82 protein-coding genes, 2 tRNA genes and 1 rRNA gene are annotated in these 87,053 nt (G+C 40.4%); 39 read left to right on the top strand and 46 right to left on the bottom strand.

Translation table 11 applies throughout. The features are described 5' to 3' along the window. The first annotated feature begins 628 nt into the window (after positions 1-628). From QL984_RS06975 to QL984_RS07010, 8 genes are all read left to right on the top strand, one after another. On the top strand, positions 629-1,561 hold the full coding sequence (locus QL984_RS06975) for a hypothetical protein (RefSeq protein WP_010392530.1): 933 nt from the start codon (positions 629-631) through the stop codon (positions 1,559-1,561). Between the two features lie 25 nt (positions 1,562-1,586). Next, positions 1,587-2,486, top strand: coding sequence for a DUF350 domain-containing protein (locus tag QL984_RS06980; protein WP_013463678.1), 900 nt, complete (start codon positions 1,587-1,589; stop codon positions 2,484-2,486). A gap of 4 nt (positions 2,487-2,490) precedes the next feature. Then, positions 2,491-4,212, top strand: coding sequence for a polyamine aminopropyltransferase (locus QL984_RS06985; protein WP_013463679.1), 1,722 nt, complete (start codon positions 2,491-2,493; stop codon positions 4,210-4,212). An 80-nt stretch (positions 4,213-4,292) separates the two neighbouring features. Continuing rightward, positions 4,293-4,706, top strand: coding sequence for a DUF2170 family protein (locus QL984_RS06990; protein ID WP_004335098.1), 414 nt, complete (start codon positions 4,293-4,295; stop codon positions 4,704-4,706). 24 nt (positions 4,707-4,730) lie between these two features. Next, positions 4,731-5,423, top strand: a complete 693-nt coding sequence (locus QL984_RS06995; RefSeq protein WP_008113282.1) for a PspA/IM30 family protein — start codon at positions 4,731-4,733, stop codon at positions 5,421-5,423. Between the two features lie 71 nt (positions 5,424-5,494). Continuing rightward, entirely contained in the window at positions 5,495-6,133 is a 639-nt protein-coding gene (locus QL984_RS07000; RefSeq protein WP_013463680.1) for a hypothetical protein, read from the top strand. Further along, positions 6,130-6,450, top strand: a complete 321-nt coding sequence (locus tag QL984_RS07005; protein ID WP_008113280.1) for a hypothetical protein — start codon at positions 6,130-6,132, stop codon at positions 6,448-6,450. The genes QL984_RS07000 and QL984_RS07005 overlap by 4 nt, the downstream gene beginning before the upstream one ends. Positions 6,451-6,514: 64 nt before the next feature. Then, the gene (locus QL984_RS07010; protein ID WP_008113278.1) at positions 6,515-6,700 is read left to right on the top strand and encodes a hypothetical protein; all 186 of its coding nucleotides are present in this window, start codon (positions 6,515-6,517) and stop codon (positions 6,698-6,700) included. Positions 6,701-6,715: 15 nt separating this feature from the next. Here the strand turns inward: QL984_RS07010 and QL984_RS07015 are convergent, their stop codons facing one another. The 4 genes from QL984_RS07015 to QL984_RS07030 form a co-directional block, all read right to left on the bottom strand. After that, positions 6,716-7,117, bottom strand: a complete 402-nt coding sequence (locus QL984_RS07015) for a hypothetical protein (RefSeq protein WP_008113277.1) — start codon at positions 7,115-7,117, stop codon at positions 6,716-6,718. Positions 7,118-7,127: 10 nt separating this feature from the next. Beyond that, a complete protein-coding gene (locus QL984_RS07020; protein WP_171046546.1) occupies positions 7,128-7,646 on the bottom strand; it encodes a hypothetical protein in 519 nt (172 codons plus the stop codon). Positions 7,647-7,753: 107 nt separating this feature from the next. Further along, positions 7,754-9,133, bottom strand: a complete 1,380-nt coding sequence (locus tag QL984_RS07025) for a class II fumarate hydratase (RefSeq protein WP_013463684.1) — start codon at positions 9,131-9,133, stop codon at positions 7,754-7,756. A 216-nt stretch (positions 9,134-9,349) separates the two neighbouring features. Further along, on the bottom strand, positions 9,350-9,535 hold the full coding sequence (locus QL984_RS07030; RefSeq protein WP_013463685.1) for a hypothetical protein: 186 nt from the start codon (positions 9,533-9,535) through the stop codon (positions 9,350-9,352). A gap of 193 nt (positions 9,536-9,728) precedes the next feature. Between QL984_RS07030 and QL984_RS07035 the strand changes: the two genes are divergently transcribed. Further along, positions 9,729-10,319, top strand: a complete 591-nt coding sequence (locus QL984_RS07035) for a DUF938 domain-containing protein (protein ID WP_013463686.1) — start codon at positions 9,729-9,731, stop codon at positions 10,317-10,319. Here QL984_RS07035 and QL984_RS07040 read toward each other — a convergent pair. The 3 genes from QL984_RS07040 to QL984_RS07050 form a co-directional block, all read right to left on the bottom strand. After that, entirely contained in the window at positions 10,296-11,435 is a 1,140-nt protein-coding gene (locus QL984_RS07040; protein ID WP_013463687.1) for a GNAT family N-acetyltransferase, read from the bottom strand. The genes QL984_RS07035 and QL984_RS07040 overlap by 24 nt on opposite strands. 92 nt (positions 11,436-11,527) lie before the next feature. Further along, positions 11,528-14,254 carry an ATP-binding protein gene (locus QL984_RS07045; RefSeq protein ID WP_013463688.1) on the bottom strand — a complete coding sequence of 909 codons (2,727 nt, stop codon included), beginning with the start codon at positions 14,252-14,254 and terminating at the stop codon, positions 11,528-11,530. A 73-nt stretch (positions 14,255-14,327) separates the two neighbouring features. Then, positions 14,328-14,783: an Lrp/AsnC family transcriptional regulator gene (locus QL984_RS07050; RefSeq protein ID WP_013463689.1), complete on the bottom strand. Its 456-nt coding sequence runs from the start codon at positions 14,781-14,783 to the stop codon at positions 14,328-14,330. Between the two features lie 136 nt (positions 14,784-14,919). On the opposite strand from QL984_RS07050, the gene QL984_RS07055 reads away from it, so the two are divergent. Both QL984_RS07055 and QL984_RS07060 read left to right on the top strand, forming a co-directional pair. Beyond that, a complete protein-coding gene (locus tag QL984_RS07055) occupies positions 14,920-16,089 on the top strand; it encodes a monodechloroaminopyrrolnitrin synthase PrnB family protein (RefSeq protein WP_013463690.1) in 1,170 nt (389 codons plus the stop codon). A 1-nt stretch (position 16,090) separates the two neighbouring features. Further along, on the top strand, positions 16,091-17,215 hold the full coding sequence (locus tag QL984_RS07060) for an aminotransferase class V-fold PLP-dependent enzyme (RefSeq protein WP_013463691.1): 1,125 nt from the start codon (positions 16,091-16,093) through the stop codon (positions 17,213-17,215). On the opposite strand, the gene QL984_RS07065 is transcribed toward QL984_RS07060, so the two are convergent. From QL984_RS07065 to QL984_RS07085, 5 genes are all read right to left on the bottom strand, one after another. After that, positions 17,199-17,687, bottom strand: coding sequence for a DUF4124 domain-containing protein (locus tag QL984_RS07065; protein ID WP_013463692.1), 489 nt, complete (start codon positions 17,685-17,687; stop codon positions 17,199-17,201). The two genes, QL984_RS07060 and QL984_RS07065, sit on opposite strands and share 17 nt — an antisense overlap. 360 nt (positions 17,688-18,047) lie before the next feature. After that, positions 18,048-18,140 (bottom strand) — tRNA-Ser (locus QL984_RS07070). Between the two features lie 53 nt (positions 18,141-18,193). Further along, positions 18,194-18,284, bottom strand: a tRNA-Ser gene (locus tag QL984_RS07075). 226 nt (positions 18,285-18,510) lie between these two features. Further along, a complete protein-coding gene (locus QL984_RS07080; protein WP_008113257.1) occupies positions 18,511-18,651 on the bottom strand; it encodes a hypothetical protein in 141 nt (46 codons plus the stop codon). A gap of 760 nt (positions 18,652-19,411) precedes the next feature. Beyond that, positions 19,412-20,206 carry a YggN family protein gene (locus QL984_RS07085; RefSeq protein ID WP_013463693.1) on the bottom strand — a complete coding sequence of 265 codons (795 nt, stop codon included), beginning with the start codon at positions 20,204-20,206 and terminating at the stop codon, positions 19,412-19,414. Positions 20,207-20,593: 387 nt separating this feature from the next. On the opposite strand from QL984_RS07085, the gene QL984_RS07090 reads away from it, so the two are divergent. Next, positions 20,594-20,779, top strand: a complete 186-nt coding sequence (locus QL984_RS07090) for a PA3496 family putative envelope integrity protein (protein ID WP_008108975.1) — start codon at positions 20,594-20,596, stop codon at positions 20,777-20,779. A gap of 118 nt (positions 20,780-20,897) precedes the next feature. Here the strand turns inward: QL984_RS07090 and QL984_RS07095 are convergent, their stop codons facing one another. The 3 genes from QL984_RS07095 to QL984_RS07105 form a co-directional block, all read right to left on the bottom strand. Further along, positions 20,898-21,389 (bottom strand): glutathione peroxidase, encoded by a 492-nt coding sequence (locus QL984_RS07095; protein WP_013463695.1) that lies wholly within the window; start codon positions 21,387-21,389, stop codon positions 20,898-20,900. A 93-nt stretch (positions 21,390-21,482) separates the two neighbouring features. After that, a complete protein-coding gene (locus tag QL984_RS07100; RefSeq protein ID WP_016900234.1) occupies positions 21,483-21,782 on the bottom strand; it encodes an AzlD domain-containing protein in 300 nt (99 codons plus the stop codon). Further along, on the bottom strand, positions 21,779-22,483 hold the full coding sequence (locus QL984_RS07105) for an AzlC family ABC transporter permease (protein ID WP_290172244.1): 705 nt from the start codon (positions 22,481-22,483) through the stop codon (positions 21,779-21,781). The genes QL984_RS07100 and QL984_RS07105 overlap by 4 nt, the downstream gene beginning before the upstream one ends. A 105-nt stretch (positions 22,484-22,588) precedes the next feature. Between QL984_RS07105 and QL984_RS07110 the strand changes: the two genes are divergently transcribed. After that, positions 22,589-23,245, top strand: coding sequence for a cytochrome b/b6 domain-containing protein (locus tag QL984_RS07110; protein ID WP_013463698.1), 657 nt, complete (start codon positions 22,589-22,591; stop codon positions 23,243-23,245). Between the two features lie 51 nt (positions 23,246-23,296). Here the strand turns inward: QL984_RS07110 and QL984_RS07115 are convergent, their stop codons facing one another. Further along, positions 23,297-23,749 (bottom strand): cytochrome c, encoded by a 453-nt coding sequence (locus QL984_RS07115; RefSeq protein WP_013463699.1) that lies wholly within the window; start codon positions 23,747-23,749, stop codon positions 23,297-23,299. Between the two features lie 221 nt (positions 23,750-23,970). Here QL984_RS07115 and QL984_RS07120 point away from each other — a divergent pair, with 221 nt between their 5' ends. Further along, complete coding sequence (locus tag QL984_RS07120; RefSeq protein ID WP_013463700.1) at positions 23,971-26,304, top strand: S8 family serine peptidase; 2,334 nt, start codon at positions 23,971-23,973, stop codon at positions 26,302-26,304. Between the two features lie 11 nt (positions 26,305-26,315). Next, on the top strand, positions 26,316-26,849 hold the full coding sequence (locus tag QL984_RS07125; RefSeq protein ID WP_013463701.1) for a hypothetical protein: 534 nt from the start codon (positions 26,316-26,318) through the stop codon (positions 26,847-26,849). Between the two features lie 53 nt (positions 26,850-26,902). On the opposite strand, the gene QL984_RS07130 is transcribed toward QL984_RS07125, so the two are convergent. Then, positions 26,903-27,373: a DUF2721 domain-containing protein gene (locus QL984_RS07130; RefSeq protein WP_013463702.1), complete on the bottom strand. Its 471-nt coding sequence runs from the start codon at positions 27,371-27,373 to the stop codon at positions 26,903-26,905. A gap of 191 nt (positions 27,374-27,564) precedes the next feature. Here QL984_RS07130 and QL984_RS07135 point away from each other — a divergent pair, with 191 nt between their 5' ends. The 3 genes from QL984_RS07135 to QL984_RS07145 all read left to right on the top strand — a co-directional run bounded on the left by QL984_RS07135 (position 27,565) and on the right by QL984_RS07145 (position 30,793). Further along, complete coding sequence (locus QL984_RS07135; RefSeq protein WP_013463703.1) at positions 27,565-29,736, top strand: oligopeptidase B; 2,172 nt, start codon at positions 27,565-27,567, stop codon at positions 29,734-29,736. Positions 29,737-29,895: 159 nt separating this feature from the next. Further along, positions 29,896-30,261 (top strand): DUF4870 domain-containing protein, encoded by a 366-nt coding sequence (locus tag QL984_RS07140; protein ID WP_010392586.1) that lies wholly within the window; start codon positions 29,896-29,898, stop codon positions 30,259-30,261. Positions 30,262-30,352: 91 nt separating this feature from the next. After that, on the top strand, positions 30,353-30,793 hold the full coding sequence (locus QL984_RS07145; RefSeq protein ID WP_013463704.1) for a YqaA family protein: 441 nt from the start codon (positions 30,353-30,355) through the stop codon (positions 30,791-30,793). On the opposite strand, the gene folX is transcribed toward QL984_RS07145, so the two are convergent. From folX to ycaO, 7 genes are all read right to left on the bottom strand, one after another. Continuing rightward, positions 30,770-31,126 (bottom strand): dihydroneopterin triphosphate 2'-epimerase, encoded by a 357-nt coding sequence (gene folX / locus QL984_RS07150; protein WP_013463705.1) that lies wholly within the window; start codon positions 31,124-31,126, stop codon positions 30,770-30,772. The genes QL984_RS07145 and folX overlap by 24 nt on opposite strands. 3 nt (positions 31,127-31,129) lie before the next feature. Beyond that, positions 31,130-31,684 (bottom strand): GTP cyclohydrolase I FolE, encoded by a 555-nt coding sequence (gene folE, locus QL984_RS07155; protein WP_008108996.1) that lies wholly within the window; start codon positions 31,682-31,684, stop codon positions 31,130-31,132. 23 nt (positions 31,685-31,707) lie between these two features. Next, positions 31,708-32,427, bottom strand: coding sequence for a dihydromonapterin reductase (folM, locus tag QL984_RS07160; RefSeq protein WP_013463706.1), 720 nt, complete (start codon positions 32,425-32,427; stop codon positions 31,708-31,710). Positions 32,428-32,554: 127 nt separating this feature from the next. Beyond that, positions 32,555-33,391 carry an ammonia-dependent NAD(+) synthetase gene (gene nadE / locus QL984_RS07165; protein WP_013463707.1) on the bottom strand — a complete coding sequence of 279 codons (837 nt, stop codon included), beginning with the start codon at positions 33,389-33,391 and terminating at the stop codon, positions 32,555-32,557. 72 nt (positions 33,392-33,463) lie between these two features. Further along, complete coding sequence (locus tag QL984_RS07170) at positions 33,464-34,096, bottom strand: YceH family protein (protein WP_028834876.1); 633 nt, start codon at positions 34,094-34,096, stop codon at positions 33,464-33,466. Positions 34,097-34,143: 47 nt separating this feature from the next. Further along, positions 34,144-37,497: an ATP-binding protein gene (locus tag QL984_RS07175; RefSeq protein ID WP_290172252.1), complete on the bottom strand. Its 3,354-nt coding sequence runs from the start codon at positions 37,495-37,497 to the stop codon at positions 34,144-34,146. 118 nt (positions 37,498-37,615) lie between these two features. Further along, entirely contained in the window at positions 37,616-39,376 is a 1,761-nt protein-coding gene (gene ycaO / locus QL984_RS07180) for a 30S ribosomal protein S12 methylthiotransferase accessory factor YcaO (RefSeq protein ID WP_013463710.1), read from the bottom strand. A 156-nt stretch (positions 39,377-39,532) separates the two neighbouring features. On the opposite strand from ycaO, the gene QL984_RS07185 reads away from it, so the two are divergent. The 4 genes from QL984_RS07185 to QL984_RS07200 all read left to right on the top strand — a co-directional run bounded on the left by QL984_RS07185 (position 39,533) and on the right by QL984_RS07200 (position 44,684). Next, a complete protein-coding gene (locus tag QL984_RS07185; protein WP_290172255.1) occupies positions 39,533-41,821 on the top strand; it encodes a penicillin acylase family protein in 2,289 nt (762 codons plus the stop codon). 76 nt (positions 41,822-41,897) lie between these two features. Further along, positions 41,898-42,746: an MBL fold metallo-hydrolase gene (locus tag QL984_RS07190; RefSeq protein WP_013463711.1), complete on the top strand. Its 849-nt coding sequence runs from the start codon at positions 41,898-41,900 to the stop codon at positions 42,744-42,746. An 88-nt stretch (positions 42,747-42,834) separates the two neighbouring features. After that, on the top strand, positions 42,835-44,367 hold the full coding sequence (locus QL984_RS07195) for a bifunctional GNAT family N-acetyltransferase/carbon-nitrogen hydrolase family protein (protein WP_013463712.1): 1,533 nt from the start codon (positions 42,835-42,837) through the stop codon (positions 44,365-44,367). Beyond that, the gene (locus QL984_RS07200) at positions 44,367-44,684 is read left to right on the top strand and encodes a multidrug efflux SMR transporter (protein ID WP_010392612.1); all 318 of its coding nucleotides are present in this window, start codon (positions 44,367-44,369) and stop codon (positions 44,682-44,684) included. The genes QL984_RS07195 and QL984_RS07200 overlap by 1 nt, the downstream gene beginning before the upstream one ends. A 44-nt stretch (positions 44,685-44,728) precedes the next feature. On the opposite strand, the gene QL984_RS07205 is transcribed toward QL984_RS07200, so the two are convergent. Next, positions 44,729-45,610 carry a DMT family transporter gene (locus QL984_RS07205; protein ID WP_013463714.1) on the bottom strand — a complete coding sequence of 294 codons (882 nt, stop codon included), beginning with the start codon at positions 45,608-45,610 and terminating at the stop codon, positions 44,729-44,731. Between the two features lie 243 nt (positions 45,611-45,853). Between QL984_RS07205 and QL984_RS07210 the strand changes: the two genes are divergently transcribed. Further along, the gene (locus QL984_RS07210; protein WP_290172258.1) at positions 45,854-46,237 is read left to right on the top strand and encodes an MAPEG family protein; all 384 of its coding nucleotides are present in this window, start codon (positions 45,854-45,856) and stop codon (positions 46,235-46,237) included. A 74-nt stretch (positions 46,238-46,311) separates the two neighbouring features. Here QL984_RS07210 and QL984_RS07215 read toward each other — a convergent pair whose 3' ends face one another. The 3 genes from QL984_RS07215 to QL984_RS07225 form a co-directional block, all read right to left on the bottom strand. After that, positions 46,312-47,520: a M56 family metallopeptidase gene (locus tag QL984_RS07215; protein WP_013463717.1), complete on the bottom strand. Its 1,209-nt coding sequence runs from the start codon at positions 47,518-47,520 to the stop codon at positions 46,312-46,314. A 9-nt stretch (positions 47,521-47,529) separates the two neighbouring features. Then, positions 47,530-47,904, bottom strand: coding sequence for a BlaI/MecI/CopY family transcriptional regulator (locus QL984_RS07220; protein WP_013463718.1), 375 nt, complete (start codon positions 47,902-47,904; stop codon positions 47,530-47,532). Positions 47,905-48,013: 109 nt separating this feature from the next. Beyond that, positions 48,014-48,706 (bottom strand): pseudouridine synthase, encoded by a 693-nt coding sequence (locus QL984_RS07225; protein WP_013463719.1) that lies wholly within the window; start codon positions 48,704-48,706, stop codon positions 48,014-48,016. A gap of 91 nt (positions 48,707-48,797) precedes the next feature. Between QL984_RS07225 and QL984_RS07230 the strand changes: the two genes are divergently transcribed. Together QL984_RS07230 and QL984_RS07235 are read left to right on the top strand one after the other, a co-directional pair. Next, positions 48,798-49,103, top strand: a complete 306-nt coding sequence (locus tag QL984_RS07230; RefSeq protein ID WP_013463720.1) for a DUF6482 family protein — start codon at positions 48,798-48,800, stop codon at positions 49,101-49,103. Between the two features lie 41 nt (positions 49,104-49,144). Then, positions 49,145-49,564 carry a GNAT family N-acetyltransferase gene (locus QL984_RS07235; protein ID WP_013463721.1) on the top strand — a complete coding sequence of 140 codons (420 nt, stop codon included), beginning with the start codon at positions 49,145-49,147 and terminating at the stop codon, positions 49,562-49,564. A 14-nt stretch (positions 49,565-49,578) separates the two neighbouring features. Here QL984_RS07235 and QL984_RS07240 read toward each other — a convergent pair whose 3' ends face one another. The 7 genes from QL984_RS07240 to QL984_RS07270 all read right to left on the bottom strand — a co-directional run bounded on the left by QL984_RS07240 (position 49,579) and on the right by QL984_RS07270 (position 54,634). Next, positions 49,579-49,938, bottom strand: coding sequence for a HopJ type III effector protein (locus QL984_RS07240; protein WP_013463722.1), 360 nt, complete (start codon positions 49,936-49,938; stop codon positions 49,579-49,581). Between the two features lie 97 nt (positions 49,939-50,035). After that, positions 50,036-50,746 (bottom strand): HAD-IA family hydrolase, encoded by a 711-nt coding sequence (locus tag QL984_RS07245; RefSeq protein ID WP_013463723.1) that lies wholly within the window; start codon positions 50,744-50,746, stop codon positions 50,036-50,038. Positions 50,747-50,756: 10 nt separating this feature from the next. Continuing rightward, a complete protein-coding gene (locus QL984_RS07250) occupies positions 50,757-51,701 on the bottom strand; it encodes a tyrosine recombinase XerC (protein ID WP_013463724.1) in 945 nt (314 codons plus the stop codon). Then, the gene (locus tag QL984_RS07255) at positions 51,698-52,309 is read right to left on the bottom strand and encodes a DUF484 family protein (RefSeq protein WP_013463725.1); all 612 of its coding nucleotides are present in this window, start codon (positions 52,307-52,309) and stop codon (positions 51,698-51,700) included. Before QL984_RS07255 ends, QL984_RS07250 begins: the two co-directional genes overlap by 4 nt. Continuing rightward, on the bottom strand, positions 52,306-53,136 hold the full coding sequence (gene dapF, locus QL984_RS07260) for a diaminopimelate epimerase (protein ID WP_290172264.1): 831 nt from the start codon (positions 53,134-53,136) through the stop codon (positions 52,306-52,308). Before dapF ends, QL984_RS07255 begins: the two co-directional genes overlap by 4 nt. A gap of 64 nt (positions 53,137-53,200) precedes the next feature. Next, positions 53,201-54,454 (bottom strand): diaminopimelate decarboxylase, encoded by a 1,254-nt coding sequence (lysA, locus tag QL984_RS07265; RefSeq protein ID WP_013463727.1) that lies wholly within the window; start codon positions 54,452-54,454, stop codon positions 53,201-53,203. Continuing rightward, positions 54,455-54,634 carry a lipoprotein gene (locus QL984_RS07270; protein WP_013463728.1) on the bottom strand — a complete coding sequence of 60 codons (180 nt, stop codon included), beginning with the start codon at positions 54,632-54,634 and terminating at the stop codon, positions 54,455-54,457. It lies immediately after the preceding gene. A 148-nt stretch (positions 54,635-54,782) separates the two neighbouring features. Between QL984_RS07270 and cyaY the strand changes: the two genes are divergently transcribed. From cyaY to add, 8 genes are all read left to right on the top strand, one after another. Next, positions 54,783-55,106 carry an iron donor protein CyaY gene (cyaY, locus tag QL984_RS07275; RefSeq protein ID WP_013463729.1) on the top strand — a complete coding sequence of 108 codons (324 nt, stop codon included), beginning with the start codon at positions 54,783-54,785 and terminating at the stop codon, positions 55,104-55,106. Continuing rightward, entirely contained in the window at positions 55,103-55,759 is a 657-nt protein-coding gene (locus QL984_RS07280; RefSeq protein WP_138764498.1) for an alpha/beta fold hydrolase, read from the top strand. The genes cyaY and QL984_RS07280 overlap by 4 nt, the downstream gene beginning before the upstream one ends. Before the next feature lie 23 nt (positions 55,760-55,782). Then, positions 55,783-56,688, top strand: a complete 906-nt coding sequence (locus tag QL984_RS07285; protein ID WP_013463731.1) for a DUF2914 domain-containing protein — start codon at positions 55,783-55,785, stop codon at positions 56,686-56,688. A 71-nt stretch (positions 56,689-56,759) separates the two neighbouring features. Next, entirely contained in the window at positions 56,760-57,698 is a 939-nt protein-coding gene (hemC, locus tag QL984_RS07290) for a hydroxymethylbilane synthase (protein WP_013463732.1), read from the top strand. Continuing rightward, the gene (locus tag QL984_RS07295) at positions 57,698-59,539 is read left to right on the top strand and encodes a uroporphyrinogen-III C-methyltransferase (protein ID WP_013463733.1); all 1,842 of its coding nucleotides are present in this window, start codon (positions 57,698-57,700) and stop codon (positions 59,537-59,539) included. The genes hemC and QL984_RS07295 overlap by 1 nt, the downstream gene beginning before the upstream one ends. After that, complete coding sequence (locus QL984_RS07300) at positions 59,536-60,645, top strand: heme biosynthesis HemY N-terminal domain-containing protein (protein ID WP_013463734.1); 1,110 nt, start codon at positions 59,536-59,538, stop codon at positions 60,643-60,645. Before QL984_RS07295 ends, QL984_RS07300 begins: the two co-directional genes overlap by 4 nt. 48 nt (positions 60,646-60,693) lie before the next feature. After that, positions 60,694-63,384 carry an ATP-binding protein gene (locus tag QL984_RS07305; protein WP_290172269.1) on the top strand — a complete coding sequence of 897 codons (2,691 nt, stop codon included), beginning with the start codon at positions 60,694-60,696 and terminating at the stop codon, positions 63,382-63,384. A gap of 122 nt (positions 63,385-63,506) precedes the next feature. Next, positions 63,507-64,508, top strand: coding sequence for an adenosine deaminase (gene add, locus QL984_RS07310; RefSeq protein WP_013463736.1), 1,002 nt, complete (start codon positions 63,507-63,509; stop codon positions 64,506-64,508). A gap of 47 nt (positions 64,509-64,555) precedes the next feature. Here add and QL984_RS07315 read toward each other — a convergent pair whose 3' ends face one another. The 5 genes from QL984_RS07315 to QL984_RS07335 all read right to left on the bottom strand — a co-directional run bounded on the left by QL984_RS07315 (position 64,556) and on the right by QL984_RS07335 (position 69,855). Next, positions 64,556-64,969 carry a CBS domain-containing protein gene (locus QL984_RS07315; protein ID WP_013463737.1) on the bottom strand — a complete coding sequence of 138 codons (414 nt, stop codon included), beginning with the start codon at positions 64,967-64,969 and terminating at the stop codon, positions 64,556-64,558. A 171-nt stretch (positions 64,970-65,140) separates the two neighbouring features. Beyond that, positions 65,141-65,854: an NAD(P)H-flavin reductase gene (gene fre / locus QL984_RS07320; RefSeq protein WP_290172271.1), complete on the bottom strand. Its 714-nt coding sequence runs from the start codon at positions 65,852-65,854 to the stop codon at positions 65,141-65,143. 86 nt (positions 65,855-65,940) lie between these two features. After that, positions 65,941-67,407 (bottom strand): 4-hydroxy-3-polyprenylbenzoate decarboxylase, encoded by a 1,467-nt coding sequence (ubiD, locus tag QL984_RS07325; protein ID WP_013463739.1) that lies wholly within the window; start codon positions 67,405-67,407, stop codon positions 65,941-65,943. 71 nt (positions 67,408-67,478) lie between these two features. Next, a complete protein-coding gene (locus tag QL984_RS07330) occupies positions 67,479-69,509 on the bottom strand; it encodes a methyl-accepting chemotaxis protein (protein ID WP_036957146.1) in 2,031 nt (676 codons plus the stop codon). A 67-nt stretch (positions 69,510-69,576) separates the two neighbouring features. Next, on the bottom strand, positions 69,577-69,855 hold the full coding sequence (locus tag QL984_RS07335; RefSeq protein ID WP_013463741.1) for an MliC family protein: 279 nt from the start codon (positions 69,853-69,855) through the stop codon (positions 69,577-69,579). A 122-nt stretch (positions 69,856-69,977) separates the two neighbouring features. Here QL984_RS07335 and QL984_RS07340 point away from each other — a divergent pair, with 122 nt between their 5' ends. Then, positions 69,978-70,898: a DUF808 domain-containing protein gene (locus tag QL984_RS07340; RefSeq protein WP_036957149.1), complete on the top strand. Its 921-nt coding sequence runs from the start codon at positions 69,978-69,980 to the stop codon at positions 70,896-70,898. Between the two features lie 15 nt (positions 70,899-70,913). On the opposite strand, the gene QL984_RS07345 is transcribed toward QL984_RS07340, so the two are convergent. The 3 genes from QL984_RS07345 to QL984_RS07355 form a co-directional block, all read right to left on the bottom strand. Further along, complete coding sequence (locus QL984_RS07345; protein WP_036957151.1) at positions 70,914-71,855, bottom strand: tetratricopeptide repeat protein; 942 nt, start codon at positions 71,853-71,855, stop codon at positions 70,914-70,916. 86 nt (positions 71,856-71,941) lie between these two features. After that, the gene (locus tag QL984_RS07350; RefSeq protein ID WP_138764494.1) at positions 71,942-73,345 is read right to left on the bottom strand and encodes a M20/M25/M40 family metallo-hydrolase; all 1,404 of its coding nucleotides are present in this window, start codon (positions 73,343-73,345) and stop codon (positions 71,942-71,944) included. A 157-nt stretch (positions 73,346-73,502) separates the two neighbouring features. Beyond that, positions 73,503-75,578, bottom strand: coding sequence for a TonB-dependent receptor (locus QL984_RS07355; protein ID WP_036957154.1), 2,076 nt, complete (start codon positions 75,576-75,578; stop codon positions 73,503-73,505). Between the two features lie 194 nt (positions 75,579-75,772). Between QL984_RS07355 and dbpA the strand changes: the two genes are divergently transcribed. Continuing rightward, the gene (gene dbpA, locus QL984_RS07360; protein ID WP_024601994.1) at positions 75,773-77,161 is read left to right on the top strand and encodes an ATP-dependent RNA helicase DbpA; all 1,389 of its coding nucleotides are present in this window, start codon (positions 75,773-75,775) and stop codon (positions 77,159-77,161) included. A gap of 9 nt (positions 77,162-77,170) precedes the next feature. On the opposite strand, the gene QL984_RS07365 is transcribed toward dbpA, so the two are convergent. Beyond that, positions 77,171-77,752, bottom strand: a complete 582-nt coding sequence (locus QL984_RS07365; RefSeq protein ID WP_036957155.1) for a DNA-J related domain-containing protein — start codon at positions 77,750-77,752, stop codon at positions 77,171-77,173. Positions 77,753-77,922: 170 nt separating this feature from the next. On the opposite strand from QL984_RS07365, the gene QL984_RS07370 reads away from it, so the two are divergent. After that, the gene (locus tag QL984_RS07370; RefSeq protein WP_128583783.1) at positions 77,923-80,745 is read left to right on the top strand and encodes a tetratricopeptide repeat protein; all 2,823 of its coding nucleotides are present in this window, start codon (positions 77,923-77,925) and stop codon (positions 80,743-80,745) included. A gap of 79 nt (positions 80,746-80,824) precedes the next feature. Here QL984_RS07370 and rho read toward each other — a convergent pair whose 3' ends face one another. Continuing rightward, complete coding sequence (rho, locus tag QL984_RS07375; RefSeq protein ID WP_013463749.1) at positions 80,825-82,084, bottom strand: transcription termination factor Rho; 1,260 nt, start codon at positions 82,082-82,084, stop codon at positions 80,825-80,827. 188 nt (positions 82,085-82,272) lie between these two features. Continuing rightward, positions 82,273-82,599, bottom strand: coding sequence for a thioredoxin TrxA (gene trxA, locus QL984_RS07380; RefSeq protein WP_013463750.1), 327 nt, complete (start codon positions 82,597-82,599; stop codon positions 82,273-82,275). A 91-nt stretch (positions 82,600-82,690) separates the two neighbouring features. Here trxA and rhlB point away from each other — a divergent pair, with 91 nt between their 5' ends. From rhlB to QL984_RS07395, 3 genes are all read left to right on the top strand, one after another. Continuing rightward, complete coding sequence (gene rhlB, locus QL984_RS07385; protein WP_010392673.1) at positions 82,691-83,968, top strand: ATP-dependent RNA helicase RhlB; 1,278 nt, start codon at positions 82,691-82,693, stop codon at positions 83,966-83,968. 45 nt (positions 83,969-84,013) lie between these two features. After that, positions 84,014-85,507 (top strand): guanosine-5'-triphosphate,3'-diphosphate diphosphatase, encoded by a 1,494-nt coding sequence (gppA, locus tag QL984_RS07390; protein WP_036957158.1) that lies wholly within the window; start codon positions 84,014-84,016, stop codon positions 85,505-85,507. Positions 85,508-86,052: 545 nt separating this feature from the next. Beyond that, a 16S ribosomal RNA gene (locus QL984_RS07395) occupies positions 86,053-87,053 on the top strand; the annotation flags it as partial.

Raw genomic sequence — 87,053 nt, forward strand, 5'->3', positions numbered from 1 at the left:
GAAACGAAACAGCGCCGATGATAGTGTAGCATTTGCTATGTGAAAGTAGGACATTACCAGGCTCCAAATAAGAGAAACCCGTTACAGCGATGTGACGGGTTTTTTTACGTCTGCAGGAAAGTGAAAATGCAGGTTCGAAGTGAAAGGCACCAGTTAAAAGGAAGAAATAATACCAATTTGCTTAATTAAGCGGTCTATTTTGAGGTAGGAAAAACGGGTTGATAGCTAGGCAATAAATTCGCTATTTAGTTGTTCTAAATGAGAACTTTTTAACACAGATAGCGACACGTTTAGCCCCGCAAAATGATTGAGTATTATTGCGGATTGGTATAATAGCCAAAAGCCACCTTCATGCCTTCATTATGACTCTCCACGCTGTTCTGCCACGACATGCTACTGCGCTGTCGCTAAGAAGTAGGATAGTTACTCTAAATACAAGTCAGTGTTAAGCCCTCAGTTATAAGTTTTGAAGTATTACCATCAGCATTCTCCCTTTACTGATCTCAGTTATTCTCCTTGCACCTTTAAACTAGTCCCTAAATTATCATCTTGTTGCAATTTCATTGTTGGTTTAATAACTGTCCTGTGTAAAACTATCTAGGATAATTTAGTAAATCAGGTGACATGAATGTCGAATATAAAAGCTTGGAAACTTCTCAGCCTGTTTTGTTTGTTTACAGCACTGATTGGTTGTCAATCTAAAGAAGAACAGCTACAACAAACAATTCAAGAGTCCATTAAAAAGGCCGATGTCGAGCTTACTCAGCTTGGTAAAGCACTTGATAATGGTAGTATACGTAATGCGATTATTCTTAAAGAATACAGTCGTATCCTTAAACAACAGCAACCTGAACTCAGTAAGGTTGTTGATGTAGTTAGCCTTGATGCCACACGCCAGGGAGCCCTTTATAGTGGCTTAACCCAACGCCTTGATGATATTAAGGGTAATTACTTAATTCCTCCTTACGAAGACACTTTATACAATATTGATTTATTGCGTGAAGCCGCCAAGCCAACGTTATTTTCTGATGCCTTAACCGATCCTATTAATATGCTTGCGGATATGTCGAATGGTTCTTTGGCACGAGTTGGTGCTATAAGCCAAAAAGCTGAAGGCGAAGGGGTCGGTAACCAAATGGTAGGTAATCCTAACTATGGTAATTGGCAAACGAATAGTAGCGGTATTAGCTTTTGGCAATGGTACGGCATGTACCGTATTTTGGGTGATGTATTTGACCGAGTTGAATACGGAAGTTGGAGTAAACGCCGTAAGTATAGTTACTACAATGACTATGGTCGTACTCGTTACTCAAGCCCTAAACAAATAAAAACCCAAAGTGCATTAGAAACACGTACACGACAATCTTACCAACGCCAAGGCAAGCAGTTCACTAGTCCTTATGCGAGTAAAAAAACAGGTGCATCAGGTTTGAGTCGCAGCAGTTATACGCCGCCTAAAAGTCGCAGCAGTTACTCAAGAGCGAGTAGTTATAGCAATAATTCAGGATCGGTTCGTAACAGCAGTAGCAGAACCTCGCGCGGCGTAAGTCGTGGTAAGTAAAGAATAACGTTGGAGTTAGAATAATATGTATGAATTTAATGGAATAACTATGTGGTCTTTGCAAGCACTGTCTGTGGACTTTGCAATTATCATCTTACTGTTTGTGAGCTTAAAGTATATTAAAGGTTGGGTATCTAATTTACACGCCAATGATGAAATTACCGAGCGCGATAACTTTGCATTTGGAATAAGCTTTGCCGCTGGTTTGGTAGCACTTGCGATTGTGTTAACGGGCGTGAGTAGTGGTGCGTTTGCTGCTACGTTACAAAAAGAAGCTCTGTTAATGCTTGGTTATGGTGCATTAGCAATTCTGCTTATAAAGCTGGGTCACTTTTTTCAAGATAAAGTGGCGCTGCGTAAAGTGAGCTTACATAACGAAATAGTCAAAGGTAACGTTACTGCGTCAATTATTGATTTTGGCCATGTAGTAAGTGTTGCAGTGGTTATCCGCTCAGCCCTATTGTGGGTTGCTACTGAAGGTTGGCATGGCATTCCTATTGTTATTGCTGCGTTTGTAATTGGTAGTGTGGTATTGCTGTTAGTAAGCCAATATCGCGTGCAGTTATTTAAGCGCACCAATAAAAGTGGCGACTGCCTACAACAGGCTATTATTGATGGTAATTTAGCAGTAGGTGTTCGTTATGCAGGCTTTTTAATTGGTAGTGCATTAGCCATTACTGCTGCAACAGGTATTGCTCCTTATGCTGCTGACAATATTAATGCGAGTTTACTTTACTGGGCGCTAAGCGCCGTTGTTTGTTTGGTTGCTTTCATTTTACTGCACTTACTGACGATTAAAATCATTCTTGCTGGCTGTAATATTTCAGATGAAGTGAATCGTCAAAAGAATGTGGGTGTTGCCGCTATTTCTGCAGCTGTGTCATTTGCTGTCGGGATCACTATGGCCACACTACTGGGTGCATAATCACGTGTCATCAACTCAAGCTTCCCCAAGTAAATTTAATTTACTTGGGCATGATATTTTACTGATCACTGTTATGGCCGTACTCGCTGGGTGCGGCCTTATTTATGAATACTTACTTTCTCATTATGCTGGCCGAGTACTCGGCTCAGTTGAGAGTGCAATTTACGCCATGATAGGCACTATGATTGTAGCTATGGGGATGGGTGCATTTTTAGCGCGTTGGTTTAAAGATGCCTTTACCGCATTTGCTTGGCTAGAGAGTATTATTGCGCTCATAGGTATGGGCTGTATATTAGCCATTGCCAGCATTATTGCCGTGAGTTATTCACTCCCTCATTTATTCTCAAGTATTTTTAATATTCCACCTGACGTTATTCTTAATGGTTACGTGTTTCAAAAGCTGCAAGAGTGGTCTCGCTTTTTACCTTATGTATTTGGCTTAATATTAGGGCTATTTATTGGTATGGAAATACCGCTTATTGCGCGCATTCGCCAGCATGTTTATGGACGTTTTTTAGAAAATAACGCCGGCACTATATATGGGGCTGACTATATTGGCGCTGGTATTGGCGCGGCAATTTGGGTGAGTATTATGCTCGCGATGCCAATAATGCAAGCCGCCGCTTGGACAGCGCTATTTAACATTATTGCCGGACTTGCCTTTTTATGGCGTTATCATAGCTATGTACGCTTTGCTAAGTTGCTATTGGTTTGCCATATATTACTGCTGGTGTTATTCGCTTTTATTTTGCAGTTTGGTAGTAGCTGGATGGATAACCTAAGTAACGTACTATACAAAGATAAAGTTATTTACTCTCAGGCGACTAAGTATCAACATGTGGTGCTAACAGAGCGTTTAAGTAAAAATCAGCCTCAGCCAATTACTGATCTATATTTAAATGGTCGTTTGCAGTTCTCTAGTGTAGATGAGCAAATATATCACTCAATGCTCGTTTACCCTGCCATGCTGGCATCTAATCGTCATGACCGTGTTTTGATTATTGGCGGCGGCGACGGGTTAGCCATGCGAGATGTATTAAAGTGGCCGGTTGAGGAAGTGACCTTAATTGATTTAGATGGACAGCTACTTAATTTATTTGGTCATAAAGATAACCAATACACGCCGCCTGAAGATATTAAACAGCGACTAGTGGCACTCAATAATGAATCGATGCATGACCCGCGAGCAAATATTATTGTGGGCGATGCATTTTTAGAAGTCGAAAAGCTACTGGATCAGTCAAAGCAGTTCGATACTATTTTAATTGATTTGCCAGACCCTAATCACCCTGATCTTAATAAGATGTACAGCGATTACTTTTATAATCATGTACGCCAATTATTAGCGCCTGATGGTGCTATGGCGGTACAGTCAACATCGCCTTATCATGCGAAAAAGGCATTTTTAAGTATTGCTAAAACGGTGAAAGCCGCAGGTTTTGATTATGTAGAGCAATATCAGCAAAATATTCCTTCGTTTGGTCAATGGGGATGGACTATTGCGACTAAAATGGGGCAATCACCTAGTGCCCGTATTAGCAATATAACTGATATGCCAGTGCCATCTCGGTGGATTAGTAAAAAATATTTATTAGCGAGTTTTGCATTTCCTAATAACTATTTTGAACAAGTGAACGATATTGAAGTCAATAGGTTAGGTTCTGGTCGCTTGTATGATTACTACCGAGCAGCTTGGCAAATAGAAAGTGAATTGTATAAAAATTAATAAAACATGGTTGACATAATATGTCGGTCGTGCGAATCTTAACTCAGACATAATATGTCAAACGACGAAAAGGCAGAGACATGGAATTAAATGAACTTTCAATAAAATTAGCGTCTTTTGAAACCGAGGGTGCTAACTTTGAGTCTTTCTTGATTGCCAATCCAGGTGAGCAAGATGTTTTACAAGTCATTGTTGATGGAAATGACGAGCTTCCAATTTTTGTTACTCAAACACAAGAGCAATTACTATGTATTAGCTACTTGTTTGACGAAGATGAAGTAAAAAGTGAATTACGCAACGAGTTAAACGAAACACTACTGCGTTTAAACGTGCCAATTCCACTGAGTGCATTTGCTAAGATCGATAATAAATACGCGATTTTTGGTGCACTGTCGGTAAATTCATCTCTAGATGATGTTACCCACGAACTAGTGACATTAGCTGATAACGCTATAGATGCACTAGAAGCCGTGACCTTATATTTAAACGATTAGTAGCTAGTTAGTGGAGTTAAGATTATGAGTATTTTAAAAAAATTATTTACAGCAGTACGTGGCGGCGCACGTGAAGCAGGCGAAGCAATTGTTGATGCCAATGGTATTCGTATTTTTGAGCAAGAAATTGCTGATGCACAAAATGCGTTACACCGTGCTAAAAAAAGCCTAACAGAAGTGATGGCTAAAGAAATGCAAACTAAGCGTAAAATTAGCGCAGTAGATGCATCAATTGCTGAGCATGAAGCTTATGCAGGTCAAGCCCTTGAAAAAGGGAATGAAGCATTAGCATTAGAAATTGCAGAAAAAATTGGTGACTTTGAAGCTGAGAAAGCTGAGCACGAGCAAGTGTTAGCGGGCTTTAGTAATCACATAGTGACTTTGAAGCAGCAAGTAAAAGATGCTGAAAAATCAATTAAGGAAAATCAGCGTCAGCTTACTATGGTTAAAACCACAGAAAGCGTTCAGCAAGCGACAATGGCTGTAAACAGCACGCTTAATACTAATAATTCATCAATGACATCGGCGCGTCAGTCGCTTGAGCGTATTAAGCAACGCCAACAAGACCGTACTGATCAATTAGGTGCTGCAAAGTCTCTAGAAGCAGATGTTAATGGCGACGATTTAAAAGCTAAAATGGCTGAAGCAGGTATTGGTGATACGAATCCAAAAAGTGCTGATATTTTAGCGCGCATTAAAGCGAAGCAAAATAGCTAACATTTAGAACCATATCAAAAAGGTAACCGAGTTTCGCTCCGTTACCTTTTTTGCTTACAGAGGCACCTTATATGTTTAATTTTTTCAAATCTAAAAAAAAGCCAGAACGTCAGCTTAATCATGCGAGTGACCTTAAAAAAGGCGACATGTTTACTGTCATTGATTCGTTTGCTTATCCTTCATGGCTTAAAGGTCAAACGTTGCGCGTTATTGATGTGCAAACGTATCAGTACCAACACAGCAGTGATACTGAATTTGTACTTGAAACTAACACTGGCCAAGTGGTGTTTTTACAAATAGAGCAAAATGATGGTGAACAGTGGGCAAACTTCTCTATAAAAATTCAGCGTGATGAAGTTGAAGAGATTTTTGGTCTTGATGAATTTGCGCGTATTTTTGATGAAGAGTCATTAACACATATCACGGTACAAAATACCCCTGAGCGTTTTATGCAATTTTTAGCGAAAAGCTATCAACAAAGTGAATCGCCTTATGTATGTTATTTTCATAATAAAGACTTTCGTGGCCAAACGCTGCCTCGCTATGAGCAAGAAGGTGGAGAACCATGCGAAATGATTTGCTTAGCCTCTCCTGATGAAGGACATAGCGTTAATATAGAGATTTGGGAGGGAGGTGAAACAGAAGTCTCACTGACGTTAACTCGCCCAATTAGCGATATTGTTGATTTGTTTCCTGGAGATGCCCAGTGAGTGATGCTAAAGACAAGTGGTTGCGCCAAGAGCAAGCTGTGCGCGCCACGCAAATGGCATTTGATTTGAGTAGTGAGGTACAAAAGTCGATAAAAAAACAAGCTATCGATCAAGAGCTCACTCCCTCAGATATGATCCGTAAAATTTTAGGTCTTGATGTAAAGTCTAAAAAAACACGGCAACGACTATCGTTTAATTTAAATGATGACGAAATAGCGCAATTGGCTAGCCGGTTTGAAGTGGCAGTAGATGATAAAAGAGCGGTAAAGCAACAGGTAGCAGAGTTACTCATTGAGCATACAAAAAAGACTAAGTAACCCTTTTGCCTTCTTTATGTAAAATACTTACACTGGGGCTATTATTTTCTAAAAAAGTGCCGCTGTGAATATCTTATTGATTGCCTACTTACTCATGTTTGCTTTATTTGGCACGGCGGCAAGCTACTTCGTGCGTTTTATATATGCTTACTGGGTACAGAAAAAAATGCCACTGGAATACATTTTTAAGGCAGGTGTGTGTATTTTCATGGTGGTGGTTATTTCGGTGTTAATACCACTATTAGATTAACACCGAAACGAACTGCTACTGGTAGTTAACTGTTTTACATTGATTATCAATACATAAAGAGTGGACTTCTAGCACTGGTGAACAGTCTTTGAACTCAAGCATTGCATTATCTAGTTGTTCTTGCTCGGTGATTTTTTGCGCTAATTGCTCTGCTTGTTCTTGAGAGTGATTTAATGTTGAGTACACAACATACTTACTCGGCCCCCCACAGACACGCGAGCCAACACCTAACACCTTACATTGATAGCTGGCTGTGCAGCTTTTATTACTTGTAAGCTCATTAAGTTGAGTATTTAAAACAGATTCACTCGCGTTTTGAGCTTTGCTTGATGTTAGTGCACTACTGCAACCGCTAAGCAGCATAGTCATAACAACACAGGTAGCTGATAGCTTAATTACGGATGACAAACAACTCATAATCTAATCCTTAAAATACACTTACCGCAGAGCCTTCAAGTTTAACACATTTATTTTCAACACACTGAGTGCTTGGCGCAGTTAAATGTTGGCAAATACTCATCATGCCTTTTTGCGCATTATAGGTACTTTCCAATTGAGTGATAGTATCGCTTAGGGCTGAAACCTGCTCTTGGGGTGCGCTTTGTGTAGAGTACACAATGTAATCACTTGGTCCACCACAGGCACGGCTACCAACAGCACTGACTTTACACTGTGAACTAGTTGAACATTGTTTATCTGCTATGAGGTTATTTAATTTATTTTTTGCTGTTTTAATATCATCAAGCGACACTTCTTTTGCAGCATCAACCGGTAGTTGCTGTGCTATTTTATTTTGCTTATTTTCTTGTGGTAGTTTTTGTTGTGGTATCGGCGTAGACGTGTTTTCTACCGCATTGGTTTTAGTTTGCTCAGTTTCATTTGAGGTGGTTTCTAAGCAAGCTGTTAAGCAAAGCGGTAGCAGTAGAGCGAGTAATGGAGTACGCATAATCGTTCCTGATAGTGATGAATTATTCATCACTATCATACACGGTGCATCCATTACGGCAATAAAAACTCTACTATCAATATATTAAAGCGCCATTAATGGCGTTTTTACATTAACCCACCTTGGGTTAATTTAGCTGGATTGAGTAATGCTTCTAATTCTGAGCGAGATAGGTCTGTCTCTTGCTCGGCGATATCAATAATTGGCTTTGCTTGCTGGTAAGCTTGTTTGGCAATTTTTGCTGCTTTTTCATAGCCAATAACTGGGTTGAGTGCAGTAACTAAAATAGGATTTTTAGTCAGCGCTTTATCAATCTGTGCCTGATTAACTTTAAAGCTAGCAATGGCTTTATCCGCTAGTGCTTGCGCACTGTTAGCAAGTATCTCTGTACTTTGCAGGATATTATAAGCAATCACGGGTAGCATTACGTTAAGCTCAAAGTTGCCAGCTTGGCCTGCTACGGTAATTGTGGCGTCGTTACCGATTACTTGCGCACTAGCCATTGCAGCGGCTTCTGGGATCACCGGGTTCACTTTGCCAGGCATAATGGATGAACCAGGCTGCAATGCTTCAAGCTCTATTTCACCAAGTCCCGCAAGCGGCCCTGAATTCATCCAACGTAGATCGTTGGCTATTTTCATTTGCGCAACGGCATAGACTTTCAGCTGCCCTGATAAAGCCACAATGGCATCTTGCGAGCCAATATTATAAAAAAAGTTATCACTGGGGATAAAGTTAATCCCTACTTTTTCACTTAGCTGTTTGGCAAATAGCGTAGCAAATTGTGGATCGGCATTAATACCGGTGCCGACCGCTGTTCCCCCCTGAGCCAGCTCACAAACACGTATTAGTGCATGCTCAATACCGCTGGCTGCGTGCTTTACCTGCGATTGCCATGCGCTGAGTGTTTGCTCAAAGGTCACTGGCATTGCATCCATTAAATGAGTGCGCCCAGTTTTAACTATATGACCGATGTCTGCTTTTTTCTGCTCTAAGGCGTCGGCTAAGTTTGCTAGTGCTGGCAATAATTTTTTATCAACACTGATAGCACTGCTTAAGGCGATTGCAGTGGGAATAACATCATTCGAGCTTTGTCCCATATTCACATCGTCGTTAGGGTGAATAGGTTGATTAGCATGTTTTGAAGCCAAACTTGCAATAACTTCGTTGGCATTCATATTTGAGCTGGTACCTGATCCCGTTTGAAAAATATCAACGGGGAAATGCTCATAATGCTGACCATCAATAATTTCTTGGCAGGCATGCTCGATTGCATTTGCTTTTGTTTTATCTAAATGGCCCAGCTTTAAATTGGTTAATGCTGCGGCTTGTTTTATATACGCTAAAGCAATAATAAATTGCTGTGGCATGGTGAGGTTGCTAATTGTAAAGTTATTAATGGCGCGTTGGGTTTGTGCTTTATAAAGTGCGTTAGCGGGCACGTCGAGTGTGCCCATGCTATCTGATTCTGTTCTAAAGTTACTCATTAGTACTCCTAAAAAAGAGAATATATGACATTAAACTACGCTATATAAAAAGATATGGTGCTGTTATTGCTATTTACAACGGTATAGCTAAAAAGTAGGGGGCGTCAAGGCAAGTTAACAAGTGGGATTAAAACTAAAAAGTCGACTTAAACGGATTTTAAGTCGACTTAAATAATGTATTTATATAAACAGCCAGTTATAAGGCTAAACAGAATTTTAATTGTAGCCAAGAATAAATATTTGGTCTGTTTCATGTTTGTTTTGTGCCTTTTGAGTGTGTTTTACATGAGAAAGTAAGTCGATAACCGTTGCTCTACAATCTGTTTCATGACTCGTTTTATCTAGGCTTTTATCGGTAATTGCCATTACAGCGTCTACGGCGGTATAGGGTGAAATATACATAATGTTATCCTTTTGTCGTTTAGTACTCATTAAGTGAGTAATTTAATAAAAGCATATAGCGTACCAGCTCGGTAAATATAATTTAACGTATTGAAATTAAAGTTATTTTATTATTTTGGTTAATTTACTCACGACAAAATAGCTGAAATTTGTTTTACTATTGTGCATTCATTTGCAATTTAGGTGCATCAGTATGACCAAACCGTTTTCACAAGCCTGCGAAAATAATAAAAATCATATACTTAAGGCTTTGCAGCCTGCATTGCAAAATGCAGGGTCGGTACTTGAGATAGGCTCGGGGACGGGTCAGCATAGCGTTTTCTTTGCCAAAAAATTGCCACATTTACAATGGTATACCAGTGATCGAGAGGTTAATCATCAAGGAATAAAGTTATGGCATGATGAGGTGCAACTGGCAAACTTGCATCCGCCTTTATTACTTGACCTAAACAATCCTTGGCCAGTGGATAAAGTGGATGCGATATATACTGCTAACACTTTTCATATAGTGAGCTGGGAGTTAATTACGCGTTTTTTTGCTGGAGTAAATCAGCACTTAAACCAGCAAGGGGTGGTGTGTGTATATGGCCCTTTCAAATATAAAGGGGAGTTTACCAGCCCCAGTAATAATGAATTTAACAGTTTATTGCAAAGTCGCGATCCGCTTAGTGGTATTCGTGATTTCGAAGCGGTTGAGCAACTTGCAGTGCAATCTGGGCTTAAGTTACTTAGCGATACTGCGATGCCTGCAAATAATCAGTTACTCATTTTTAAACGGCAATAAAGTGCTGCATTGTTGTTTATAAATATCGATATGTTGGCGTTCGCGTTTTAAGTAATCTGCAATAGCATGATTAAAATCGGGGTGAATAATATGATGAGCAGAATAAGTAGTGATGGGTTGAAAGCCGCGTGCTATTTTATGCTCACCCTGAGCACCGGCATTAAAACAGTGAATATTATGCTTAATCGCATATTCAATGCCTTGGTAGTAACACAGCTCAAAGTGAAGAGAATCAATCTCTTCGCTTGCTCCCCAATAACGCCCATAAAGGGTATTGTCACCAATTAAACTTAATGTGGCGGCAATCACTTTATGGTCTTTTTTGGCTAGCATAATGAGCAATTTTTCAGCCATTAAGGCGTGTAGCAAGCTAAAAAAATCGCTGTTTAAGTAGCCTAAATGGCCTGAACGTTTTAAATAAGTACGTTGATAAAACTCACAAAAAAGCTGCATCACTGTTGTGGTGATTTGCTCACCTTGCAGCCATTCAATGGTGATATTTTGCTGTGTTATTTTAGCGCGTTCTTTTTTTACTGCTTTGCGCTTACGGGCATTAAAGGTTTTTAAAAAATCGTCAAAATCTTTAAAGCTATTATTAAACCATTGAAATTGCACGCCGGTTCTTTGCATAGCACCTGCATCACTTAGCTGTGAGGTTTGTGCTTTATCGCAAAAGTTTACATGCCAGCCTGACCAGGCTTGTTTTGCGCAGTGGGTATTAAGTTGCTCTGTTATATACTCATAAACTAACTTTGGATTGCTATGCATAATACGTATTCTTTGCCCCTCAATCGGACTAAAGGGAATACAGCACAGCCATTTAGGGTAATAATCTAAGCCATTTTTTTCATAAGCTTCAGCCCATGCCCAGTCAAATACATATTCACCGTAGGAGTGCGCTTTTAAGTAGCCAGGGGCAAGGGCAACTAGTTTATCGCCTTCATAAACGGCTAAGTGGTGAGGCTGCCAACCTGTTTTAGCACTTACACATTGGCTTTGCTCAAGTGCGTATAAAAAAGCATGTTGGGTGAATGGGTCATTACCGAAAAATTGATGCCACTGTGTAGCATCAATTTGATTAATACTATTAAACCAACTGTGAGAAAAGTGGCTCATAATGCTTTGCCTACTACTGTTGTCTGTGTGTTACTTGTTAATTTTGATAATAATTCGACAGCCATATTCGGTTTTCTATTTTGGATAAAACCTTATGGTTCATCCTGCTCGATATATTGAGATAAGCATTGTGTGAGCTTATCGAGTTCAAGAGGTTTTGCAAGATGTTCGTTAAAACCAATTGCTAAGGCATTGGCTTTATCTTCAGGCATTACATCAGCAGTTAAGGCAATAATTGGTAATTGCTCAGTACTTTTAATTTGACGTATCAAGGCGGTGGCTTGGTAACCGTCCATAATCGGCATTTGGCAATCCATTAATACTAAATCGAAGTCATTTATTTTAACTTGTTCTACTGCTAATTCGCCATTTTCAACCAGTGTTGGGGTAATCCCTAAAGAGCTAAGCATTGCTTTTATGACTAATTGATTGACGCTGTTATCTTCTGCAACCAGTATTTTTAGTTTACTTAAGTCAACATGCTGGTGTATGTGCTTTGCCGTTACTTGTTGCGCTGCACATGTATTTAACTCGACAGACAGAGTAAAAGTAGAGCCCTTACCTGGCTCGCTTTGTACGCTGATATCTCCAGACATTAATAAGCTAAGTTCTTTTGCGATTGCTAAACCAAGCCCTGTGCCACCAAATTTACGTGATGTTGAGCTATCGGCTTGGGTGAACGCATCAAATAACTTACTTTGCTCTGATGGCGCAATACCGATGCCCGAATCCTTAATAGTCAAGGTAATTTGACGACGTCTATCGGTGATCTCTTTGCTGTATGCGCTAACACTTACTTCACCTTCATAGGTAAACTTAATGGCGTTACTACATAGGTTTAATAAAATTTGCTCAATTCGCATAACATCACCTTCAAACCAAATATCGGTTGGTAATTGGTTATCAACTTTCCAGTTAATACCTTTTTGTTCAGCGCTTTGCTCGAACATACTACTGATCCGAGCAAGAAGCGCATTCAAATCAAAAGGAGCGACTTCTAAGGTGAGCTTTTGTGATTCAATTTTAGAGATATCGAGTACATCATTGATTAAACTTAACAATGATTTAGACGCTAAATTAATTTTATTTAGATAACCGGTGAGGGTTTCAGCGCTATCTTCACTTTTAGCTAGAGTTGAAAAGCCAATCACAGCGTTAAGTGGGGTGCGAATTTCATGGCTCATATTTGCTAAAAATCGGCTTTTAGCCTGATTTGCTAAATCAGATTGCTGTTTAGCTTTAACCAGCGAGCGTGTGCGCTCTGCTACCAAGCGTGAAAGTGCGAGGTGTTGGTTATTAAACAGCAGTAATATCAGTAAAATGAGTGAGCTGACAATGACCTGTAAAATAAGCAAAAAGAGTGTCATGTTATTAGTTTGATGCGGTAGAAATTCATCTTTAATGGTTAAATCAACCAGCCATGTTTGCCCTGCAAAATTAATCGTGATGGTTGTCAGTTTATTGCTTTTGGTCGGTATATTTTCGGCGTTTGAATAAAATGGATTGGTAGTATTAGCTTCATAAATATCGATATTAAACATCTTATTTTGTGCTTGGGTAATCGACTGAGCAAGTATGTTTTTTACTAAAAATACACCTGTTGCGTAGCCTTTAATTGAGGCAACTTCGTTATTTTGTTGATACACAGGAGCAAATAATAAATACGCAGGTTCAGGTTCTTTTGCTTGAACTAACTGAATTATTTTAGTGCCCACAGGGCGATTTTTAATGCGTGGGTCGAGTAAAGTCTCACGGCGATCTTTACGAGAATTGAGATTAAAACCTATGGCAGATTGGTTTTCTACAAAAGGAGCAATATAGGTAATAACCACCAATGGATCGTTGTTTGATAATGGCGCCCCTTTAATACTCGGATCAAAGTTGTATGCAGTATAAACTTCATTGAGCTGTTTGTTAAAGTCACTGACCTGAGCCTGGTTAATTTTGCGGTTCCATGAAAATGCTTTAATAAATGAATGCTCAGCCAATAGTTGAGCACTGTAGCTATCAAACTCTTGCTTGCTTAAAGTCGGTGTTGATTGTATCTGGCTTGCAAGGCTTTGTACGGTTATTTGGCTGAGGTTTAAATTGCTCAGCAAACTGTTTTCAATAATAGATGTTTCGCGCTTAGCTATTTGTATCGCATTTGAATACGTCTCTTGGTTGTATAGCTTAGTGGTTAAAGCTACAGAGATAAATAACACCGAGCACACTGCAATAGTAGGTAATGGGGTAACATCATGGCGTTTAAATTTTGGTTGTAATAACGCCAATAAAAAGGGAGTTGCGATCAGTACGCCAAGAGAGTCACCAAGCCACCAAAAAGTAACATTGTTCCAATGATTATCAATGCTGTAAGCAGGGTTAAACTGACTTAAAGCATAGACGCCAATATTGGCCGATATTAGGCTGACGACAATACCGACGACAAAAATAAAATAAATAATAGATTGGCGTTGTTTTAAATACAACGGATGGCCTAGCCAGTACTTTAAAAGAGCAGCGCCAATCATGCCTTGTAGCATAGCGCCTAAACCGATTAGCAGTACTTGTTGTAGTGTATTACCAATTAAAACCTGCTCAGTGATTGGGTTATCACCGGTACTTAAATTAAAGGCGACAGAGGCAATAAATAATGCCGGGATAAAACGCCACCACCAGATAAAACAGCCAACTAGGGCAATACCTGCAGGGAGCCAGATAGGGATGACTTGTGATTGAAAGGCAAAATTAGTCAATAACTTACCAGTTGCAAAATACGCAACCGCAAATGATATGTAAAAAACAAAAGAACTGGATGTTGAACGAAAAATCTTCACATGCATCCTTGTTAAATATTATTTTTATAGTGATATTTCAGTATAGCGAATCGGCACTAAATAGTATTATTTTTTAAAGTGGTAGCTGCTTTTTACTAAATGATTGTTTGAGTACTACCGTTGACTCTATATTGGCGATACAGCTTAAGCTCCCCAGCTGGTGCTTTACAAACTGCTCATAGCTTTCTAAATCCTGAGAAATAATTTTCAGTAAATAATCGTGGCTACCTGAGATCACAGAGCACTCAAGTACATGGGCTAGCTTTTCTACATGCTGCTCAAATTGCTGTGCCGCACTCACCGAGTTTTGACTTAGTCGCACAAAAGCATAAACCAGCACATTAAGGTTGAGCGACTTAGGGTTAATGGCAGCGTGATAGCCCGTAATTACATGTTCCTGCTCAAGCTTTTTGATACGCCTAAGAGTTGGGGTGTCTGATAGGTTAATGGTATTGGCTAATTCAGAAACCGACATGCGGGCATGCGATTGTAAGGCAACCAGTAACTGCTGATCTTTTTTATCTAACATGACTATGGGATCTTATTAGTGATTTTAATGTTGGTAGTGATTATTGCTAACTAAAGGTGTTTTTACTATTTTTTTTGGCGTTTTACCCTCAGGGGTTTTTGTTAGCATTAAAACATAATAATAACAGGGTGTAGTTATGAGTTCTTTTACTGCTAAGTTTGACCGTTGGATAAGATCAGAGTTTGTAAGCTTAAACTCGCAATTAGAACAGCTTTATTGGCAGCAAACCGATAAGGCTAATGTTGAGGGGATTGGTGATAGCTTAAAGCTGGCACTAAAGGAGCAAGGCAATGCGCTGATCAGCGATTTATTGGACGAAGGCAATACCGACGAAGGATTTGATAGCGCATTCGATTTGCTTGGTAATGTTGGTTTGTTTATGGCTGCTTGTCGCAGGCATGAGATCACAGAGCCGAGCAGAGAAACAACCTCACCATTAGTTGAAGCATCGGCGCTTGCTATGCATATTGGTGCTTCTATTGGAGTAACTCCTCGTTTTGCCACCGCACATTTAACCACTCATAATAAAGCCATTAATGGCACCTATAAACGGTTTACAAATCTTGATGATGAAGCTCTGTTTTTAGATTACAACACCCAAGGTATTTTAGCGTATAAGCGCGCGAGTGATGCTTTACTAAAAATACTGCCATTAGGTATTTCACACCCAGTCACGGCTGAACTACTTGAGGTGGTTAAAACGGCACTTATTGATGTAATAGCGTCGAATAATGCCTTGTATACTCAACTTGATACCGAGCGTTTTTTTAATTGTGTACGCCCATACTACAAGCCTTACCGGGTAGGTAAAGAGGTTTACCGTGGTGCAAATGCGGGAGATTTTGCCGGCATTAATGTTATTGATATGCTGTTAGGGCTTTGCAGTGCCAATGAGCCGAGTTACTCACAAATGCTGGTGGATAAATTTTTATATATGATGCCAGAGGACCAACAAATATTGCGAGAAGCCATGCGTATGCAAAGCTTTATGGATGACTTCTTAAAAGCCGAGCAATATAAACACACAGAGTGGTTTCAAAAGCACGGCAAACTATTTATACAAGTGTGTAAATTACATGGTGACACCGCTATCGGTCATCATAATCAGTTGGTTGAGAAGTTTATTGCCCAACCGTCACTGCAAATGCAACAACAGCATATAAGCAAAGTAACTGCCAGTGGACCACCTTTACCGGTACTGCTCGATTCATTAGCTAAGTTAAGAGATAGGCGTGCCGCGGCAAAGCGTGACGACATAAATACGCGCTTTGATGATTTAAACACGCTAAAACAGTGGATTAATTAATGTGGCTAAAAATGATTTTTGTATGCCACAGGGTTGTTATTTATTAAGCCACTCTGTTGGCCGCCCATTAAAAACGAGCTTAGAAAATGCCACTGAACATTTTTTTACTCCTTGGCAAGAAAGTGTAAAAGAGCCATGGCAACAGTGGTTACCCGCCATTGAAAGATTTACTGAGGCATTAGGGCAGTTGTTTAATGCGCCTAGTGAGCAATTTTGTCCTCAGGTTAATTTATCCAGTGGTTTAACCAAATTGGTTATGTCACACCCCGTATTTAATAAACCACAGTGTACAGTATTAATGGCGCAGGCTGATTTTCCCAGTATGGGGTTTGTAATGCAAAAAGCACTGCCTGAATGTGCAAAAATACGCTACATCCCTGAGCATGAAGACTTGAGTGATAGACAGGTATGGCAGCGATATTTAACTTCAGAGATTGATGGGGTATTTGTTAGCCATGTTTATTCTAATACGGGTGTACAAGCTCCCATAAACGATATTGTGGCGCTGAGTAAAGTCACGAATACACTCTCAATAATTGATGTGGCGCAATCGGCAGGGGTTATCCCTGTCGATCTAACGGCGTTAAATGCTGACTTTATGATCGGTTCAAGTGTGAAGTGGCTATGCGGAGGGCCAGGAGCTGCTTATTTATGGGTAAATCCAAAGCAAATAACACAATGTGAACCAAAAGATGTTGGCTGGTTTTCACATCAAAACCCATTCGAGTTTGATATTGCGCATTTTCAATATAACGCTAAAACACTAAGGTTTTGGGGCGGTACGCCCTCGGTACTTCCTTATATTATTGCCGCTCATAGTATTGAATATATTGTTGAATTTGGCGTTGAACAAGTGAGATCGCACAACTTGATGTTACTTGAGTTAATTCAGCAGCAATTGGGCGCTTTTTTAATGTCACCTAGCGCTAAAGAGCAATGTAGTGGCACCGCTATTTTGCAGTTTTCTGAGCATCAGCAAAGTGTATTAACAGCATTAGAGACTGCAAAAATAAGTGTTGATGTGCGTAAACTCGGCATCCGTGTTTCACCTCACATATATAATACAAAGTCAGAGATACAAACATTTATTGATGTTGTGAAGCACATACTTAAGGTTGCTGACTAAGCTGCTGTTTTTTTTGAGTGAGTGCTTCTATTTGTTGTTGTGCTTGCTTGATTTGTGGGTCAAATCGCTGCTTAAGTGCCGCCGTTTCAGTGGTAATGGCATTCGCAATTGAGCTGGCTCCTAAGCGATTTGCTTTATCTTGGGTCATGTAATCGATTTGCTGTTTTTTTTGTGCGTATTCTTGTTGGTATTGTTTAATCTTAAGCTCAAGCTGCACAATATCACGCTCTATTTGTTGCACCGCTAGATAATCGTCAACAGAAGTATCGGCAACTGGTGTGTTCTCAGATTGTGGCGTATTTGTTTGCATGATGTTGACGTTTCTAAGCGTGATCACTTGAGCGTCTTCAGCGCAAGGAGTTTGACTAAAAGTAGGCACTCCTTTAATGGTACATTTATAAACCGTCACTTCATTTGCCATGCTAGCAGCACAGGCACCCAAACAACATAGTAGTAATATTAGCTTTGCCATGGTTAAACCTAAGCTGGTTTAAAGTACCATTTATAATGCACTAAGTTGTGACACCATACAATTTGTTTAATTTATTAGCATGCGCTCGCGACGGCCTTATACAAAGTGCGAATTAATAGAGGCTATTAAATTTTAGGCACAAAAAAACCACAATTAAGTGGCTTGTAATCAGTAATGGTGAAGAGGGAGGGATAGACTTACTTACATCCCTGTAATTAATCGCTGCGCGACGCTTGCAGCGGCCTAAAATGTTCCAGACATTTTATTGAACCCTGTCGAGAGTGCTCACCCTCCCTATTTCTTAACGGAGTTAAAATTTAGGCACAAAAAAACCACAATTAAGTGGCTTGTAATCAGTAATGGTGGAGAGGGAGGGATTCGAACCCTCGATAGAGCTACAAACTCTATACTCCCTTAGCAGGGGAGCTCCTTCGGCCACTCGGACACCTCTCCGACGCATTATTCAGCGTGTTATCAATCGGAAAAAACCAATTAATACAAATAAGTGGTGGAGAGATAGGGATTTGAACCCTAGAGGGGCTATAAACCCCTGCCGGTTTTCAAGACCGGTGCATTCGACCACTCTGCCATCTCTCCACGTCGTGATGCAGGATAATACTTAGGTGAGTTGCCTGTGTAAATAGCAAAAAGATCGTTTGCTTAAAAAGTGAGCGTAAATGCGGTTTTTTTTGTAAATTATGAAAATTAAAGATGATTTTTAGCTATGAGGAGGGAGCTGGCAGCAAACAGATGGAGCTAAAGAAGAAACTTCATTTAGTGGTTGGGTGTTTGCTGCAACAATACAAAAATCATGGTTGGGTGATTATTTGTATTGAATTGCACCGCCAAGTGCTAATTTTTTTCCGTAACGGTTAAGTTTAGCTAACATTCTCGCTTTGCGATTAGTTGGTTTAACTGCAACGTGAGTTGTGGCTGTTTGGTTTAATGTATTAATTGGGTTCATTGTATTCGCTCCAAGGTTGTGTCTGTTGAAAACGTGTGCATTTTGCCCGTAGGTTGGTTAAAAATAAAGCGATAAAAATTGCTGGTGAAGTATTAGTTTTTTTAATCTGAAAGTGTTTTTTTTGATTTGCTATTTAATGGCGTTTTTTTTGATTTTGTATATTTATTCATTATAGTCGTGTGCTATATCACTTTTATACGGGGCTTTTGCAGTTTTTTTAATTTTAATATGTTTATAAATAGATTATTTTGAATAGTTATTCAGATTAAATTATTTTGTATTAATGGGGTGGGTTTTACTTCGTTAAAAGATTTAACATGCTATTTATAGGTGGTTAATTATTTATCAGAGAAGAGCATTAAAGAAACGATAAAAAAGAGTGTTGCTAGGCTTTTAAATTATAAAAAAAGTGCCTAGGTTACTAGGCACTTTGGAGTTAGTTGCGTTTTAAAACGCGTCTAACTGGGGATCGCACCGCCTCAAGAATTTAAAACTTAAAAAGAGGTGGTTTTAATATGTTGCAATTTGGGCTTACAATCATCAGCTCGGACGGCATTCTAAGTGATCTAGAGCGAAGTGAAGATTATACTTTGGTTTGTATTTTACTATGAAGCCACAAAATGCCTCTGCACAGCAAGAGCAGATCCGCTCAACAGTCTATTATTTGAGTTAAATGGGACTGGTGGGGGTAAAAAACGCAAAATGCGGCATAGCTTAAAAGCAAATGCCGCAAAGGGAGATTAATTAAAATGCTGAGCAGTTAGTGCTGTTTTATAGTAAATAACTCATAGCCTTTTAATGCAGGCACTTGCGCAGCAAGTTGAGTTTCTTGTTGTGCGATTTCAACAAAGTCACCACACAGTGTATTTGCACGCTGTTCAAGTTTTTTTGCATGGAGCTCTACTTTTTCTTCTATTTGTGCGCCCATATTTTCCATGCGCTCTTCAAAGGCTTGCATGTCGCCACCTGAACCCATTAGCTCAGAGCCTAATGCTACTAAAATACTGCCCATTGATTGCATTACGGCCGACTCAACGGCAGTTTCTATTTGTTGTTCAAACTGCTGTTCAAAGTTTTCACCAAACTGAGTGAAGCTTTGCTGGCCCATGACAAATGTACCTTGTTGGTAAAAGGTACCCTCTACTTCTTGTTGAATATCGTCCATTAAGGTAGCAATGTTATCGAGGCCATCAATATTAAATGCATTGGCGACTTCTTCTAATGCAACGCCCGCAATTTTAACGCCATCAAGTGCAATGTTGGCTACTTCAGGTAATTGCGCACGTAAATTATCTGTGTAGTTGGTCAGTGCTTGGCGCTGAGCGCTATTTAATGCTACTTGCTCGCCATTGATCGACAACTCACCTTGAGTGGTAAAAGTCATACGTTGATTGTTGGCTTTAAAAATTTCTAATTCACTTGGCTTTATACGTACATCGTTTTTAAACTCAACTTTACATTCGTCGTTACTAAATGTAATTGAAGAGCTGTTATCGTTATGAGCCATGGCGACGGGGGCGCACATAATTGCGCTAACTAATAATAATTCTTTCATGTTTATTCTCTGTTTTTTGATGATGATAATTAACTTATAACAAGTTTGGTGCCAATAGTTTTTAGTGTTTAAAAACAGTGGTTTGTGATTTTTAAGGTGCTTTGAAGTTGAAAGTAAAGTTATTAAAAAAGCTAAAATTTGGTCAAAATAACCAACAGTTAAATGATAATAAATAAAATTTATCGATACGATAAAAAACTCTCACTTTCCACAATTCAAATTTAGCGCTATTTATTCACAATACTGACACAGAGACTATTTAGGATAGCGATGTGGCTTTATTTTGACGTAAATTTGTACAATGAATTTGCGTTGAACATTTTAATTTCACCAATTATCGCGATACAAGAATCCGTAATTGGTCTCAAACACTTTATGGAGTGGGTTGTGGGTAAGACATTTAGTTACGATGCGCTAGATGATGATTTTGTTGAAGACGAATACGAAATGGTCGGGCGTAATCAACACGACAAGAAAAAGCAAAAGGTGAAAAGAAAGTTAGAGGATTACCTTGAGCAAAAACGCTTGCGTAAAAACCTAGGTGAAGATGACTTAAACGATTATATTGATTAGGTTGTCGCTAGTACAAATCAGTGCCGACATATTAGCTTTTAACTGCTACTTAGTTAGTATTTAGAGCTCTGTGGGTTGGTAATAAAGAGGCTTTATGCCTCTTTATAATTTTTAAGCCTCAAACTTTAGCTGCGAGCAATGCTTTTTCAATTACTTTTTCTAGTTTTTCAGGTTTAGTAAAGGGCGCGTAGCGCTTAATCGGTGAGCCATCTGCATTAATCAAAAATTTTGTGAAGTTCCACTTAATTTTTCGTGTCAAAAACCCCGGCAATACAGATTTTAAATAGCGAAAAACCGAATGTGTATGCTGACCATTAACGTTCACTTTTTCTGCGATTAAAAAACTAACTCCGTAATTTATTAAACAACCTTGTGCTATTTGATTCGCGTCTCCGGGTTCTTGCTGGCCAAATTGGTTACACGGGAAACCTATAATGACTAAACCTTGGCTGGCATACTTTTCGTGTAATGCTTGCAATGACTCGTATTGATAGGTGAATCCACACTCACTTGCGGTATTTACTATTAACACAACTTTACCTACAAACTCTTTAAAATCGATAGGTTGGCCTTGCAGGCTAGTAGCACTTAGTTGATGAAATGGGTGCATATTATTAAGCTATTATTTGTTTATTTGGCATAGTCTAACCTTTGCTTGGTGATTAACAAAGTCGAAATAGTGAACACTGCTATGGCGTTACTGTTAATTTAAAATCAAAAATAACCCCATACCAGCAAGTGTGGTTAGGTAAATATTATGTGTTTTGTAAGCAACTATAATGGCTACAATCGCTGCGCTTAAATAAGGGTTTTGCCAATTTAGATTAATGCCACCATCATTTATAAATACAATCGGCACCCAAATCGCTGTTAGAACCGCAGGTGCACTGAAGCTCAAAAACTGCTGCATTTTAGGCCCTACTTTAAATGGTAGCGCGCGGTGTAAGAATAAATAACGGGTAAAAAAGGTAATACATGCCATAAGTAAAATAGTCGTCATCATGATTTAGCGTCCTTATTTTTTACTATTCTAGTTACAGTGTAACCTGCACTCATTGCTAATAGTGCTGAGCATACCAACCACAGCTCAAAGCCTGTGCTTTTTAATAAAGTGGCACAGATCCCTGCAACAATGACCGTGACAAGAGTGGCTAAATTTTTAACTCCTGGGATAACCAAAGCAATAAAGGTTGCAGCAATCGCAAAGTCGAGTCCTAAATTGGTTAGATCAGGGAGCATAGTGCCGGCTATAATACCGATAAGTGTCCAAATATTCCAAGCAATGTAAAAGCTAAAGCCTGCGCTGAGCGCGTAAATTAGGCGCGTTTGAGTCTGGTAGGCGCGAGGGTGATGCGAAAAAGCAAATAGTTCATCAGTTAAGACAAAGCTGACTGGAAGGCGCCAACGCATGGGTTGCTCAATCACTTTGTGACGAACCGCCAAGCCATATAAAAAATGGCGAGAGCTAATAATAAACGTGGTAAATAAAATGGTTAATAGAGGGGTATTACCAGCAATGAGCTCAATTGCAACCAGCTGCGCCGAGCCTGCAAATACCAGTAGCGACATGGCTTGAGTTTCAAAAGGGGTAAAGCCATTTTGTATTGCCAACGAGCCACATAAAATCCCCCAAGGAATAACGGCTAAACATAATGGCAGCATATCTAAAAAGCCTTTTAGTATCGGTTTTTTAATGGACTGCATGTGTTTTACTCTGCGCACTGGTAGAAAGACTCATTAGGATACCTTAATATTAAGATGCTAAAATAGTTAGCGTTTTAGATGATACTGTTTTTTAGGGAAGGTGCAATGTTCAAGGTAAAAGTGTGGGATGGCTTTTTAAGAAGCTTTCATTGGTTATTAGTATTGAGTATTGCTGCGCTTTATTTTAGTGCTGAAGAGGGCATGATAGAGCTACATTTTGTGGTTGGCTTTTTTACTTTAGCGCTTATCTCAACGCGGATTATATGGGGTCTTATAGGCAGTAAAACGGCAAGAATATCGGCATTACTGCATTCTCCTAAGTCGGTGCTTGCTTCTTTTAGTGGCAAAAAAATAAATGATGTGGGCCATTCTGCACCAGGTAGTTATATGGTGTTATTATTTTTTATACTGATTATTACGCAACTGGTTAGTGGTTTAATGAGCAGTGATGGCATTTTAACTGATGGCCCGTTAGCGCAGTATGTATCGAGTGATACGATTGATTTTGCCAACTGGCTGCACCATATCAATTTTGATATTTTATTTTATGCGATTATTTTGCATGTTGTGGCTATTATTGCTTACAAAATTAAAGGCAAGCCTTTAGTAAAAGCAATGATCACCGGCAATAAAGCACTGCCAACACAAAGCTCAGAGCCTGAGACAAAGTCACCATGGATTGCATGGTTTTTATTGTTACTATTACTGATTTTATTAATGAGTACTTGGGGAAGTGAGCCTTTAAGTTATCTGCTTAGTTAAAAAAATGGCGCTAATACAGCGCCATTTTTATTGTTTAATACACAGAATTTATTAGTCTTTGAATTGCTTATGGCAATCTTTACAGCCTTTAGCCCATGCACCAAATGCTTTACCAATGACCGCTTTGTCACCTGTTTGAGCTGCTACAGCAAGTTCATCAGCATATTGCTGAAACGCTGTCGCTTTTTTCATAAAAGTATCGTTTTCAGACCATACCGCAGGAAGTGCTGATGTATCGCCTTTTTCAGTGCCTGCGTAAAAGGCCTCCCAAGGCATTTTAGATAATGCCGCCGCGTTATTTGCACGCTGTTTGAATTGCTCTGCATCAAAAGGAATTTTACCCTTAAGCATGGCACCCATATCGCCTATTTGAACTGAAATCATAGAAAATGCAGCTTGGCGATACTCAATTGCATCACTCGGCTCTTTAAATGCAGAATTTGCAGATACACTAAGTGCGCATGTAGATAGTAATGCCCCGATAAATACTTGCTTCAATTTCACTTTACTCTACTCCTTTGAGGGTTCTTTAATTATCTTTGTATATTAGCTTAGGCTTTAGTTCAAGGGAAAGCATAGATTATTACTTTGATATTATTAACGGGATTTTAATCGGGCTGATATTATTTTACGGTTTATTGTGAATGTTTGTAAATGCAGTGTTGCTGCTTGTTGTTTGGTTGTGTACATTCAGGTGTCATAAAAATAACCAATGAAGAGCATTTATGAAAAATAATATTTTTAAGCTGTCAGCGTTGTCTGCAGCGATAGTAATTTCGCTATCAGGGTGTGGTGGAAGCGATAATGATAATAACAATACAGTTCCAGTTGTTACTGATGTAGCACCAAAAGCGAGTGATGTTGTCGTTACTGATTTAAAACAATGGGTTCCAGTTACTGCAGACTTTAAAGCAAGTGATAATGATGGTGACGCACTTACTTTTAGTTTTACTGAAAATGGCGAGGCAATTACCGCGCAAGATGGTGTCTTTAAGTTTAGCCATGGTATGTTAACAGTAGAGGGTACTTCGTTTACATATGTGCCTGTTTCTGGTGAAGATGCGGTTATTGATTACACAGTAACTGCAAACGGTAAAACGGCCTCTGCGAAAATTAATATCTCAGGAATTATTGGAGATCCTCTTGCAAATCAGCAGTGGCACCTAAACAATACAGGTCAGAAAGCTTACTCGCTTAGTGATGAGATGAAACAAGGCTTAATTGATTTGTACGTTAGTTTATTTGGCGATACAGAAGAAGAAGCACAAGCCGATGTCAACGCTAGCTTTGCTCAATCAGAAGCGACAGAGCTTGTAGCTGGTGAAGATATGAATGTTGTTGATGCTTATGCTCAAGGTGTTACTGGGGCAGGTGCAACGGCAGTTGTGATCGATTCGGGTATGGAAATCCGCCATGAAGATTTAATCGATAATGTATTACCAAACCGCTCTTTAAACCTAAATGCTGATGCGACTGACCGTACAGATCCTACTAGTATGTCAAACAGTGGTGATCATGGTACAAGTGTTGCTGGTTTGATTGCTGCAAAAGGTTGGAATGGTAAAGGTGGCCGTGGCGTTGCTCCTGATGCTGGTTTAATTGGTATGAATTATCTTGGTGGTGCTAAAATCCCACAAACTGAGTTAATGGTGCATGGTTTCCCTGGAAGCGGCATTAGCACAACAGAAAATATTTCTGCGTTTAACCGTAGTTATGGCATAACTTTCCCAACATTTATTGCATATTCAGAATTAGATGAAGCTATTGAGTCATACCCAAACCTAAACCTGCGAGATGGTAAGGGGGCACTTAATATGAAATCGAGTGGTAACTCTTTTGTTGATGGCGGTGATGAAGGCTCACTATGTGAAGATAATGGAGCTAATGACTTAGGTTTAACGTGTTATAACGGTGCGTTTGAGCCAAGCCAAGGCCATCCTTACTATCTAAGTGTTGCTGCTGTAAATGCAAATGGTAAGCACACTAGCTACTCAACAGCAGGTGCTAACTTAATGGTTTCAGCGCCAGCTGGTGAATATGGTCGTTGGGCACCTGCAATGGTAACAACGGATCAGATGACATGTATCAACGGTTACTCAGGCTTTAATAGTGGTGCTGTTGCAAGCTTTACTCAGAGATATGGAGAAGAGTTTGCCATAAGCCAGTTCCCATTTAACTATCCTGGTAATGAAGATAACGCAAGTTGTAACTATACATCTACATTTAACGGTACATCGTCTGCTGCGCCAAATGCATCAGGTGTAGTATCACTTATTCTTTCGGCTAATCCTGAACTAACTTGGCGTGATGTGCGTCATATATTAGCGTCAACAAGTACATTAATTGACGCTGAAAATGCCCCTGTAAAATTAACTACCGCAGATGGTGAGTTTGTTGCACATGATGGTTGGGTTGAAAATGCCGCTGGTTATAGCTTTAATAACTTATATGGCTTTGGGCGTGTAGATGCAGGTGCAGCGGTTGCAATGGCTAAGTCTTATGACGCTTCATTAGGTGAGCAAGTAATCACGGATTGGAATGGTGTTGGTTCAGCCGTTTCTGAGAGTGCACTAGCATTAGAAATTCCTGATAACAGTGCTACAGGTTTAACGCAAGAAATTGTAGTTACAGAAGAATTAAACATTGAGGCAATGCAATTTAAATTTGATGTAAGCAACCCTGAAATGGGCTTCGGCCTAGCTGATGGTACTCAAACATCTGCTGGTAATGATTTAGCTATTGAGGTTACTTCGCCAGCGGGTACTCGAAGTGTATTACTTTCATCTAAACAAGCTTTGTTTTACCCTGCATATAGCTTCACGAATAGCTGGAGTGTAGGTTATGTACTTAAAGACGCTGTGATGCTTTCAAATGCTTTCTACGGAGAGTCTACGAAAGGTACTTGGACTGTTCGTTTGTTAGATACAAGCGCAGATAGCTTTGCATTTAGTCGAGGCTCAAATAATTCTCTAGGTGTTACTGGTATTAGTAATAATAACTCAGCAAGTGTACTTGAAGGTGTATCTCTTCGTGCATTTGGTCACGCAGGTCAAGAGTAAGGATTATAAAGATGAAAATTAAACAATTAATCGTATTGGGTGCTGCTGCGTGTATTTCGTTTGGGGCAACAGCAAACACTAGCTCAGATAAAGAGCTTCAGCTTCCTAAGAAACAAGTAGCTAAATTAAAGTTTGATAAAGCGGATTTTGGTTCTTACAAAATTGAAAAGAACTTACGTTTAGTGCCTTCGAGTGTTGCTTCAGAAGAGCATGTCGTTATGCAAAAAGGTGAGATGACAGTAGTAAGCGTAGATAAATCGTCTGATGTGGTCACAAAAGGAACATTAGTTCGTAATATTTTTACTAATAACCTAACGTCACTATCAGGTAATATTACTATTCTTTTAAAAGATGGTATGAGTGCAAGCGATGTTGCTTCGGCTGCAGGTTTGAAGGTCGTATCTTTATTCCCAGGCACTAAAATTGCTGTTTTAGCTGTAAATGATGGTCAAGATATTTTAGTTGCATCAAAGCAGCTAAAAGAATCTGGTTTGATTAAAGAAGCTAAAATAGAAGTGTTAGAAACTATTTACACTGCACAGTAATCTGTTTTAAATAAGTAAAACCCCGAGTAGCACGATTGACTCGGGGTTTTTTATTATTCGTTTATATCTATATCTGCGAAAATCATCCCTCGACGCATACTGCGCGTTGCCAAAAACACCTCACCGAGTAATGACATAAATGCACATATCAGTAATGCCATTGCACCAACAAAACAGCTGCCAATAGTGACACCTAAATTAATTGACTGTATGTGAGATAAAAATAACAGCATAACCACGGCGCAAACTAATAGTGCACTTAATACACTTAAACTAAATGCAATGTGTATGCAGCGAGAGCGCTTAAGGAGTGCTCTAAGCTCTGTAGTCAGAGACAAGTTAAATTCTTCATCGGTGCTAACTTTTAATTTTCGCTCTAACTGTCTGGCTCTGTCTGTAATTCGCGCCAAGCGATTAGATAAAACCCCGAGCGTTGCTGCAATACCAGTAATTAAAAAAACGGGTGCAACCGCTGTTTGAATGACTTTAGCCATTGTTAAAATGTTAATTACGTCGTTGTTCATTTTTATCCTTATTAATTAGCAGCATGAAGAGGCTATATAATGCTACTTCGTTATTGTTAGGATAACTGAAGTCATAAACATATAAAAAGAATTTCTAGGCTCTCTTTTTACATAGCTTCACAAACTAAATCTCCGTGCTATTAAATATTAGGTATATTTAATAAAAATAAAAACTACAGAGATTCCAATCAATGAAACACACCCCATTTGTTCTTACTTTTATATCCTTAGCTATTTTAGGGGGATGTAATAAAGCCCCTGATGTTGAGCAATCAGCAAAGGTTGAAAATGTAGCTGCTCAAACCGAAGTCATGCCGCCGGTTGCTAAAAAAGTGCCATATGAAATGACAATCCATGGCGACACTCGCATCGATGATTATTACTGGATGCGTGATGATGAGCGAAAAGATCCTGAGGTACTTAGTTACCTTGAGGCTGAAAATGCTTATACAGATGCAATGCTTGCGCATACAAAAACGTTACAAACTAGGTTATTTGAAGAGCTAAAAGGGCGAATTCAAAAAGACGATGATTCAGTGCCAGTTAAAAACGGTGACTATTATTATTCATCACAAACTCGCGGTGATAACGAATACGCAACTTATGTACGTAGTAGTGATTTTGCAGGCACTGACCAGCAGGTTATTTTAGATGTAAACGAGCTAGCTAAGGAACATGATTATTATGCCGTAAGTGGTTTAGATGTAAGTCCAAACGGCAATTTAATGGCATATGGTGAAGATACCGTAAGTCGTCGTATTTATAATATAAAAATAAAAGACTTAAGCACTGGTAAATTACTCGAAGATACGCTTAAAGGTACGAATGGCAGTGTTGTTTGGGCAAACGACAACAAAACGCTTTATTACATAAAAAAAGATTTACAAACTTTACTAGGTTACCAAGTTTATCGTCATACGCTCGGTACCCCACAGGCTGAAGATGAACTCGTTTATGAAGAAACAGATACCAGTTATTACATGGGTATTAGCAAAAGCAAAGACGATTCAGAAATTTATATCTGGCACAGCAGTACAACTGCGTCAGGTGTATCGGTTTTAAGTGCTGATGATGTTAAAGCTATGCCAAAACGCTTGATTGAACGTGAAGCGGATCTGGAGTATGGAATTTCTAAGCTGGGTAATACTTACTACATTGTCACTAATTTAAACGCAGTCAACTTTCAGTTAATGAAAGTAGATATTGATAAAGCTGGCGATAAAGCTAATTGGCAAACGGTGATCCCCGCTCGCGATAATATAAAATTAGAAGGCATCGACTTATTTAACGATTACTTAGTGTATCAGCAGCGTGAAATGGGTCAGTCGACTATTATTGCTCGTAACTTAACCACGGGTAAAGAGATACCGCTTAGCTTTAACGACAGTGCTTATACAATTAGCACCTACGGTAACAATGATTTAAATAGCGATACATTACGTGTGTATTATACCAGTATGACAACACCCGCTTCATCGTATGATGTTAATTTAGCTACTGGCAATAAAACATTACTTAAACAACAAAAAGTACTCGGTGATTTTAGTGCAGATAACTACGCATCAGAGCGAATTTTTGTCACTGCACGAGATGGTATTAAAGTACCGGTAAGCCTAGTCTATCGCAAAGACATGTTTAAAAAAGAGGGAACTAATCCGCTGCTACAATATGGTTATGGCTCGTATGGCGCGACCATGGATCCTACCTTTTCTAGCGCTCGCTTAAGTTTGCTCGATCGGGGTTTTGTATTTGCCATTGCGCATATTCGCGGTTCACAAATGCTAGGTCGCCCTTGGTATGAGGACGGTAAACTACTGACTAAAAAGAACACCTTTAACGACTTTGTAGATGTTACCAAGGCATTGGTTGAGCAAAAGTATGGTGCAAAAGATAAAATATTTGCTCAAGGTGGCAGTGCGGGTGGCTTGTTAATGGGCGCAGTGGCAAACCAAGCTCCTGAGTTGTATAAAGGTATGGTGGCTGCGGTTCCATTTGTTGATGTAGTGACCACGATGCTTGATGCAAGTATTCCACTTACAACCAACGAATACGGTGAGTGGGGTAACCCTAATGAGAAAGAATACTATGAGTATATGTTATCGTATTCACCTTATGATCAGGTCAGTAAGCAAGATTACCCAAATATGTTAGTTACTACTGGCTTACATGATTCACAGGTACAATATTTTGAGCCTGCAAAGTGGGTGGCTAAGCTGCGAGATTACAAAACAGATGATAACAAGCTACTGTTTAAAATCGATATGGAAGCAGGGCACGGAGGTGCATCAGGTCGCTTCAAACGCTTAGAAGATACTGCATTAAATTATGCTTTTATGCTTGATTTAGCGGGTGTGAATAAGTAACTGGTCTGGCAATATCAATAAGCGCAGCTATTTGCTGCGCTTTTTTATTTTTAAATATACACAAATGCTTTGCATTGGATAAATAAGCATTTACATTAAGGTGGCTAATGAGTGTGAATATTATTTTAGCGCAAAATAAAAACGAGAAGGGAGAGTGTAATGGAACAAAATCAAGAGATTAAAGTCGTCAATAAAGATGACCGCACATGGGCAATGCTATGTCATTTAAGTGCATTAGCGGGGTTTATTGTGCCATTTGGGTCGGTACTCGGCCCTCTTATTATCTGGTTAATTAAAAAAGATGAAATGCCAATTGTTGATATACATGGCAAAAAAGCCCTTAATTTTCAAATTACTATGGCTATAGCTTATTTTGTTTGTTTTTTACTAATTTTTGCAGCGGTTGGTTTACTACTGTTACCTATGGTGGCTATTTTTTCATTTGTGATGGTGGTTATCGCAAGCGTGAAAGCCAACGATGGCAAAGAGTTTAATTATCCCCTTAGCTTAAATTTGATAAAATAACTGTTTTTATTATTCGGTGAATTGGTTTTAAGTTAAAAAGTCGTTCAAACCCAGCTAATTGCTGGGTTTAGTTTTTAGCCATAAGGGAAAGATGCTCTATATAACATTATTTTTTACAGCATTTATATCTGCCACGTTATTACCTAGCTCCTCTGAAGTATTGATGGGTGGCATGATCATGCAAGGCAATACTAACTTATGGCTAATTTGGTTCGCAGCAACCTTGGGTAATGTACTAGGCAGTTGTGTTAACTATTGGTTAGGGACGCAGGCATTGCGTTTTAAAGATAAAAAATGGTTTCCAGTGTCTGAAAAAGGGCTTAAAAAAGCACAACAGCAGTTTAATAAATATGGTGTTTATAGCCTGTTGTTTGCTTGGCTGCCCATCGTTGGCGACCCACTAACCGTTATTGGCGGCGTGTTTAAAGTTCGCTTTACTACATTTTTAGTGCTGGTAACGCTCGGCAAGGGGTTACGTTATTTAGCGGTAATAGCCCTTGCCGTTGGATTATTTGTGCCAGTCGAGGGTTAAAGAAACCGAATCGGCAAAGCGCAACGCATGAGGTTTATCTACTCGAGCCTTAGCATAATTAACACTTGGGTGTGAGTGGCAAACAGCAAGAATTTCAGCAACTAGTTTTTCTAACAATAAAAAGTGTCCTTGCTCCACTAAGCTAATCACCTCTTTAGTAATCACTTTGTAGTTAAGTGCTTGGTCTACTTCATCTGTTTCACAAGCTTGATCAGCAGGGTAGTGAATTTCAAGGTTAATGACCACATCTTGTTTTTTTTCACGCTCATCAGGATTAAAACCAATAAATGTGCGTAGTCGTAAATTAGTTACATTAATAATTGCGTTTGCCATACATTATCCTTTGATCAGCTGTAAAAACTCATTACGTGTTTTCGGATCGGCTCTAAAGTTTCCTAGCATTACCGAGGTACGCATGCTTGAGTTTTGCTTTTCTACACCACGCATCATCATACACATGTGTTTTGCTTCAACAATTACCCCCACACCTTTTGCACCGGTTACTTCCTCAACCGCTTTTGCAATTTGATGGGTAAGCTGTTCTTGAATTTGAAAACGACGCGAAAACATATCAACAATACGCGCAAACTTAGATAAGCCTAATACTTTGCCATCAGGGATATAAGCAATATGACAGCGGCCAATAAAAGGGAGTAAATGATGTTCACACATAGAGTAAAGCTCGATGTCTTGTATCAATACCATGTCGTCAGCGTCAGAGGTGAATACCGCATTGTTAGTGATTTCGTTAAGCGTTTGACGATATCCTTGAGTAAGGTACTCCATCGCTTTTGCAGCGCGTTTTGGGGTATCAAGTAACCCTTCACGTTCAGCGTCTTCACCTACAGCAGTTATAATTTTTTGATAGCTTTCTTTTAATTCGTTATGCATAAGTTTCTCAGTTTTATTAGGACTTACTTAAGATGGCGACCACCATCAACAGGTAAAGCACGCCCTGTGATGTAATGGCTGTTCAGTAGTAGGTCTATACTATTAATAATTTCTTGGCATCCAGGTTCGATACCCATTAATGATTTTTTTAAAGTTTTAGCGCGATACTGCTCATCATCATGTTGGTTAAAAATAATTAATGATGGTGCGACTGAATTTACTTTTATGTTAGGTGCATATTTAGCACTAAATGATTTAGTTAAGTTATCCAGTGCGGCTTTACTGGCCGCATAAGCAAGATGCTTTGGACTGCCTGTTTCCACTACATAATCAGTCAAATGAATAATGTCAGCGGGTTTAGCATGCGACGCCTGATAATTTAATAGTAAATCTGCGCAGTGTAAGTTTACCAAGTACGGTGTTTTTGCATGAATGCGCATCATATTGTCAAACAGCTGCTCAAAGTGGGGGTTGTTAGCTTCACAGTCCCAGCTTGATGCATTATGAATAACCGCCCTGAGTGAGTCAGTGTGTGATTTAAGCAACGTAATAAAAGTATTAATGCCCTCATCAGTACTAAAGTCAGCATAAAGACAGGTAACTCCTTGTTGTTCCAACGAATCAACAGCCTCATGACGGGTCCGATAAGTAATAATGACCGCTTGCCCTTGGGCTATAAAGTGCTTTGCCAGCGCAAGCCCTATACGTTGTGCTGCACCAGTAATCAAAATAGGGGGTGTCATAAAATATAAAACTCTCTGTTGGCAAGCGTTAAGGTTAACTTTTAAAAATTTAAGCCACTTATTTTCACGTCATGTTTACGTAAAATACAAGCGGCTCGATCAGTTAAATCACGCTTATAATATTGATTTAAAAAGCATCGTATATTGTTGGAATAGGCTGGCGCTTATGTTGCGTGCGCTGGTAAATTGCAATTAGCGTTTCTTCTACATGACTTGAAACTGCTTTACCTTCTAAAAAGTCATCAATTTCTTCATAACTTAAGCCAAGTGCTTCTTCGTCTGTTAGTCCAGGTCTATCACTTTCTAAATCTGCTGTTGGTGCTTTCTCAACTAAAAGCGCAGGCGCACCCAATGTGGTTGCTAATGCGCGAACTTGGCGTTTTGATAGGCCAAATAAAGGAGCCAAATCGCATGCACCATCACCAAATTTAGTGTAAAAACCCGTAATATTTTCAGCACTATGATCGGTACCGACCACTAAGCCTTGGCAAAAGCCGGCTATTTCATATTGCGCAATCATGCGTTGACGTGCTTTGACATTACCTTTAATAAAATCGATTTTATCTTGCGAAGGGAGTGTTTGTTCGGTACCCGCGAGAGTTGCCATTGTCTGCTCATGCAGAGCATCGGTTGCGGGTTTAATGTTTACTGTCATGCGGGTGCTCGGCTTAATGAAATCAACCGCCATTTGCGCTTCACTTTCATCAGCTTGAACGCCATAAGGTAGGCGTACAGCAATAAATTGATAATGAGTGTCAGGGTGTTCTTGGTTTAGCTCATCAATAGCAAGTTGACACAAACGGCCACAGGTCGATGAATCTACACCACCACTGATCCCTAGTACAAGTGAGGTTGAATATGCCGCTTTTAAACGTGCTTTAATAAAATCCACTCGGCGTTTAATTTCAGCGTTTACATCAATCGAAGGCTGAACTTTCATTTCAGCCATAATCTCGGCGCGCATGGCCCGCTCCTTTAGTTAAATAATTTTTACGCTCTACATAGAGCAACTATTATGTGATTTCATATTTATGAATTAAAGCCCTAAGTGAGCTTTTATTTGTTTAAGCTGGACTTTTAGCTCATCAATTTCTGCAAGTAAGTCATTTAGCTCAGTGTTTTTTATATCATCAGTGTGTGTTTGTGCCTCAAGTGAAGCCTCGTTCACAGATGATTGATCTGCAAATAAATGAATATATCGACAATCCCGTTTACCTGATTCGCGCGGCAGCTTTTTAACATGATTGCTTTGAATTAGTTGTTCAAGTGACTTTTCAACATCATCAATACGAGCAAAGTCGGCAAGGCGGCTACTGCGTGTTTTTAATTCGCCAGGTGTTTGTGCGCCTCGCAATAATAATAAACAAATAATCGCCCTTTGCTGTTGATCAAATTGCAGGTGACTAAACTCAGTATTACAAAAACGATGATCGTATTTATTAACTCGCCCAGACAGCCCTTCATTTACAGTGACTAATCGCATACTGATTAATTCATCAACGGTTGTTTGAACTTGCTCTTCTGTATAATTAACAACTGGCGCGCGATTCGATTTTTGATTACAGGCATTTGTTAATGCATTTAACGATAAAGGGTAGTGCTCAGGTGTTGTGCTTTGTTTTTCTAATAAACAACCAATAACGCGTTGTTGCTCCATTGATAATTGCAATTGCATACCTTATCTCACCTAATAAATTCTATTTTTAGCTTACACTGTTATTTGCTTGTAAGCCATTGCTGGAGCTTAGAATGAAGAGTTGTGGCATTGAGGGGTTTAGTTAAATAGTCATCCATACCAGTGGCCAAACATTTGTCTTTATCACCCTGCATTGCATTTGCGGTAAGCGCTATTATTGTTATGTTTTTATTTACCTTGCCTGCTTTGCCTTCTCTGATGGCAATAGTTGCTTGGTAGCCATCCATCGTAGGCATTTGGCAATCCATCAATATTAATTGATAAGTGTTAGCTGGGTTTTGATTCAACGTTTCAACTGCCTCAGCACCATTTTCAGCAATCTCAAATGTCACGTTCAACTGTTTTAAAAAAGCAGCGGTAACAACTTGGTTAATTTTATTATCTTCTACTAATAAAACATGCGCCGCGAGTGTATCTGTCATAACCTCAGTGGCAGCAAGCGACTTTAGTTGTGTATCAACGTGTGTTTGCTCGATAGTGCTTTTTGCAGTCAGCGCATTTTGTAAATCAAAAGGGGTGAGTGGTTTAAATACGAGGGTTTCTTCGGTTAATGGTAAGGTCGCGTTTTTATTTGTATAACTCATGGGAGCCATAATAATTAAATGGCCGCTACTTCTTGCTAAAAACTGCTTAAGTGCGAGTGCTTGAGCTTCGTATAATGGTTCAAATAAAGCACTGTCAACGAGCACAATGTTTGGTGGGGTATCTTCATGGCTATTAATGTAGGCACTTATAGACAGGTAATCGCAGATCGTGCTGACCTTAGCCCCCCAGCGAGTTAATTGTTTTTTGGCAATAGTGGTATTGAGTAAGCAATCATCAATAACCCAAATACGCTTATTTTCAATTGCTTGATATGCTTCGTGCTCTTGAACTAATTGAGGGGTTATCTTTATAAAAAAGGAAAATGTACTGCCTTCATTTGGTGTACTACTCATACTCACTTTGCCACCCATGAGCTCACACAGCTGCTTTACAATAGCAAGACCCAGGCCTGTGCCACCATATTGGCGTGTGGTTGATGTGTCTGCTTGAGTAAATGAATCAAATAAATGGGGCTGTTTCTCTGCGCTGATTCCTATACCTGAGTCAGCGATTGCACATTCTAAAACTGTGGCGCCAAGTGTGTGGGCAATTTTAGCGGTTATCAATATTTCACCGTTTTGGGTGAATTTAACGGCATTACCAATTAAGTTACTTAAAATTTGACGTAATCTATTCGGATCGCTAATAAATTCGCTGCTGGTGATATGTGTTGCATCCAAAATTAACGTGGTGTTATTTTGCTCGGCTTTTAATGCAAATGACTCAACCACTTCACTCAGTAAGCGAGGTAAATTAAATTGAATATTTTCAATGTCTAACTTGCCAGCCTCTATTTTAGAAAAGTCTAAAATATCATTAATAATTCCTAACAATGACTCTGCAGATGATTGTGCAAGTTTAATATGATGCTTTTGTTGTTGATCTAATTGGGTTGCTTTAACAATATTAAGCATTCCCAACACCCCATTCATGGGTGTGCGAATTTCATGGCTCATACTGGCTAAAAACTCACTTTTTGCAATCACAGCTTGTTCTGCGGCTTCTTTTGCCTTGACTAGTTGTGCCTCTGTTTCTATACGTTGTTGGCTAGAGTAAAGACTGCCAATTAAAGCCCCTACAGCAATTAAAAAGCTTTCTTCATTATGGCTCCATGTTCTAACTATATCTTGCTCAGCACAAACTACTCCAATAGAGCCACTGCTTGCAGGAATAAGAACACACAGCATCGCCTTGATTGAAAACGGTTGAAGGTAGCTTTCTTTGATAGGGGCTAAGTAGGGATGTTGTTGAGCATCATCAACACAAAATATCGCTTTTCGTTCTATTGCGGTAAAAAAGTCAGGAATAGTTTCTTGCAGCCACGGAATATTATTTTCGCTACCTGAACGATTAAAACTCGCAAATTGAATTAGCTGGGTTCTTTGTTGATTAAACAATTTTATACTGGCGCAGTTTACCTCAAGGGCTTGGCAAATAGACTGCGTGATTAATTCTTTAGATTGGCTTAGTTTGCCATTTAATATTTCATCACTCACCGTTAAGGAGGCCAAGGTTTCGTTAAAACGAGCAATTTTACGATTTTCTAATTCTACTTTTTTACGGGCATCAATATTTTGTAATGAACCAAATATTCTTACACAACGGCCATTTTTATGTTCAGCTTCACCGTGAACAAGTGCCCATACAGACTGACCATTTGCATTGATCACTTCAAGCTCAGTTTCGTAACTTTCACCATGCTTAATTGCTCTTTCAACCAGTTTAGCGATTTTTTCTCTACTTTCACCTTCTTTAAAATAGTTTAAATTTTCTGACCATTTTGGTTGCTCATCTAATGGGTATTCAAATATTTTTTTAGTCATATCTGACCAAAACACGTGTTTTTTTTCTAAGTTAAACGACCATGCACCGACTTGTGCTAAATTACTCATCACCTCAAGCATTCTTTCGCTTTCTTGTTCACGGTTGAGTATTTTTAGATAAAACAAAAAGGCAGAAATGAGCAAGCCTAACACGGTTAAAATAATGAACCGTAAAGGCCAGATCGAAGAACTCACTGGTTGCCAGCCTTGCTTGGGTATAACATAAAGCTGCCAAACACCTCCTTGAAAGTTTAAAGTAAATTCTAGAGGGTCTTGATCAGTAATAGAGGGGTCACCGAAAAAAAACTCACCTTGCTTACCTAATCCATTACGTCCTTGTATTGCTATATTATAATTTTGCTGTAGTTCAATAATCCCCGAGTTTTCATAAACTTTTTCTATATCGAGTACCACTGAGAGCAATCCCCAAAAGGCGTTATTTTCTGGCAAGTATACTGGTACGCGCGCAATCAAGGCTTCGTTGCCTTGGACAAGCTGAAGTGGACCTGCCATCACGATCGTATTCGTGTCTCTTGCTTTAATGGCATCTTCGCGCTGTGCTTTATTTTCCAAAAAATTAAGACCTATCGCTTTTTCGTTACCTTTAAGCGGATGGGTCATTTTTATTACCATGTCTGGCGCCGCGCCAATGTTACGTAGCTCATTTGAGGTTTCAAAAAGTGGGGCTGCAATTTGTTCAAAGCGAGTTTGATCTAAGTTTGGCTCAGCGGCAACAGCAATAGCTAAGCCACGAATGAGTTGAATATTAGACACTAATACAGCTTCAAGTTGTGCTCTATAGGTACTTACCTGCGACAGAGTGCGTAATCGATAAGCATCTATCTCACGGTGATAATTGACGTGATCAAGCACCAAGCTGATAGTGATTATCAACACCAGCGATAATAAAAAAGTCAGCTTAGCGTTATTAATTCGGGTGCGTTTGTTTTTGCGCTGCGGGGACATAGAATGTAATTAAGTTGTTAATCAAGACAGGCTAACTATAGTCAATTTATCGAAGAAATAAAAATGGCGCAGTTAAAAATGCGCCATTTTATTTTTATAATTAGTAGTTTAGGTGTGGTTATGAGTCGCTAACTTCGCGCGCCCAATGCTGTTGCTTTGCAACGTGTAATTTGCGGTAACCATCAAGAAGTGCTGCATGCTTTTTAAAACCCTCAAGCGATAAGCCTGGGAAAGTTAAGCCGTTAAATAATTTACGACCTTCAGCAATTTCAATAGCAAGCGTGACATTGTCGCTACCAAACATTAAACCTAATGCATCTTGATAACTTGCATATTCGCGCTCGTCATCATATTTAATTTCAAGGATTGCTTTTAAGCAACGAAAGTGACGCATCGCTTCGTCGTTTACTTGGCCGGTATGCAAAATCCAATCAACCCAGTCAATAGCTTCTTCATTACCCGCCGCTAAGCATAAATGTGCTTTAAGCTCACCAATGCGTAGTGTGTGCCAAGGTGTATCGGCGTCGGTTGCTAAGCCAATGAATTCAGCTGCGCGAATAATATCGCTGTGGCCTGCTTCTTCGAGGTTGTCGTAAATTTCCATCCATTGTTCGCTATCGTACTGATCAAGCGATAAGAAGTCTTCACGGAATTTAGCGCCTTCATTATTGTTGCGCCAAATTAACTCATCTACTGGATAAATGTCTGACATACCAGGAACTAAAATACGACATGCATACACGTTTAAGTGGGTGTAATCCATAATATATATATCGTGACCCATGCTATGAATTAAATCAGTACAGAAGTTGTATTCTTGCTCAGTTGAACCACTAAAGTCCCAATGTACAAATTCAAAATCTGCTTCAGAGCGGAAAAAGTCATGTGAAATTAAACCGCTTGAATCAATAAAGTGCAGTTCAATGTTCTCAGGAGTAGCGACTTCGTCGTTATCAAATGTAGCAGGTTGGAATACGTCTAGTTGATCTAGGCGACGACCTTGCAGTAATTCAGTAACGGTACGCTCTAGCGCTACTTCAAATGAAGGGTGGGCACCAAAAGAAGCAAATACTGACCCATCAACAGGGTTTATAAGCGTGACACTCATTACTGGGTATTTACCGCCTAGTGATGCATCCGCAATGCGTAAATGGAAGCCATGGCTACGCAGCTCTTCACAAGCTTCATGAATTTTAGGGTATTGTTTTACCACCTCTTCAGGCACGATTGGCAAGCTGATACCTTCGGCAATAATGCGGTTTTTAATAGCGCGCTCAAATACTTCAGATAATCCCTGAACACGGGCTTCAAATTTAGTATTACCGGCACTCATACCATTAGAAACAAAAATATTACCAATCACATTCACCGGAATGTAAATGTCTTGGTTGTCGCGCTGACGAGTGTACGGTACAGAACAAATACCACGTTCGAAATTGCCAGAGTTAAAGTCATAAAGGTGTGATGCGGTTAATTCACGCTCTGGGTCAAAATAATCCCATAAGCTCTCATCCATAATACCCTGTGGTATTTCATCGTTTTCAACTTTAAACCATTTCTCGTTTGGATAATGAGTAAAGTCATCATTGGCAAATTCTTCGCCTAAGTAAAAATCAGCAAAAAAGTAGTTACAGCTTAAACGCTCAAAATATTCACCTAGCGCAGAGGCAATAGAGGCTTTATCAGTGGCACCTTTACCATTAGTAAACATCACACCGCAGTCGCTATCTTTTATATGAACTGAATAACAGTTTGCTACAGGGTTAAGCCACAGCGCTTCTTCAATATTAATATTTAGCGCTTTTAGCTTGTTTTGCATGGTAGAGATAGACGATTCTAAATCGCGGTCTTTACCTTTAATAAATGTTTTTTCAGTCATTTTTATCTCAACTAGGTCTGCACAATACATGAACTGTGTATTATCGTGGATTTTGATGTTTATTTCACCCTTTACCCGCTTTTCGTAGCGTTTTTAATAGAACGATTATGAATATATGCTAATAATAGTTTATTGAAATAGTTAAAGGGTATGTTTATGTTTAAAGTAATCAAACGGTTGCTATTGGTTGTTGTGGTTTTAGCACTCGCCAGTACTGCAATTGTTTACGGCGTTTTGACCTTAAGTTTGCCAGCCCTTGATGGTAAAGGCCGAAGCGATGCGGTAACACAGCCCGTTAAAGTCGCTCGTGATACGCTTGGCCAAGCCGTTATTACTGCAACTACTCGTCATGAGGCTGCCTATGGCTTAGGGTATGCGCATGGGCAAGACCGCTTTTTTCAAATGGATTTATTACGTCGTAATGCGGCCGGTGAGCTAAGCGAACTATTTGGTGAAGCCGCGCTTGGGCTTGATAAAAAAATGCGTTTTCACCAATTACGTAAACGCAGCCAAGCTATTTTAAAAACCCTCCCGAAGGCCGACAAACAGCTGCTACGCAGTTATGCCCAAGGTGTAAATGAAGGCCTTGCACAAGTAGGGTACCCAAGTTTTGAATATTTAATCACAGGGGCCGAGCAAAAGCCTTGGCAAAGTGAAGACAGTTTATTAGTTATTTTTAGCATGTACCTTGATTTACAGTCATCTACATTTGAGCGCGACCAAGCTTTAATTCAAATAGAGCAGCAGTACGGTGCTGAAATGGTAAGTTTTTTAACTCAGCCTAGCCAATATCAAGCCGCATTGGATGGCAGTCAGCTCGCTCTTTTGAATAACCCAATCCCCGAGCTTTTATCGCAACCAATCACCGCGATTAAACCCATTACCGCTAACTTAGAAGTGGGTAGTAATAATTGGGCGGTCACCTCAAATTTAACCAACACTCAGGCTGCGATGCTCTCTGATGATATGCATTTATCAATGGCTGTGCCGGTTATTTGGTATCGAGCCCAATTAAACTATTCATTAAATAATAAACCCATGCAGGTAACGGGTGTCTCGCTTCCGGGAGCGCCGGCGATTGTAGTAGGCACAAATAACAACGTTGCATGGGGGTTTACCAACGGGTATTTAGATACCGCCGATTGGATTGCGCTTAATAGCGATAGCAAAATGTGGCAAGTAGATGAGTCTATTGCATTACCCAGTGGCAAAGTAGAAAGTTACTCTCTTACGCTCAGTGAATACGGTCCGGTAAAATACATTAATGAAAAGCCTTATGCACTGAGCTGGGCTGCACATCAACCATACGCCGTTAATATGCAGCTATTACAGCTTGAGCAAGCACAGAGTGTTGATGATGCGCTTGATATTGCAAGTGACGTAGGCATTCCTGTGCAAAACCTGCTGGTGGTCGATGACCAAGGAAATGCAGCATGGAAAAATATGGGCGGCATACCTGCGCGAACAACACCTAGTGAATTAGCCGTAAAAGAAGAAGATTACTCCGCGCTTTGGCAGCAAAACGAAATCGATCGACCTTTTATTAAAAATCCTGAAAACGGGCGATTGTGGACAGGTAATTCTCGAGTGGTATCTGCTGATGATAACGTCCGTTTTGGTAATGGCGGCTATGCGCTTGGAGCACGTGCAACGCAAATTCGCGATAGGTTATTTGAAAAACAACGCTTTAATGAAAGTGATTTTTATCAGTTGCAGTTAGATAACCAAGCACGATTTTTAATGCCTTGGCATGCCTTATTGCTTGAGCAGTTAAAAAAGCAGCCCACGCGCTATAAAGATCATATAAATGCCCTCGAAAACTGGCAGCAATGCGCTTGCCCGCAATCAATAGGGTATACCTTAGTAAAGACGTATCGTGATGAACTGATTAATATTTTATTTAGCAGTATTGAGACAACACTCAACCAGCAAGATGGCACATTAAAATATGTGAAACGTGATTTAGAGCCTGCTGTTTGGCAGTTAATAAAGGCTCAGCCAACAAGTTGGGTTAATCCGCAGTTTACTAATTGGGAGCAGCAATTACAGGGCGCATTTGAGCAAACACTCACGCAGTTAACATCAAGGTTTGGTAGTAACATACAAAACTGGCAGTGGGGAAAAGTAAACGAATTAGCGATTGAGCACCCGTTTGCTAAACAAATGCCCATACTAAGTAAGTTACTTAACATGCCAACAGCGCCCGGGTTTGGTGACAGTTATATGCCAGCGGTGCAAAAACGTAGTTTTGGCGCATCACAGCGTTTTATTGTTCAGCCTGGGCACTTAAAGAATGCTATTTTAACGATTCCGGGTGGGCAATCAGGGCACCCACTTTCTGAATTTTACCGAGCTGGTTTTGATGAATATGTAAAAGGCAAGCACACGCCATTATTACCGCAAGCATTAATGCATCAAATTGAAATTGCACCAATGAACGACTAGCCTTGGATGCAAAGTGAGCTAAATAAGTAGTAATAACGTTTTATAACCCAGATAAAGCAATTATAGGAAAACAAAAATGAAAAAATTACTACCGGCATTAATCACCAGTTTACTGTTAAGCAATTATGCATTTGCGGATGAAAACCCTGTTACGGCTACACAATTAAGTGAACATGTTTACGTGTTATTTGGTCAAGGCGGTAACATTGCCGCAAGCGTGGGGGATGATGGCATTTATATTATTGACGATCAGTTTGCCAAGCTTTCCGACGATATAAAAAAAACCATTAGCGACTTAAAGCCAGGCAGTGCCGAGTTTGTAATTAATACCCATCATCATGGTGACCATACTGGTGGTAACGAGAACTTTGCCAAAGCGGGCGCACATGTGATTGCTCACGACAATGTGCACAAACGCTTAAAAGAAAAACATGGTGAGGGTTCTGATTACTTACCGCGTATTAGTTTTGGCCATGATTTAAAACTGCACTTTAACAATGAGCATGCGCATGTTGTGCACTACTCAAATGCACACACAGATGGCGACTCGGTTATCTTTTTTAGTAACGACAACATAGTGCACATGGGCGATATATATTTTAACTTTGGAAGCTTACCTTTTGTTGATGTAGATAGTGGCGGTAGTGTTGATGGTGTTTTAGCGGCGGTTGATGATGTGATCAAACAAATTGATGAAAAAACAACCGTTATTCCAGGGCATGGCCCGATAAGCGACCGTTCAGGGCTAATGACGTATCGTAAGCTGGTACAAAAAGCGAAAGATGTTATGCTTAATGCTATGCAAAACGATGCCAGTTTAGAGCAAGTCCTCAAAGCCGATCCATTATCAGAACTTGGCCTTGAATATGCAAACTGGTTACCAAAAGAGCGTGTAACCACCCTTTTTTATCGCAGTTTAAAGTAGCGCCTAGCGCGAACCATAACGCATAAACCTAATTAAGCTGAGCATTTGTTCAGCTTTTTTGATTTTTACGTGCCTAAAGGAGTTGTATATGTCGGCAGAAAAAACCCATCTTGAAATTTGTAATTTAAGCAGAGAACAATACCCACAAATTAAAACCTTGATGGACGAAGCGTACCCTGATTTAGGCGGCGCATGGCCAAGCCATACAATTTTTAGACTTATAGATCAGTTCCCTGAAGGGCAAATTGGTATTGTTGATGATGGCGTGCTGGTGGGTTTAGCGCTGAGTGTCCAAGTAGATTATGCACGTTTTTCAAACCCGCACACCTATGAAGATATTGCTGATGGCCATGACCGTGTATTTAGTGATACCACAGGTGACGCGCTATATGGTTTAGATGTTGCTATTAGTGAGCAGTACCGAGGCATGCGATTAGGGCGTCGTCTTTATGATGCCCGTAAAGAATTATGTCGCCAATATAACTTACGCGCTATTTTAGCGGGTGGCCGCATTCCGCGTTATTACAATCACAGCAACGATATGACGCCAATGGAATACATTGCCAAGGTGGATCAAAAAGAGATATACGATCCAATATTGAGCTTTCAATTAGCTAACGATTTTCAGGTAAAGCGTTTACTTAAAAAGTACCTTCCAGAGGATCAAGAATCAGTAGGTTATGCCACGTTACTTGAGTGGAATAACATTATGTTTGAGCCAACCGATACCGTTATTGAGTCGACTAAATCAATTGTACGTGTAGGGGCTGTGCAGTGGCAAATGCGCTGTGTTGAGTCGGTTGAAGAAATGCTTAAGCAAGTTGAATATTTTGTTGATACGGTGTCTGATTATAAAAGCGACTTTATTTTATTTCCGGAGTTCTTTAACGCGCCACTGATGGGGTTAACTGAGCAAAGTAATCAAACCGAAGCCATTCGTTATTTAGCTGAATACACTGAGACATTTAAAAACGCGATGTCGCGCATGGCAATTGAGTACAACGCGAATATTATCACCGGCTCTATGCCGCTTGCCGAGGGGGATAAAATCTATAACGTGAGTTACCTGTGCCACCGCAGTGGCAAAATAGATGAGCAACGTAAAATTCATATCACCCCGCATGAGCATAATGATTGGGTGATTCAAGGCGGTGATAAAATAGCGGTATTTGAAACCGATGCCGGTCGCGTAGGGATTCAAATTTGTTACGATGTAGAGTTTCCAGAGTTGTCGCGTATTTTAGCAACCCAAGGGCTTGATATTTTATTTGTGCCATTTTGGACCGACACCAAAAATAGTTATTTACGTGTTCGCCACTGTGCACAAGCGCGCGCTATTGAAAACGAATGTTATGTGGTTATCGCAGGTTCGGTGGGTAATTTACCCGAAGTAGAAAGTTTAGATGTACAGTACTCGCAATCTGCTGTTCTTACACCGTCTGACTTTTCATTTCCACACGATGCCACACTAAATGAGGCCACCACCAATACCGAAATGCTATTATTTAGCGACTTAGATATGGACAAGTTAAAAATACTTCACAGTGAAGGTACCGTGCGTAACTTAAAAGACCGCCGCAGTGATTTATATGAAGTGATATTGAAAAAGAGAGATGTTTAATGGCGTGGATGTACTTAATAATTGCAGGGTTACTTGAAATTGGTTGGCCAATAGGCTTAAAAATTTCTCAAACCCCTGAAACTCGTTGGCAAGGCATTGCAATTGCAATCGCGTTTATGGTCGCAAGTGGCTTTATGCTTTGGTTAGCGCAAAAGCAAATCTCTATGGGGACTTCTTATGCGGTATGGACGGGTATTGGCGCAGCAGGTACGTTTTTAGTTGGTATATTATTTTATGGTGATGCAGCCACTTTTGGCCGTATTGCTGGTGTATTAATGATTATTTGTGGTGTCATCACCTTAAAAATTAGTCATTAATTGTTAGATTAAAAAACAAGCGCAGATTTATACCTGCGCTTTTTTTAACTACTTGGCAGCATAACCAATATGGCAGCCACTGCAATCAGCACTAGCCCCGCACTGTCTTGGCGCTTTAGCGGCTGCTTTAGCCATAAAATAGAGATTAACATGGTAAAAAATACTTCTATTTGACCGAGCGTTTTTACATAGGCGACATGCTGTAAGCTCATGGCACTAAACCAGCCTACGGAACCTAAGCAGCTAAATACACTCACTGCACTTGTCATTTTCTTATATTGATACATCATTTTAAAGGTATGGCGCTCTTTTAAAGCAATGTATATACATAACATCAGTGTTTGCAAGCTAATAATCAGTAACAAAACCCACGCTGGTGCATAAGGAAAAGCTATACCCGAGCTTAAACTTGCTTCGCGGATCCATGACGATGACAACGCAAACGAAGTACCGCAAGCAAGCCCTGTTAAGGCGGTTTTTAAGCTAAAATGTTTCACATTCGCAATGCCGCTTAATAGCAATACAGCGAGTGCGCCAATAAATACACCAATCCAACCTAAAAATGAAAGCGCCGAACCAAAAAATAGTAACCCTAATATCGCCGCCATTAGCGCTTCGCTTTTAGCAAGGCCGGCGCCTACTGCAAAATTGTTCATTTTAAACAACTTCACCATGAGCCCTGTGGCAATAATTTGCACTATGCTGGCTCCAATAATATAGCTAATAAATAAAGGATTAAATGAAGGGAGAGGCGCATCTTGGTAATAATAAAGCGCATATAAATACAGCCCTGCAATAGGGCTTGCGACAATAAAGCGGGCTAGAGTAACGCCAGCAACGCTGACATGAGCGCTTAATTTGCTTTGCAGCGCATTACGCCATGACTGCATAAATGCGGCAAAAATAGTGAGTAAAATCCAAATCATCTTAAATAACATACAAAAAAGTGGAGAGCTAATTTAGCAGTACTCTGGCATTAAAGCGACCATCAAAAAGGCATAATGAATATTCATCACCTGCGACAATTTGCCACAGTGACGCACTGCTTAAATCGGCTATAGTGTGAGGGATGTTACTGCTAGCCGCCAGAGCCCAGGTTATTTATATTTGGCGGCTTTTTTCTATTTGCTGTGTTATTTTGGGTCATAAATAATAACTCGAGAATTATAATGACGATTTTATTGGTTTGCGCCTTAATTGCAGTGATCATGCCTTATGTTGCGAGAATCCCAGCTATTATAGAAATGAATAAGCTCGGTGGTTACGATAATAAACATCCGCGGCAACAACAAACACAACTTACAGGACTCGGAGCACGGGCGCTGGCTGCTCATCAAAACTGTTTTGAATCGTTAGCGGTTTTTGCCGTTGCTTTGGCTGCTGTATTAGGCACAAACAATGTTAATGCCGTAAGCGAAACTTTAGCGATGACGCATATTGTAGCGCGTATTTTATTTTGTACTTTTTATTATTTAAACCTCGATATTATTCGCTCGATCACTTGGCTGGTAGGAATAGGCACCGCTATTGGCATGATCGCCGTCAGTTTATAACGAGAATAAGCAAAAACCACAAAGCAAGCAGCCTAAAAGGGTGCTTGCTTTATAGTCTTAAACACCTATTCCCATTAATGCGATATGTTAACCCGCTCTATTAAATCACTTTTTGTAACTGTACTGTTGAGTGCAAAATCAAGTTGTATTAGTACGTTTTGTTGTCCCATTGATGAAGGTGTATATTGCCATTGCATAAGTGCTCTTTTTGCTTCTTTGTTAAAGACTGCTTCTGGTTCAGCTTTTACAACATTAATGTTAGCTGTTTTGCCTGCTGGGGTTATGTCGTATTTTAATACCACCGAACCGCTAATGCCTTGTTCCGCCGCTTGTTTTGGGTAAAGCGGTTCGATTCGCATTACGGGAGCGATAGATGTTTCTTTTTTAGCTGATGCTTCAGGTTGCTTTGCTACAGCTAAGCCACTGAGCAAGCTCGCAGCGATAAGTAACACGCTTCCTTTTGCTAGGCGCGAATGTGCGCCGTTATGTTTGATATTAGTAAGTCGTTGTAACATGGTTTTTTTATCTCCGTAGTGTGAATAAGCCATCAGACCCGCTGGCGCATTGGCAGCGCAGTTTATTAAGGCTTTGCTGTATAAAATTTGTTGCTGTGTGGTTTTATTGCTTAGTACCCGTTCATCACAAGTTAGCTCCTGCAAACGTCTACAGCTTGCGTAAGCCATCCAAGCCAGAGGGTTAAACCACAATAAAATTGTAGCCAGTAATAGCACCGCATTTATAAGGTTGTCTTTGCGCTTTATATGCACGTTTTCGTGCTCTAGAATAAGCGCCAGAGTAGTATTATCAAACTGAGTATTATAATTGTGCGGCAATACCAGTTTGCTATTAAAAACACCAATGACCATGGGCGTAGCCACCTGAGCACTGGTATAAGTTTTTACTCCGGTTATTACCTGCTTAAAGTTCGCTAATTCAGTGAGCTGTAGGCCTTTAACAAATCGGGTATGGGTAACAACAGCGGCAATTAATAAGACCGTGGTAATAATGACATACAGTAGCGCCCAACTAACACTTAAACCGTTTGTAAGTACCTGATTAGGCGTAATTAAATGGTAACTAATGCCGCTATTTTGCAGTGGCTTAATTGCACTAGGTAAATTAGCCAACAGAACTGATACAGGTATTAACCAAGCTAATTTATACACAAAGCGTGAACCAAGGGTTTTTAAGCCAAAGCGCTCCAGTAAAACAAACCCTGCAAACAACAGACTTAATAATAGCTGCTGCTCAATGAGCCAATTAAATCCTATTTGAATCGCCATGCTAACTCCTTACTTTTGATTCTTTTCCCAGTCATCAATGACTTTTTTAAGCTCGTTTATATCTTGCTGAGAGAGTTGCTCCGATTTAGCGAAGCCACTTACCAAAGGGGCAATACGACCACTAAAAAAGCGCTCTATGAAGTTCTTACTCTCTTTTAAAGTATAATCAGCACGCTTTATACAGGGGGTGTAAATATATTGGCGGCCGTCTTTTTCAAAGCTAAGCGCGCCTTTTTTTACTAAACGACCCAATAAGGTTTTAATGGTTTTTTCGTGCCATTGTTTATCGTCACTTAAACGCTCAATAATTTGGCTGGCTGTGGCGGGGTAGTTAATCCAGAGTGCATCCAGCACTTCAAATTCTGCTTTTGATAATTCGATCATTTTATTGCCTACAAGTGTAATCTTTTATTTAAGACTACGCCTGTAATCTATTTTTGCAAGTTTATTTTTTGTTTTTTAATCACGCTAAAGGAAGGGGATTAGTGTGAGCTTATTGGCTTAAAATATCGTTTTTGTTAATTTTTATAAAGTGGTTTTCTGGGAGGTTTAAATTATCTAATAGTAATTCACTGATCTGTACGCGGTATAAATCAATGACTGTGTAGCCACAGTAATGCGCCATTTTACGTATTTGCCTGTTGAGCCCTTGTTTTAAAACAATACTAAATTGATTACTCGCTATTTTAACTACTTCACAAGGTCGTGTTATTTGCTTATCAACGGGGACGCCTGCCGCCATTTTTTCACAAAAATGCGCGTCTAATGGTTTATTCACAGTGACTAAGTAGCGTTTAGGTTGATGAAAGTCTGGATGAATCAGTTGATTACAAAAGTCTCCGTCGTTGGTCAAGATAATTAAACCACGAGAATCTTTATCAAGGCGGCCAATAGGGTAAACACGGGTAAGTTGAGGCAGGTGATGAATAAGGCTGCTGGGGTCGTGATGATTGAGTTTACAGTCAATCCCTACCGGTTTGTGATAGGCAAAGTACACTAAATCGGCTGGGCCTTTAATGGCGTGACCATTAACGATAACACGGTCGTTTTCGTCCACATGATCAATATGATTAGCGGGGCGATTATTAACGATGACAACGCCTTCATCAATCAAGCGCGACGCTTGTTTTCGTGAGCAAATACCGGCATGAGCAATGTATTTAGCAAGTCGAATTTTTGTATCCATAATGCCGTGTAATTAAAAAATATTGATCGCGATTATAGCAAAGCTGCGTATTGATTACTTGGACAGTTAATTTAACAGTAGGTAGGTTACTATGGGTATTCAATTTTCAGAACTAAAAAAGCATCAGCCATTACAAAAAGTGGTTGTTCATTCACTGGAAATGGCCTTGTACCAAGTGTCTGTTGTCATTAATAATGTTGAATACTATGTACAAGAAAGTAATGGTGAATTTGTGAAGGCACTAAGCCCATTACATATTCAAAAACGCTTTGAAGATATCGCCTATGCACAAATGATGCTAAGGCACACCAGTGCTTATGATGAAATGTGTGGTCAACCAGAAAAAATTTCCAGTAATATGCTCGAAGTGCCCTTTGGGCAAAACAACCTGTTTTAATATCAGGTATTTGCTAATATAGGTCTATTTGGAATCATCCAATGTACCTATTACATCCCGATAATTCTGAGCAATTAAATCAAGCACTGCGCGCGCACATGCTTGAGTTTAATGCTCAGCACTTCGACGCACAGCGTCAACCTCTTGGCTTTAAATATCTCGATAAACAAGGTGAGTTAGTTGCAGGCATAAGCGGTCATGTGTTTGGTAACTGGTTGCTAATAAGCTGGCTATGGTGCGATGAATCTGCGCGGGGCAGTGGTTTGGCCGATTCGTTATTAATGTCATTAGAACACGCGGCGATTGAACAAGGCGCTGCTCAGGCTCAGCTTGACACCTTAGATTTTCAAGCCAAGCCTTTTTATGAAAAACGGGGTTACCAAGTTAAATATCAACTTGATAATTACCCACTTAATGGCACTCGTTACTTTATGGAAAAACCGCTAATAGTGGCTAAATAACGCTGATTGGAGCGTTATTTTTTTGCTGTTAATGGCGTACCATCAAAGGTAATACCTAAAAATGGGGTGGCTTCAGGCGCTAACATAAAGGTGCGAATATTCATGTGATCGTCTGCATCTGGGTTGTTTAGTACGTCTTCGCGATAAAATGCCCCAAAACAATCTAATGTATTTTGCTTACTAAGACCATTGAGCTTAGCAAACGCAAAAATTTTGCATGAACCGTTATTTTCACTCGCAGAGCTCAATAACCCATGGTTACTAAAACTGCACGCTGTAAAAGTATAATGCTCATCAATAACGGCCATAGTATCAGCAAAAGCAATGCTTTTAGGCTCATTCGCGAGCGTTGTTAAGTAGTTTGTGAGCGTCATACGCTGTCCTTGTTATTATAAGATATTGTTAAGTAATTACCCCTAACCTATCTTATGATTGATTTATATTCAATTGAGCCAATAAAACAAGCATAGTTTATTTACCAATTAAGTGGGTTAACGCATGAATGTTGGTTATTTCAATATCAGCAAGTCCTTTGTAGGCATAGGCTTGTGCTTGATTATTTAACCACACAGACTGGCAGCCAGCGTTATTAGCACCTTGCACATCGCTATCAAGGCTGTCACCTATGTGTAAAATTTCACTGTTGTTAATACGCAAATGTGTTGCAGCTTGATCAAATAAGGTCGTATGTGGTTTAGCTTTACCGTGCAAGCCAGCTTGCAGCACCAGTTCAAACTTATCTTTTAAATTAAAACGCTCAACCTCTACATTACCGTTAGTAATGGCAATTAATTTGTAGTGCTGGCTTAGTTTATCGAGCAATGTTAGTACGTCTTCGCTCACTTCAATATTACTGCGCGCATCAGCAAATGCTTGATAAGCACTGTGTGCATGATGCTCTACTTCATCGTCTTTAAAACCAAGCTCAGACAAAACTAAGCGTAGGGTATGTTTACGCCACTGAGTGACGTTATCAATGAGTTCAGGTTGGTGTTGAACAACTCGCTCACGGCATTGTTGCCAAAACTGTGGCCCCTGTTTTTTGTAGCCTGGCAGCGCATTTAAATAATCAATTTGCGCCTGAACGGCTGCGGTTATGATTGGGCGGTTGTCGTATAAGGTGTCGTCTAAGTCAAAGCTTAGTACAGAAAAAGGAGAAATTGCGCGATTAAATCGGATCATGGTTATTACCCTAATCGGTTCGTTTTTTAGCACGTGGATGGGTGTTGTCGTACACCTTAGCCAAGTGCTGAAAATCTAAATGAGTATAAACTTGGGTTGCAGATAAACTACTGTGGCCTAATAGCTCCTGTACTGCTCGTAAATCGCCAGACGATTCTAAAATATGCGACGCAAATGAGTGGCGTAATTTATGCGGATGCACTTGTGAGCTTATACCTTGTTTAATGCCCCATTCTTGCATTCGCAAACGGACTTGGCGCACAGAGATACGGTTTTTTTTACTACTTAAAAATACCGCGTGTTCGTCTGCGCCCATAAATAGCGGCCGAACCGCGAGCCATTTCTTTAATGCCTCAAGGGCCTTAGAGCCAACCGGTATTAGCCGTTCTTTTGCACCTTTACCACGTACCAGTATTTCACCATTACGGGCGTTTATATCCTGCATGTTAGCACCAACTAACTCGCTAATGCGCAGACCTGATGAATACATGAGTTCCATCATGGCTTTATCTCGAATGGCAAGTGGATCGTCATCGGGGATTTCGAGTAAACGTGCCATTTGGTCAACATCAAGATTTTTAGGTAAAGGCTTGGCAAATTTAGGGCCTTTTATCCCTTGCGCGGGGTTATGGTAATGCGGTTGCTCAGTAATATTTTTTGCTTTTAAAAACTTATATAAACTTCGAATGCAGCTTAGCTTTAAGCTGATTGTTCTGCCGCTCAGTTGCTTAGCGCGCAGCGCCATGCTGTAACGGCGAATGTGCTCACTTTGTACGGCAAACCAATTGTCGCATAGCTTATTAAAATACAAGGCGGCAAAACCTAATTGGCTAACATATTGATTGACGGTGTGCGCTGAATACTGGCGTTCAAATTTTAAGTAATCACTAAATAATGTAATGGGTGTACGCCAGCTATCGCTTAAGTCGCTAATATTTGGCGTGTCGTCGCTCATGCCAGTTCCAGTAACCGTATTTGTAATGAGCGTACAAAATCTAACACAAATAAGTTATCTTGTGAGGGCTCAAAGTGGTTCTCATCGTGGCTGCCAAAAGCCAAAATAGCATAAGGGTTAGTGGGTTCACCAATTAAATACAGGGCAGTCGATTGGGTATCATCATTAAAGAGTAAGTCGCGCTCTTGCTGATTTACCCGCCCTAAATAATGATTACTATCTGACAATCTATGCTTTACTAAGCCCTCAAACGTGCTGTCGTATCTTACGAGTTTGCACTCATTAATAGTCGGGCTCATGCAAATAATGTTGCGTAAGTTACTTGCCAAAGTATTAAAGTCATAATTGCTCCAAAGCTGACGATGGCATTGACTGAACAAGCGGTACACGAGTTCATTTTGCGTGGCATGCTTGGTCATCGTCTCGATTTGATGTTTTAACTGAGTATTATGTTCACGTAGTTGACGTTGCTGAATATGTACTAACGAAGTCGCCCCCTGAACTTGCTGTTGTAACTCAAGTTGCGCTAATAGCGCAGGTTGATTTATTAAAAAATCAGGGTGCTGTTGTAAGTAATCTATTACTTGCTGTTTAGTTAATTCACTCATAGTGCAACTTGCCCATCAAATACATGTTCAGCGGGGCCTGTCATACGCACTGGGTGGCCTTCGCCACTCCAGCGAACTTGTAAGCTACCGCCTGGTAAATCAACTTGCACTGTGCTGGTGAGCTTGTTTTGAATAAAGCCAATCACCATAGCGGCACACGCACCGGTACCACAAGCAAGTGTTTCGCTTACACCACGTTCCCACACTCTGAGTTTAATGTGTTCTTGAGAAATAACCTGCATAAAGCCAATATTTGCGCGCTGTGGAAAACGTTCATGATTTTCAAGCAACGGGCCAAGGGTACTCACTTGTGCCGTTTCAATGTCGTCTACTTCCATGACGCAATGCGGGTTACCCATAGAAACAGCACTACTAAAAACGGTATGTTCTTCTGCACGAATAATATAAGTCAGCTCACGTTTGGTTGCTTTAAGCGGGATTTTACTCGGCTCAAAATTAGGGTGTCCCATGTTAACCGTTACTTGGCCGTCTTTTTCAATATACAGGGTGAGGTTACCCGATTTAGTTGAAACGCTAATTTTATGTTTATTGGTTAAGCCTTTCATGCGCACAAAGCGGGCAAAGCAACGGGCGCCGTTACCACATTGTTCTACTTCGTGGCCGTCGGCATTAAAAATCCGATAGTGAAAATCGAGATCGGGTGAGTAAGGGGCTTCAACCATCAGTAATTGGTCAAACCCAATGCCGAAATGGCGATCGGCCAGCTTTTTGATTTGATCACGGGATAAAAAAACGTTTTGTGTAATATTATCAATCACAACAAAGTCGTTACCTAAGCCGTGCATTTTGGAAAAATTAACTAACATAGCGCTCTAATTCGGTTTTGCTCTGCGCTAATCATGCCACAGAGCAGCTAGGTAACAAAAACGTTTATGGTAAAATTTTCTCACCTTGGTACAGGCTCTCGATGGTTTCGCGTTCGCGAATAAGATGATGTTGCTCACCATCTACCATTATTTCGGCAACCCGTGGGCGTGAGTTATAATTTGAACTCATTGTAAAGCCGTATGCTCCAGCGCTACGCTGCACTAATAAGTCACCTTGTTTGAGTGCTAGAGGGCGGTCTTTACCTAAAAAGTCACCGGTTTCACACACCGGCCCAACTACATCATAGTTGTGGGTAGGTGTTTCGTCATCACGCACCGATACAGGAATAATTTTTTGCCACGCTTGATAAAGTGATGGGCGCAACATGTCGTTCATACCCGCATCAACAATCGCAAAGTACTTGTCTTGATTTTGCTTAATAAACTCAACCTGAGTCACTAAAATCCCAGCGTTGGCGGCAATAGCTCGCCCTGGTTCAAAAATCAGTTCAAGGTGGCGATAATTAGTAAGGCGCTGTGTTACTTGTGCTGCATACTCACTCGGGTGGGGAGGCTGTTCGTCGTTGTAGGTTACGCCAAGGCCTCCACCAATATCTAAATGGCTTAACTCAATACCTGCATTTTTTAACTCATCAATTAATGCCAGTAGTTTATCAAGCGCCTCTAAAAACGGTTTGGTTTGTGTCAGCTGTGAGCCAATGTGACAATCAACCCCAACTATATTTAAGCCAGGTAACGACGCAGCATGTTGGTACACACTTAACGCGGTTTCGATACCAATGCCAAATTTGTTTTCTTTTAGGCCAGTAGAAATATACGGGTGTGTTTTAGCATCAATATCAGGATTAACACGAATAGAAATTGGCGCGTCTAGATTAAGCTCACACGCTACTTCTGAAATGCGCTCAAGCTCTGAGATTGATTCAACGTTAAAACATTTAATACCTAATTCTAACGCATAAGCAATTTCGTCAGCGGTTTTAGCAACCCCAGAAAACACCACTTTATTGGCTGCGCCTCCCGCTTTGATGACCCGCGCGAGCTCGCCTTTTGAAACAATGTCAAAACCCGCACCAAGTCGCGCCAGTATATTTAATACTGCAATATTTGAATTTGCTTTAACGGCGTAGCACACTAGGCTTTTATGATCTTGAGCTGCATTGGCAAACGCTAAATAATGGCGTTCAAACGTCGCTCTTGAATACACATAACACGGTGTACCATAGTGCTGTGCAATCGTTGCTACGCTGACATCTTCAGCAAATAGTTGGTTGTTTTTATAATTAAAAAAATCCATTTACTGCTCCTGTTTTTGCTCAATAGGTGTTTGCTTGTTGGGGGTGTCTGTTGGCTGATTTTGTTCAGTAGGCTGCTCTGGTAAGTACAGCGGGCCGCTTTGACCACAGCCAGCTAACGCACACAACAAAACGGTGCTGATTAATAGTTGTTTTAATTGTAAGGTATATGTCGCTTTCATTAGATTAATACGGTTGCTGGCTTTATAATCGCAGAGTAACAGAATATCTAAAAAATGCAGCTATTCGCGGATGATTTTATTCCTGTTACACTAGCTGTACAAACATGCACCCATTATTTAGGCGTCTTGCCTGCAAAGGAAATTAACGATGACTGATCACGAATATCACCAGTTAGCAGAAGCTCTTATGTTCACAATTGAAGAACAAGTTGATGATTGTGAAGCAGATTTAGATTATGAATCGGCTCAAGGTATTTTAGAAATTATTTTTCCAGATCGCAGTAAAATTGTGATTAATAAGCAAGCACCGTTGCATCAAGTGTGGGTGGCAACAAAATTTAATGGTCACCATTTTGAAATGCGTGATGGTCAATGGATTGATAACCGCTCAGGCGCAGAGTTTTGGAGTTTCATCAATGAAGCGTCAACACGTCAAGCGGGTCAAGAAATTAAGTGGCAATCATCGCTATGAGTTTAGAGTTTGTTCAATACCCAGCTCAGGGGACGCATAAAGCCACGGTTATTTGGTTACATGGTTTGGGTGATTCAGGTAATGGTTTTGCCCCAGTAGCGCCACAGCTCGATTTACCCAGTGAACTAGGTGTGCGTTTTGTATTTCCGCATGCGCCTATGCAGGCTGTTACTATTAACGGCGGTATGCAGATGCGCTCATGGTATGACATTAAATCGATGGATTTAGACAAACGTGCAGATGAACAAGGGGTTAGGGAGTCTGCAGCAAAAGTTGAGCAATTAATAACGCAAGAAATTGCTAACGGCATACCGGCGAACAAAATTATTTTAGCGGGATTTTCACAAGGTGGCGTCATATCGCTACATTTAGCCCCGCGTTTAGAGCAAAAGCTTGCTGGCGTTATGGCACTATCAACCTATATGTGTGTGCCACATAAATTGGCTGATGAAGCAAAGCAAACACAGCTAAATATATTTATGGCTCATGGGAGCCAAGATGACGTTGTACCGCATAGCGCGGGTAGAAGTGCGTTTGAAGTATTATCAACGCATAACATGGATGTGAGTTGGCAAGAATACCCTATGGGGCATCAGGTTTGTACACAAGAGTTACAAGCTGTGCGCCAATGGTTAATTTCTCGCTTAAGTTAGTTTAGGAGCCGCTGAGGGTCAAAATGAGTCAAAAAATAGTAATAACAGCAAATGTAAAACGTGAACCACAGGTTAGCGAACCCAGCGTGAGCTATGAGTGGCATTGGCGTCGGATTGTGAGTATTTCTATGTTGGTGATTATGACCTCTGCAGCGGTTATTTACGGCCTGTCTAGCGCTGTGAATGCTGATCAAGGGGCGCCGCATCCTAATGAGCAGTTCGATTCTACTGAGCAACAAATAGCAATTGTGTCGTTAAGCGATGATACTGCAGCATCAGCAGAGAGTGAAAACGCAACAGATGCTGATGAGGAGCTGCTGAGCAGTGTCGCAATTGCAGCACCTAAAATCCTTTCCCCAGATGAGCAAAAACCAGCTCCTATTACCGAACAAGTAACAACAGAGCCTGAAGTTCAACAAAGTATTATTGAGCAAGAAGTAGAGCCAACGCTCACTGCTGAGCCTGAAGAAGCAGCCATGGCTGCAACAGATAACCAAACGCCTGAAACCGAAACGGCCAGTGAAAAACAGGCTGAGCAAAAAGTATTTGCTGAATCAGCACAAGTTGCGAGTGTGGCCATTGGTGCCAAAATAGATACCGCTACTATTAGCCGAGCCGTATTGACGCGCAGTGTGAGTAATCGTGAACCAACCAATGTATTTGCCGCCGATGTGCGTTTAGGCCAATTTGAAGAATCATTGTCATTTTTTAGTGAGCTTAAAAACTTACAAGGTCAGCAGGTAAAGCATATTTGGTTATTTGAAGGCGAAGTGATGGCGGAAGTGTCGCTCAAAGTTACTTCTCCGCGCTACCGAACTTACTCAACTAAAAATATTATGGATTCCCAGTTAGGGAATTGGCGCGTTGATGTGGTTGATGAGCGAGGTTTACTCATTGCGCAAAAAGAATTTAGAATTTTAGCTGATTAAATCGCCCTCAGATAGAACAGGTTTTAATCCTGGAAGGTCAACAGACCCCAGTAATTATTGATGGATATTTTATGACTGAAAAAACAAAGTTAGTTCGCATTGCTACTCGTAAAAGTGCATTGGCACTGTGGCAGGCTGAATTTGTAAAAGCGCAGCTAGAGCATTTTCACGATGACGTGCGTGTAGAGCTGGTGCCTATGTCGACTCAAGGTGACATTATTTTAGATACACCACTGGCTAAAATTGGTGGTAAAGGCTTATTTGTAAAAGAACTAGAACAAGCCATGCTTGATGGGCGAGCAGACATTGCAGTGCATTCAATGAAAGACGTGCCAGTCGAATTTCCAGATGATTTAGAGTTACACGTTATTTGTGAGCGTGAAGACCCGCGTGACGCGTTTGTCTCAAATAATTTTGCCAATATTGATGCGTTACCGCAAGGCGCCATTGTTGGCACCTCAAGTTTACGTCGCCAATGCCAAATCAGAGCGTTGCGTCCAGATTTAGAAATTCGTGACTTACGTGGCAATGTAAATACACGTTTAGCAAAGCTTGATAGTGGTCAATACGATGCGATTATACTCGCAGCGGCTGGGCTAATTCGTTTAGAAATGGGTGAACGTATTCGTGACTTTATTGAGCCAGAAGTGTCGTTACCTGCTAATGGTCAAGGTGCTGTCGGTATTGAATGCCGTATAAATGATGAAGTTACTAAAGCCTTATTAGCTCCGCTGGAGCACAGTGAAACTCGTATTCGTGTTAATGCCGAGCGCGCAATGAACCGCCACTTAGAAGGGGGCTGCCAAGTTCCGATTGGTGCTTATGCATTGGTTGATGGTGAGCAAGTGCATTTACGTGGTTTAGTTGGGGCGATTGATGGCAGCGAAATTTTACGCGATGAAATTAGTGGGCATGTTGATGATGCGGAAAAATTAGGAGTTGAGCTGGCTAAAAAACTCTTAGCACAAGGCGCAGATAAAATCCTTGCTGACGTATATCGAGACGCATAATGAAACACATCTTGATAACTCGGCCCGAAGGAAAAGGCGCAGCCCTTGCACAGCAACTTGAGCAAGCGGGTTATCAAGCGTCTTTATGTCCTGTTCTAAAAATAACGTATTTAACCCCAACCAGCGTTGAGCTAAGCCCGTTGGTTAATGCCGACAAAATTATTTTTGTTTCGCAAGATGCAGTACATGCACTGAGTGCGCTTAAGCCTGCAATTAACACCAAAGCGCAGTTTTATGGTGTTGGCCAACAAACTGCCGACACCATTTATGAAGTATTTGGTGTACGTGCTGCTTTGCCAAAACAACATGATTCTGAGGGGTTGCTGGCGCTTAAGTCATTGGCTGAGGTTGATGGCAGTAATATCGTGTTGGTTAAAGGCATTGGTGGGCGGCCTGAGATAGCAAAAACCTTAAAACAACGCGGTGCTTTTTTAAATAATTGTGTGGTGTATCAGCGCGAGCCGGTAGCGCAACAATCCGCTGACTGGATAGACCACTGGCAAAGCCAGAATGTACACGGTATAGTCATTACTAGTAATGCCGCCGTTGATGCCATTTTTAATACCCTTACCGCGGCGCAACTAACATGGTTACAACAGTGCGAATTTTATGTTGCCAGTGAGCGTATTGGCGATTATTTACAACAGCAAAAAATAAATTCGACACATATACATACTGCGGCAGGGGCTAGCGACCACGCTATGTTTGCCTGCATTAATCAGCAAGGTAGCAAAATGAGTGAACAGTCAGCGACGTCAAAAGTAGAAAAAGCAGCAGCGCAACCAATAGCCAATAACACGTCTAATACCGCTAAAAACGACACTGCAAAAGCCAATAATCAAACGCAAAATAATACCCATAAAGTGAGTAAGGTGGGGAGTTTAGCGTTGGTGATTTCGTTACTTGTTGCCAGTGGCGTGGGTTATGAGTTTTATCAAAAGCTCAATGCCGGTAAAGTGCAAAATTTAGCGGTTAATGCATTATCAGAGCAAAATAAGATATTGCAGCAAGAGCTGCAAGCGCTTAAGTCTGAGCAACTCAGTCTTCAGCAAGCGTTACAAAAGAGCGAAGAGCAAACTGCTATGGCGCTTAATGAAAACTCTGTAAAAAATCAGCAAGCATTAAAAGCAGCACTGCAAAAAGTGCAGCAAAGTGGTAACACATTAAACCCACAAGAAGTGACCAGCTTACAACGCATGGCTGAATTTAAATTGTGGGCTGAACAAGATTATCAAGGCACAAGTGCAGTGCTTAAACGTTTAGATTCACTTTTAAGCGACCACCCAGGCACGCTTGAATTGCGCCAAGCAATTATACAAGACATACAAACGCTCGATAGCATTAAACCCGTTGCGACAGAGGCGATTTACTTACAGTTAAATAGTGTTAGAGATCGTATCGATAACTTGGTATTTAATGCGGTTAATTTGCCAGAAGAAGCGTCAGTAACTGACGAAAACGCGCTCTCTGAAAATATGAGTGATTGGCAGCAAAATATCCGAAATAGCTGGAATAAAATAGTTGATAGCTTTATTACAATTCGCCATCACGAAGGGGTATTAATAGAGCCGCTATTAACTGATAGAGAGCGCCACCTGATTAATCAGCGCATAAAGCTCAATATTACTCAGGCGCAAGATGCACTAATGAGCAAGCAAGCCAGCATCTATTTTAGCGCCTTAAACGACACAAAACGTTTAGTTACTGAATACTTTAAGCAAGATGATAATGCCACAAAAGTGGTACTACAAACTTTAGTAAACCTTGAAAAAGAGCCGCTTAACTTTAACCCTGAGGTGACATTGCAAAGTACTCAGCAAGTTAAGGAGTGGGCACAATGATAGGGTTGATCATTTTTATTGTCGCTATTGTATTGGTATTAGCGATCACTCCTTTCGTGTTAGATGAAAAAGGCTATGTACTGATTTCATTTAATAACACCACCATAGAAGGTACGATTGTTTCGTTTTGTATTATGGCGGCACTGAGCGCAGCAGCTTTGTATTTAACTTACAAACTCGTACGCTACTGTTTATCTATTTACAGAAATACCAAACATGGATTTTTTGCTCGCAGCCAAGAGCGCAAGCATGCAGCTATAGAGCAAGCACTTTGGAGTTTGATTAATGACGATTACGCGCAAGTGGAAAGCGCGTTATCAAGTAACAGTGTGCCAGCTAAATTTTTAGACATACGTTTGGCGTTACTAGCAAAAGCTGCACTGGCAAATAATCAACCCGATAAAGCGCTGGAATACTTGTTTGAAATAAGCCCTGAGCAGCAACTAAAAGTGGCTAAACTATGGTTAGCCAGTGGCGACAGCAGTGTTATTGAACCGCAAATACGGATGGCGGCTGAATCTAAAAAAGCCACGGTACTTGAGCTTAAACTGTACACTGAAGTGTTGGTGCAACAGCAGCACTTTAAAATATTAGAAGACTTTTTACCGCGCTTATTACGTAAAGATGCATTGAGCGATAAGCAGTGGCAGCAGGTGTTTTTAGCTTATTTTGCTGCTCAAGCGAGTGATGAGCTAACCAGTAAGTACCAGCAATTAGGTAAGAAATTGCAAGCACATGCGCACACTGCGTACTTAACTCAAATGGCAAAAACAGGGCAGTTGGCGAGTATTGAAAACGAGTTAAATAAAATGCTCAAACACGCTAAGCACCACACTGAACTTGCCGACATTTTACGTGAAGCTGCGCCAAGTAATGCTTACAAGCTGCAATCAAGCATTCAAGAACGGTTGAAAAAAGACGAGCACAATAACGCGTTATTATTAGCGCTGGCGTGTTTAGCGAATGCCCAAGGTGATTATGATTTAGCTGCACGAGTATTCGACAAAGCGCTTAATAGTGATAACAAATCACAGTATCGACAACAAGCTATACTAAGCTATAAACACAGCGCACAATTAGATAAGGCGCTTGTGCTCTATCAATAATGGATTATATTTTATAAATCAATAATTAAAAGCGCAGGAGCGAAGGCTATGAAAAATGTGTTTACACTCTCTTTTAGTCTTGCATGCGCTTATTTTTTTACTGGTTATCTTAGTAATTTATTACTCGCAGTTGACGGTTATGCCGTGGCTTCTTGGCCACCTGCAGGCATTGCACTAGCCAGTTTTTTATTATGGCGCCATCGCGCTTACTTAGGCATTATTGCTGGTTCTTTACTGATTAATTTAATTCATTTAGACCATGTTACAGATATTTTAAACTGGCAAATTTTGTTACATGCAGTGGGCCTCAGCTTCGCTGCTTTTTTGCAAGCATGGCTTGGCGCGCAAATAATTACAAAAGTAATAAAAGCCCCTCTAGACCTTTCATCGTTAAAATTAAGTATTCAAAGCTTAGTAATTGCAGGTCCTGTCTGCTGTGTTATAGGCGCTATTGCTGGCACGAGTTTATTAGTATTTAACCAGATCATCCCTGCTGCGAATGCGCTGGATAATTTTACTACTTGGTGGATAGGTGACAGCATTGGCGTATTAATTTTTACCCCATTGCTATTAGCTGTATTTCACTATTCTGAAATGCGCCATCGACTACAAGTTATTGTTCCTGCATTACTTATTTATGCGATTATTAGTATTAGTTTTTATGGTGCAGCGAGTGTAAAAAAACAAAAAGACACTCAAAAGCAAGAAACGAAAGTGCTTGCGACTCAAAGCGCTATAAATCAAAAGTTAGATGAGATCATTGCGCATCTATCTTTATTAAGTGGTTTTTTAGCAAATAGTGAAGACGTTAGTTTTAGTGAGTTTACGCAGTTTACAGCTAAACAATTAAGCTACAGTGAAGAAATACTTGCTTTTAAATGGGTTCCTGCGATTACTGATGATTCTCGTGCCGAGTATCAATCATGGATTGAGCAAGTTGATAGCGAAAACCCGTTTATCAAACAAAAATCAGCGAATGGGCAATGGCAAAAAGCCCCCTATCGAGAGCTCTATTACCCCGTAAAATATATAAACCCACTTAGGGGAATGAAAGATATTGTTGGGTTTGATTTAGGTTCAAACGAGCAAGTACGCACAGCACTCACTAAATCTAAAGTACTTAATGAATTGGTGATCAGTGAACCGACAGCACTGATACCGAATAACGATGGATTAAGTGTACTCTTTATGTATCCCGTTTTTGGAAATGTGGTAACAGAAGGCGATTTTAAAGGATTTGTTGTTGCCGTGGTTAGCTTAGCTAAACTTTCTAAGTCGCTGTCGTTTGACTCTAATGAGCGTATTGCGATTAGTTTTTTTGATATTAATAATGCTGAAAAACAGCAGGCACTTTATATTGCAGAGCATCATTCTATGGTGTTACTAAAAAAATATCAGTTGTTAATTGGTCAGCGAATGTGGCGCGTTGAGCTGCATCAACCCGTTTTAAAATCATCGTGGTTCATATACTGGCTAGCGCAAATAGTGGGTATGTTATTTGTGTGGTTGTTGATTATATTTTTGATCTCTGTGACGGCTACCAATATTCGGATTCGCGAACAAGTGGCAAAGCAAACACTCACGCTACGCCAAGAAAAACAAAAGGCCGATGAAGCCAGTGCTATAAAAAGTCAGTTTTTAGCCAACATGAGTCATGAAATACGCACGCCAATAAATGGCATAAAGGGTATGCACTATCTAGCGCTACAACAACAGGATTGGCAGCAAGCAAAAGGCTATATAGAGCAAGCTGATGGTGCTCTAAGTGTATTATTAAGAGTGTTAAACGATGTACTCGACTTTTCTAAAATGGAAGCCGGTAAACTTGAGTTAATGCAAGAGCCTGTGAACCTCAAGCAATTAGCCGAGGACATCGTCGGTTTAATGCGATTTGAGGTGGAGAGTAAATCGCTTTCTTTAAAATTAGAGTATGACAGCGATGCGCATTTAATTCTCAATACCGATCCTATTCGTTTAAAGCAAATTCTGCTTAATTTATTAAATAATGCAGTAAAATTTACCGCAAAGGGCTGTATTACGTTAAAGATTTGGCAATCATCAAAAATGACATATTTTAGTGTTAACGATACCGGGATTGGCATTAGCTCTGCAGCTCAAAAACAGCTTTTTAAACCCTTTTCTCAAGCAGATAGCTCAACGTCACGTCAGTACGGTGGTACTGGTTTAGGTTTGAGTATTTGTAAAAAATTGGTCGAATTGATGGGAGGGGCTATTGATTTAAAAAGCAGTGAGGGGCATGGATCTACGTTTACTTTTAGCTTACCAGTTCATTCATCGCTGCCAAAAGCCAAATACAGTGCTGATGCTTTATCAAAAATTGATGTGAGTAATATTTCTTTAGAAAAATATCAATTACTTATAGTGGAAGACAACCCATTAAACCAACATGTTGTAAGTGCTATTTTAGAAACTAAACACGGTATTGCTGATATCGCAAATGATGGCTTAGAAGCGATTGCGATGCTTAGCGAAAAAAACTACGACCTAGTATTAATGGATATTCAAATGCCTAATATGGATGGTTTACAAGCAACAAAAGTGATTCGTAATGAGTTAGGTTTTTTTGATTTACCTATTATTGGTTTATCCGCCAACGCTCACGAACAAGACGCTCAAAAAGCGATTGCCTCTGGAATGGATAGCTACATGACCAAGCCTATTGAAGCTGATGAGCTATTTAAAACGCTTTGGTATTATTTATCTCGCTTAGATAAGTAACACGTATTTTTGTACAAAAGGCAGACATAAGACCTCCAAGCGCCATTTTAAATATTCTACACTTGAAATATTACTGTACCTGCGTATCATTCGCGCAATTTTAACTCAACCGAGTAGCTACTATGATTAATAGAAAAATACCTTTGCTAGATATTCACCGTCACTTAGATGGGAATGTACGCGCGCAAACCATACTAGAACTTGGTCGTCAGTTTAATATAGCTTTACCAGCAGATAATGTTGAGGCACTTATTCCTCATGTTCAAGTTATTGATCCTGAGCCAAACCTAATGGCTTTTTTACAAAAGCTTGATTGGGGGGTCACGGTACTGGGTGATTACGATGCCTGTAGACGAATTGCAATAGAAAACATTGAAGATGCACAAGCGCAAGGCCTTGATTACGTAGAGCTACGTTTTAGCCCTTACTACATGGCACAAAGCCAAGGTTTACATCCTCAGGGCGTTGTTGAAGCCGTGGTCGATGGTATTAAAAGTGCAACAAAAGATGCTGATATTAAAGCAAACTTAATTGGTATTTTATCTCGTACTTACGGTGTTAAAACCTGTCAACACGAGCTGGATGCTTTACTTGCTTTTAAAAATGATTTGGTCGCGGTTGATTTAGCGGGTGACGAAATTGGTTACCCTGGTGAACTGTTTGTTGATCACTTTAAACAAGTACGCGATGCATATTTAGCGGTTACTGTGCATGCTGGCGAAGCATTGGGTGCTGCAAGTATTTGGCAAGCATTAAACGAGCTTGGCGCAAGCAGAATAGGGCATGGCGTTAAAGCGATTGAAGACTCAACGCTAATGGATTATTTACGTGATAACCGTATTGGTATTGAATCGTGCTTAACCAGTAATATTCAAACCAGCACAGTGAATGATTTAACTAAGCATCCGCTTAAACAGTTTTTAGATCATGGCATTTTGGCCAGCATTAATACCGATGATCCGGCTGTTGAAGGGATTGAAATTGAGTACGAATACACAACTGCAGCGCCACAAGCTGGTTTATCGCAAGCTGATATGGAAAAAGCGCAAGCCAATGCACTTGAGATTGCGTATTTAAGTGATGCAGATAAACAGGCACTCAAAACCAAAGTCGCACAGCGTTAATCACCTGTACTATAAAAAAATGCCACTGTTTACAGTGGCATTTTTGTTTATATGTGAGTTTGACAGCTAACGTAATTATCATAAAGTGCTTTTAAAATATCGGCACGGCTGATCATGCCAACTACAACGTCACCATCAACCACAGGGTAATTCTTTGGCTTACCGGGTTGCATTTGTTCTGCTAATTCCATGATATTGGTATCACCGCTGACCGTCACAACTTCTGTTTGCATCAACTGCGATACTTTTACCATACCGTCACAAAAATAACTGCTTTGCATTAGGGGTTTAAGAAGCTCTTGCTCAGAAATAAAACCTACTAGCAACTTGTTATCGTCAAATACTGGGGCACCAAGCAATTTAAATTTTTGTAGTTCTGCAATGGCGGTCGTCATTTCTGTATTAGGGGTGATATGAGGCAACTTGTGTTGCATAAAATCTTTTACTTTTGTATTTAGCATTTAGGTTTCTCCCGCTGAATGTTCTATACAAAGTATGGTTTATAGATTGGATTTTAGGAAATTGTTTATGTTGATGAGTTTAATAGGTAATAACAATCATCGCAGCGGTAATGGCGGGCAATAAAAACAATTAAGGCACCCTAAGGTGCCTTAAAAATGATGCATTTTCTGTTATTTTATAAAAGCAAATGCATCCGCGTACATGTTTTCGCGAATGGCACCGTGGCTAATAAAGTCATCGCGCACTATGCCTATCATGTCAAAACGACCTGCCATGTAAATATCGTAAGGTTCAAGCGAGATGATATCGTCCATTACCGTTTTATGCACATAACCAGTATGGCCAGTCCAGCTGTCAGTAGGATTTTCTACCACAGGAATAAATTCGAAGTGCTTATGACTATCTGCCCAAGCTTTCATTTCGCTGTGTGCATACAGCGCAGACTCTTCTTTAACACCCCAATAAAATAGCACTGGGCGCTGACAATTTATTTCAGCAAGGTGATCGGCCATTGATTTTGCGTAAGAGAAGCCTGTGCCGCCAGCAAGTAAAATAATGGGGCGCTCGCACTGCAAACGTAGTTGAGAAACACCTAAGCCCGCTTCAATAGTCACTGTTTGATTATTATTGTGGGCACTACGAAGGTGCTCTAGCGATTGCATAGCATATGAGTCAGCAACTGAAGCACCAATATGTAATTCTAAAGCATCCGTTTGTGAAGGACGGCTTGCAATTGAAAACGCACGTTTATCTTTTTCACCTAAAACCAATTGTAAATATTGGCCAGCTTCAAATGTGACGGGTTGCTGCGGCTTTAAAATAACTTTATGAACAAATTCTGTTAGTGGACTGATAGAAACAACGTCAGCGTGTAATGTTTGCATGTTTTACCTTAAATTAGCGGATACGCACTTTATTTGAGCAATAGTAGCATATCCGCAGGGTGAGTTTATAGCCTAGACCAAAGTCGTTAAAGAATACCTAGGCTATCCCAAAGTTCATCAACGCGATCTTTAGTGGCTTGATCCATAACAATAGGTTCGCCCCACTCACGGGTTGTTTCGCCAGGCCATTTGTTGGTTGCATCCATGCCCATTTTTGAACCAAGGCCAGAGACAGGCGATGCAAAGTCTAAATAGTCTATTGGCGTGTTTTCAATTAACGTGGTGTCGCGTGCAGGATCCATACGGGTGGTAATAGCCCATATTACATCGTTCCAATCTCGGGCGTTAATGTCATCATCGCAGACAATAACAAATTTAGTGTACATAAACTGTCTTAGGAATGACCAAACCCCCATCATTACGCGCTTGGCGTGCCCGGGGTATTGTTTTTTCATCGTAACCACGGCCATACGGTACGAGCAGCCCTCTGGCGGTAAATAAAAATCAACGATTTCTGGAAACTGTTTTTGTAAAATTGGCACAAATACTTCGTTTAAAGCCACCCCTAAAATAGCTGGCTCATCAGGCGGACGACCCGTAAAGGTACTGTGATAAATAGGGTCTTTACGATGAGTAATATGAGTGACTGTCATAACGGGAAAGTCATCGACTTCATTATAGTAACCCGTATGGTCGCCATAAGGGCCTTCAGGTGCCATTTCACCTGGCATAATATGCCCTTCAAGCACGATTTCTGCGCTGGCCGGTACTTGTAAATCATTCGAAATAGACTTAACCACTTCCGTTTTACTGCCACGCAATAAACCGGCAAAAGCATATTCGCTTAATGTATCGGGGACCGGTGTAACCGCCCCTAAAATTGTGGCAGGATCAGCCCCTAATGCCACTGATACCGGATACGGCTCACCAGGGTGTTCTTTGCACCACTCTTGAAAATCAAGCGCGCCACCACGATGAGATAACCAACGCATAATAATTTTATTTTTGCCAAGTAACTGCTGACGATAAATCCCTAAATTTTGACGCTTTTTATAAGGCCCTTTGGTAACGGTTAAACCCCAAGTAATTAAAGGCGCAGCATCACCAGGCCAGCAATGCTGAATAGGAAGCTTGGTTAAATCAACATCGTCACCTTGTAAAATAACTTGTTGGCAAGGCGCTTTTTTTACTTCTTTGGCTGGCATATTAAGGACTTGCTTAAATACCGGAATTTGTCCAAGGGCTTCTTTAATGCCTTTTGGTGGCTCTGGCTCTTTTAAAAATGCCAATAACTTACCAACTTCACGTAATTCACTGACATCTTCTTGGCCCATGCCCATTGCTACACGCTTAGGTGTACCAAATAAGTTAGCTAGAACAGGCATGTCATACCCTTTCGGGTTTTCAAATAATAAAGCGGGGCCTTTAGCACGCAGTGTGCGATCGGCAATTTCGGTCATCTCAAGATACGGGTCGATTTCTTGGCTGATGCGTTTTAATTCGCCTCGTTTTTCAAGTAAATCGATAAAATCGCGTAGATCTTTGTATTTCATTGTGGGCCGTTACTTAGCAAAAAGTTAAAAGTATTATACCCAGTTCATGCAAGCCAAGTCATTACTTGCACTTAAAACTTAAAGCGCTCTACCGCACCTTTTAAAGAGTGTGCAAGTTGGTTAACATCTTCACTTTCGCTTGCTAGGGTCGTCGCATTGTCGGCATTTAAGGTGGCATGATCGGTTACCTTAGCCATTATTTGTTGGATATCAGTGCTGTTTGCAAGTTGTTCATGCGATGCATGGGCAATGTCTTTGCTCATTGCATTGACCGATACTAACGTGCTTTTGATACGCTCAACGGCTGCATTTAGTTCAGTACTGTTTTCAACACAATGTTTGGCTTGTTGTTGACCATCATTTATTTCAGCTTGGGTAGACTGAGTATGTTGTTGTAGTGTGTTGATCATGGTGGTTATTTCGCTAGTGGAGCTTTGTGTTCGTGCTGCGAGCGAACGCACTTCATCGGCCACTACGGCAAATCCTCGACCATGTTCACCGGCTCTTGCTGCTTCAATGGCCGCATTAAGCGCTAGCAAATTGGTTTGCTCTGCAATACTGCTAATCGTATCAACAATAGCGCCAATCAGTTTGGTGTATTGTGCAAGCTCTTCGGTGCTGCTAACTGCTTTATCTAGGCGGCTTAAAAGAGATTCAATACTTTGGCTATTGTTGTTTGCAATGTCATTGACATCATTTGCAAACTGCGAGGCATTCGTTATTTCATTTGAGGTACTCTGCGCTTGTTCGTAAACGGCTTGTGAGCTTTGTAGCATACGTTGCGCTAATGAGGTTGCTTGTGCGCTGCGTTCCAGCTGTTGCTTAGCAACGATGGTCATTTGTTGCCCTTTTTCACTGGTTTGAATGGCTGAATTATCGAGTTCGTAGGCGTCGTTACTGATCCCTTTTATTAGGTGAGTTAAATCATCACAAAGCTTATTGGTATTATGCAGTAGGGTACCAAATTCGTCTTTACTTAGAGGATTACTACGCTGTGAAAAGTCACCTGAGGCTATACGTGCGAGTTCTTTATTCACCTTTTTAAGTGGTTTTAGCATGGCGTTAGTAGTAAACACTGAAATAATAACCAGCAAAACAATTAAAACAAAAGCAATAATAATAGCTAAGCTAGAGCCGGTATTGATTGCTGACTTAGCGCTCTCTTGCAGGGAGTCAAAGCGCGTGTCTGCAAGTTTATTAAGCTCAATTAGCTGATTTTCTATAATGATAAAGGCATGTTGAAAACTTTCAAACCGCTGATCAACCTTGTCTTTGCTATTGAGTACAGTGTTCTGCAATGCATACAGCCCATCAGGATTATTTAATAGGCTGCTTAAATCGTTAAACGCCGCTATTAACTCATTGGCGTTGAGCTTATTTGCAATAGGAGAGGCTTGTTGCTCTAAATAACTAAGATTAGATTGAATATTATCGAGTAAAAAAGAAGTGTCCTGTTGGTGGGCATTGATATCTTCAGAGGTGGTTACTTGCCCAATGCCTTTGACATTATTGTTTAGAGTAAATAATAAATCATCAATTCGAGTCGCTGTGCCAAAAACTGCATTTAAAAGCGATTGCTGGTTGCCCGCTACGTTTATAAGCTCTATATCAAGTAATTGGTTACTCAGATCGCGAAGCTGTTCATTAAAGGTAACTGTCAGTGCTGCGGCGGTACTTTGCGCCTTAAAGCGTTGCTCTTTTGCTGCAAGCATGTCGTTGCTTATAGTGTTTAGTTTAGTGAAGTCATTATGAATAGTAACAAGTAATGTTTGCATACTTTGTTGCTTTGCAACTTGTGCTTTTAGCGTCTCTAATTTATTAAAAAACTGTGTTTGCTCTGCGTGTGCTTGCTTTTTATTTTGCAGTAGTAAATCAAGTTTAGTTTGGCTGTAAGCAATGGCGTTAAATTTAGTAATTGAAAGTAGCGATAAACGCAGGTCTTTACTCGCTTGCTGTACCGGAACCGCTAACGTTTCTATGCGCGAGTTAGTGGTACTGATTTGATGGAGTGACCAGTAAAAAAATATGCAGCTGGTGAGCATTAACAGGCCAATAGCTGAAAAGGCTAAAATTATTTTATGTTTTATAGCGATAGAATGCATAACTTTATCAACAGTATTAAGACTTTTGTTAGTGTAGCAAGTTTTTTAATATGTTGTTAGTTAGTGGTTAATTGCTTGTGCATTGATATTTTTTACCGTTAATTATTAGCATAGCTTGCTCGCCCTTACTCCAAAACAGTACCTTGGTATTAATATATTTGCTACCAGAGGCACTCACCTCATGAGTTAATAAATAATCATGCTTATTAAAGCGGAGCGTCGCCTGTTTGTTGCTAATAATATCTAGCTGTGCAGCGGTGTTATCGCACATGTAGTTTGTTGTAATGGGTTGCTCATTGCATGCAACCAGGGCTATTAAAGCAATAGTAATGGCGTAGTGTTTCATTAGGCTGTGTTTTACTTATTTAGTCGCTTGGTTAATTAAGAGCTTAGCAAAGCTAAATTAACCGTTGGTGAAAATAAGGCTTTACGTTATGTTTAAGCTCTTATTTTTAGCTAGGGAATATCATGGCTGGCACTAACCTCTTAACATTACTTGATGATATAACGACCTTACTTGATGATATTGCGACCATGAGTAAAGTTGCGACTAAAAAAACGGCAGGCGTACTAGGAGATGACTTGGCGCTCAATGCGCAGCAAGTTACAGGGGTCACTGCCGATAGAGAGCTGCCGGTAGTATGGGCGGTGGCAAAAGGGTCGTTTTTAAATAAAGCGATATTAGTCCCTGCTGCGTTATTAATTAGTGTGTGGTTGCCTTGGCTAATTACGCCACTTTTGATGATGGGTGGTTTATTTTTATGTTTTGAAGGCGCTGAAAAAGTATTTGCTCGCTTTTTACCTCACCATGAGGAAACGATAGATGATGATGAAAAGTTAGATTTAGTTGAATATGAAAGGCAAAAAGTAAAAGGTGCTATTCGTACTGACTTTATTCTGTCTGCTGAAATTATTGTAATTACCTTAGGGACTGTGGCTGGGGCTACGTTAATGAATCAAGCACTGGTGCTAAGTGTTATTGCCATCATCATGACAATTGGTGTTTATGGGCTGGTAGCTGGAATTGTAAAACTTGATGATGCAGGATTGTATTTACTTAACCAATCAAAACTCTCTGCGAATAAATTTAAAGAATTACTGGGTAAAGGCCTACTTGCAGCAGCTCCCCGACTTATGCAGTTTTTAGCCTTTGCAGGTACAATCGCCATGTTTTTAGTGGGGGGTGGAATTTTAGTGCATGGTGTTGAGTTACTGCATCATACGCAGATTGATATCACACATTACGCCCAGTCAACTTTAGGTGGGGTAGGTGAGATGCTAGCCCCTTTAGTATTTGATGGCTTACTTGGTGTGGTTGCGGGTTTGGTTATTGTTATTATGCATGTAACCTATACTAAGCTCTTTAAAACCCATAATAGCGCGGCGTAATCGCGCTACTTTACATTATTCACATTGTGCACTTTTACATAATTGCTCAAGCTCGTGTTTAGCTTTGCTATTACCTTGAGCAATGGCTTTTTTGTACCAATAAATAGCTTGTGGGGCGTTTTTCTCTGTGCCTTGCCCGTCGCGATACATTTGCGCCAGATTTAGTTGCCCCCATTGAGAACCTGTTTGCGCTGCAAGAGCAAAGCTTTCTAGCGCCTCATCGTATTGCTCATCTTTGTGGTACATAATTCCTTGTTGATTATTTTTATCGAGCTTTACTCCTTTATATAAAGGTTTTGGCTGTGGCGGAAACATCACAAACCCCCCATATAAACTATTTGCATAGGGGCGCAGCACGTCGAATATAATGTCATCCTTGTATAAGCGTTTTATTTCATTACGAGGTAGGGTGATGGTTTTAGACGAAAAGTAATCTCTTTGCACTAATAAACTTGCACGCATTGCTGTGGTTATAGCACTGCTGCGCTTATAGCTGTAATTACTCACCTGAAACGTTATAAATTGCTGATCAAAGCTCAGCACTTGCGCTACTTTTAAATTAGTCAGTGTCCACGGTTCATGAGTGAATTTATCGGCCTTTACTAAATAGGTATCGTAGGCTTTGGGGTTGGTTAAATAACTTTGTTTTAGCGCCTCAGCATTAAGGTGTTTTTGGTAAAAAAATAACAATACCCACAGCAATAAAACTAACCCAATACAGTATTTGGGTAGGCTTAGCTTTTCGAACAGGGGTAACTTTTTAATGCTTGTAGGCTCACAATGTCCACATTGATAGCACTCGCGTTTATAGCTCAACTTTATCGGAAATATAGGAAGAATAGTAAAGCGCAAAAAGCGGCTTTGGTTAACTAAGTGATAGCTGTTACTTTTGCAATTAGGGCAACACTGTACTTGTGTAAAATGAGGAAAAGACTGACTGGTATTGAAAAGCAGCATGAAAATACGCTCCCTGTTTTAATTCTCTTTAAGTTAAAACAATGAGCGTATTAGTTAAAGCAGCAAACTGTAAGTAATTATGTCAGTTACTCTTTAGTGCGTGCTTTTGGCTTAATGGTCGTTTTAGCGTCGGCGGCCATTAACGCAAATACAGCATAAGCAGCGGTGTTTTGACGAAGTTTAGCGGGGGTTACTTTATCAAGGGTGTCATCCGCTGTATGGTGGTAATCAAAGTAGTCAGTACCATCTTGTGCCAGTTCAAAAATAGGCGCAGAAACTGCATTTTTAAATGGGATGAGATCGGGGCCGCCTTTAGCTTCATTTTGGCCAATGTATTCAATATTTAATGGCGCAAGCTCTTTGGCAATCGCGCGCACTACTGGCAGTGAAGCTGCGTTTACATTTGATTCAAAGCCATAAACTACATCAGCACCAAAGTCAGACTCTGCAGCAGCCACAATGTTATTAAGCTCATTTTTATGCTTTGCAAAATACGCTTTTGCGCCCCAAAGGCCGAGTTCTTCAGCTGCAAAAAGCACAACGCGAATACTGCGCTTAGGACGTTTTACATCACTAATATGCTTTGCTGCTGCCATGGTTAAGGCAACGCCAGCGCCATCATCCAGAGCGCCAGTACCTAAATCCCACGAATCTAAGTGCCCACCAATAAGTACATATTGCTCAGGGTTTTCAGTACCATTAAATTGGCCAATGACGTTATAACCAGTGCCCTCGCCTAGGTTTTCGGTTTGTACATTAATATTAACCGACACGTCTTTGTTTAATGTGACTAATCGTGCTATTTGGTCAGCATCAGGATTGGCAATAGTCACGTTAGGTATTTTAGTTACCCCTTCTTTATAATAGCTACCGCCGGTATGTGCAAAGCGATGGTGGCCAGTGCTAACTGAGCGCATCATATAGGCAACGGCGCCTTTTTTAGCTGCTTCAATTGCTCCGGTAGCACGGGCTTTTACCGCGGGGCCATAACCATTGCCGTCAATATCACGGTTCATACGGTAATTAATATAAGCAATTTTACCTTTTAAGCTATTCGCCGGTGCAGCTTTTAATTCGTCAAGGGTTTCGAATAAGACGACAGGTGCACTGATCCCCTCTTTGGGTGTACTAATGCTGTTACCCAGTGCTGTTAAATGCAGAGGTTGCTCGCTTGGAGTGAGTATTTTTCCGCTTTCGCTATAGCGACGCCATTCAGGGAAGGTTGCTTCTTCTAACCAGACTTTATCAAAGCCCAATTCATCAAACTTTGCTTTTGCCCAAGCAACGGCTTTCTTATCGTTTTCGGTGCCTGGTAGGCGCGGGCCTATTTCAGTGGTGAGTGATTCTAGTAATTGATAGCTTAAATCACTTTTAAGGGCGGTGGTGCGCACCTCATCTACTTGTTGTAGCTGTTTTGTAGTGAATTCACTGTTGTTGGCGCTTACCGTCATGCTGGTGGTAAATAGGAGTGCTGTGAGCAATTGTTTCATATTCAGAGAGCCTTTGTAATGATTAACACCATTAAAGCATGTAACAAACAGGATAAAAAATAGATGAGATGAGTAGGCTATTCAGTGGGTTCAAAAGTCAGTTCAAAAAAAAGCCCACCTCAAATTGAGGTGGGCTATGGGTTTTTAAAGTTTGTATTTAAAAGCTAAATTGCGCTGCTAAACGCACGTTTGTGCCTTCACCTACCGTCACGTTATTTAATCCACCACCGGCTAGGTAGTTTTTATCGAATAAGTTTTCAATGTTTAAACGCAGGTTAATATCTGTATTACTTACCTTAAGTGCGTATGTTGCGCCAACATCAACACGGGTATATCCCTGTTTTGTTACTGTATTGGCATTATCGGCAAAACGTTCACCTTCATAAAAAGCGCCGGCATTAAAAGCAATGGCGTCGTTGAGTTCATAACGGGTCCAAAGTGAGGCTGACCACTTTGGCGCATCGGTTGGGCGCTTACCTTCTAATTCTTCATCTCGTTCATAGTTAGCATCTAAATACATGGTTGATGCCATAACAAATAAACGATCGGTAGCAGCACCTTGTGCAGAAAGTTCAAAGCCTTTATGGCGTTGTTCACCTGCTTGCGTGGTTATACTGGTTATATCACCAATAGGGTTAATCAGATTTTCGCTCACTAAGGTGCCTGTTTTACTAATATCAAATAGGGCGCCGCTAAGCATTAATCGATCATCAAACAGTTGCCATTTAACCCCAACTTCTCGTTGCTCAGAGGTAATGGCATCGAGTTTCATGCCATTATTAACATCATTTTCATTTTCTAATGTTTCGTTTTGCGGCTCAAATCCTTCCGAGTAACTTGCGTATACGGTTGCTGATGCATTTGGATGGTAAAGTACGCCGACCTTAGGTACGAACGATTCGTTATTGCTGTTTTCTTTACTTTGTTTATCGTAACGACCACCCAGTGATAGTTGCCATTTAGGCGAGAACGAAATCAAATCTTGAATATAAATCCCGTAGTAATCGTAGGCAGATGAGCTAATAGTATCATCTGATTTGTAACTTATATTAGGGCGATTAGGCTCATTTTGACCGGCAGAAAAATTAATTGCATCAGCAGATGTGCGTAATTGGCCGTAGTAATAATCCAGTGAATTAGCGCCTATTAATAATTGATGATGCACACCCACGGTTTCAAATTCGCCAATAAAGTCGATAAAAGCAGTTTTAAATTGCCAATCATCAAAGCGATCGTAAGGGCGTGACTGATAACTATCGCCTTCGATAAAGTCACTTGGCTTACGTGGTGCTGACTCAAAACGCTGGCGCTCAAATGTTTGTTCATTGTAGCCAAGTTTTACTTGCCAGTTATCGGCTAAAAATACATTAAAATCAATGCCCATGTTTTCAACGGTGATGTCGGTAAAGGCCCAAGACATGTCACGAATTGTTTTATCGTTACCAATGATATTAGCATCATTATCGATCCAAGCCCCCGTATCCAGACCTGCTTCGTCATCGGTACGGTCATAGTGAACACGTACTAAGGCATTATCGCTAATATCGTAATCAACCACTAATGCACCTAAAAAACGATCGCGTTCGCGGTTATCACCGTTTTGATACTCACGCCAATATTCAACATCTTGTTTTACTAATACGCCACGGGCACGTAAATCTTCAGCTTCAGTCAATGCGCCGCCAGCATCAAGCATAAAGCGAGTTGAGCCATGTTGATCGACATCGGCACTGGCATTAAATAACGTTTGTGCGGTTGGCTTTTTGGTCACCATATTTACTAAGCCGCCAGGGCCCGATTGGCCGTACAAAATACTCGATGGTCCTTTAATTACTTCAACTTGCTCTAAAATTTCAATGGGTTGTTGATAGTGCGACCAATGCTGGTGGCCATCACGCAGGTAGCCGGTTGATGAACTTAACTCAAAACCACGTAAGTTAAATACTTCACGATTACGTTGCTTAGATCCTGGCGTTAAACTCGCATCGTTACTTAGTACTTCACCTAAGGTGGTTGCTAGTTGCTCATTTACAATTGTATCTGTAATAACAGTGACTGATTGTGCGGTATCGAGTAATGAGGTTGAGGTTCTCATTGCCCCACTGGCATTATCTACTCTGTAGTCGTTGAAGTAACTGCCTTTTACTTCAATGCGCTCTATATTTGCGGTGTTAGCGAATACATTTGCAGAGGTACTGGCTAAAAGTGCGATAAAAAGTGGGTTAAGTTTCATTAGTAGCTTCCGGCTTAGAGTTATTAGAATAGTAAAACGCCGCAGATCTTAATGAAAATAACTATCATTTGCAATATCTTTATTTGCACTTTTTATCGTGCGTTGTTAATGGTTGCTAATTGTTAAATCTGCTATTATTAGCCGCATATTTATTGAGACTTTTCTCAAGTTATTTTTTTGCTATGGAATTTACTGTGACTGCAACTGCTTTTTCATCGTTGGCCTTACCTTCTGGGTTAGTTGATAATTTATCAACACTCGGCTACACCCAAATGACTCCTGTACAGGCACAAAGCCTGCCTCCTGTTTTAAGTGGTAAAGATATTATTGCCCAAGCTAAAACAGGCTCAGGTAAAACAGCGGCATTTAGTCTAGGCGTTTTAGCCAAGCTGAATGTTAAACGCTTTCGTATTCAGTCGTTAGTGCTGTGCCCAACCCGTGAGCTTGCAGAGCAGGTAGCGGTTGAAATGCGCAAATTAGCACGCGGTATTCATAATATTAAAATTTTAACTTTGTGTGGCGGGGTATCAATTGGTCCTCAAATTGGCTCACTTGAACATGGTGCGCATATTATTGTAGGTACACCAGGGCGAGTTGACGACCATATTCGTAAAGGTACATTGCGCTTAGATGATGTTGAAACGCTGGTACTTGATGAAGCTGACCAAATGCTTGATATGGGTTTTCAAGACACCCTCGATGCCATAATTGAGTGTATTCCAACAAATCGTCAAACATTGTTATTTAGCGCGACTTTTCCAAAATCAATAGAAGCCATTGCAAAGCGTGTTCTGAGCAACCCTGAAATGATTAAAGTAGAAGAGCAGCAAGAAAAAAGCACTATCAAGCAATACTTCTATAAAATGGATAATAATAAGCAACGTTATCCAACCCTTAAATTACTATTACTTAAATTTACCCCACAAAGTTGTGTGGTGTTTTGTAATACCAAGGTAGAAACACAGCAAGTATGTGATGATTTAGCCGATGAAGGCTTCAGCGCCGTTGCATTGCATGGCGATTTAGAGCAGCGTGACCGTGAGCGTACACTGATTCATTTTGCCAATAAGAGTGCGTCTATTTTAGTGGCAACCGATGTAGCAGCACGCGGCTTAGATATTGATGATATGGACATGGTAATTAACTATCACTTAGCGCATGATCCACAAACGCATGTTCACCGTGTAGGGCGTACCGGGCGAGCGGGCAAAAAAGGCATTGCGTGTTCTATTTACGGTGATGCTGAGCAATTTAAAGTAGCGCAAATTGGTGACCACTATGAGCGTGATTTTACCCCTGAGCCAATGCCATCTTATAACCTATTAGATAAGCCTCCATACAAACCTGAAATGGTGACATTGATGATAGATGCAGGCAAAAAGCAAAAAGTGCGTGCCGGCGACATTTTAGGCGCATTAACAGGTAAAGATGGTATAGCAGGGCGCCAAGTGGGTAAAATTAATGTACTTGATAACGTGGCTTTTGTCGCGGTAGAGCGTAACTCATCTAAACCCGCGTTACGTAAATTAACCGAAGGCAATATTAAAGGGCGTAAAATCCGTGCTCGTCGCCTGACGCGCTAGTTTTACGTTTTAAGATGAGCAGCTCGCCTTGAGTTGCTCATATTCCATTTTTAATTGTTTAAACACTTCATTATCACCCCCTTGTTTGTCTGGATGATGCTGAACGGCTAGTTGTCGCCAACGCTTTTGTAATGTTTTTAAGGTAATTGGTTGTACTAATTGCCAGCGAGCGATTAATTGCTGATGTTGCTGAGCACTTAAAGGCGCTTCATGTTGTTTAGGCTTACTGAAACGTTGCCAAAAGCTATCTAATAATGCGTTAATTTCTGCTGTTGATGTTTCAAAGTTTTGCCAGTTTAAGTAGTAGTCACGCAGCGGATCGTTTGGGTGAAGTTGGTTTTGGCGAGGGTCGCTCACCAGTTCAATGTGTAAACTTTTAATCAGTAGCTGCTGTTTTGGCATGACTTGCTGCTGTAGCTGATAAAGTGCATTCATAATTAAAAAATTACGTTTAAATAAATCACGCTCGGGATCAGCGGCTAAGGTATCAAGTAACCCACGTTCTTTTAGTTCCGATGCTAAAGTATGAACCATCCACACTTTATTATTGATTAATAGTTCAAAAATCTCATCTATCAGTGGGTTAAGCATTGTTTACAATCTATTAATTGGTGTATCTTGAACAAATTATCATACACCTAAGTAACATTAAACCCCAAGGAGTGGGCGTGAATGCCTGTTTTATATTGGTCTAAATTAGATGTTTACATATTGTTTGGGTGTCATTTTATTATGGCTAGCAAGGATTAAAGGATATTTTTATGCTGACTCGGTTAAAGCGCATCTGCTTTATTGGTCTTTTGGTTGTACTGAGTGGTGCATCAAACGACGCTTTATCCAATGAGCAGACAAGTTTGTTTGAGCAGTTCGATCTTGAGCAAACATGGACTAAAAAGCACCGCCTTGCAACAGACATATTAGCTAACCCTGATCTTCCAAATTTACAACGCGTGACCATTTACAGTGACTTAGCGGAGCTGGCGTTTACACAGAGTGATTTAGCTAATGCACTAAAGTATTTTAAATTACTAGAGGCGAATAGCACCCTCAAAGAACAGCCAAAACTTTATTTTCGTGCAATTAAAATGCAAGGCGTGGTGCTTTATTATCAAGGGTTAGTGCAACAAGCGGTCGTTGATTATAATCGCGCGTTAAACATTGCCATTACCCTTAAAAGCCCGATTAAACAGGCTAACTTACTCAGTAATATTGGGCTCGCTTACTTTGATATGTATAACATGGAGCTAGCCCTCGACTATTATCAGCAAGCCAAAGTCATTTATGAAAAAGAGGGGAGCGCACAAGATAAAGCCGATATATTACATAATATCGCCGGTATTTATATTCGTCTCTCTCGGTATGAGTCCGCGCTTGAGATGTATCGTGAGGTTTTAAAAGTTTTTCAAGAGCTTGGTGATGACGATGGGGTTGCGCAGGTATACGGTAACATGGGTGTGGCGTACACTGAATCGAGGCAGTACCAGTTAGCGTTGCATTACAACCAATTAGCTTTGCGCTACTATCAAAGTGTTAATAACGCCTTTCAGCTTTCGACTAAGCACACCAATTTAGCCACAATTAATCTTAAATTAAATAAATTTGATGTCGCGTTATATCATGCTAATGCAGGGCAACAGTTTGCACTTGAGGCTGATAATAAGTCGTTACTAGCGGCTGCCTTACACGTGTTATCGACTGTTCAATTTGTGCAAGGCGATACAGAAAATGCCAAAGAAACCTCAGAGCGTTCAATTACGCTTGCCAAAGAGTATAATAATGGCATGCGCATAAAAGATGGTTTGGGGGTTGAAGCGCTGATCCATGCTAGCTTAGGGGATTATGAAAAAGCGTTAAATTTGCATCAACAGTATGTTGATTATCAGCGCAGTGTTAATACCGAAGAAGCCTCAAAAGCGGTCAGTCAATTTCAAATTCAGTTTGAATCAAATCAGCTAAACCAAGAAATTAAACAATTAAAACAGCAACAATACTTACAAGAATTACAAATAGCTAAACGTTCACAGCTGACGTTCTTATTGGTGATTGTTGCCATATTGATTTTAATTACAGTAATTGCTGTTTATAAACGCCGAACAGAAAAACAAGCGAAGTTAAAGCTGAGTGAGCAAGTTGAACAGCGCACCAAAGAGCTGCAAAGTGTGGCGCAAGAACTGCGTGAAGCTAACGAGGTTAAAAGCCAGTTTTTAGCGAATATAAGCCATGAAATTAGAACGCCATTAACCGCTATTTTGGCGCAAACTGACGATCTTATTAGTGGTCAGTATAAGGCTGAGCAATTACAAGATGAGCTTAGGGTAATACAACGACAAAGTGAGCATTTAAGAAGCCTGATTAATGATGTGCTTGATTTAAGTAAAATCGAAGCAAACAGGCTAGAACTTAACATTAGCTGTTTTGATATGGTGCAATTGATCAACGATGTTCATGCTATGTTTTCTCCACAAACTAAAGCGAAAGGCTTGTCACTGATATTAGAGAGTCAGTTAGGTGATACCTATTTTACGCGGCTAGATTTAACTCGAGTAAAACAAATACTTATTAATTTATGCGCCAATGCCATTAAGTTTACTCATAAGGGGCACGTAACAATTGCTGTTAGCAAAACGGATCAAGGGCTGCTCTTTTGTATTCAAGATACCGGAATTGGTATGAGCTCCTCACAGCTTAAGCTTATTTTTGAATGCTTTAGTCAAGCAGATAACAGCATTAGCCGACGTTTTGGCGGTACCGGTTTGGGCTTGAGTTTGTCGCAGCAGTTAGCAGCGATGATGGGTGGCTATATTAGCGTGCAGAGTGAGTTTAAAAAGGGCAGTGAGTTTTCGTTCTATTTGCCTTGTATACAAGTTGAAGAGCAAGTTTGCCACGATGATATGCAGGCTAAATCGGCTGCAGGGCATAGGTTGTTATCCGGTAAGGTGGTGCTTGCTGAGGATCACAGTGATAACCGCAAACTGATCAGTCGTTATTTACACTCCCTAGGACTTGAAGTGATTGCCGTTGAAAATGGTGAGCAAGCCGTAGAGCAAAGTTTAAAACTGTATCCGGATTTGGTGCTTTTAGATATTCAAATGCCCGTTATGGATGGTATTTCTGCGTTTGAACTACTCAAACAATGTGGCTATGAGCAGCCTATTTTAGCGTTAACGGCCAATGCCATGAGCCACGAGATTGACCACTACTTATCACTTGGTTTTAGCGATTATTTAGCAAAACCAATAGACAAAGAATCTTTTTACACTGTTTTAGCTAAATACTTAAGCTCAGCAAATGAGGATTCATCGACAGAAAGTATCCATGTAGATATGAGTGATTTAGTAGCGAGTTTTAAACAAAGCCTGATTACAGAAAGTGAGCTAATTGAACAGCATTTTAAAGTTGGAGATTATAAATCGCTGCAAAAAGATAGCCACCGAGTTTTAGGTGCGGCACAAATGTTTGAGTTTAAAGAAATAGCATTAGTGGCAAAAGCACTAGATGATGAATTACTTCAGTCACAAATTAACACTCAAAAGTTAACAACATTAGTAAATGACTTGCTGGTACTGCTTAAGCAATACGGATAAGCTGATTTACTCTAAAAATAAAAAAGACACCATCTGGTGTCTTTTTTATTTAAAAACGTTTATTTAACCAGCGTTCAGATTACTGACGTTTCATCGAATCAAAAAACTCATCGTTGGTTTTACTCATCGATAGTTTATCGATTAAAAATTCCATGGCATCAATTTCTGACATGTCATGGACTATCTTACGTAAAATCCACAGCTTTTGGAGCTCATCAGGCTTAGTAAGTAATTCTTCACGACGCGTACCAGAACGGTTAAAGTCGATAGCTGGGAATACACGTTTTTCCGCAATTTTACGGTTAAGGTGTAGTTCCATGTTACCCGTACCCTTAAACTCTTCGTAGATAACTTCATCCATTTTAGAGCCGGTATCAATAAGCGCAGTCGCAATAATTGTTAAGCTACCGCCTTCTTCAACGTTACGTGCAGCACCAAAGAAACGTTTAGGCTTATGTAATGCATTAGCATCAACACCACCGGTCAATACTTTACCTGATGATGGAATAACGGTGTTGTAAGCACGTGCTAAACGTGTGATTGAATCAAGTAAAATCACCACGTCTTTTTTGTGCTCAACTAAGCGCTTTGCTTTTTCGATAACCATTTCAGCAACCTGTACATGGCGAGATGCTGGTTCATCGAATGTTGATGCAATAACTTCACCTTTTACTAGGCGTTGCATCTCAGTCACTTCTTCCGGACGTTCATCAATAAGTAAAACCATTAATGTAACATCAGGGTGGTTATGTGTGATTGATTGCGCAATATTTTGTAGCAACATGGTTTTACCCGCTTTTGGCGGTGCTACTAATAAACCACGTTGGCCGCGGCCAATGGGTGACGCTAAATCAAGAACTCGTGCGGTAATATCTTCTTTACTGCCGTTACCACGTTCCATACGAAAACGTTCGTTTGCATGTAGTGGTGTCAGGTTTTCAAAAAGTATTTTAGTGCGAGAGTTTTCAGGTTTATCAAAATTAACTTCGTTTACTTTAAGTAAAGCAAAGTAACGCTCACCATCTTTCGGCGGACGAATAAGACCTGAAATAGAGTCGCCAGTACGCATACTAAAACGGCGAATTTGGCTTGGAGATACATAAATATCATCTGGGCCAGCTAAGTAAGAAGCTTCTGATGATCTTAAAAAGCCAAAACCATCTTGCAAAATTTCTAATACACCACCGCCGAAGATATTCTCTCCGCCTTTGGCATGGGATTTAAGAATAGCAAAAATAATGTCTTGCTTTCTTAAGCGGGCTACGTTTTCGAGCCCCATGGACTCAGCTAAGTTTACAAGCTCTTTTATAGACTTGTCTTTTAATTCGCGTAAATGCATATTGGTGGGTTCTTTATTACAGTTGTCATACTCAAAATCGCTTTATTAGATCGTTGAGTGAGGTTTGTTGAATATAACTAAGGATTAGTTGGCTTTATAAACTAGCAGGTCATTACTGCAGCGTCCAGTACTTCTGTAAAATAAATAATAAAAAAAGGGCTGAGCGCCCTTTTTTTATAAATTTACACTTAGATGTTGTTTTCTAAAAACTCAACTAATTGTGTTTTTGATAGTGCGCCTACTTTAGTTGCAGCCACTTGACCATCTTTGAAAAGTAGTAGTGTAGGAATACCACGAATACCAAATTTAGGTGGAGTACCTGCGTTTTGGTCAATGTTTAATTTAGTAATCGTTACACGGCCATCAAATTCCTCAGCAACTTCGCTTAGAATTGGGGCGATCATTTTACACGGTCCGCACCATTCAGCCCAAAAGTCTACTAGTACAGGTTTGTCTGATTGTAATACGTCAGCTTCAAAGCTATCGTCGGTAATTTGGATTATTTTCTCGCTCATTGCGCTCTCCGGTTTAGTTAGGCGAAATATTTAGTGCGTATTTAAACACTCTTGTTTCTTATTGCAAGTTTAAACGTTATGCTTAAACGCTATGACTAAGACACATTTGACCGATAAAAAGTTTTCAGACTTTGCTATTGCACCGGAAGTGGTTGCCGGGTTAACCGAAAGTGGGTTTGAATATTGCACACCCATTCAAGCTAAATGCCTACCGTTTATTTGTGAAGGGCGCGATATTGCGGGCCAAGCACAAACAGGTACAGGCAAAACGTTGGCGTTTTTAACCGCCACATGCCACCGGTTATTACAATCTAGCAAAGCACCTAGTAAACATCCAAGAGCCCTGATCATGGCCCCAACTCGGGAGCTTGCGATTCAGATACACAAAGATGCAAAAATTTTAGCGCCGCACTGTAATCTTAACTTAGGTTTAGTATATGGTGGCGAAGATTACGAAAAACAACGTGCACAACTAGAAAAAGGCGTTGATATTTTAATTGGTACTACAGGTCGCCTAATAGATCTGTACAAGCAAGGCTGTTACACCCTTAATGAAATTGAGGTAGTCGTGCTAGATGAAGCCGATCGTATGTTCGATTTAGGCTTTATTAAAGATATCCGTTATATGTTCCGTCGTATGCCGGATACATCAGAACGTTTAAACTTATTATTCTCTGCCACACTGTCGTATCGTGTACAAGAGCTTGCATTTGAACACATGACAAACCCAGAGCATGTGCAAATAGAACCCGATGTAAAAACGGGTAAGCGTATTCAAGAAGAGCTATTTCATCCTTCACAAGAAGATAAAATTAAGCTGTTGTTAACCTTGATTGAAGAAGAATGGCCTGAGAAAGCCATTGTTTTTGCAAATACCAAACACAGCTGTGAAACTGTGTATGCATGGTTAAAAGCAGATGGACATCGAGTGGGTATGCTCACCGGTGATGTAAACCAAAAGAAACGTCAATCAATACTCGCGCAATTTAGTAAAGGCGAGCTAGACTTTTTAGTGGCTACCGATGTTGCTGCGCGTGGTTTACATATTCCAGAAGTAAGTCATGTATTTAACTTTGACTTACCTGATGATTGCGAAGATTACGTTCACCGTATTGGTCGTACAGCTCGTGCAGGCGCTTCGGGTCATGCAATTAGCTTTGCGTGTGAGCAGTATGCTTATAACCTTCATGAAATTGAAGAGTACATCGAGCACAGCATCCCTTTATCGCATTACGATAAAAGTGCATTGCTAGATGATTTGACTAAGCCGACTATTCACAGAAAACGTAATTTTTCTACCGGTCCACGTAATCGTAGTAATAACAACGGACGTCGCCCAAATAATGGTTACCAAAAAGGACGGTCTTAACCGACCGTTAGTTTGATAGTATTCGTAACTAGAGGTTTTTGAACGGTGGGGCAACTTAAACCGCAAAAAAATGTATATGCAGTCATTGATTTGGGCTCAAATAGCTTTCATATGCTTATTGCCAAATCAGTGGCGGGTGGCTTGCAAACAATAGGTCGCGTCAAACGCAAAGTAAGACTCGCCGCTGGGCTTGATGATAATAATCTATTGAGCTTAGAGGCTATGCAACGAGGCTGGGAGTGTTTGGCCTTGTTTGCGGAACGTTTGCAAGATATTCCCAAGAAAAACATCACCATTGTTGCCACTGCAACACTTCGTTTAGCAACCAACGCCGACGACTTTAAATTACATGCTGAAAAAATATTAGGCCATAAAGTTAATGTTATTAGTGGTGAGCTAGAAGCGCGAACTATTTACAAAGGAGTTGCGCACACTTCTTCATGTGCGGGCAAACAGCTAGTTATTGATATTGGTGGTGCGAGTACTGAAGTGGTGATTGGTCAAGGCTTTGAAGCACGTCACTATAAAAGCCTTAATATAGGGTGTGTTACTTACCTTGAACGCTACTTTAAAGATTGCCAGTTAAATGAAGCAAACTTTAATACTGCTATTAATGCCGCGCGTACTGTTATTGATGAAATAGCACCTGAGTATAAAACGGCTGGTTGGCAACTTGCCTCTGGTGCGTCAGGGACCGTACAAGCTATTCAAGAAATCATGGTGGCACAAAATTTAAATGAAATGCTCACCCTTGAAAAGCTATACACCATTAAACAACAATCTATTGCTTATGAGACTATAGCTGAACTCGACTTGCCAGGGTTAAGTGAAGAGCGACGTTTAGTGTTTGTATCTGGGCTGGCTATCTTAATTGCACTGTTTGAGTCACTAGAAATAGAACAAATGGGATTGGCTGGTGGCGCGCTTCGTGAAGGTGTTTTATATAGCATGCTACCGGAACTGCATAATAACGACATTCGTCAACGTACTATTGATGGTTTTATGAATCGTTATCATGTGGATCAAAAGCAAGCATCGCGAGTATCCGGCTTAGCTTTACAATTAGCTAGCGAGGTTAATCACTATTGGCCGATAGAAGCATTAAGTGGATTACCGCTTTTAAATGCGGTGGCGCAACTTCATGAGATTGGTTTATTAATAGAGTACAAGCAATACCACAAACATACCGCTTACATTTTAGAAAATACCGATATGCCAGGTTTTTCGCAATCAGAACACAAAGTGATCGTTGCGATTGCCAACAGCCATCGTTCAGACCTTCAAAAAGGATGTTTAGATCATTTAGGTGCGCACAGTAACGTTGCAACGTATATCGTTCGACTATTACGTGTTGCCGTTATTTTATCTATGCGCCGCCAAGATGATGTCTTGCCTAACTTTAAGATAACAGCTGAAAATGAAGAGTTAGCTATTCAATTTGAAAACGATTGGTTAAAAAACCACCCATTAATGGCAAGTGAGCTAAATCAAGAGATTAAGTATCAGAAAAAATGTGGTTGGAAACTTAAAGTAAACTAGTTAAACCGCTCTTTACCACAGTTTTTAGTGGTTAAAATGAGCGTTTAGTTGTAATTTTGTTCGAACAGTCATTTATTTCAAGTTTTCTTCAAAAAAGGGTTGATCTGTTTTCGGATCTCCCTATAATGCGACCCCACTGAGACGGGGAACGCCAACGCATAGCGAGGCACGAGCTACTCAGTGAGTCGAGTAAAACTTAGTTTCGAAAACTTTCAAGTTTAACAAAATTAAGTGTTGACAAAAAAATAGGAAAGCGTAATATGCGCAGCCCTAGCGAGATAAAGTTAAGCGCTTTAATCGCAACGTTCTTTAACAATATAAAGCAATCATCTGTGTGGGCACTCGTACAGATTGAGTTCTAACAGCCAAGCTACTTCGTTCTTTATTGAGCAGGTAGTGAGGCAAACAAATTTAGAGTCTCAATTTAAACTGAGTGACCAACAGCAATAACTACTTAGGTAGGAATTGCAGCACAGTCAATTCAATATCGAAAGATATTAAATAAATTCAGAATTCATTGAGCTGTCGAAAGACATAAAACTTTTTAATTGAAGAGTTTGATCATGGCTCAGATTGAACGCTGGCGGCAGGCCTAACACATGCAAGTCGAGCGGTAACATTTCTAGCTTGCTAGAAGATGACGAGCGGCGGACGGGTGAGTAATGCTTGGGAACATGCCTTGAGGTGGGGGACAACAGTTGGAAACGACTGCTAATACCGCATAATGTCTACGGACCAAAGGGGGCTTCGGCTCTCGCCTTTAGATTGGCCCAAGTGGGATTAGCTAGTTGGTGAGGTAATGGCTCACCAAGGCGACGATCCCTAGCTGGTTTGAGAGGATGATCAGCCACACTGGGACTGAGACACGGCCCAGACTCCTACGGGAGGCAGCAGTGGGGAATATTGCACAATGGGCGCAAGCCTGATGCAGCCATGCCGCGTGTGTGAAGAAGGCCTTCGGGTTGTAAAGCACTTTCAGTCAGGAGGAAAGGTTAGTAGTTAATACCTGCTAGCTGTGACGTTACTGACAGAAGAAGCACCGGCTAACTCCGTGCCAGCAGCCGCGGTAATACGGAGGGTGCGAGCGTTAATCGGAATTACTGGGCGTAAAGCGTACGCAGGCGGTTTGTTAAGCGAGATGTGAAAGCCCCGGGCTCAACCTGGGAACTGCATTTCGAACTGGCAAACTAGAGTGTGATAGAGGGTGGTAGAATTTCAGGTGTAGCGGTGAAATGCGTAGAGATCTGAAGGAATACCGATGGCGAAGGCAGCCACCTGGGTCAACACTGACGCTCATGTACGAAAGCGTGGGGAGCAAACAGGATTAGATACCCTGGTAGTCCACGCCGTAAACGATGTCTACTAGAAGCTCGGAACCTCGGTTCTGTTTTTCAAAGCTAACGCATTAAGTAGACCGCCTGGGGAGTACGGCCGCAAGGTTAAAACTCAAATGAATTGACGGGGGCCCGCACAAGCGGTGGAGCATGTGGTTTAATTCGATGCAACGCGAAGAACCTTACCTACACTTGACATACAGAGAACTTAC

It is taken from the genome of Pseudoalteromonas sp. APC 3495 (assembly GCF_030407645.1).
GTDB classification, from domain to species: domain Bacteria; phylum Pseudomonadota; class Gammaproteobacteria; order Enterobacterales; family Alteromonadaceae; genus Pseudoalteromonas; species Pseudoalteromonas tetraodonis.

What these genes read in the sequence shown, in the direction of transcription:
- QL984_RS06975 (WP_010392530.1), top strand. Translation starts at nt 629, where the DNA reads ATGTCGAATATAAAAGCTTGGAAACTTCTCAGCCTGTTTTGTTTGTTT.
- QL984_RS06980 (WP_013463678.1), top strand. Translation starts at nt 1,587, where the DNA reads ATGTATGAATTTAATGGAATAACTATGTGGTCTTTGCAAGCACTGTCT.
- QL984_RS06990 (WP_004335098.1), top strand. Translation starts at nt 4,293, where the DNA reads ATGGAATTAAATGAACTTTCAATAAAATTAGCGTCTTTTGAAACCGAG.
- QL984_RS06995 (WP_008113282.1), top strand. Translation starts at nt 4,731, where the DNA reads ATGAGTATTTTAAAAAAATTATTTACAGCAGTACGTGGCGGCGCACGT.
- QL984_RS07000 (WP_013463680.1), top strand. Translation starts at nt 5,495, where the DNA reads ATGTTTAATTTTTTCAAATCTAAAAAAAAGCCAGAACGTCAGCTTAAT.
- QL984_RS07015 (WP_008113277.1), bottom strand. Translation starts at nt 7,117, where the DNA reads ATGAGTTGTTTGTCATCCGTAATTAAGCTATCAGCTACCTGTGTTGTT.
- QL984_RS07020 (WP_171046546.1), bottom strand. Translation starts at nt 7,646, where the DNA reads ATGCGTACTCCATTACTCGCTCTACTGCTACCGCTTTGCTTAACAGCT.
- QL984_RS07025 (WP_013463684.1), bottom strand. Translation starts at nt 9,133, where the DNA reads ATGAGTAACTTTAGAACAGAATCAGATAGCATGGGCACACTCGACGTG.
- QL984_RS07030 (WP_013463685.1), bottom strand. Translation starts at nt 9,535, where the DNA reads ATGTATATTTCACCCTATACCGCCGTAGACGCTGTAATGGCAATTACC.
- QL984_RS07035 (WP_013463686.1), top strand. Translation starts at nt 9,729, where the DNA reads ATGACCAAACCGTTTTCACAAGCCTGCGAAAATAATAAAAATCATATA.
- QL984_RS07040 (WP_013463687.1), bottom strand. Translation starts at nt 11,435, where the DNA reads ATGAGCCACTTTTCTCACAGTTGGTTTAATAGTATTAATCAAATTGAT.
- QL984_RS07050 (WP_013463689.1), bottom strand. Translation starts at nt 14,783, where the DNA reads ATGTTAGATAAAAAAGATCAGCAGTTACTGGTTGCCTTACAATCGCAT.
- QL984_RS07055 (WP_013463690.1), top strand. Translation starts at nt 14,920, where the DNA reads ATGAGTTCTTTTACTGCTAAGTTTGACCGTTGGATAAGATCAGAGTTT.
- QL984_RS07065 (WP_013463692.1), bottom strand. Translation starts at nt 17,687, where the DNA reads ATGGCAAAGCTAATATTACTACTATGTTGTTTGGGTGCCTGTGCTGCT.
- QL984_RS07080 (WP_008113257.1), bottom strand. Translation starts at nt 18,651, where the DNA reads ATGAACCCAATTAATACATTAAACCAAACAGCCACAACTCACGTTGCA.
- QL984_RS07085 (WP_013463693.1), bottom strand. Translation starts at nt 20,206, where the DNA reads ATGAAAGAATTATTATTAGTTAGCGCAATTATGTGCGCCCCCGTCGCC.
- QL984_RS07095 (WP_013463695.1), bottom strand. Translation starts at nt 21,389, where the DNA reads ATGCACCCATTTCATCAACTAAGTGCTACTAGCCTGCAAGGCCAACCT.
- QL984_RS07100 (WP_016900234.1), bottom strand. Translation starts at nt 21,782, where the DNA reads ATGATGACGACTATTTTACTTATGGCATGTATTACCTTTTTTACCCGT.
- QL984_RS07105 (WP_290172244.1), bottom strand. Translation starts at nt 22,483, where the DNA reads ATGCAGTCCATTAAAAAACCGATACTAAAAGGCTTTTTAGATATGCTG.
- QL984_RS07110 (WP_013463698.1), top strand. Translation starts at nt 22,589, where the DNA reads ATGTTCAAGGTAAAAGTGTGGGATGGCTTTTTAAGAAGCTTTCATTGG.
- QL984_RS07120 (WP_013463700.1), top strand. Translation starts at nt 23,971, where the DNA reads ATGAAAAATAATATTTTTAAGCTGTCAGCGTTGTCTGCAGCGATAGTA.
- QL984_RS07125 (WP_013463701.1), top strand. Translation starts at nt 26,316, where the DNA reads ATGAAAATTAAACAATTAATCGTATTGGGTGCTGCTGCGTGTATTTCG.
- QL984_RS07130 (WP_013463702.1), bottom strand. Translation starts at nt 27,373, where the DNA reads ATGAACAACGACGTAATTAACATTTTAACAATGGCTAAAGTCATTCAA.
- QL984_RS07135 (WP_013463703.1), top strand. Translation starts at nt 27,565, where the DNA reads ATGAAACACACCCCATTTGTTCTTACTTTTATATCCTTAGCTATTTTA.
- QL984_RS07140 (WP_010392586.1), top strand. Translation starts at nt 29,896, where the DNA reads ATGGAACAAAATCAAGAGATTAAAGTCGTCAATAAAGATGACCGCACA.
- QL984_RS07145 (WP_013463704.1), top strand. Translation starts at nt 30,353, where the DNA reads ATGCTCTATATAACATTATTTTTTACAGCATTTATATCTGCCACGTTA.
- folX (WP_013463705.1), bottom strand. Translation starts at nt 31,126, where the DNA reads ATGGCAAACGCAATTATTAATGTAACTAATTTACGACTACGCACATTT.
- folE (WP_008108996.1), bottom strand. Translation starts at nt 31,684, where the DNA reads ATGCATAACGAATTAAAAGAAAGCTATCAAAAAATTATAACTGCTGTA.
- folM (WP_013463706.1), bottom strand. Translation starts at nt 32,427, where the DNA reads ATGACACCCCCTATTTTGATTACTGGTGCAGCACAACGTATAGGGCTT.
- nadE (WP_013463707.1), bottom strand. Translation starts at nt 33,391, where the DNA reads ATGCGCGCCGAGATTATGGCTGAAATGAAAGTTCAGCCTTCGATTGAT.
- QL984_RS07175 (WP_290172252.1), bottom strand. Translation starts at nt 37,497, where the DNA reads ATGTCCCCGCAGCGCAAAAACAAACGCACCCGAATTAATAACGCTAAG.
- ycaO (WP_013463710.1), bottom strand. Translation starts at nt 39,376, where the DNA reads ATGACTGAAAAAACATTTATTAAAGGTAAAGACCGCGATTTAGAATCG.
- QL984_RS07185 (WP_290172255.1), top strand. Translation starts at nt 39,533, where the DNA reads ATGTTTAAAGTAATCAAACGGTTGCTATTGGTTGTTGTGGTTTTAGCA.
- QL984_RS07190 (WP_013463711.1), top strand. Translation starts at nt 41,898, where the DNA reads ATGAAAAAATTACTACCGGCATTAATCACCAGTTTACTGTTAAGCAAT.
- QL984_RS07195 (WP_013463712.1), top strand. Translation starts at nt 42,835, where the DNA reads ATGTCGGCAGAAAAAACCCATCTTGAAATTTGTAATTTAAGCAGAGAA.
- QL984_RS07200 (WP_010392612.1), top strand. Translation starts at nt 44,367, where the DNA reads ATGGCGTGGATGTACTTAATAATTGCAGGGTTACTTGAAATTGGTTGG.
- QL984_RS07205 (WP_013463714.1), bottom strand. Translation starts at nt 45,610, where the DNA reads ATGATTTGGATTTTACTCACTATTTTTGCCGCATTTATGCAGTCATGG.
- QL984_RS07210 (WP_290172258.1), top strand. Translation starts at nt 45,854, where the DNA reads ATGACGATTTTATTGGTTTGCGCCTTAATTGCAGTGATCATGCCTTAT.
- QL984_RS07215 (WP_013463717.1), bottom strand. Translation starts at nt 47,520, where the DNA reads ATGGCGATTCAAATAGGATTTAATTGGCTCATTGAGCAGCAGCTATTA.
- QL984_RS07220 (WP_013463718.1), bottom strand. Translation starts at nt 47,904, where the DNA reads ATGATCGAATTATCAAAAGCAGAATTTGAAGTGCTGGATGCACTCTGG.
- QL984_RS07225 (WP_013463719.1), bottom strand. Translation starts at nt 48,706, where the DNA reads ATGGATACAAAAATTCGACTTGCTAAATACATTGCTCATGCCGGTATT.
- QL984_RS07230 (WP_013463720.1), top strand. Translation starts at nt 48,798, where the DNA reads ATGGGTATTCAATTTTCAGAACTAAAAAAGCATCAGCCATTACAAAAA.
- QL984_RS07235 (WP_013463721.1), top strand. Translation starts at nt 49,145, where the DNA reads ATGTACCTATTACATCCCGATAATTCTGAGCAATTAAATCAAGCACTG.
- QL984_RS07240 (WP_013463722.1), bottom strand. Translation starts at nt 49,938, where the DNA reads ATGACGCTCACAAACTACTTAACAACGCTCGCGAATGAGCCTAAAAGC.
- QL984_RS07245 (WP_013463723.1), bottom strand. Translation starts at nt 50,746, where the DNA reads ATGATCCGATTTAATCGCGCAATTTCTCCTTTTTCTGTACTAAGCTTT.
- QL984_RS07250 (WP_013463724.1), bottom strand. Translation starts at nt 51,701, where the DNA reads ATGAGCGACGACACGCCAAATATTAGCGACTTAAGCGATAGCTGGCGT.
- QL984_RS07255 (WP_013463725.1), bottom strand. Translation starts at nt 52,309, where the DNA reads ATGAGTGAATTAACTAAACAGCAAGTAATAGATTACTTACAACAGCAC.
- dapF (WP_290172264.1), bottom strand. Translation starts at nt 53,136, where the DNA reads ATGTTAGTTAATTTTTCCAAAATGCACGGCTTAGGTAACGACTTTGTT.
- lysA (WP_013463727.1), bottom strand. Translation starts at nt 54,454, where the DNA reads ATGGATTTTTTTAATTATAAAAACAACCAACTATTTGCTGAAGATGTC.
- QL984_RS07270 (WP_013463728.1), bottom strand. Translation starts at nt 54,634, where the DNA reads ATGAAAGCGACATATACCTTACAATTAAAACAACTATTAATCAGCACC.
- cyaY (WP_013463729.1), top strand. Translation starts at nt 54,783, where the DNA reads ATGACTGATCACGAATATCACCAGTTAGCAGAAGCTCTTATGTTCACA.
- QL984_RS07280 (WP_138764498.1), top strand. Translation starts at nt 55,103, where the DNA reads ATGAGTTTAGAGTTTGTTCAATACCCAGCTCAGGGGACGCATAAAGCC.
- QL984_RS07285 (WP_013463731.1), top strand. Translation starts at nt 55,783, where the DNA reads ATGAGTCAAAAAATAGTAATAACAGCAAATGTAAAACGTGAACCACAG.
- hemC (WP_013463732.1), top strand. Translation starts at nt 56,760, where the DNA reads ATGACTGAAAAAACAAAGTTAGTTCGCATTGCTACTCGTAAAAGTGCA.
- QL984_RS07295 (WP_013463733.1), top strand. Translation starts at nt 57,698, where the DNA reads ATGAAACACATCTTGATAACTCGGCCCGAAGGAAAAGGCGCAGCCCTT.
- QL984_RS07300 (WP_013463734.1), top strand. Translation starts at nt 59,536, where the DNA reads ATGATAGGGTTGATCATTTTTATTGTCGCTATTGTATTGGTATTAGCG.
- QL984_RS07305 (WP_290172269.1), top strand. Translation starts at nt 60,694, where the DNA reads ATGAAAAATGTGTTTACACTCTCTTTTAGTCTTGCATGCGCTTATTTT.
- add (WP_013463736.1), top strand. Translation starts at nt 63,507, where the DNA reads ATGATTAATAGAAAAATACCTTTGCTAGATATTCACCGTCACTTAGAT.
- QL984_RS07315 (WP_013463737.1), bottom strand. Translation starts at nt 64,969, where the DNA reads ATGCTAAATACAAAAGTAAAAGATTTTATGCAACACAAGTTGCCTCAT.
- fre (WP_290172271.1), bottom strand. Translation starts at nt 65,854, where the DNA reads ATGCAAACATTACACGCTGACGTTGTTTCTATCAGTCCACTAACAGAA.
- ubiD (WP_013463739.1), bottom strand. Translation starts at nt 67,407, where the DNA reads ATGAAATACAAAGATCTACGCGATTTTATCGATTTACTTGAAAAACGA.
- QL984_RS07330 (WP_036957146.1), bottom strand. Translation starts at nt 69,509, where the DNA reads ATGCATTCTATCGCTATAAAACATAAAATAATTTTAGCCTTTTCAGCT.
- QL984_RS07335 (WP_013463741.1), bottom strand. Translation starts at nt 69,855, where the DNA reads ATGAAACACTACGCCATTACTATTGCTTTAATAGCCCTGGTTGCATGC.
- QL984_RS07340 (WP_036957149.1), top strand. Translation starts at nt 69,978, where the DNA reads ATGGCTGGCACTAACCTCTTAACATTACTTGATGATATAACGACCTTA.
- QL984_RS07345 (WP_036957151.1), bottom strand. Translation starts at nt 71,855, where the DNA reads ATGCTGCTTTTCAATACCAGTCAGTCTTTTCCTCATTTTACACAAGTA.
- QL984_RS07350 (WP_138764494.1), bottom strand. Translation starts at nt 73,345, where the DNA reads ATGAAACAATTGCTCACAGCACTCCTATTTACCACCAGCATGACGGTA.
- QL984_RS07355 (WP_036957154.1), bottom strand. Translation starts at nt 75,578, where the DNA reads ATGAAACTTAACCCACTTTTTATCGCACTTTTAGCCAGTACCTCTGCA.
- QL984_RS07365 (WP_036957155.1), bottom strand. Translation starts at nt 77,752, where the DNA reads ATGCTTAACCCACTGATAGATGAGATTTTTGAACTATTAATCAATAAT.
- QL984_RS07370 (WP_128583783.1), top strand. Translation starts at nt 77,923, where the DNA reads ATGCTGACTCGGTTAAAGCGCATCTGCTTTATTGGTCTTTTGGTTGTA.
- rho (WP_013463749.1), bottom strand. Translation starts at nt 82,084, where the DNA reads ATGCATTTACGCGAATTAAAAGACAAGTCTATAAAAGAGCTTGTAAAC.
- trxA (WP_013463750.1), bottom strand. Translation starts at nt 82,599, where the DNA reads ATGAGCGAGAAAATAATCCAAATTACCGACGATAGCTTTGAAGCTGAC.
- rhlB (WP_010392673.1), top strand. Translation starts at nt 82,691, where the DNA reads ATGACTAAGACACATTTGACCGATAAAAAGTTTTCAGACTTTGCTATT.